The sequence below is a fragment of the Microbacterium sp. Root322 genome, from assembly GCF_001425645.1.
Classification (GTDB): Bacteria; Actinomycetota; Actinomycetes; order Actinomycetales; family Microbacteriaceae; genus Microbacterium; species Microbacterium maritypicum.
The window spans coordinates 57,672-170,915 of sequence record NZ_LMCS01000002.1; the positions used below are offsets into that span (position 1 = coordinate 57,672).

General features: G+C 68.4%; 108 protein-coding genes, 1 tRNA gene and 2 riboswitches (2 of these 111 running past the window's edge). Of the genes, 41 read left to right on the forward strand and 68 right to left on the reverse strand.

Going from position 1 to position 113,244, the window contains the following annotated elements; all coding sequences use genetic code 11:
• Window positions 1–1,093 carry the 5' portion of a hypothetical protein gene (locus tag ASC55_RS05105; protein ID WP_055873309.1) on the reverse strand. Its footprint begins 125 nt before the window's first position, so 1,093 of the gene's 1,218 nt are visible here — the first part of the coding sequence; the start codon lies at window positions 1,091–1,093; its stop codon lies beyond the left edge, outside the window.
• On the reverse strand, window positions 1,075–2,148 hold the full coding sequence (dapE, locus tag ASC55_RS05110) for a succinyl-diaminopimelate desuccinylase (protein ID WP_055873311.1): 1,074 nt from the start codon (window positions 2,146–2,148) through the stop codon (window positions 1,075–1,077). The genes ASC55_RS05105 and dapE overlap by 19 nt, the downstream gene beginning before the upstream one ends.
• A gap of 65 nt (window positions 2,149–2,213) precedes the next feature.
• Between dapE and dapD the strand changes: the two genes are divergently transcribed.
• Window positions 2,214–3,161: a 2,3,4,5-tetrahydropyridine-2,6-dicarboxylate N-succinyltransferase gene (dapD, locus tag ASC55_RS05115; RefSeq protein WP_055873314.1), complete on the forward strand. Its 948-nt coding sequence runs from the start codon at window positions 2,214–2,216 to the stop codon at window positions 3,159–3,161.
• 295 nt (window positions 3,162–3,456) lie between these two features.
• A complete protein-coding gene (locus tag ASC55_RS05120) occupies window positions 3,457–4,836 on the forward strand; it encodes a DEAD/DEAH box helicase (RefSeq protein ID WP_055873317.1) in 1,380 nt (459 codons plus the stop codon).
• 168 nt (window positions 4,837–5,004) lie between these two features.
• Here ASC55_RS05120 and ASC55_RS05125 read toward each other — a convergent pair whose 3' ends face one another.
• The 6 genes from ASC55_RS05125 to ASC55_RS05150 all read right to left on the reverse strand — a co-directional run bounded on the left by ASC55_RS05125 (window position 5,005) and on the right by ASC55_RS05150 (window position 9,443).
• A complete protein-coding gene (locus tag ASC55_RS05125) occupies window positions 5,005–6,294 on the reverse strand; it encodes a citrate synthase (protein ID WP_055866746.1) in 1,290 nt (429 codons plus the stop codon).
• A gap of 191 nt (window positions 6,295–6,485) precedes the next feature.
• Entirely contained in the window at window positions 6,486–7,610 is a 1,125-nt protein-coding gene (gene dapC / locus ASC55_RS05130; protein WP_055873320.1) for a succinyldiaminopimelate transaminase, read from the reverse strand.
• 9 nt (window positions 7,611–7,619) lie between these two features.
• Window positions 7,620–7,940 carry a ferredoxin gene (fdxA, locus tag ASC55_RS05135; protein ID WP_055873321.1) on the reverse strand — a complete coding sequence of 107 codons (321 nt, stop codon included), beginning with the start codon at window positions 7,938–7,940 and terminating at the stop codon, window positions 7,620–7,622.
• A 9-nt stretch (window positions 7,941–7,949) separates the two neighbouring features.
• Window positions 7,950–8,360 (reverse strand): hypothetical protein, encoded by a 411-nt coding sequence (locus tag ASC55_RS05140; RefSeq protein ID WP_055873324.1) that lies wholly within the window; start codon window positions 8,358–8,360, stop codon window positions 7,950–7,952.
• Window positions 8,361–8,412: 52 nt separating this feature from the next.
• Window positions 8,413–8,727 carry an AzlD domain-containing protein gene (locus ASC55_RS05145; protein WP_055864439.1) on the reverse strand — a complete coding sequence of 105 codons (315 nt, stop codon included), beginning with the start codon at window positions 8,725–8,727 and terminating at the stop codon, window positions 8,413–8,415.
• Complete coding sequence (locus tag ASC55_RS05150; RefSeq protein ID WP_055873326.1) at window positions 8,724–9,443, reverse strand: AzlC family ABC transporter permease; 720 nt, start codon at window positions 9,441–9,443, stop codon at window positions 8,724–8,726. The genes ASC55_RS05145 and ASC55_RS05150 overlap by 4 nt, the downstream gene beginning before the upstream one ends.
• Window positions 9,444–9,547: 104 nt before the next feature.
• Here ASC55_RS05150 and ASC55_RS05155 point away from each other — a divergent pair, with 104 nt between their 5' ends.
• Window positions 9,548–10,096: a helix-turn-helix domain-containing protein gene (locus ASC55_RS05155; protein ID WP_055873328.1), complete on the forward strand. Its 549-nt coding sequence runs from the start codon at window positions 9,548–9,550 to the stop codon at window positions 10,094–10,096.
• Between the two features lie 3 nt (window positions 10,097–10,099).
• On the opposite strand, the gene ASC55_RS05160 is transcribed toward ASC55_RS05155, so the two are convergent.
• The 4 genes from ASC55_RS05160 to typA all read right to left on the reverse strand — a co-directional run bounded on the left by ASC55_RS05160 (window position 10,100) and on the right by typA (window position 15,873).
• Window positions 10,100–11,725 carry an MFS transporter gene (locus ASC55_RS05160; protein WP_055864448.1) on the reverse strand — a complete coding sequence of 542 codons (1,626 nt, stop codon included), beginning with the start codon at window positions 11,723–11,725 and terminating at the stop codon, window positions 10,100–10,102.
• Window positions 11,722–12,768: a glutaminase A gene (glsA, locus tag ASC55_RS05165; protein ID WP_055873336.1), complete on the reverse strand. Its 1,047-nt coding sequence runs from the start codon at window positions 12,766–12,768 to the stop codon at window positions 11,722–11,724. Before glsA ends, ASC55_RS05160 begins: the two co-directional genes overlap by 4 nt.
• 99 nt (window positions 12,769–12,867) lie before the next feature.
• Entirely contained in the window at window positions 12,868–13,764 is an 897-nt protein-coding gene (locus ASC55_RS05170) for a hypothetical protein (protein ID WP_055873339.1), read from the reverse strand.
• A gap of 195 nt (window positions 13,765–13,959) precedes the next feature.
• Complete coding sequence (gene typA, locus ASC55_RS05175) at window positions 13,960–15,873, reverse strand: translational GTPase TypA (RefSeq protein ID WP_053095568.1); 1,914 nt, start codon at window positions 15,871–15,873, stop codon at window positions 13,960–13,962.
• A 102-nt stretch (window positions 15,874–15,975) separates the two neighbouring features.
• Here typA and ASC55_RS05180 point away from each other — a divergent pair, with 102 nt between their 5' ends.
• On the forward strand, window positions 15,976–16,782 hold the full coding sequence (locus tag ASC55_RS05180) for a CPBP family intramembrane glutamic endopeptidase (protein ID WP_055873342.1): 807 nt from the start codon (window positions 15,976–15,978) through the stop codon (window positions 16,780–16,782).
• 5 nt (window positions 16,783–16,787) lie between these two features.
• Here ASC55_RS05180 and ASC55_RS05185 read toward each other — a convergent pair whose 3' ends face one another.
• The 13 genes from ASC55_RS05185 to ASC55_RS05245 form a co-directional block, all read right to left on the reverse strand.
• Window positions 16,788–17,357 (reverse strand): PH domain-containing protein, encoded by a 570-nt coding sequence (locus tag ASC55_RS05185; protein ID WP_055873345.1) that lies wholly within the window; start codon window positions 17,355–17,357, stop codon window positions 16,788–16,790.
• A 2-nt stretch (window positions 17,358–17,359) separates the two neighbouring features.
• Window positions 17,360–19,033 carry a dipeptide ABC transporter ATP-binding protein gene (locus ASC55_RS05190; RefSeq protein ID WP_017828658.1) on the reverse strand — a complete coding sequence of 558 codons (1,674 nt, stop codon included), beginning with the start codon at window positions 19,031–19,033 and terminating at the stop codon, window positions 17,360–17,362.
• Window positions 19,030–19,971, reverse strand: a complete 942-nt coding sequence (locus ASC55_RS05195; RefSeq protein ID WP_017828659.1) for an ABC transporter permease — start codon at window positions 19,969–19,971, stop codon at window positions 19,030–19,032. The genes ASC55_RS05190 and ASC55_RS05195 overlap by 4 nt, the downstream gene beginning before the upstream one ends.
• Window positions 19,964–20,890 carry an ABC transporter permease gene (locus ASC55_RS05200; protein ID WP_055864468.1) on the reverse strand — a complete coding sequence of 309 codons (927 nt, stop codon included), beginning with the start codon at window positions 20,888–20,890 and terminating at the stop codon, window positions 19,964–19,966. Before ASC55_RS05200 ends, ASC55_RS05195 begins: the two co-directional genes overlap by 8 nt.
• A gap of 104 nt (window positions 20,891–20,994) precedes the next feature.
• Window positions 20,995–22,626 carry a peptide ABC transporter substrate-binding protein gene (locus tag ASC55_RS05205; protein WP_017828661.1) on the reverse strand — a complete coding sequence of 544 codons (1,632 nt, stop codon included), beginning with the start codon at window positions 22,624–22,626 and terminating at the stop codon, window positions 20,995–20,997.
• A 219-nt stretch (window positions 22,627–22,845) separates the two neighbouring features.
• Window positions 22,846–25,779: an aminomethyl-transferring glycine dehydrogenase gene (gene gcvP / locus ASC55_RS05210; RefSeq protein WP_055873348.1), complete on the reverse strand. Its 2,934-nt coding sequence runs from the start codon at window positions 25,777–25,779 to the stop codon at window positions 22,846–22,848.
• A complete protein-coding gene (gene gcvH, locus ASC55_RS05215) occupies window positions 25,757–26,134 on the reverse strand; it encodes a glycine cleavage system protein GcvH (RefSeq protein ID WP_017828663.1) in 378 nt (125 codons plus the stop codon). Before gcvH ends, gcvP begins: the two co-directional genes overlap by 23 nt.
• Entirely contained in the window at window positions 26,131–27,333 is a 1,203-nt protein-coding gene (locus ASC55_RS05220; RefSeq protein WP_055873351.1) for a glycine cleavage system aminomethyltransferase GcvT, read from the reverse strand. The genes gcvH and ASC55_RS05220 overlap by 4 nt, the downstream gene beginning before the upstream one ends.
• Before the next feature lie 54 nt (window positions 27,334–27,387).
• A riboswitch (glycine riboswitch) is annotated at window positions 27,388–27,486 on the reverse strand.
• A gap of 1 nt (window position 27,487) precedes the next feature.
• Window positions 27,488–27,582, reverse strand: a riboswitch (glycine riboswitch).
• A 155-nt stretch (window positions 27,583–27,737) separates the two neighbouring features.
• Window positions 27,738–28,613: an ABC transporter ATP-binding protein gene (locus ASC55_RS05225; protein WP_055873354.1), complete on the reverse strand. Its 876-nt coding sequence runs from the start codon at window positions 28,611–28,613 to the stop codon at window positions 27,738–27,740.
• Window positions 28,610–29,461, reverse strand: coding sequence for an ABC transporter ATP-binding protein (locus ASC55_RS05230; RefSeq protein WP_017828666.1), 852 nt, complete (start codon window positions 29,459–29,461; stop codon window positions 28,610–28,612). The genes ASC55_RS05225 and ASC55_RS05230 overlap by 4 nt, the downstream gene beginning before the upstream one ends.
• Window positions 29,458–30,435, reverse strand: a complete 978-nt coding sequence (locus tag ASC55_RS05235; protein WP_017828667.1) for an ABC transporter permease — start codon at window positions 30,433–30,435, stop codon at window positions 29,458–29,460. Before ASC55_RS05235 ends, ASC55_RS05230 begins: the two co-directional genes overlap by 4 nt.
• Window positions 30,428–31,423 carry an ABC transporter permease gene (locus ASC55_RS05240; RefSeq protein WP_055864485.1) on the reverse strand — a complete coding sequence of 332 codons (996 nt, stop codon included), beginning with the start codon at window positions 31,421–31,423 and terminating at the stop codon, window positions 30,428–30,430. Before ASC55_RS05240 ends, ASC55_RS05235 begins: the two co-directional genes overlap by 8 nt.
• Window positions 31,424–31,463: 40 nt before the next feature.
• A complete protein-coding gene (locus tag ASC55_RS05245) occupies window positions 31,464–33,152 on the reverse strand; it encodes an ABC transporter substrate-binding protein (protein WP_055873355.1) in 1,689 nt (562 codons plus the stop codon).
• 270 nt (window positions 33,153–33,422) lie between these two features.
• On the opposite strand from ASC55_RS05245, the gene ASC55_RS05250 reads away from it, so the two are divergent.
• From ASC55_RS05250 to ASC55_RS05280, 7 genes are read left to right on the forward strand one after another with little or no spacing between them, the layout of a single operon-like run.
• Window positions 33,423–34,139 carry an NUDIX hydrolase gene (locus ASC55_RS05250; protein ID WP_017828670.1) on the forward strand — a complete coding sequence of 239 codons (717 nt, stop codon included), beginning with the start codon at window positions 33,423–33,425 and terminating at the stop codon, window positions 34,137–34,139.
• The gene (gene nadA, locus ASC55_RS05255; protein WP_055873359.1) at window positions 34,136–35,473 is read left to right on the forward strand and encodes a quinolinate synthase NadA; all 1,338 of its coding nucleotides are present in this window, start codon (window positions 34,136–34,138) and stop codon (window positions 35,471–35,473) included. Before ASC55_RS05250 ends, nadA begins: the two co-directional genes overlap by 4 nt.
• Window positions 35,470–36,993 carry an L-aspartate oxidase gene (gene nadB, locus ASC55_RS05260; RefSeq protein ID WP_055873363.1) on the forward strand — a complete coding sequence of 508 codons (1,524 nt, stop codon included), beginning with the start codon at window positions 35,470–35,472 and terminating at the stop codon, window positions 36,991–36,993. The genes nadA and nadB overlap by 4 nt, the downstream gene beginning before the upstream one ends.
• Window positions 36,993–37,844, forward strand: coding sequence for a carboxylating nicotinate-nucleotide diphosphorylase (gene nadC / locus ASC55_RS05265; protein WP_055873365.1), 852 nt, complete (start codon window positions 36,993–36,995; stop codon window positions 37,842–37,844). Before nadB ends, nadC begins: the two co-directional genes overlap by 1 nt.
• A gap of 20 nt (window positions 37,845–37,864) precedes the next feature.
• Window positions 37,865–39,001 (forward strand): cysteine desulfurase family protein, encoded by a 1,137-nt coding sequence (locus ASC55_RS05270; protein ID WP_055873368.1) that lies wholly within the window; start codon window positions 37,865–37,867, stop codon window positions 38,999–39,001.
• Between the two features lie 22 nt (window positions 39,002–39,023).
• Window positions 39,024–39,971 (forward strand): glycosyltransferase family 2 protein, encoded by a 948-nt coding sequence (locus ASC55_RS05275; RefSeq protein ID WP_055873371.1) that lies wholly within the window; start codon window positions 39,024–39,026, stop codon window positions 39,969–39,971.
• 33 nt (window positions 39,972–40,004) lie between these two features.
• A complete protein-coding gene (locus ASC55_RS05280; RefSeq protein WP_055873374.1) occupies window positions 40,005–40,778 on the forward strand; it encodes an SDR family NAD(P)-dependent oxidoreductase in 774 nt (257 codons plus the stop codon).
• A gap of 34 nt (window positions 40,779–40,812) precedes the next feature.
• On the opposite strand, the gene ASC55_RS05285 is transcribed toward ASC55_RS05280, so the two are convergent.
• On the reverse strand, window positions 40,813–42,867 hold the full coding sequence (locus ASC55_RS05285; protein WP_055873377.1) for an ABC transporter ATP-binding protein: 2,055 nt from the start codon (window positions 42,865–42,867) through the stop codon (window positions 40,813–40,815).
• 163 nt (window positions 42,868–43,030) lie between these two features.
• Here ASC55_RS05285 and ASC55_RS05290 point away from each other — a divergent pair, with 163 nt between their 5' ends.
• Window positions 43,031–44,509, forward strand: coding sequence for an MDR family MFS transporter (locus ASC55_RS05290; RefSeq protein WP_055864512.1), 1,479 nt, complete (start codon window positions 43,031–43,033; stop codon window positions 44,507–44,509).
• Window positions 44,510–44,543: 34 nt separating this feature from the next.
• On the opposite strand, the gene ASC55_RS17600 is transcribed toward ASC55_RS05290, so the two are convergent.
• Window positions 44,544–44,690 carry a hypothetical protein gene (locus tag ASC55_RS17600; RefSeq protein ID WP_170287859.1) on the reverse strand — a complete coding sequence of 49 codons (147 nt, stop codon included), beginning with the start codon at window positions 44,688–44,690 and terminating at the stop codon, window positions 44,544–44,546.
• Window positions 44,691–44,784: 94 nt separating this feature from the next.
• Between ASC55_RS17600 and ASC55_RS05295 the strand changes: the two genes are divergently transcribed.
• Both ASC55_RS05295 and ASC55_RS05300 read left to right on the forward strand, forming a co-directional pair.
• Window positions 44,785–45,378 (forward strand): 1-acyl-sn-glycerol-3-phosphate acyltransferase, encoded by a 594-nt coding sequence (locus ASC55_RS05295; protein ID WP_055864514.1) that lies wholly within the window; start codon window positions 44,785–44,787, stop codon window positions 45,376–45,378.
• 59 nt (window positions 45,379–45,437) lie between these two features.
• Complete coding sequence (locus ASC55_RS05300) at window positions 45,438–45,965, forward strand: DUF6328 family protein (RefSeq protein ID WP_055873380.1); 528 nt, start codon at window positions 45,438–45,440, stop codon at window positions 45,963–45,965.
• Between the two features lie 27 nt (window positions 45,966–45,992).
• On the opposite strand, the gene ASC55_RS05305 is transcribed toward ASC55_RS05300, so the two are convergent.
• The gene (locus ASC55_RS05305) at window positions 45,993–46,535 is read right to left on the reverse strand and encodes a Dps family protein (protein ID WP_055873383.1); all 543 of its coding nucleotides are present in this window, start codon (window positions 46,533–46,535) and stop codon (window positions 45,993–45,995) included.
• A gap of 91 nt (window positions 46,536–46,626) precedes the next feature.
• Here ASC55_RS05305 and ASC55_RS05310 point away from each other — a divergent pair, with 91 nt between their 5' ends.
• From ASC55_RS05310 to ASC55_RS05320, 3 genes are all read left to right on the forward strand, one after another.
• Window positions 46,627–47,136, forward strand: coding sequence for a GNAT family N-acetyltransferase (locus tag ASC55_RS05310; protein WP_229778915.1), 510 nt, complete (start codon window positions 46,627–46,629; stop codon window positions 47,134–47,136).
• A gap of 107 nt (window positions 47,137–47,243) precedes the next feature.
• Window positions 47,244–47,543, forward strand: a complete 300-nt coding sequence (locus ASC55_RS05315; protein ID WP_017828684.1) for a hypothetical protein — start codon at window positions 47,244–47,246, stop codon at window positions 47,541–47,543.
• Between the two features lie 107 nt (window positions 47,544–47,650).
• Window positions 47,651–47,995 (forward strand): LysR family transcriptional regulator, encoded by a 345-nt coding sequence (locus ASC55_RS05320; protein ID WP_017828685.1) that lies wholly within the window; start codon window positions 47,651–47,653, stop codon window positions 47,993–47,995.
• Window positions 47,996–48,011: 16 nt separating this feature from the next.
• On the opposite strand, the gene ASC55_RS05325 is transcribed toward ASC55_RS05320, so the two are convergent.
• The 4 genes from ASC55_RS05325 to ASC55_RS05340 all read right to left on the reverse strand — a co-directional run bounded on the left by ASC55_RS05325 (window position 48,012) and on the right by ASC55_RS05340 (window position 51,518).
• The gene (locus tag ASC55_RS05325) at window positions 48,012–48,587 is read right to left on the reverse strand and encodes an alpha/beta fold hydrolase (RefSeq protein WP_055864520.1); all 576 of its coding nucleotides are present in this window, start codon (window positions 48,585–48,587) and stop codon (window positions 48,012–48,014) included.
• Between the two features lie 157 nt (window positions 48,588–48,744).
• A complete protein-coding gene (locus tag ASC55_RS05330) occupies window positions 48,745–49,299 on the reverse strand; it encodes a GNAT family N-acetyltransferase (RefSeq protein WP_055873386.1) in 555 nt (184 codons plus the stop codon).
• Window positions 49,296–50,957, reverse strand: coding sequence for an ABC-F family ATP-binding cassette domain-containing protein (locus ASC55_RS05335; RefSeq protein WP_055873388.1), 1,662 nt, complete (start codon window positions 50,955–50,957; stop codon window positions 49,296–49,298). Before ASC55_RS05335 ends, ASC55_RS05330 begins: the two co-directional genes overlap by 4 nt.
• 45 nt (window positions 50,958–51,002) lie before the next feature.
• A complete protein-coding gene (locus ASC55_RS05340) occupies window positions 51,003–51,518 on the reverse strand; it encodes a hypothetical protein (RefSeq protein ID WP_235563095.1) in 516 nt (171 codons plus the stop codon).
• 320 nt (window positions 51,519–51,838) lie between these two features.
• Between ASC55_RS05340 and ASC55_RS05345 the strand changes: the two genes are divergently transcribed.
• A complete protein-coding gene (locus ASC55_RS05345) occupies window positions 51,839–53,167 on the forward strand; it encodes a hypothetical protein (RefSeq protein ID WP_055873394.1) in 1,329 nt (442 codons plus the stop codon).
• 146 nt (window positions 53,168–53,313) lie between these two features.
• On the opposite strand, the gene ychF is transcribed toward ASC55_RS05345, so the two are convergent.
• A complete protein-coding gene (gene ychF, locus ASC55_RS05350) occupies window positions 53,314–54,387 on the reverse strand; it encodes a redox-regulated ATPase YchF (RefSeq protein ID WP_055873397.1) in 1,074 nt (357 codons plus the stop codon).
• Window positions 54,388–54,439: 52 nt separating this feature from the next.
• The gene (locus ASC55_RS05355) at window positions 54,440–55,180 is read right to left on the reverse strand and encodes a class I SAM-dependent methyltransferase (RefSeq protein WP_055873398.1); all 741 of its coding nucleotides are present in this window, start codon (window positions 55,178–55,180) and stop codon (window positions 54,440–54,442) included.
• 59 nt (window positions 55,181–55,239) lie between these two features.
• Between ASC55_RS05355 and ASC55_RS05360 the strand changes: the two genes are divergently transcribed.
• Together ASC55_RS05360 and ASC55_RS05365 are read left to right on the forward strand one after the other, a co-directional pair.
• A complete protein-coding gene (locus ASC55_RS05360; RefSeq protein WP_017828694.1) occupies window positions 55,240–55,842 on the forward strand; it encodes a 3'-5' exonuclease in 603 nt (200 codons plus the stop codon).
• Window positions 55,843–55,925: 83 nt separating this feature from the next.
• A complete protein-coding gene (locus tag ASC55_RS05365) occupies window positions 55,926–57,236 on the forward strand; it encodes a DNA recombination protein RmuC (RefSeq protein ID WP_055864549.1) in 1,311 nt (436 codons plus the stop codon).
• Between the two features lie 61 nt (window positions 57,237–57,297).
• Here ASC55_RS05365 and ASC55_RS05370 read toward each other — a convergent pair whose 3' ends face one another.
• Window positions 57,298–57,582 carry a hypothetical protein gene (locus tag ASC55_RS05370; RefSeq protein WP_017828696.1) on the reverse strand — a complete coding sequence of 95 codons (285 nt, stop codon included), beginning with the start codon at window positions 57,580–57,582 and terminating at the stop codon, window positions 57,298–57,300.
• A 180-nt stretch (window positions 57,583–57,762) separates the two neighbouring features.
• Window positions 57,763–58,749 carry a class II fructose-bisphosphatase gene (gene glpX, locus ASC55_RS05375; protein WP_017828697.1) on the reverse strand — a complete coding sequence of 329 codons (987 nt, stop codon included), beginning with the start codon at window positions 58,747–58,749 and terminating at the stop codon, window positions 57,763–57,765.
• A 185-nt stretch (window positions 58,750–58,934) separates the two neighbouring features.
• Between glpX and fbaA the strand changes: the two genes are divergently transcribed.
• Window positions 58,935–59,963 carry a class II fructose-bisphosphate aldolase gene (gene fbaA, locus ASC55_RS05380; protein WP_017828698.1) on the forward strand — a complete coding sequence of 343 codons (1,029 nt, stop codon included), beginning with the start codon at window positions 58,935–58,937 and terminating at the stop codon, window positions 59,961–59,963.
• Window positions 59,964–60,058: 95 nt separating this feature from the next.
• Here fbaA and ASC55_RS05385 read toward each other — a convergent pair whose 3' ends face one another.
• From ASC55_RS05385 to ASC55_RS05395, 3 genes are all read right to left on the reverse strand, one after another.
• Entirely contained in the window at window positions 60,059–60,598 is a 540-nt protein-coding gene (locus tag ASC55_RS05385) for a DUF6264 family protein (RefSeq protein ID WP_055864555.1), read from the reverse strand.
• Between the two features lie 245 nt (window positions 60,599–60,843).
• Window positions 60,844–61,635, reverse strand: a complete 792-nt coding sequence (locus ASC55_RS05390; protein ID WP_055873401.1) for an IclR family transcriptional regulator — start codon at window positions 61,633–61,635, stop codon at window positions 60,844–60,846.
• A 2-nt stretch (window positions 61,636–61,637) separates the two neighbouring features.
• Window positions 61,638–62,690, reverse strand: coding sequence for a 4-hydroxy-3-methylbut-2-enyl diphosphate reductase (locus ASC55_RS05395; protein WP_372446049.1), 1,053 nt, complete (start codon window positions 62,688–62,690; stop codon window positions 61,638–61,640).
• Window positions 62,691–62,782: 92 nt separating this feature from the next.
• On the opposite strand from ASC55_RS05395, the gene xseA reads away from it, so the two are divergent.
• Genes xseA through ASC55_RS05420 form a run of 5 tightly spaced genes read left to right on the forward strand, consistent with a single transcriptional unit; the run spans window position 62,783 to window position 67,057 of the window.
• Window positions 62,783–64,060, forward strand: coding sequence for an exodeoxyribonuclease VII large subunit (gene xseA / locus ASC55_RS05400; RefSeq protein ID WP_055873405.1), 1,278 nt, complete (start codon window positions 62,783–62,785; stop codon window positions 64,058–64,060).
• A gap of 36 nt (window positions 64,061–64,096) precedes the next feature.
• Window positions 64,097–64,339, forward strand: a complete 243-nt coding sequence (locus ASC55_RS05405; protein WP_055873409.1) for an exodeoxyribonuclease VII small subunit — start codon at window positions 64,097–64,099, stop codon at window positions 64,337–64,339.
• Window positions 64,336–64,980 (forward strand): DUF4245 family protein, encoded by a 645-nt coding sequence (locus ASC55_RS05410; RefSeq protein ID WP_055864566.1) that lies wholly within the window; start codon window positions 64,336–64,338, stop codon window positions 64,978–64,980. Before ASC55_RS05405 ends, ASC55_RS05410 begins: the two co-directional genes overlap by 4 nt.
• Window positions 64,977–65,666 (forward strand): carbonic anhydrase, encoded by a 690-nt coding sequence (locus ASC55_RS05415; protein WP_017828705.1) that lies wholly within the window; start codon window positions 64,977–64,979, stop codon window positions 65,664–65,666. Before ASC55_RS05410 ends, ASC55_RS05415 begins: the two co-directional genes overlap by 4 nt.
• Window positions 65,663–67,057: a class II fumarate hydratase gene (locus ASC55_RS05420; RefSeq protein ID WP_055864571.1), complete on the forward strand. Its 1,395-nt coding sequence runs from the start codon at window positions 65,663–65,665 to the stop codon at window positions 67,055–67,057. The genes ASC55_RS05415 and ASC55_RS05420 overlap by 4 nt, the downstream gene beginning before the upstream one ends.
• Window positions 67,058–67,212: 155 nt before the next feature.
• Here ASC55_RS05420 and ASC55_RS17700 read toward each other — a convergent pair whose 3' ends face one another.
• The 4 genes from ASC55_RS17700 to ASC55_RS05440 all read right to left on the reverse strand — a co-directional run bounded on the left by ASC55_RS17700 (window position 67,213) and on the right by ASC55_RS05440 (window position 71,829).
• Window positions 67,213–67,707 (reverse strand): endonuclease domain-containing protein, encoded by a 495-nt coding sequence (locus tag ASC55_RS17700; RefSeq protein WP_055873412.1) that lies wholly within the window; start codon window positions 67,705–67,707, stop codon window positions 67,213–67,215.
• A 629-nt stretch (window positions 67,708–68,336) separates the two neighbouring features.
• A complete protein-coding gene (locus ASC55_RS05430; protein ID WP_055864581.1) occupies window positions 68,337–69,719 on the reverse strand; it encodes a PhoH family protein in 1,383 nt (460 codons plus the stop codon).
• A gap of 158 nt (window positions 69,720–69,877) precedes the next feature.
• Window positions 69,878–71,008 carry an aminotransferase class V-fold PLP-dependent enzyme gene (locus ASC55_RS05435; RefSeq protein ID WP_055873415.1) on the reverse strand — a complete coding sequence of 377 codons (1,131 nt, stop codon included), beginning with the start codon at window positions 71,006–71,008 and terminating at the stop codon, window positions 69,878–69,880.
• A gap of 41 nt (window positions 71,009–71,049) precedes the next feature.
• A complete protein-coding gene (locus tag ASC55_RS05440; protein ID WP_017828709.1) occupies window positions 71,050–71,829 on the reverse strand; it encodes an isoprenyl transferase in 780 nt (259 codons plus the stop codon).
• A gap of 98 nt (window positions 71,830–71,927) precedes the next feature.
• Between ASC55_RS05440 and trhA the strand changes: the two genes are divergently transcribed.
• Window positions 71,928–72,659 carry a PAQR family membrane homeostasis protein TrhA gene (gene trhA, locus ASC55_RS05445; protein WP_055873418.1) on the forward strand — a complete coding sequence of 244 codons (732 nt, stop codon included), beginning with the start codon at window positions 71,928–71,930 and terminating at the stop codon, window positions 72,657–72,659.
• Between the two features lie 7 nt (window positions 72,660–72,666).
• On the opposite strand, the gene ASC55_RS05450 is transcribed toward trhA, so the two are convergent.
• The gene (locus ASC55_RS05450) at window positions 72,667–72,969 is read right to left on the reverse strand and encodes a hypothetical protein (RefSeq protein WP_017828711.1); all 303 of its coding nucleotides are present in this window, start codon (window positions 72,967–72,969) and stop codon (window positions 72,667–72,669) included.
• A gap of 67 nt (window positions 72,970–73,036) precedes the next feature.
• Between ASC55_RS05450 and ASC55_RS05455 the strand changes: the two genes are divergently transcribed.
• Both ASC55_RS05455 and greA read left to right on the forward strand, forming a co-directional pair.
• Entirely contained in the window at window positions 73,037–73,423 is a 387-nt protein-coding gene (locus tag ASC55_RS05455) for a DUF4307 domain-containing protein (RefSeq protein WP_055864591.1), read from the forward strand.
• A 98-nt stretch (window positions 73,424–73,521) separates the two neighbouring features.
• Entirely contained in the window at window positions 73,522–74,010 is a 489-nt protein-coding gene (greA, locus tag ASC55_RS05460) for a transcription elongation factor GreA (protein ID WP_017828713.1), read from the forward strand.
• A 69-nt stretch (window positions 74,011–74,079) separates the two neighbouring features.
• On the opposite strand, the gene ilvA is transcribed toward greA, so the two are convergent.
• Both ilvA and ASC55_RS05470 read right to left on the reverse strand, forming a co-directional pair.
• A complete protein-coding gene (gene ilvA / locus ASC55_RS05465) occupies window positions 74,080–75,309 on the reverse strand; it encodes a threonine ammonia-lyase (RefSeq protein ID WP_017828714.1) in 1,230 nt (409 codons plus the stop codon).
• Window positions 75,306–76,502, reverse strand: a complete 1,197-nt coding sequence (locus tag ASC55_RS05470; RefSeq protein WP_200935144.1) for an AI-2E family transporter — start codon at window positions 76,500–76,502, stop codon at window positions 75,306–75,308. Before ASC55_RS05470 ends, ilvA begins: the two co-directional genes overlap by 4 nt.
• Window positions 76,503–76,588: 86 nt before the next feature.
• Between ASC55_RS05470 and ASC55_RS05475 the strand changes: the two genes are divergently transcribed.
• Window positions 76,589–77,854, forward strand: coding sequence for a winged helix-turn-helix domain-containing protein (locus ASC55_RS05475; protein WP_055873421.1), 1,266 nt, complete (start codon window positions 76,589–76,591; stop codon window positions 77,852–77,854).
• Window positions 77,851–78,756: a hypothetical protein gene (locus tag ASC55_RS05480; protein ID WP_055873425.1), complete on the forward strand. Its 906-nt coding sequence runs from the start codon at window positions 77,851–77,853 to the stop codon at window positions 78,754–78,756. The genes ASC55_RS05475 and ASC55_RS05480 overlap by 4 nt, the downstream gene beginning before the upstream one ends.
• A gap of 10 nt (window positions 78,757–78,766) precedes the next feature.
• Here ASC55_RS05480 and ASC55_RS05485 read toward each other — a convergent pair whose 3' ends face one another.
• From ASC55_RS05485 to ASC55_RS05495, 3 genes are all read right to left on the reverse strand, one after another.
• A complete protein-coding gene (locus ASC55_RS05485) occupies window positions 78,767–79,333 on the reverse strand; it encodes a LemA family protein (protein ID WP_017828718.1) in 567 nt (188 codons plus the stop codon).
• 88 nt (window positions 79,334–79,421) lie between these two features.
• Window positions 79,422–80,735 (reverse strand): D-arabinono-1,4-lactone oxidase, encoded by a 1,314-nt coding sequence (locus ASC55_RS05490; RefSeq protein ID WP_055873428.1) that lies wholly within the window; start codon window positions 80,733–80,735, stop codon window positions 79,422–79,424.
• Window positions 80,732–81,979, reverse strand: coding sequence for an alanine racemase (locus tag ASC55_RS05495; RefSeq protein ID WP_055873432.1), 1,248 nt, complete (start codon window positions 81,977–81,979; stop codon window positions 80,732–80,734). The genes ASC55_RS05490 and ASC55_RS05495 overlap by 4 nt, the downstream gene beginning before the upstream one ends.
• An 86-nt stretch (window positions 81,980–82,065) precedes the next feature.
• Between ASC55_RS05495 and ASC55_RS05500 the strand changes: the two genes are divergently transcribed.
• Window positions 82,066–82,138: transfer RNA gene (locus ASC55_RS05500), tRNA-Leu, on the forward strand.
• A 9-nt stretch (window positions 82,139–82,147) separates the two neighbouring features.
• Here the strand turns inward: ASC55_RS05500 and ASC55_RS05505 are convergent.
• The 11 genes from ASC55_RS05505 to ASC55_RS05555 all read right to left on the reverse strand — a co-directional run bounded on the left by ASC55_RS05505 (window position 82,148) and on the right by ASC55_RS05555 (window position 92,618).
• Window positions 82,148–82,813, reverse strand: coding sequence for a DedA family protein (locus ASC55_RS05505; RefSeq protein WP_055873437.1), 666 nt, complete (start codon window positions 82,811–82,813; stop codon window positions 82,148–82,150).
• Window positions 82,814–82,819: 6 nt separating this feature from the next.
• Window positions 82,820–83,746 (reverse strand): hypothetical protein, encoded by a 927-nt coding sequence (locus ASC55_RS05510; protein WP_055873440.1) that lies wholly within the window; start codon window positions 83,744–83,746, stop codon window positions 82,820–82,822.
• A gap of 291 nt (window positions 83,747–84,037) precedes the next feature.
• The gene (locus ASC55_RS05515) at window positions 84,038–85,528 is read right to left on the reverse strand and encodes an NAD(P)/FAD-dependent oxidoreductase (protein WP_036322989.1); all 1,491 of its coding nucleotides are present in this window, start codon (window positions 85,526–85,528) and stop codon (window positions 84,038–84,040) included.
• 25 nt (window positions 85,529–85,553) lie between these two features.
• A complete protein-coding gene (locus ASC55_RS05520) occupies window positions 85,554–86,861 on the reverse strand; it encodes a S8 family peptidase (protein ID WP_055873442.1) in 1,308 nt (435 codons plus the stop codon).
• On the reverse strand, window positions 86,858–87,400 hold the full coding sequence (locus ASC55_RS05525; protein ID WP_055864616.1) for a DUF501 domain-containing protein: 543 nt from the start codon (window positions 87,398–87,400) through the stop codon (window positions 86,858–86,860). The genes ASC55_RS05520 and ASC55_RS05525 overlap by 4 nt, the downstream gene beginning before the upstream one ends.
• A gap of 46 nt (window positions 87,401–87,446) precedes the next feature.
• A complete protein-coding gene (locus ASC55_RS05530; RefSeq protein ID WP_200935145.1) occupies window positions 87,447–88,025 on the reverse strand; it encodes an FtsB family cell division protein in 579 nt (192 codons plus the stop codon).
• A 76-nt stretch (window positions 88,026–88,101) separates the two neighbouring features.
• Window positions 88,102–89,382 carry a phosphopyruvate hydratase gene (eno, locus tag ASC55_RS05535; protein ID WP_055873445.1) on the reverse strand — a complete coding sequence of 427 codons (1,281 nt, stop codon included), beginning with the start codon at window positions 89,380–89,382 and terminating at the stop codon, window positions 88,102–88,104.
• Window positions 89,383–89,514: 132 nt separating this feature from the next.
• Window positions 89,515–90,174 (reverse strand): O-methyltransferase, encoded by a 660-nt coding sequence (locus tag ASC55_RS05540; protein ID WP_055873448.1) that lies wholly within the window; start codon window positions 90,172–90,174, stop codon window positions 89,515–89,517.
• A gap of 31 nt (window positions 90,175–90,205) precedes the next feature.
• Window positions 90,206–91,156, reverse strand: coding sequence for a CPBP family intramembrane glutamic endopeptidase (locus ASC55_RS05545; protein ID WP_055873451.1), 951 nt, complete (start codon window positions 91,154–91,156; stop codon window positions 90,206–90,208).
• Entirely contained in the window at window positions 91,153–92,223 is a 1,071-nt protein-coding gene (locus ASC55_RS05550; protein ID WP_055864627.1) for a DUF1648 domain-containing protein, read from the reverse strand. Before ASC55_RS05550 ends, ASC55_RS05545 begins: the two co-directional genes overlap by 4 nt.
• Window positions 92,220–92,618, reverse strand: coding sequence for a GntR family transcriptional regulator (locus ASC55_RS05555; RefSeq protein WP_055873455.1), 399 nt, complete (start codon window positions 92,616–92,618; stop codon window positions 92,220–92,222). Before ASC55_RS05555 ends, ASC55_RS05550 begins: the two co-directional genes overlap by 4 nt.
• A gap of 108 nt (window positions 92,619–92,726) precedes the next feature.
• Here ASC55_RS05555 and ASC55_RS05560 point away from each other — a divergent pair, with 108 nt between their 5' ends.
• Complete coding sequence (locus ASC55_RS05560) at window positions 92,727–93,197, forward strand: PaaI family thioesterase (protein ID WP_055875935.1); 471 nt, start codon at window positions 92,727–92,729, stop codon at window positions 93,195–93,197.
• On the opposite strand, the gene ASC55_RS05565 is transcribed toward ASC55_RS05560, so the two are convergent.
• On the reverse strand, window positions 93,178–94,176 hold the full coding sequence (locus ASC55_RS05565; protein WP_055873459.1) for a LacI family DNA-binding transcriptional regulator: 999 nt from the start codon (window positions 94,174–94,176) through the stop codon (window positions 93,178–93,180). The genes ASC55_RS05560 and ASC55_RS05565 overlap by 20 nt on opposite strands.
• Window positions 94,177–94,279: 103 nt before the next feature.
• Here ASC55_RS05565 and ASC55_RS05570 point away from each other — a divergent pair, with 103 nt between their 5' ends.
• Genes ASC55_RS05570 through ASC55_RS05590 form a run of 5 tightly spaced genes read left to right on the forward strand, consistent with a single transcriptional unit; the run spans window position 94,280 to window position 100,553 of the window.
• A complete protein-coding gene (locus ASC55_RS05570; RefSeq protein WP_055873462.1) occupies window positions 94,280–95,290 on the forward strand; it encodes an alpha/beta hydrolase in 1,011 nt (336 codons plus the stop codon).
• Entirely contained in the window at window positions 95,287–96,303 is a 1,017-nt protein-coding gene (locus ASC55_RS05575) for an alpha/beta hydrolase (RefSeq protein WP_055873465.1), read from the forward strand. Before ASC55_RS05570 ends, ASC55_RS05575 begins: the two co-directional genes overlap by 4 nt.
• A 35-nt stretch (window positions 96,304–96,338) precedes the next feature.
• Window positions 96,339–97,637 carry an MFS transporter gene (locus tag ASC55_RS05580; protein ID WP_055875937.1) on the forward strand — a complete coding sequence of 433 codons (1,299 nt, stop codon included), beginning with the start codon at window positions 96,339–96,341 and terminating at the stop codon, window positions 97,635–97,637.
• The gene (locus ASC55_RS05585) at window positions 97,634–99,319 is read left to right on the forward strand and encodes a CocE/NonD family hydrolase (protein WP_055873468.1); all 1,686 of its coding nucleotides are present in this window, start codon (window positions 97,634–97,636) and stop codon (window positions 99,317–99,319) included. Before ASC55_RS05580 ends, ASC55_RS05585 begins: the two co-directional genes overlap by 4 nt.
• Window positions 99,320–99,323: 4 nt before the next feature.
• Entirely contained in the window at window positions 99,324–100,553 is a 1,230-nt protein-coding gene (locus ASC55_RS05590; RefSeq protein WP_055873471.1) for an APC family permease, read from the forward strand.
• Between the two features lie 37 nt (window positions 100,554–100,590).
• Here ASC55_RS05590 and ASC55_RS05595 read toward each other — a convergent pair whose 3' ends face one another.
• Entirely contained in the window at window positions 100,591–101,385 is a 795-nt protein-coding gene (locus tag ASC55_RS05595) for an AraC family transcriptional regulator (protein WP_055873474.1), read from the reverse strand.
• 87 nt (window positions 101,386–101,472) lie between these two features.
• Here ASC55_RS05595 and ASC55_RS05600 point away from each other — a divergent pair, with 87 nt between their 5' ends.
• The gene (locus tag ASC55_RS05600; RefSeq protein WP_055873477.1) at window positions 101,473–102,018 is read left to right on the forward strand and encodes a VOC family protein; all 546 of its coding nucleotides are present in this window, start codon (window positions 101,473–101,475) and stop codon (window positions 102,016–102,018) included.
• On the opposite strand, the gene ASC55_RS05605 is transcribed toward ASC55_RS05600, so the two are convergent.
• The 4 genes from ASC55_RS05605 to nhaA all read right to left on the reverse strand — a co-directional run bounded on the left by ASC55_RS05605 (window position 101,987) and on the right by nhaA (window position 106,204).
• Complete coding sequence (locus ASC55_RS05605) at window positions 101,987–102,781, reverse strand: SGNH/GDSL hydrolase family protein (protein WP_151486640.1); 795 nt, start codon at window positions 102,779–102,781, stop codon at window positions 101,987–101,989. The two genes, ASC55_RS05600 and ASC55_RS05605, sit on opposite strands and share 32 nt — an antisense overlap.
• Before the next feature lie 223 nt (window positions 102,782–103,004).
• On the reverse strand, window positions 103,005–104,255 hold the full coding sequence (gene hisS / locus ASC55_RS05610; protein ID WP_055873483.1) for a histidine--tRNA ligase: 1,251 nt from the start codon (window positions 104,253–104,255) through the stop codon (window positions 103,005–103,007).
• 68 nt (window positions 104,256–104,323) lie between these two features.
• A complete protein-coding gene (locus tag ASC55_RS05615) occupies window positions 104,324–104,998 on the reverse strand; it encodes a MazG family protein (protein WP_055873486.1) in 675 nt (224 codons plus the stop codon).
• Window positions 104,999–105,034: 36 nt separating this feature from the next.
• On the reverse strand, window positions 105,035–106,204 hold the full coding sequence (gene nhaA / locus ASC55_RS05620) for a Na+/H+ antiporter NhaA (protein ID WP_055864677.1): 1,170 nt from the start codon (window positions 106,202–106,204) through the stop codon (window positions 105,035–105,037).
• A 111-nt stretch (window positions 106,205–106,315) separates the two neighbouring features.
• Between nhaA and ASC55_RS05625 the strand changes: the two genes are divergently transcribed.
• Together ASC55_RS05625 and gdhA are read left to right on the forward strand one after the other, a co-directional pair.
• Window positions 106,316–109,009: a phosphoenolpyruvate carboxylase gene (locus tag ASC55_RS05625; protein WP_055873489.1), complete on the forward strand. Its 2,694-nt coding sequence runs from the start codon at window positions 106,316–106,318 to the stop codon at window positions 109,007–109,009.
• A gap of 132 nt (window positions 109,010–109,141) precedes the next feature.
• Window positions 109,142–110,512, forward strand: a complete 1,371-nt coding sequence (gdhA, locus tag ASC55_RS05630) for an NADP-specific glutamate dehydrogenase (RefSeq protein ID WP_017828746.1) — start codon at window positions 109,142–109,144, stop codon at window positions 110,510–110,512.
• A gap of 84 nt (window positions 110,513–110,596) precedes the next feature.
• On the opposite strand, the gene ASC55_RS05635 is transcribed toward gdhA, so the two are convergent.
• Both ASC55_RS05635 and ASC55_RS05640 read right to left on the reverse strand, forming a co-directional pair.
• A complete protein-coding gene (locus ASC55_RS05635; protein ID WP_235562436.1) occupies window positions 110,597–112,024 on the reverse strand; it encodes an APC family permease in 1,428 nt (475 codons plus the stop codon).
• Between the two features lie 159 nt (window positions 112,025–112,183).
• A protein-coding gene (locus ASC55_RS05640; protein WP_055873492.1) for an aminotransferase crosses the window boundary here: on the reverse strand, window positions 112,184–113,244 show its final stretch. 1,909 nt of this gene lie beyond the right edge of the window; only the last 1,061 of its 2,970 coding nucleotides appear in the window; its start codon lies beyond the right edge, outside the window — the gene reads right to left on this strand; its stop codon occupies window positions 112,184–112,186.

Genomic DNA, 113,244 nt, shown 5'->3' on the forward strand with positions numbered 1-113,244 from the left:
CCCAGAGCGGGCTGAGGGGCAGGAGCAGACGGAAAGTGCTCGACTGCGGGAAGAAGACGGCGAGCAGATACAGCAGGTAACTCGCACTCCACAGCCGAAGATCCGCGCCGAGAGCCCGAACCTGCGGGGAGAACAGGAGCGCTGCAGACGCGCCGATGACCAGCACGGCGAGTACGAGGGGTCCCCACCACTGCGGCATCCCCCAGAGCGCGAACCAGAACTGCGACGCCTGGACCCACCCCTCGAACGGGATGAATCCCTCGACACCGCCGGTGATCCAATGCTGACGCCACGCGAGTTCGGTCGCGAGATACGCACCGCGGTCTCCCGTGACGATTCCCGCGATCGCCTGCCAGGCGAAGCCGGACGCGGTCGCGAGGGCGCCGAGAGCGAGGATGTGCGCGATCTCGCGTCCTGGGAGCGGCTCCTGTGCGCGCCGGATCCAGCGCAGGACACCGTGCAGGCCCAGATAGAGGGCGAAGGCGAGGATCCCCGGGCGGGTGAAGGCCATCACCGGGATGAGGATGTACAACCAGGCGTACCTGCGCCGGATCGTCGCATCGAGGGCCAGGAACAGTAGCAGAAGGAACAGGGTCTCGGCGTAGCCGACCTGGAACATCGCCGCGATCGGCCCGGCGGCGAAGAACACCACGGCCCACATCGCCGCCGAGTTCCCGAGACGCTCGCGAAGCAGACGATGAAGCGCGAGACAGGCCAGGTACCCCGCCACGAGTGACAGCAGGAGAGCCCCGGCGCCCCAGGACCCGAGCACGAACCCGATCCCCTTGGCTGCATATGCGAACACCGGCATGAATGCCCAGGCGTTCTCGACCACGTCGCCCGTGTCCGAGAGCGGCAGCTCGCTCGGATATCCGTTCTCGGCGACCAGCCAGTACCACTGCGCATCCCAGCCGAGAACGAAGTCGATGAGCCCGGCCCCCGCGCCGAAACGCGAGGACGGGGTCGACAGCGAAGCGGCGATGAGCAGGAACGCCGTCGTGACGGCCCGTGCGCCGAGGTAGATGACGGCGACACGCAGTGCGACCGGCGACATCGCCCAGCGGCGTGCGATGCTCAGCGCGACGTGAGCCATGCGCGAAGGCCCCGCTCCACGGCGTCGATCTGCGCGAGGGGAACGCGCTCCTCATCGTGGTGGGCGAGATGCGGGTCGCCGGGTCCGTAGTTCACGGCGGGGATCCCGAGGGCGGAGAAGCGCGCGACGTCGGTCCAGCCGTATTTCGGCCGGGGCTCTGCGCCGACGGCGGCCACGAACTGCTTCGCGATCTCGGCGTCGAGGCCGGGACGCGCACCCTCGGCGGCATCCGTGATCTCGATGTCGAAGCCGGCGAGGACTCCACGCAGATGGGCCTCGGCGTCGGCCGCCGACTTGCTCGGCGCGAACCGGTAGTTGACCTCGACCTCGCACGCGTCCGGGATCACGTTGCCCGCGACTCCACCCGCGATGCGCACCGCGCTCAAGCTCTCGCGGTACAGCAGCCCCTCGACCAGCACCTCCTTGGCGCGGTACTCCGCCAGCCGGGTGAGGATGGGCGCGGCGCGGTGGATCGCGTTCTCACCGATCCAGGCGCGTGCGCTGTGGGCGCGCACGCCGCTCGTGCGCACGAGCGCGCGGAGAGTGCCGTTGCACCCGCCCTCGACCTCGCCGTTGGACGGCTCCCCCAGGATCGCGAAGTCGGCCTCGAAGAGATCGGGGCGCACGGCGGCGAGCAATCCGAGGCCGTTCTTCGAAGCCTCGATCTCCTCGTTGTCGTACCACATCCACGTGATGTCGATCGCGGGGTCGGTCAGTTCGGCCGCGAGCTTCAGCTGCACGGCGGTGCCCGCCTTCATGTCGACGGTGCCGCGCCCCCAGAGATAGGGCACCCCGTCGATCTCGATGTCGCGGGTCGGCAGGTTCGCGTTGATCGGCACGGTGTCGATGTGACCGGCGATCGCGACGCGCTGTGCCCGGCCGCGGTCGGTGCGGGCGACGATCGTGTTCCCGTGACGGAAGACGTCGAGGTGCTCCAACGGCGTCACCGCTGCCTCGATCGCATCGGCCAAGCTCTTCTCCTCACCGGAGACGCTCGGGATATCGCAGATCGCACGGGTGAGGTCGACGGAGGACGCGGTCAGATCGAGCACCATGGGTCAAGACTACTTACCCCGTCACGAGTGACGTCGCCATCCCTCGGGGGCGATAGCGTGGAGGGATGAGCGACGCACGCACTGTATGGGGTATCGGACTCACCACGATCGCCGGGGACGGCACCGTCCTCGATGCGTGGTACCCCGAGGTGCGGACAGGCGCCTCCACCTCCGACGAGGTCGCGGTCGCCGCACTCGAGCCCCTCGCCGGGCCCGACGAACGGCGGAACGTCACGCTCGAGGTCGTGCAGCTGGAGATCGACCTCGACGCCGCCCCGGCGTCGACCGCGGACGCCTACCTGCGTCTGCACGCACTCTCCCATCTGGTGGTGCGTCCCAACGAGCTGAACCTGGACGGCATCTTCGGGCACCTTCCGAACGTGGCCTGGACCAACGCCGGTCCCGTCCTTCCCGCGGATGCCGCTCGCCTGCGCCCGCACCTCCAGCGCGCCGGCATCCAGGTGCAGGGGCTCGACAAGTTCCCCCGCCTGACCGACTACGTGCAGCCTTCCGGCGTCCGCATCGCCGACGCCTCCCGTGTGCGTCTGGGCGCGTACCTCTCCCCCGGCACGACCGTCATGCACGAGGGATTCGTCAACTTCAACGCCGGCACGCTGGGCGCGTCGATGGTCGAAGGACGCATCTCGCAGGGCGTGGTGGTCGGCGACGGCAGCGACATCGGCGGAGGCTCGTCGATCATGGGCACCCTCTCCGGCGGCGGAACGCATCGCGTGTCCATCGGAGCCCGCACGCTGCTCGGCGCGAACGCCGGCATCGGCATCTCGCTCGGTGACGACTGCGTCGTCGAGGCCGGGCTCTATGTCACGGCCGGCACCAAGATCGTCCTCGTCGACGGGCCCGTGACCGCCGATGGCGCACGCAAGAGCGTGAAGGGGGCCGAGCTCTCCGGTCACGATGGGGTGCTCTTCCGCCGGAACTCGCTCAGCGGTGCAGTGGAGGCCGTGCGTCGCGCCGGTGTGGGAGTGACGCTGAACGAGGCGCTGCACGCCTGAGAACGCCGCCCAGGGGACGCCTGCCCCACTCCTGCAGGCGGCTGACGACCCGCGCGGAAGTCGACATGCGGCCGACGGCATGCACGCACTGGTAGACTGACGGAGTTGCGTGTACCGCCGGTCTCGTAACATCGTCGTCGTCACGGGGTCTCCGAGGACCGAAGCGAGCGGAACCGCTCCCACCACCAGCATCAGCTGGCCTTTCGAACGGCGAACCGATGCGCAATTCCTGCGCCGTCGCCCACCTCACCCCTTTATCTCGCGCCGTTCATTCGGGCGCTGACGGAGTTTCTGCATGTCTACTTTCCTTGAACTCGGCGTTCCCGCCGAGCTCGCCGCCGTTCTCGCCGATTCCGGCAAGACCGAGGCGTTCGCCATCCAGCGCGACACCCTTCCCGACTCCCTCGCCGGACGCGACCTCCTGGGTCGCGGACGCACGGGCAGCGGCAAGACCATCGCCTTCGCCCTGCCGCTCGTCGCGCGCCTCGCCGCTTCCGGCGGACAGCGCCGTGCCGGCCTCCCGCGCGGACTCGTCCTCGCCCCCACGCGTGAGCTCGCGACGCAGATCGCCGCGACCATCGCACCTCTCGCCGAGGCCGCGGGCCTGCGCGTCACGACCGTCTTCGGCGGCGTCAGCCAGCGTCCGCAGGAGCAGGCGCTGCGCGGCGGCGTCGACATCGTCGTGGCCTGCCCCGGTCGACTCGAAGACCTCATGAAGCAGCAGGTGGTTCGCCTGAGCGCGATCGAGGTCACCGTGCTCGATGAGGCCGATCACATGGCCGACCTCGGCTTCCTGCCCGGCGTCACCCGCATCCTCACCGCGACCCCGGCCGGTGGACAGCGTCTGCTGTTCAGCGCGACCCTGGACCGCGGCATCGACACCCTCGCCCGCCGCTTCCTCTCGAACGCGGTCAGCCACGAGGTCGACGAGGAGAGCGTGCCCGTCGGCGAGATGACCCACCGTGTGCTGGTCGTCGACTCCACCGACAACAAGACCGCCCTCGTGCGCGAGCTCGCCTCGGGCACCGGTCGCCGCATCCTCTTCACCCGCACCAAGCACCAGGCGAAGAAGCTCGCGAAGCAGCTCACCGCCGCGGGGATCCCCGCCGTCGACCTGCACGGCAACCTGTCGCAGAATGCGCGCGAGCGCAACCTCGGCGCCTTCTCCGCCGCTCCCGAAGACGGCGGAGTGCGCGTGCTCGTGGCGACCGACGTCGCGGCGCGCGGCGTGCACGTCGACAACGTCGACCTCGTCGTCCACGTCGACCCGCCCGTCGAGCACAAGGCGTACCTGCACCGTTCCGGCCGCACCGCGCGTGCCGGTGCCGCGGGCACCGTCGTGACCGTCGTGCTCCCCGAGCAGCGCCGCGACGTCAAGGATCTCCTGCGCAAGGCCGCCATCTCGGCTCCGCTCGAAGACGTCACCACAGCGGCCGTCACCGCGCTGGTGCCCGAGCGCGCAGCGCATGTGCGCCCGGCCCCCGTGCAGGCTCCGCAGCAGCAGCGCCAGTCCTCCAAGCAGCGCCCCGCAGGCGGCGAGAAGAGCGGAGCGGCCAACCCGCCGTCGCGTCGCCGTCGTCGTCCCCGCGCCGGTGCTTCCGGCACGGGCGCAGGTGGTGGCTACTCCACGCAGAGCCGCTCCCGTCAGGGCGGCCGCAGCTCGCAGGGTCGCTGAACACTCGAGCCGCTGACTTCAGCTCAGCACGGCGCCCTCTCCGCTCGTCGGAGGGGGCGCCGTGCCGTTTCCCCGCGACGAATGCCGGGAATCTGAATCCACCGCGTCGCTGCCAGACGACGAAAGCGCCCCCTCCGTCGTGCGGAAGGGGCGCTTTCTCGTCTGGACTCAGCGCGTCGGGAAGGAACGCTCGGGCGCTCCTGTGTACAGCTGCTGCGGGCGACCGATCTTGGTCTGCGGGTCGAGCTGCAGCTCACGCCACTGCGCGAGCCAGCCCGGCAGACGGCCGATCGCGAACAGCACCGTGAACATGCGCGTCGGGAAGCCCATGGCCTTGTAGATGACGCCGGTGTAGAAGTCGACGTTCGGGTACAGGCGACGCTCGCGGAAGTAGTCGTCGGCCAGCGCGAGCTCCTCGAGCTCCTTCGCGAGGTCGAGCAGAGGGTCGGTGACGCCCAGGGAGGAGAGCACCTCGTCGGCGGCCTCCTTGACGAGCTTGGCGCGAGGGTCGTAGTTCTTGTAGACCCGGTGGCCGAAGCCCATCAGCTTCACGCCCTCTTCCTTGTTCTTCACGCGCTCGACGAAGCGAGCGACGCTCTGACCGGAGTCGCGGATCTGACCGAGCATGGTCAGCACGGCCTCGTTGGCACCGCCGTGGAGCGGGCCGGAGAGAGCCTGGATGCCGGCGGAGACCGACGCGAACTGGTTCGCGCCGGTGGAGCCCACCAGGCGGACCGTGGACGTGGAGGCGTTCTGCTCGTGGTCCTCGTGCAGGATGAGGAGCAGCTCGAGAGCCTTCGACATCACCGGGTTGACCTCGTACTCCTCGCTGTGCACACCGAAGTTCAGCTTCAGGAAGTTGTCGACGAAGCTCAGCGAGTTGTCCGGGTAGAGGAACGCCTGGCCGACGCTCTTCTTGTGCGCGTAGGCCGCGATCACGGGGAGCTTGGCGAGCATGCGCACCATGTTCAGCTCGACGTGCTCCGGGTTGTGCGGGTCTGTCTGCCCCTCGTAGTAGGTCGAGAGGGCGGCGACGGCCGAGGACAGCACCGACATGGGGTGCGCCGTGTGCGGCAGAGCCGAGAAGAAGCGCTTGAGGTCTTCGTGCAGCAGCGTGTGACGACGGATCTTCTCGTCGAACTCCGCGAGCTCGGAGGCGGACGGCAGCTCGCCGTAGATCAGGAGCCAGGCGACCTCGAGGTAGCTGGTGGAGCCCGCGAGCTGCTCGATCGGATAGCCGCGATACCGCAGGATGCCCTTGTCACCGTCGATGAAGGTGATCTCGGACTTCGTGGAGGCCGTGTTCACGAAACCGTAGTCCAGGCCGGTGTATCCGGTCTGTCGGGTCAGCGTCGAGAAATCGATGCTGTCGTGCCCTGCCGTGCCGCGCAGCACCGGGAATTCGGCGGTCGTGTCGCCGATCGTCAGCTTCGCCGTCTGGTCTGCCGCTGCACTCACGCGGACCTCCTCGTTGTGTCCGCCCCCGCTCGTCGCGGTGATGTCGAACAAGATCTTGATCAAGCCTGAACTGGCGATCTCACGGCGCTCAAGCGCCAGGTCGGGTCACGACCGAATCGCCTTTACAGCCTAGTAGTCACACAGGCCTACTGTGACATCCGCCAAACAGAAGGACCCTCCGAGGAGGGAACCTACATATCGGTTGCCATATCGGTTGTGGAGAGTCGACGCGCGGCCTCGCAGACGTGCGCGGTCGGCGCGGTGAGTGCGAGCCGGACATGCTGTGCGGAGTCGGCTCCGTAGAAGGGCCCAGGGCCTGCGAGGATGCCGAGATCAGCGAGTCGCGCCATCGACTCCCAGGCGTCGCGCCCCTCGGTCGCCCAGAGGTACAGCCCCGCCTCGGAACCCTCGATGCGGAAGCCCGCCGCCTCCAGCGCAGGACGAAGGGCATCGCGACGGGTGCGGTAGAGCTCCTTCTGCACCGCGACGTGCTCATCGTCTCCGAGAGCGACCGCCATCGCGTGCTGCACCGGTGCGGGCGGCATCAGCCCGAGGTGCTTGCGTGCCGTGAGCAGCTCTCCCACGATGCGCGCACAGCCGGCCACGAACGCCGCACGGTATCCGGCGAGGTTGGACTGCTTGCTCAGGGAGTAGACGCTGAGCAGATTCGCACGGCTTCCGCCGGTCACCCGCGGGTCGAGGATCGAGGGGATCGGCTCGGTCGCCCACTCGCCGTCCCACCCCAGCTCGGCATAGCACTCATCGCTCGCCAGGACGGCTCCGAGCTCGCGGGCGCGGCTCACGGCTGCGGCGAGCTCGTCCACGGTCCAGGTGCGGCCGTCCGGGTTGCCCGGGGTGTTGATCCAGATGAGCTTGGTGCCCTCCGGCCAGTCCTGCGGGTCATCGGCGGGCAGGGGCGTGGCCCCCACGACGCGCGCACCGACCTCGTAGGTCGGATACGCCACGCGCGGGTGCACGACGATGTCGCCGGCCCCCAGACCGAGCAGAGTGGGCAGCAGCGCGACGAGCTCTTTCGAGCCGATCGTCGGGAGCACGTTGTCGACGCGGAGGTCGGGCACTCCCCTGCGTCGGGCGTACCAGTCCACGATGGCCTCGCGCAGCGTCGGCGTGCCGACCGTCTGCGGGTAGGCATGGGCGTCCGTCGCCTCGGCCAGCGCACGCCGGATGATCTCGGGGGTCGGGTCGACGGGAGATCCGACCGACAGATCGATAAGCCCGTCCTGGTGCCTCTCGGCACGCTCACGGAACGGGACGACGGCGTCCCACGGGTAGTCGGCGAGGTCGCGGACGCTCACGAAGCGCGCCTACTCGCCCTGCGGCGGCAGAGCGGCGATGATCGGGTGGTCGAACGAGTAGACGCCGACCTTGGCGGCGCCGCCCGGGGACCCGATCTCGTCGAAGAACTCGACGTTGGCCTTGTAGTAGTCCTGCCATTCGTCGGGCAGATCGTCTTCGTAGTAGATGGCCTCGACGGGGCACACCGGCTCGCAGGCACCACAGTCGACGCACTCGTCGGGATGGATGTACAACGAGCGTTCACCCTCGTAGATGCAGTCAACGGGGCACTCGTCGATGCAGGCGCGGTCCTTGACATCGACGCACGGGAGGGCGATCACATACGTCACCCCCTCAGTCTACGACTCGCGAGCCTCGGGTTCTTGCGCGGCGGGTGCCTCCGTGCGCACGGGAAGACGTCGCACCGAGGGCCAGGCGATCACGAGCAGCACGATTCCGGCCACCAGGTAGGTCCAGATCTGCCCCGCGAACGACGCGGGCACGACGACGGAGCCTCCGGGACCCTCGCCCGAGATCAGCACCAGCATGCCGATCATCCCCAGCCCCGCTGCCACGGCGGCACCGCGGTCGTGCGTGAGCGCGCGCACGGCGATCAGGATGGCCGCGCAGGCGATCGCGGCGACGATCATGCCAACCGGGATCGGACCCCACATCACGCTGTGGCTGATCGTGCCGGCGATGCCGTAGACACCGCCCACCAGGGCGGCAGCGATCCACGACAACACTCTCGACATCCAGCTCACGCGCACCTGTCGATCCTACCGAGGAGGCCCGCACGATCCCGATCAGAACCTGGCAGGGTCAGGCCGCGACTCCGAACAGACGAAGGAGGGCGGCCACCACCGCAGCCGCCACCACGACCACGAGGAAGGACTGCCGCAGCCACAGCAGCCCGCCCGCGACCAGCAGAGCGGGCACGCGCGCATCCACGGTGATCGCCTGCCCGTCCCCCAAGGTCTGCACAGCCACGAGAGCCGCCAGGAGCGCCACCGTCAGAAGATCAGAGATGCGGGCCGTGCGCGGCGCCTCGAGCACCCGGGGCGGCACCAGGTAGCCGGCAGCCTTGAGGGCGAGGCATATCACCGCCGCGAGGAGGATGGCGCTCCAGAGAGTCATGACGTCGCCTCCGGTCCCGCGTCGGTCGTCTCGACCGATGTCGCAGGCCGCCCCATCCAGTTGAACCAGCCGACGGCGATCGCGACGACCGCGGCGACGAGCACCGGAAGTCCGGGCATCAGCATCGGGGTGAAGGCCGCGGCGACCACAGCCGCGGCGATGCCGACCACGACGGCCTGACGCTGGCGGAGTCTCGGCCACAGCAGAGCGAGGAATGCCGCAGCCGCCGCCGCATCCAGCCCCCAGGCCTTGGGGTCTCCGAGCACGTCGCCCACGAGTGCCCCGACGAGGGTGGTGATGTTCCAGCCGACGAAGATGCCGATCCCCGTCACCCAGAATCCGACCTGCCGCAGCCGCGGGTCGCTCTGCGAGATCGCCACCGCCGTCGACTCGTCGATCGTGAAGTGCGCAGCAGCCGCCTTGCGCACGGGTCCTCCCCCGACGATCGGCGACATCCGCATGCCGTAGGCGACGTTGCGCACCCCGAGAAGCGCCGCCGAGGCGATCGCCGAGGGCAGCGCGGCGACGCCGCCCGCAGTGAAGACGCCGACGAAGGCGAACTGGGATCCTCCGGTGAACATCAGCAGGCTCAGCACACACGTCTGCCAGACGTCGAGACCCGAGGCCACGGCGAGGGCGCCGAAAGAGATGCCGTAGGCACTGGTCGCGAGAACGACGCCGAGCGCCTCGCGCCAGACCTCACGCTCGGCGGTCATCACACACCACTCGAACCACTGTTCGCTTCACTGAACACATGATCATAATTCTGAACACCGTCGCGAGGATAGTCAAGCGAACGAACGTTTGACATGATGAACACATGGAGGAACTTCGCACACGCATCGCCCGCACCCTGCGTCGGGAGCGAGAGGCGGCGAGTCTGTCGGTGTCCGAGCTCGCTCGACGAGCCGGCATCTCCAAGGCGACGGTGTCCCAGCTCGAGAGCGGAGCAGGCAACCCCAGCGTCGAGACGCTGTGGGCGCTCGGCGTGGCGCTCGGCGTACCCTTCGCCGTGCTGGTCGATCAGCAGGCCAACGCACCGACCCTCATCCGCGCAGACGACCTCGCGGGCGTTCCGTCCTCCGCAGCCGCGTACAGCGCGACGTTGCTGTCGGCGAGCCCTCCCGGCGCCCGCCGGGACATCTACCTGATCCAGGCCGAGCCGGGCGACGCCCGCCGTTCCGACCCTCATCACCCCGGGACGATCGAGCACGTGGTCCTGATGGCGGGACAGGCCAGGATCGGCCCGGTCGACGAACCAGTGCTGCTGGGCCCTGGCGACTACCTCACCTACGCCGGAGATGCTCCGCACATCTTCGAGGCGACGGCGCCCGGCACCAGCGCGGTGCTCATCTCCGAGCTGCGCTGAGCGTCACTCCGACCCGGCCGCCGGCGACGGGTCGGGGATCTCGTGCGGCCGATACTGCGGGAGCCGCGAAGCCGGGAGGATCGCCAGCGCGCTGATACCCGCGAGCAGGAGCAGGCCGAGCTTGAGAGTGCCGAGCCGGGACTCCTCGTTCACGGCGACGGCTGCGTCGACCTGTTCCGGCGTCGCGTCCGTGGCCTCGAGCGCGGCGCGGAGATCGTCGTTGCTGACGAAGTTGAGGTTGTCCATGTCGACCTGTGCGACGAGTGACGGCGGAAGCTCGGGATGCTCGACGACAGCGCGACCGATACTGAGCCCGAGAAGAGAGACCAGCAGCGCCCCTGCGAGCGCGGTGCCGACGGCCGAGGCGAGGTTCTGCGTGGTGCCGCGCAGCGAACCCACGTCTCCGGCGAGTTCGGCGGGGGCCGCCGTCACGAGGACGTTGAACACCAGCGTCACCAGCGCGCCCTGTCCGATGCCGAAGACGATGAGCCCGGCGATCGTCGGGATGGTCTCCCAGTTGTTGTTCACGACGAACGACAACCACACCAGCGCGACCGTGGTCAGGATGAAGCCGACCACGCCGATCGTCCGCGGCGGGAAGCGCCGGTACAGCCGCACCACGAGCGTGGCCGTGACGAAGACGGTGAGGTTGAACGGCATCATCGCCATCGAGGTGTCGAACGGGGTCCTGCCCTGCACGATCTGGATGTAGAGCGGGATCGTGAAGTTCACGCACGCCTCCAGGGCGACCACGATGAACATGGCATACACGGCGGCCCGCTCACGCGACGAGCCGAGCACGCTCAGATCGATCAGGGGAACCCTCCCCTCCGACATCCGTCTCCGCGTCCACAGGAAGAAGGCCTGCCCGAGTACCAGCCCCACCACGATGAAGACGGGGGCAGGCGAGAGCCCGATGACGTTGAAGGGGGCGTCGGCCGTCGCCGCCACCGCACCCCAGGAGTTCAGGTTGTTGAACCCGAGCGTCAGCAGCACGATCGCCGCGCCGATGAGGAGTGAGGCGACGAGGTCGATGCGGATCGACGCGTCTCCGCGATCGCCGCGCAGGGTGAAGCTCAGTGCGAAGACGACGACGGCGATCCCCAGCACGATGAAGAACATCGGCCGCCAGCCGACCAGGGTCCCCAGGGTGCCGCCGATCAGGAAGGCGCTGACACCCGAGATCGCGCGCGCCGAACCGATGGCGCCGATGGCGGTCGCCTGCTGCTGGCCGCGGTAGTTCTCGGCGATGAGTGCCACGATCGACGGCACGATGATCGCTGCGGCCGCGCCGGCGACGGCCTGTCCGGCGATCGCCCACCACACCGTGGGCGCCAGGATCATCATCACCGAGGAGGCCGCGAACAGCGCGATCACGATCCGGAAGATGAGCACCCAGCCGATCCTCTGACCGAGCTTCGCGCCTGTCATCACGAGCGCGGCCACGGCGAGCCCGTACATGACGATCGTCGTGCTCGCGACCGTGGGCGGGACGCCGAACTCGCTCACCATGCCGCCGAGCGAGATCGGCAGCGCGGCGACGTTGAACGACATCAGCACCTGTGCGAGGAACAGGCTGACCATCGGGAACCACGAGGTCTTGGTCTGCTCCGGCTGCGTCTGGGTCATGACTGCTCCTGCGGTGCGGGTGAGGGTGCGGTCGCGGAGGCTTCACGACGCGCCGGGGCCGAGGCGAAGAGGTTCAGCCCCAGAACACGTGACAGGTATCCGATGGCCATCTGCGAGCGGATGGAGTTCCCGGCCTCGTCCAGTCGCGGCGAGAATCCGGCAACCGCGCCCTTGCCGGGTGCGACAGCGACGATGCCGCCGGCGACACCGGACTTCGCCGGGAGCCCGATCTCGAACAGCCAGTCGCCGGATCGTTCGTACAACCCCGTCGACGCGACGACAGCGAGAGTGTCGCGGCACACCTCTTCCGAGACCACCCGCTCTCCGGTGACCGGATTCACTCCCCCGTCGGCGAGCGTCGCCCCCATCACAGCGAGATCGTGAGCCGTGACGCTCAAGGCGCACTGACGCGTGTAGACGTCGACCACCTCGTCGGGATCGCCCGACAGCCGACCATAGCTGCGCAGCAGACGACCGAGAGCGCGATTGCGGTCGTTCGTCTGCGCTTCCGATGCGTAGACCACCCCGTCGAGACTCAGCGGACGCCCGGCGAAGGCGGAGAGCCCCTCACGAACGCGCTCCCACTGCTCGACCGCGGTGGCGCCGGGCATGAGGGCGGTCGTGGCGATCGCACCGGCGTTGACCATCGGATTCATCGGATGCCCGTCGTTGAGCTCGACCGCCACGACGGAGTTGAAGGCGAGTCCGGTGTTGTTCACGCCGACGATGTCGCGCACGCGCTCATGGCCGTGCTCCTGGATCGCCAGGGCGTAGACGAACATCTTCGAGATCGACTGGATGGAGAAAGGATGCAGAGCGTCGCCGGCATCGTGCAGCCCGCCACCGACCTCGATCACCGCCAGACCGAAGAGCTCCGGATCGACCTCCGCGAGCACGGGGATGTAGTCGGCGACGGTGCCGCCGCGTTCCCCGCGATAGCGGGAGTGCGCGTCGCGCACGATCTCCTCGACGCGATCCCACCCCGGCAGGGAGCCGGTGGAGACCTCCTGCGGCACATCGCGCCACGCTGCCGGGTCGAGCACATCTCCTCCTCGGATCCGTGACGCCCCCAGGTCGTCAGAGTCACCGTAGCGCTCGACGCCCGCCGATGGCTAGAGAATCCTCGGGAGCACGGGCGGGGATCAGTACCAGTTCATGGCCTGCGAATGCGCCCACGCGCTGCACGGAGTGCCGTACACCGACGAGATGTATCCCAGTCCCCAGGCGACCTGAGTGGCGGCGTTCGTCTGCCAGTCGGATCCGGCTGACGCCATCTTGCTGCCGGGAAGCGCCTGCGGGATGCCGGTGGCACCGCTCGGGTTGTACGCCTGGTAGTTCCAGCCGGACTCCTTGTTCCACAGGGAGTCCAGGCAGGAGAACTGATCGCCGCCCCATCCGTAGGTGCTCGACATGATCTGCTGCGCGGAGGCCTTGGCGCCCTCCGGCGTATTCGCTGCGGCCAGCGCGGCCGCCGCCTGCTGCTCCGCGGCGGCCTGAGCTGCCGCCTGCTCCGCCGCGATCCTCGCGGCTTCTTCCTCCGCCTGCTTCTGCTGCGCCGCGGTGAGTGCACTGCGCAGCTCTGCGGTATCGGCGACGACGTCCGCCGTCTCCTCTTCCGCCTTGTCGGCGAGGACGCCCACCAGAAGCACCGGAGTCACGTCGCTGTCATCCAGCTTGTCGATGTCGCTGACGAGGTCGGAGGTGTCGACCGACGTCACGACGCCGACGTCGAGCCCGGAGGCGACGACCTCGGACTCCAGCGTCTCGGCCGCCGCCACAGCGCCCTTCGCCTGTGCCAGGGTCGTCGAGGCGTCTTCCGTGATCTGCGCGAGCGGCTCGGCGCCGGCGAGGGCGGGAGCGGTGACGGCGGACGCGGCGTTCATGGCACCTACGGCGGGGGTGGAGGCGAGGCCGACGCTCAAGGTGATGCCGACGAGGGCGGCCGAGGCGACGCCGAGGATGGTCATCGGGCGGTGGGCGGCGTTTCGGGCGGAGGCTGCCGCGGAGGCGCGCCGAAGCGCACGGGTCTTGTGAAGCATGGGTTCGACTTTCGGGTGGTCGTACGCCCTTGCAGGAGACTCATCGGGAGCTCGTCCCAGGCGCAAGTGAACCACTCTGAACCATGAACCTGAACGAAAACCATCCCTCACCTGGAATTTACATGAGAAGAGGGCCCCATGCGCGCCTTTCGGCGGCACGAGGCCCTCTCACTCGGAGCATCTCCGAGACGGGTTTCAGACGTTCGCGTCCTGGCGCTTCAGGCGGGCGGTCTCACGCGCACGAGTGTTCGCGTCGAGGTTCACCTTGCGGATGCGGACGACCTCGGGGGTCACCTCGACGCACTCGTCGTCGCGGGCGAACTCGAGGCTCTCCTCCAGCGTGAGCTGGCGCGGAGGCGTCATCGACTCGAAGGTGTCGGAGCTCGCCGCACGCATGTTGGTGAGCTTCTTCTCCTTGGTGATGTTCACGTCCATGTCGTCGGCGCGGGAGTTCTCGCCGATGACCATGCCCTCGTAGACCTCCTGCGTGGGCTGCACGAAGAACGACATGCGCTCCTGCAGGGCGATCATGGCGAACGGAGTGACGACACCCTGACGGTCGGCGACGATCGAGCCGTTCTGACGCGTCGTGATGGAACCGGCCCACGGCTCGTAGCCGTGCGAGATCGCGTTCGCGATGCCGGTGCCGCGGGTGGTGGTCAGGAACTCGCTGCGGAAGCCGATCAGGCCGCGCGACGGAACGATGAACTCCATGCGCACCCAGCCGGTGCCGTGGTTGGTCATGTTCTCCATGCGACCCTTGCGGTTCGCGAGCAGCTGGGTGATCGCTCCGAGGTGCTCCTCCGGAGTGTCGATGGTCAGGTGCTCGAACGGCTCGTAGGTCTTGCCGTCGATCTTCTTCGTGACCACCTGCGGCTTGCCGACGGTGAGCTCGAAGCCCTCGCGGCGCATGTTCTCGACGAGGATGGCGAGCGCGAGCTCTCCACGGCCCTGCACCTCCCACGCATCCGGACGCCCGATGTCGACGACCTTGAGCGACACGTTGCCGATGAGCTCCTTGTCGAGACGGTCCTTGACCATACGAGCGGTGAGCTTGTGACCCTTGACCTTGCCCATGAGGGGCGAGGTGTTGGTGCCGATGGTCATCGAGATGGCGGGGTCGTCGACCGTGATGGCCGGCAGCGGACGCACGTCTTCGGGGTCGGCGATGGTCTCGCCGATCGTGATGTTCTCGAAGCCGGCGATGGCGACGATGTCGCCGGGGCCGGCGGAATCGGCGGGGTAGCGCTCGAGGGCACGGGTCTTCAGCAGCTCGGTGATGCGCGCGTTCTGGTGGGTGCCGTCGGCGCGGACCCAGGCCACGGTCTGGCCCTTCTTCAGCGTGCCGTTGAAGACGCGCAGCAGTGCGAGACGGCCGAGGAACGGGCTGGAGTCGAGGTTGGTGACCCAGGCCTGCAGCGGGTGCTCGTCGTCGTACGCGGGCGCGGGAACGTGCTCGAGGATCGCCTCGAACAGCGGCTCGAGATCGTCGTTGTCCGGCAGCGATCCGTCGGCGGGACGGTTCTGCGATGCGGCACCGGCACGACCGGAGGCGTAGACGACCGGCACGTCGAGGAGAGCGTCGACATCGAGGTCGGGCACATCGTCGACCAGGTCGGAGGCGAGACCCAGCAGCAGGTCGTGCGCCTCTTCCTCGACCTCCGCGATGCGGGCGTCGGGGCGGTCGGTCTTGTTGACCAGGAGGATGACGGGAAGCTTGGCCTCGAGCGCCTTGCGCAGCACGAAGCGGGTCTGCGGCAGCGGGCCCTCACTCGCGTCGACGAGCAGCACGACACCGTCGACCATGGACAGGCCGCGCTCGACCTCGCCACCGAAGTCGGCGTGACCGGGGGTGTCGATCACGTTGATCGTGATCTCCTTGCCCTGGGCGTGCTTGCCCTTGTACGTGATCGCCGTGTTCTTGGCGAGGATCGTGATGCCCTTCTCACGTTCCAGATCGTTCGAGTCCATGGCGCGCTCGTCGACGTGAGCGTGTTCGCCGAAGGAGCCCGTCTGACGCAGCATGGCGTCGACGAGAGTGGTCTTGCCGTGGTCGACGTGCGCCACGATCGCGACGTTGCGGAGGTCAGAACGGAGGGCGTGCGCCATACAGGTGTCCTAAAAGATGTGGGGTTTCGCCGGGAAGCCGACGTTCCAGGATAACGCAAGCTCAGGGCTTGTTCCTGAAAAGCAGGTCGTAGCATCGAGATCGTGACCCGACCGCAGGCTCCGTGGGACCTCCCCGACCTCTCCCCCGCCCCGTCCCGTGCCCGGCTGTGGGTGGAGATCGCGATCGTCCTGGCTCTCGGCCTCGGCCAGTCTGCCGTGTACGCGATCGTGCAGCTCGCCTACCGCCTCACCGACGAGGTGCCGCTCGCCGAGCAGGTGGCGAAGCTCAATCCCTCGCGAAGCGACAGGGAGGTCTTCGACCTCATCTACCAGGTGCTCGCGATCGGCTTCTCGCTCGTGCCCGTGGTGCTGGTGTGCTTCCTGCTGTGGCAGTCCCGACGCCCGCACCTGGCGCGACTCGGGCTCGACGGCACGGGGGTCGCGAAGGATGCAGGTCGCGGCGTCCTCCTCGTCCTGGCGATCGGCATCCCCGGCCTCGGCCTGTACCTCGCCGGCCGGGCTCTCGGGCTCACGGTCGCGATCGACCCCGCCGGGATCGACGCCTACTGGTGGACCGTGCCGGTGCTGCTGCTGGCCGCGGCGCGGGCATCGCTGCAGGAGGAGTTCGTCCTGCTCGGATACCTCTTCACGCGGCTCCGGCAGCTCGGCTGGAGTCCGTGGACGATCATCGTCTCCACGTCGGTCCTGCGGGCCAGCTACCACCTCTACCAAGGGTATCCGGCGTTCATCGGCAACCTCGCGATGGGCCTGCTCTTCGGATGGCTGTATCAGCGGTCGGGCCGGCTGATGCCGTTCCTCGTGGCGCACTTCGTCATCGACGCCGCCGCGTTCGTGGGGTACCCGTGGGCGGCGGCCACCTGGCCCGAGCTGTTCGGGTTGCCCGGCTGATCAGTTCAGGGTGAGGCGGTGCCGGCGACGATGATCGCCCCGATCGCCCAGAGCACGATCACGGCGAGTGCGATGAGCGCGGGGGCGTCCCAGGTGCGACGGATCGACGTGGGCACGGGAGGCGCCGCCTCCCAGAGATCGCGGATTTCCGTGAGGGCGCGGAGGCCGGCGGGAGCCTTGGGTTCGGCGGCGTCACCCCGTGCGGGGCGCGGTGGCCTGGCACGGGCGGGGCCGCCGTAGCAGGTGAGGTCTCGTCCATCGTCGAGCGAGAACTGGAGCTGCCAGCGAAGGTCGATGTCGCGCACGTTGTTCCAGCCGAAGCTGGTACGGCGCAGCATGTTCTGCACGACGACGCCCTCGGGGTCCACCCGAACCGAGGAGACGTAGCTGAGCTCGTAGACGACCCACAGAGCCAGCAGCACCCACGGGGCGATGAGCAGCATCTGCACCCAGCTCCCTCGCACGACAGTGTCGCCGAGAAGGAACAACCCGAGCAGCGTGCTCGGGATCAGGATGACCAGTCCCGAGGACGCGCGATATGTTCGCGCGCCCTCGGGATGCTGTGGTTCGGTCACCGTCAGCGACCGCCGAGAGGGATCGACGCCCCGGGGATCGCCTTGAGCAGACGGTCGGTGTACTCCTGCTGCGGGTTGGCGAAGATCTCGTCGACAGTGCCCTGCTCGACGATCCTGCCCTTCTCCATGACGCACACGAGGTCGCTCGACACGCGGACGACGGCGAGGTCGTGCGTGATGAACAGATACGTGAGCCCGAGCTCGGACTGGAGTTCGGCGAGCAGCTGCAGCACCTGGTCCTGCACGAGCACATCGAGCGCCGAGACGGCCTCGTCGAGCACGATGATGTCGGGCTTCAGTGCCAGTGCACGCGCGATCGCGACGCGCTGGCGCTGTCCGCCCGACAGCTCGTTCGGGTACCGAGTGGCGAGCACGCGCGGAAGCGAGACCTGATCGAGCAGCTCCTCGACGCGTTCGCGCTGCGATGCACGATCGCCCACGCCGTGGATCTGCAGCGGCTCGGCGATCGTGTTGCCGATGTTGCGTAGCGGATCGAGCGAGCCGTACGGGTCCTGGAAGACCGGCTGCATGCGACGACGCAGGCCGAACGCCTGAGCGCTCGACAGCTTCGACACGTCCCGGCCGTCGATCTCGATGGTGCCGCTGGTGGGCTCCTCGAGCTTCAGCACCATCTTCGCCACCGTGGACTTGCCGGAGCCCGATTCGCCCACGAGAGCGAGTGTCTTGCCTCGGGGGATCTCGAACGACACATCGTCGACCGCCCGGAAGGCCTCGCTGCGGAACCCTCCCTGACGGATCCGGTAGTCCTTCGTGAGCCCCGCGACACGCACCGTCGGAGGGATGGCGGCGAGGTCTTCGATCGTCTCGATGCCTCGGTCCTCCACCACTGCCTGGATGCGCTGCGACGCGACGCTGGGCGCCGCAGCGACCAGGCGCTTCGTGTAGGGGTGCTGAGGGTTTTCGAGGATCTGGCGGCTCGGCCCTGCCTCGACGATGTTGCCGCCGTTCATCACGATGATCTTGTTCGCACGCTCGGCCGCGAGGCCCAGGTCGTGCGTAATCAGGAGCATCGAGGTGCCCTTGTCGCGGGTGAGCGAGGCCATGTGGTCGAGGATCACACGCTGCACCGTCACGTCCAGAGCCGAGGTCGGCTCGTCGGCGATGAGCAGCTTGGGGTCTGCCGCGAGCCCGATACCGATCAGCGCACGCTGACGCATGCCGCCTGAGAACTGATGCGGGAACTGATGCAGTCGCTTCTCGGCATCGGCCAGGCCCGCCTGCTGCAGAACCTCGATCGTGCGCGCCTTGGCACTCCCGCGATCCCGGGCGATGCCGTTCGCACGGATCGCCTCCTTGACCTGGAATCCGATGCTCCAGACGGGGTTGAGGTTCGACATCGGGTCCTGCGGCACGAAGCCGATGTCCCGACCGCGCACGGCCTCGATCTCACGGCGGTTCAGTGTCGTGAGCTCTCGCCCGTCGAGGGTGATGGACCCCGCGGTGACCTCTCCGGTTCCGGGAAGCAGGTTCACGATGGCCGTGGCCGTCGTGGACTTGCCTGATCCCGACTCGCCGACGATGGCGACGGTCTCGCCCGGCATGATGTCGAAGCTGACTCCGTGGAGCACTTCGCGCAGCCCCTCCTGGGTGCGGAAGGCGACCGTGAGGTCGCGGACGCTCAGCAGAGGGACCTGTTCGGTGACGCGCTCGCTCATCGGCGTGCCCTCGCCTTCGGGTCGAGGGCGTCTCTGATGAGCTCGCCCAGGGTGACGAATGCCAGCACCGCGAGGGTGAGGGCGATCGACGGATAGATGAGTGCCATCGGCGCCACGCGCAGCGAGGCCTGAGCCTTCGCGATGTCGTTGCCCCACGACATCACGTCGCTGCCGAGCCCCACTCCGAGGAACGACAGCGTGGCTTCAGCGACGATGGCCGCAGCGAGGCCGAGCGTCGAGACGACGAGCAGTGGAGCGATCGCATTCGGTACGACGTGGTTCAACAGGATCTTGAACTTCGACTGCCCGAGCGCCTGCGATGCCATCACGAAGTCGGCTTGGCGGACGCGGAGCACCTCCGCCCGAACGACACGCGCGGTCGAGGCCCAGGCGAACGCCCCGATGGCGAACGCGAGAGTCCACACCGACCGGGCGTCCCGGAACACGGTCATCACGACGACGGCCGCGAGGATGTACGGGATCGCGAAGAAGATGTCACCGATGCGCGACAGCAGTCCGTCGAGCCAGCCGCCGTAGAAACCGGCGAGGGCTCCCATGATCAGGCCGAGCACAGACGAGATCACGGTGGCGATCAGGCCCACAGCCAGCGACGTCTGCGATCCCCACACGATGCGGGCGTAGATGTCGCACCCCTGGAACGTGAATCCGAGGGGGTGCCCCTCGGTCGGCCCGCCGTTGCTGTTGGAGAGCTGGCAGCCTTCGTTGGGGGGTGTGGAGGTGAACAGCGTCGGCCACAATGCCATCACGAGGAAGAACAGCGCGAGCGCGATCGAGAACCAGAACAGGGGGCGACGGCGCAGGTCGAACCAGGCGTCCCTCCACAGGTTGCTGGGCTTGTCCGAGATACGGACGGCGTCGACGGAGATCGACTCGGTCTCCACCGGGGCGACGTAGTGCTGAGGTGTGGAATCAGGCATAGCGGATCCTCGGGTCGAGCAGACCGTAGAGCAGGTCGATGAGAAGGTTCACCAGCACGTACAGGATGACGAATACCGTCACGAAAGAGACCACAGTGGGGCCTTCGCCGCGCTGGATCGCCTGGAACAGCGTGTTACCGACACCCGGGACGTTGAAGATTCCCTCGGTGACGGTGGCGCCGACGAGCAGCACGCCGAAGTTCGTGGCGGAGTTGGTGATGACGGGGATCAGCGAGTTGCGCAGCACGTGCACGGGAAGCACCCGGTTACGGGAGAGACCCTTGCTGTACGCGGTGCGCACCCAGTCCTGGTTCAGAGTCTCGATGACGGAGCTGCGCATCAGACGCATACTCACGGCATAGAGGCTGAACCCGAGGACGATCGCCGGGAGCCACAGCCCGCCCCAGTCGTTGTCCGCGCCCACGGTGGGCTTGAACCATCCGAGCTGGATCGCGAGGAAGTACTGCGCGAGGAACGCGACCACGAAGATGGGGATCGCGATCGCGACGAGGGCGACGACGAGCGACACGTTGTCGAACAGCTTGCCCTTGCGCAGCGCCGAGATGGTTCCGATGATGATCGCCAGCGTGAACTCGATCGCGATCGCCATGACGGCGAGGCGCCCTGTGACGGGGAGGGTGGCGGCGAGGACCGCCGAAACCGGGCGACCGGAGTAGGTCGTGCCCAGGTCACCCTGGAGGACACCGGTGATGTAGTACCAGTACTGGACGATGAACGGATCGTTCAGGTGGTACTGCTCGCGCAGCTGCTCGAGGACAGCGGGGTTCGGGGTCTTGTCCCCGAACAGGGCGAGGATCGGATCGCCGGGCATGGCGAACACGAGGAAATAGATGAGCAGGGTGGCTCCGAAGAAGACCGGGATCACCTGCAGAAGACGTCTCAGAATGTAACCGAGCATCCGCTTGTCCCTTCTTAGAGGGGTGAGAGAAGCGAGGCGAACACAAGCCTGTGAGGCGGTGACGAAGAATCGTCACCGCCTCACAGGTGAAGTGCCGTCGGGCTTTACTCGCCGGCCTTCGTGATCTCGTAGTACAGCGGAACCGAGTTCCAGCCGAACGTCACGTTGTCGACGTTCTCGCTGAAGCCACCGGTCACGTTCGAGTACCACAGCGGGATCGCGGGCAGGTCCTGGAACAGAACCTCCTGCGCCTTCGTGAAGTCCTCGATCTGCGCGTCGGCGTCGGGGTTGCTGATGCCAGCCTTGATCAGGTCGTCGAACTCGGGGTTCGAGTAGTCACCGTCGTTGGAACCGGCGCCGGTCGCGTAGAGCGGTCCGAGGAAGTTGTACAGACCCGGGTAGTCGGCCTGCCATCCCGAACGTGCGGCGGTGGTGATGGTGCGGTCGTTGACCTTGGACCGGAGGTCCTGGAAGGTCGGGTACGGGTCGCCCGATGCGTCGATGCCCAGGGTGTTCTTGATGCTGTTGCTCACAGCGTCGACCCATGCGTCGTGTCCGCCGTCGGCGTTGTACGCGATCTTGAACGTGCCCTCCCACGGGGCGATGGCGTCGGCCTCGGCCCACAGCTCCTTCGCCTTCTCGGGGTCGTAGTCGAGGACCTCGCTGCCGGGGACCGAGTCGGACCAGCCGGCGATGACCGGCGACGTGAAGTCCTTCGCCGGGGTGCGCGAGCCCGAGAAGATGGTCTCGGTGATCTCGTCACGGTTGATCGCCATCGACAGCGCCTGACGACGCAGCTTGCCCTCTTCGCCGCTGAAGTGCGGCAGGAACTGGCCGATGGTGAACGACTGGAACACAGCGGAGGGCTGGTTCACGGCGCGGTCGCCGAGCTCGTCGGTGAAGACGGCCAGCGAGTTCGTCGGGATCGCGTCGATGACGTCGACCTCGTTCGACAGCAGGTCGGCGTACGCCGCTTCCTGCGTCGCGTAGAACTTGATGGTGAGGCCGCCGTTGGCCGCCTTGCGTCCGCCGTCGTAGTCGTCGTTGCGGACGAGCTCGATCTGGACGTCGTGCTGCCACGCGTCTTCGTCGGCGATCTTGTACGGGCCGTTGCCGATCGGGTTCTGACCGAAGGCATCCATGTCTTCGAATGCGACATCGGGCAGCGGGTAGAACGCCGAGTAGCCGAGACGCAGCGCGAAGTCGGAGGCCGGCTTGTTGAGCGCGATCGTGAAGGTGTAGTCGTCGACCTGCTTCAGGCCGGTGAGCTCGGAGTCCTCGTCGTAGCTGAAGCCCTCGATGTCCTCGAAGAAGTAGCTGGAGAGGTGGCCGTTCGAGAGCTTCGCGCCCTCGTTCCACGCCTTGATGAAGTTGTCGGCCGTGACCTCTTCACCGTCGGTGAAGGTCAGGCCTTCCTTGATCTTGATCGTGAGGTTCTGGGGGTCCTCGGTGGTGATCTCCTCAGCCACGTCGTTGACCGGCTTGCCCTCGGCGTCGTAGTAGATCAGCCCTGCGAAGATCTCGTCGAGGATCTTTCCGCCACCCACCTCGTTGGTGTTGGTCGGGATGAGCGGGTTCTCCGGCTCGGATCCGTTGGTCGTGATGATGGCGTCCGCGTTGACGTTTCCGCCGGCGTCGCCGTTCGACTCGTTTCCGCCGCTGGCGCAGCCCGCGAGCGCCAGGGCGCCGATCACGAACAACGCGGTGCCCGCAAGGGCGATCTTGTTGCGCTTCACTTTGTGTCCTCCTGTGGACATTCGGGGTTCTGCGTGCGCATCGTCGAGCACGCAGGGATACCTGAGCGTAACCCGCCGGTTCGCGAACCGTCCTCTTCAGCTAACGAACTGTTACTGAGTGGTGACCATCTGTAACACCGGGGAAACACCGCGAAACAGCAGACGGTGCCGCGCTCCCATACAGAAGCGCGGCACCGTCTGCTCAGATGAGCACGTGGTTCAGGCAAATGCCTCCACCGGCGGGCAGGCGCACACCAGGTTGCGGTCGCCGTACGCCTGATCGATGCGACGCACCGGCGGCCAGTACTTGCCGGCGACCAGGGCGTGCACGGGATAGGCGGCATCCTCTCGCGAGTACGCATGGTTCCACTCCCCCGCGATGAGCGACACCGCGGTGTGCGGCGCGTGCACGAGGGGGTTGTCGTCCGCGGGCCAGCGTCCGGCGGCGACCGCGTCCGCTTCGGCCTTGATCATGACCATCGCCTCGACGAACCGCTCGATCTCGTCGAGGTCCTCCGACTCGGTCGGCTCGACCATGAGGGTTCCCGCGACGGGGAAGGACATGGTCGGCGCGTGGAAGCCGTAGTCGATGAGGCGCTTGGCGACATCGTCGACCGTGATGCCGGTCGCTTCCTTGAGCGGGCGGAGGTCGAGGATGCACTCGTGCGCCACGCGGCCGTTCTCGCCGGTGTAGAGCACCGGGAAGTGGGCGCTGAGGCGCTCCGCGATGTAGTTCGCCGACAGCACGGCCGCAGCGGTGGCCCGACGCAGTCCATCGGCTCCCATCATGCGCACGTACGCCCAGGAGATCGGCAGGATGCCCGCGGATCCGTACGGAGCCGCGGAGATCACGCCGCCGCCGAACGTGTAGCCGCCGAAGTGCTCGGCGCTCTGTGCGAGCGGGTGCGAGGGGAGGAACGGCGCGAGGTGGGACTTCGCCGCCACCGGTCCGATGCCGGGCCCGCCGCCGCCGTGCGGGATGGCGAAGGTCTTGTGCAGGTTGAGATGCGAGACATCGCCGCCCAGGTCGCCGAAGCGCGCATAGCCCAGCAGCGCGTTGAGGTTCGCGCCGTCGACGTACACCTGTCCGCCCGCGTCGTGCACAGCGGCCGTGATCTCGACGACCTGCTCCTCGTACACGCCGTGCGTGGAGGGGTAGGTGATCATGAGAGCGGAGAGGTCGTCCGCGTGCAGGGTGATCTTCGCGCGCAGGTCGTCGAGGTCGACGTTGCCGAGCTCGTCCGTCGCCACGACGACGACCTTCATCCCCGCGAGCACGGCCGAGGCCGCGTTCGTGCCGTGAGCCGACGACGGGATGAGGCACACCGTGCGGTGCGCGTCGCCGTTCGCGTGGTGATAGCCGCGGATGGCGAGGAGGCCGGCCAGCTCACCCTGCGAACCGGCGTTCGGCTGCAGCGAGACCGCGTCATACCCGGTGACCTCGGCCAGCCAGCCCTCGAGCTGCTCGATGAGCTCGAGGTAGCCCTGCACGTCGGCGGCCGGAGCGAACGGGTGGATACCGGCGAACTCCGGCCAGCTGATGGCTGCCATCTCCGTCGCCGCGTTGAGCTTCATCGTGCACGAGCCCAGGGGGATCATGCCGCGATCGAGCGCGTAGTCGCGGTCGGAGAGGCTCTTCAGATACCGCATCATGGCGGTCTCCGAGCGGTGCGAGTGGAAGACGGGGTGCGTGAGGTACTCATCCTGACGCAGCAGCGCCTCGGGAAGCCGGCCGTGCTCGGAGGCGGCGATGTAGCCGAAGGAGCGCCCTGTACCCGATGCGAAGCAGCCCGCGACCCGGTCGAGGTCGGTGAACGTCGTGGTCTCGTCGACCGAGACGCCGACGGTGTCGGCGTCGACCTCGTGGAGGAGATAGCCCGCGTCGTGCGCGGTGGCGACGATCTCGGAGGCGCGGCCCGGCACGCGGACACGGAGAGTGTCGAAGAACTCCCTGTGCTCGATGTCGAGTTCGAGCTCGATGAGCCAGGTGGCCAGAGCGTCCGCCTTGCGGGCCACGTCCACGGCGATCGCCCGGAGCCCGTCCGGACCGTGGTAGACCGCGTACATCGACGCCATGACGGCCAGCAGCACCTGCGCGGTGCAGATGTTCGACGTCGCCTTCTCGCGGCGGATGTGCTGCTCACGCGTCTGCAGCGAGAGCCGGTAGGCGGGCTTGCCGTCGGCATCCACCGAGACACCGACGAGACGGCCGGGCAGCTGACGCTCGAGACCGGAGCGGACCGCCATGTAGCCCGCGTGCGGGCCGCCGAAGCCCATCGGAACGCCGAAGCGCTGCGTCGTGCCGACCGACACGTCCGCACCGAGGGAACCGGGCGAGGCGATCAGCGTGAGAGCGAGCAGATCGGCGGCCGCGACCGCGAGAGCACCGGAGAGGTGCGCCGCGTCGAAGACGGCCGACGGATCCCACACCCGTCCGGATGCGCCGGGGTACTGGACGAAGACGCCGAACAGCTCGGAGGGCAGCTCCTCGCCCGCAGCGAAGTCGACGGTGACGATGTCGATACCGAGCGCCTCCGCGCGCGTGGCGAGCATCGCCCTGGTCTGCGGGAGCGCGTCCGCGTCGACCGCGAACACCGTCGACGACGACTTCGAGGCGCGCCGGGAGAGCAGCATCGCCTCGACGACCGCCGTCGACTCGTCGAGCATCGAGGCGTTCGCCGTGGTGAGGCCGGTGAGTTCTGCGACCATCGTCTGGAAGTTGATGAGCGCCTCCAGGCGCCCCTGCGAGATCTCCGGCTGGTACGGCGTGTACGCGGTGTACCAGGACGGGTTCTCCAGCACGTTGCGCTGGATCACCTGCGGCGTGATGGTGCCGTAGTAGCCGAGGCCGATCATCGGTCGGTTCACGGTGTTGCGCGAGGCGAGCGCGCGCAGCTCGGCGAGAGCCTCGGTCTCGCTCGCGGCGGACGGGATGCGCGAGGGCGCGTCCGCTGCCTCGGATGACGGGCCCGTGTAGATCGACGCGGGCACGGCCTGGCGCATGAGCGCCTCGACCGGGCTCAGCGCATCGTCCGCTCCGGCGTTGTCGAGACCGAGGGCGGCGAGCATCGTGCGCTGCGCGGCATCCGTGGGTCCGATGTGACGATCGGCGAAAGTGACCACTGGCGAATCAGCCCTCCGTGAGTGCGACATAGGCGTCGCGGTCGAGCAGTCCATCCAGCGCGCCGTCGGCGACGGCGACCTTGAGCAGCCATCCGCCCTCGAACGGCGCCGCGTTGACCAGCGACGGGTCATCGACGGCCGCGTCATTGATCTCGACGACCGTGCCGGAGACCGGTGCGTACAGCTCACCGACCGACTTGGTGGACTCGATCTCTCCGACGACCGCTCCCGCGGTGACCTCGGTGCCGACGGCGGGGAGCTCGACGAACACGACGTCACCCAGCTTCTCGGCGGCGTAGTCGGTGATGCCGATGGTCACGGTGTCGCCGTCAGCGGCGATCCACTCGTGCTCTTCGGTGTAGTGGAGTGCGGCGAGATCGGTCATTTGGTCCTCCGGTAGAAAGGCAGGGCGGTCACGGTCGCGGGGATCCTGGTGCCCCGCACATCAAGGAATACTGCGGTTCCCTCTTCCGCGGAAGAAGGTTTCACGTAGGCCATCGCGATCGGATGACCGAGCGTGGGGCTGAGCGCCCCGCTCGTGATCTCGCCGAGCACCGATCCGTCTTCGTCGACGACGGCGTATCCGGCGCGGCCGGCGCGCTTGCCCTCGGCCACGAGTCCGACCAGGACCGGCGCTTGCGCTGCCTCGGTCGACTCCGCGGCGGCGGAGAGCGCCGCCTTGCCGACGAAGTGCTCCTTCGCGGTCACGACGACGCGTCCGAGGCCCGCCTGAGACGGCTGGGTGTCAAGGCTCAGTTCGTGCCCGTAGAGCGGCATCCCCGCCTCGAGGCGAAGGGTGTCGCGCGCGGCGAGCCCGGCGGGAACGAGGCCCTGCGGCGTGCCGGCAGCGAGCAGGGCATCCCACAGCGCCGCCGCGTCGTCAGCGGCGACGAGAAGCTCGAAGCCGTCCTCGCCCGTGTAGCCGGTGCGCGCGAGGAGGAGCGGCTTGCCGCGGTAGTTCGCCGACGCCCAGGCGTAGTACTTCTGCTCGGACCAGGGGATGCTCACGTCGGTGATGTCAGCGGTCGCGGCGAGGATGGCCTCGGCGTTCGGACCCTGTACGGCAATGAGGGCGTAGTCGTCGGAGACGTCTTCGACGTCGACTCCGCGATCGCCGAGGAACCCCGCGAAGCTGCGCTCCTCGCCCGGTGCCCGAGCGGGGAGGTCGCGCTCGACGAGCGACGGGAAATCACGGACGCGTTTCGCGAATGCCGAGTCGACGAAGCCCCGATTGCCGGCGTTCGCGATCACGAGGTAGCGGTCCTCGGCCAGCCGGTAGGCGATGACATCATCGATGATGCCGCCGCCCTCCGCGAGCAGGAGCGAGTACTTCGCCTTCCCGACCGGCATCGCCGAGATGCGGCCGGCCAGAGCGTAGTCGAGGAATTCCGCTGCGGCCTCGCCCGTCACCAGGAACTCGGCCATGTGCGAGATGTCGAAGATGCCCGCGCTCTCGCGCACGGCGTGGTGCTCGGCGAGGTCGGACGTGTAGCGCACCGGCATCTGCCAGCCGCCGAAGTCGGTGAACGACGCGCCGAGCGCCTCATGGCGTTCGCGGAGCGGGGTGTAGCGGGGGTCGGACATGGAGTTCTCCCGGGCTGTGTCGGGCGGAACGGCGGCATCGCTGTTCCTCGGAACTCCCCCTCTGTCATAGGCCTGAGAGTTTCACCCGCGCACGGAGGCGGGGCTTTCACCGTCGGCGGATCCGCACGGTCGCGGGATCGCTTTTCAGAGTGGCCGGAACCGCGCGGTACGCGTACCTGAGAGATTGGCGGGGAGGCTTGCTCCTTCGGTGCCCGGCTGCGTTCGCCGGGGCTCTCCCGCGTGGGTCATTCGGCCTGTCTTCAGTTGTGGGTTCAGTCTAGCCGGTGCGGCCCCCGCGCCGAGGCCTGCGTCCCGACAACAAAGCTCCCGTCGCGCCCTCGGCCGCTGCGAACGTGTGCGAGCGACCGAAAGTGCGACGGGAGCGAGGGTGTGGCCGGTGCCCGTCAGTGCGCGATGCCGAGTTCGGCACGGACCTCGTCGCGGAGGCGGCCGAGGTTGTCGGGCTCTGGCGCCGCGCCGAGGAGAGTCCTGGTGTACTCGTGCTGCGGATTCAGGATGACCTCGTCCGCAGGACCGCGCTCGACCACGTCGCCCTTGTAGAGCACCATGATCTCGTCGGAGAAGTGCCGAGCCGTCGCCAGGTCGTGCGTGATGTAGAGCACACCGAGGTTCTCCTCGCGCTGCAGGTCAGCCAGCAGGTTGAGAACGCCCAGTCGGATCGACACGTCGAGCATCGAGACAGGCTCATCCGCGACGATGAACCGCGCCCCCGGAGCAAGGGCACGAGCGATCGCGACCCGCTGTCGCTGCCCGCCGGACAGCTCGTGCGGGCGGCGCTCTGCGAAGCTCTCCCCCGGCGTCAACCGCACCCGCTCCAGCAGCTCGACCGCACGTTCGCGCACCTGCGAGCGGGACAGGTCGGGGTGGTGCAGGCGGATCGGACGCTCGAGGTGATGGATGATGGTGTGGAAGGGGTTCAGAGATGCGAACGGGTCCTGGAACACCATCTGCACATCCGCGCGGTAGCGCTCCAAGGCCCGCCCTCGGGCGCCAGAGGGCTTCCCGTCCAGAAGGATCTCCCCACTGGTGGGAGTCTCCAACTTCATCAGCATCCTGGCGATCGTGGACTTCCCCGACCCCGACTCCCCTACCAGAGCGACCGTCTTGCCGGCCTCGATCGTGAAGGACACGTCCTTCACCGCGTGCAGCACGTTGGTGCGGAATCCGGAACGCAGATGGAAGTCCTTCACCAGATTCCGCGCCTCCAGACGTGCCGTCTGCGGCGGCGCCGTGTCGGCGCGGTTGCTGTGGGTGGTCATCGGACGCCCTCCTGGCTCACACCGGTACGCACGAAGTCGCCCCGCTCGCCCTTGAGCGACGGGAAGCTCGACAGCAACCGCTTCGTGTATTCGTGCTGGGGGGACCGGTAGATCTCCTCCGCCGTCCCCTCCTCCACGATCTGTCCCTGCAGCATGATCGCGATCCTGTCGCTGATCTCGATCAGCATCGGCAGATCATGCGTGATGAAGATCACCGCGAAACCGAGCTTCTCCCGCAACCGCATGATCTCCCGGATGATCCCGCGCTGCACGACCACGTCCAACGCTGTGGTCGGCTCGTCCATGATCATCACCTGGGGGTCGAGGGCCAGGGCCATCGCGATCATCATGCGCTGCCGCATCCCGCCCGAGAGCTCATGCGGGAAGCTCGACAGGCGATTCGGGTCGACCCCGACGAGGGTGAGCAGCTCCTCCGCCCGAGCGGTCTTCGCCTTCTTGCTCATCCCCGGGCGGTGCGTGTCGAAGATGTCGAAGATCTGCGCCTTGACCGAGATGACCGGGTTCAGCGAGTTCATCGCGCCCTGGAACACCATCGAGATCTTGTCCCATCGGAACGCCCTGAGGCCTTCCCCATCCAGGCCCACGATGTCGATGTCATGACCATCCCGGTCATGGAAAACGATCTCGCCACCCGTCATCAGGGCCGGCGCCTTCAGCAGACGGTTCATCCCGTACGCCAGGGTCGTCTTCCCGCACCCCGACTCCCCCGCCAGCCCCAGGATCTCGCCTCGGTTCAGCGTCAAGGAGACGTCACGCACGGCCTTCACCGGCGGATCCACCTCATACTCGATCGACACGTTCCGCGCCGTCAGGACGGGCTCGCTCATGCGGTGACTCCCTTGGTCTTGGCAGCCTTGCGCACGCGGCGCGCGGCTTCGGGCGCATTGCGCAGCTTCGGGTTGATGACCTCGTCGATCGCGAAGTTGATGAGCGAGAGGCCGGCACCGAGGAGCGCGATCATGAGTCCGGGCGGGACGAACCACCACCAGGCTCCGCGTCCGAGAGCCTGCCCCGACTGCGCGTCGTTGAGGATCGAGCCCCAGGTGATCGACGAGTTGGGGCCGAGGCCCAGGTACGAGAGCCCTGCCTCACCGAGGATCGCGAAGATGATCGCGAACAGGAACTGCGCCGCGAGCAACGGCAGGAGGTTCGGCATGATCTCGACGAGGATCACGCGGAACGACCGCTCCCCCGCGACCTTCGCGGCGTACACGTAGTCGCGTGTGCGGAGAGAGCGCGTCTGGAGCCGGAGCACATAGGCAGCCCCTGCCCAGGAGGTGATGCCGAGCACGAATGCGACGAGCTGCCAGCTGCGCTGCGGCACGAAGGAGGCGATCACCATCACGAGCGGGAGTCCGGGGATCACGATCATGACGTTGGTGAGGAGCGCGAGACCGTCTTCGCGCCAGCCACCCAGGTATCCGGCGAGGACACCGAACAGCAGGGACAGCACGATCGCGATGGCTCCGGCCGTCACGCCGATGAGCAGCGAGCCCTGCGCGCCGATCGCGAGCTGGGCGAACATGTCGTTGCCGAGCTTGGTCGTGCCGAGCCAGTGCTCCGCGGAAGGCGGCTGGAGCGCGGGGTTGGCGGTGCTGCGCGGGTCCTGCGAGAACATCGGCGCGATGATCGCGAACAGCACGATCGCGACCACGATGATCGCGCCGACGATGAACTTCGGCGACGTGCTGGGCAGGATGCGGCGACGCTTGCGTCCCTGCTGCGTAGCGAGCGAGATCGTGCTGGCCGGTGCCGTGATCGGCGGCTCCTGGGTCAGGAGCGGGTTCTTGGTGTCAGACATTCTGGCGAGCCCTCGGGTCGATGAAGCCATAGACGAGGTCCATGATGAAGTTGGCGGCGAGCACCGTCAGGGTGATGACGAGGAACAGTCCCTGCATCAGCGCGTAGTCGTTGTTGGTCACGGCCTGGAACATCAGCTTGCCAATGCCGGGATAGGTGAACACCTGCTCCATCACGATGGATCCGGCCACGACGAACCCGAGGGTGATCGAGAAGCCGGCGATCGAGGGGATGGCGGCGTTGCGCGCGGCGTACGTCGTGAGGACCCGGCGCGGCCGGAGCCCCTTCGCCTCGGCCGTGAGCACGTAGTCCTCGGCGAGCGTGGACACCATCATGTTGCGCATGCCGAACATCCAGCCGCCGACCGAGCTGATCACGATCGTGAGCGCCGGGAGGATCGCGTGCGCCACCGCGTCGGTGAAGAACGCCCAGGTCGGCTCGGGGCCGTCAGGGTAGTCGAAGACGTCGTAGCCGCCGAAGATGGGGAACCATCCCAGACCGACCGCGAACACGGCCACCAGGATCAGCGCCATCCAGAAGTACGGGATCGACTGCAGCACCGTGGTGGCGGGGATGAGGTGATCGACCCAGGTGCCGCGCTTCCATCCGGCCCAGGCGCCGAGCACGACGCCGAGGACGAAGGAGATGACGGTCGCGGTGCCGACCAGGATGAGCGTCCAGGGCAGGGCACCCGCGATGAGTTCCGTCACCGGGGTGGGGAACTTGGTGACCGAGACGCCGAGGTCGCCCTGGAACATGCGCCCCCAGTAGGCCAGATACTGCTCCCACAGGGAGGAGTCATCGCCGCCGAGCAGGAGCTTGATGTTGCGGATGGTGGTCTCGGAGACCTCACCGCCGGCTCTCTGCATCTTGGCGATCATGATGTCTGCCGGGTTCCCCGGCATGAGCCGGGGAAGAAGGAAGTTGATGGAGATCGCGGCCCAGAGCGTGAACGCGTAGAACCCGATTCTTCGTGCATAGAACTTCATGTCACTTGTTTCCTGACTGCCTTCTTCCCCGACTCCTCTCCTACTTGACCGGCTGCAGCTGCGTCAGGACGTAGCCTGCCGCGATGGCACCCCAGGACGGCGGGAAGGCGTAGAGATCTTCCTCGGTCGGCCAGCCCGTGTAGTCCTTCGTGTTGTAGAAGGTCTGGGTCGCGTTGATGACGAGCGGGATGTAGGGCAGGTCGCGGACGATCTCGGTCTGGATCGTGCCGTACAGCTCCTTCTTCGTGGCCTCGTCGTTCGTGCTGATCGCCGCCTGGATGGCGGTGTCGACGACCGGGTTGCTGTACCGGCTGAAGTTCCAGCGGCCTGCCGGGATCTCGGTGCCGACGGGGCTGGTCGACTCGACGGCGGTACCGCCGAACCAGTCACGGTAGATCTGGAACGGGTCGGCGACGGAGGTGCCGATCACACCACCGACGATCAGCTGGAACTCGCCACCCTGACGGGAGTCGGAGAACTCCTGCCACTGCACCGTGGAGGCCGTGATCTTGATGCCGGCGGCCTCGGCCTGCTCGGCGATCAGCTTCGCGGCGTCGTTGTAGTCCGTCCAGCCGTCGACCGAGGTGAGCGTGAGCTCGAGCGGAGCGCCGTCCTTCTCGTAGATGCCGCTGGAGCCCTTGGTGTAGCCGGCGGCTTCGAGGATCGAACCCGCCTCGGCGGCGTTCGCCTCCTGCGGGCTGACCTCGTTGGCGGGGTCGGCGACCCACTTCTCGTCGCGGGGCAGCAGAGCGAACGTCGGCGAGATGTCGCCGGTGAGGCCGACGAACGCCTTGTCCTTGATCGTGGAGCGGTCGATCGCGGCGTTGAGCGCCTGACGCACGGCGACGTCGGTCTGCGGACCGGTGCAGCCGAGCTCGGCGTTCGAGCAGGTGTAGAGCACCGTCGGGTCCTGCGGCGTGTTGATCCAGTCGATCTTGCCGTTGGCGGTCACATCATCCGGGTTCGGGATGAACATGCCGGTCCAGTCGAGCTTGCCGGCGGCCAGCAGGTCCTGCGCGGTCTGGTTGTTGTCGACGGCGATGTACTGGACCTTCTTGACACCCAGCTTGTCGGCGTCGCGGAAGTTCTCGTTCGCGACGAGGGTGTACGACTCGCTCGTGGTCTTGTCGACGACGTAGGCGCCCGAGCCGACCGGCTCCTCGTTCGCGAAGTTCGCGAAGTCGGTGACGTCTGCCCAGACGTGCTCGGGGAGGATGTAGGTCGACCCGAGGCGCTGGAACTCGGTGGTGTACTGCGCCGAGGAGTAGGTCAGCACGACGGTGGTGTCGTCGGTGGCCTCGGCGGAGACCAGGCCGTTGCCCTCGGGGTTGTTGGCCTCGTAGTTGAAGGAGAACGCGACGTCCTTCGCGGTGAGCGGCTTGCCGTCGCTCCACTTGAGGTCGGGCTTGATGGTGATGGTGATCACCGTGCCGTCCTCGTTGTACTCGAACGAGTCGCCGATCAGGCCGACCGGCTCGGAGTCGGCCGTCTTGTTGTAGAAGAACAGCGGCTCGTAGATCGGGCCCAGCGCGCCGTGGAGCACGGTCGGTGCGAACGGGTTGTAGTTCGCAGTGATCGGGGTCTGGCTGCCGGCCCAGACACGCAGGGCCCGGTCGCCATCGGCGTTGCCGCTGTCGCTACCGCCGCCACAGGCCGTGAGGCCCAGGGCGAGGACGGATGCTCCGGCAATCGCGGTGAGCGCAATCTTGCGCCTTCCGTTACGGATCATTTCTCTTGTTTCCTCTCGGTGCTGCACTGCAGGAGGGATCGCTCCGGATGGAGCAGAACCCCGGATGCGGGGTTCATGGGCCCCGCGGAGGCGGCCGGTCGGCCGCTCTCGAAGGGGTTTGTTAGGACAGTAACCTAACAAACCCCGTCCCGGTGAACAAGACTCCCCGAGCCCGTCAGATAACGTTTCGGACTCGACCGGCACCGTGGTCATATACGCGCACTAAGGGTGCGAATGACACTAAGATCGATCCCGGAGGTTAAGGTGCCCATGACTCAAAGCAGCGACATCCGCGTCGCCGTCTCGACGGTCATCCTGACGTTGCGACGCACGGATGACGGACGCGCGGTGCTCGCGCTGCCGCTCGTGCTGCGCACCCGCGAGCCCTTCGCCGACCAATGGGCCCTTCCCGGCGGGTGGCTCACGCCGACCGAGTCGCCCGTCGACGCCTCGGCGCGCACCCTCGCCGAGACCACCGGCCTCGCCCCCAGCTACCTCGAGCAGCTCTACGCCTTCGGCGCCGTCGACCGCTCCCCCACCAGAGTCGTGTCGATCGTGTACTGGGCGCTGCTGCGACAGGACGACGTGACGGCGCAGAGCGCAGCACATCGCGCATCCGGCGCCGCCCCCGAGAACGTGAAGTGGTTCGACGTCGACGAGCTGCCGCAGCTGGCCTTCGATCACACCGAGATCGTCGAGTACGCACTGTGGCGACTGCGCAACAAGGTCGGATACAGCCGCGTCGCGCAGGGATTCCTGCCCGCGGAGTTCACGCTCGCCGAGCTGCGGGAGGCCTATGAGGCGATCCTCGGCCGCACCCTCGATCCCGCCAACTTCCGTCGCCAGGTGGAGGCAGCGGGCAACCTGCTCCCCACCGACCGGTTCCGCACCGGAAGCCACCGCCCCGCGCGTCTGTATCGCGACAACACCGATGTCGAGCTGGCCGATCGTGGCCCGCTCGGTCCCGAAGAAACGAGCACCCGATGAGCATCACCTTCGTACCCGCTCCTGCTGTCCCGCCCCTGGACGCCTCGGTCGACCATGCGATCCAGGCCATCGTCAGCGGAGCGTCGACCGATGCCACGTGCGCCACCGATCTCGCAGCCGGCCCCTGGGATTTCGACGCACGACCGGGCTACGGACCGGGCTCGTCGATGGGGGATGTGATCCCGACCGGCGCACCTCGACAGGGCGAACTGCCCGTCGAGTACCGCGAGGCCTCGGAGGAAGAACTCGACGGGCGGATCCGGGCGGCGAAGACCACCCTCGGCGACAGGGTCGTGATCCTCGGCCACTTCTACCAGCGGGAGGAGGTCGTGCAGCACGCGGACTACGTCGGTGACTCCTTCCAGCTCGCGACTGCAGCCAAGGGACGCTCCGACGCCGAGGCCATCGTGTTCTGTGGAGTGCACTTCATGGCCGAGACCGCCGACCTGCTCTCACAGCCCGACCAGGCGGTGATCCTTCCCAACCTCGCCGCCGGCTGCTCGATGGCCGACATGGCCGACATCGACCAGGTCGAGGAGTGCTGGGAGCAGCTCGAAGAGGTGCTCGGCGACCTCGACGCCGTGGACGCCGACGGGCGTGTGCCGGTGATCCCCGTGACCTACATGAACTCCTCCGCAGCGATCAAGGGCTTCGTCGGACGGCACGGCGGGATCGTCTGCACCTCCTCCAACGCCCAGACGGTCCTCGAGTGGGCGTTCGAGCGCGGACGCCGGGTGCTGTTCTTCCCCGACCAGCACCTCGGCCGCAACACAGCGAAGGCGATGGGTGTGCCGCTCGAGCAGATGCCGATGTGGAACCCGCGGCGAGCGCTCGGCGGATCGTCCGCGACAGAGATCGTCGACGCACGCGTGATCCTGTGGCACGGGTTCTGCTCGGTGCACCGCCGCTTCACGGTCGGCCAGATCGACCAGGCCCGTGCCGAGCACCCCGGCGTGCGTGTGATCGTGCACCCCGAATGCCCGATGGAGGTCGTCGACGCCGCAGACGAGGCGGGCTCGACCGAGTACATCCGCCGCGCGATCGACGCGGCCACGGAGCCCACCACGTTCGCGATCGGCACCGAGATCAACCTGGTCCGCCGACTCGCGGCGCAGTACCCGCAGCACGAGATCTTCTGCCTCGACCCGGTGGTGTGCCCCTGCTCGACGATGTACCGCATCCACCCCGGATACCTGGCCTGGGTGCTGGAAGAGCTGGTCGCCGGCCGCACGCCGAACCGGATCACCGTCTCCGAAGACGTCGCCGATCCCGCACGGGTGGCACTGGAGCGGATGCTCGCGGCGAAGCCTCCGGCGGTCGCAGGCGCGCGATGAACGTCGTGGTCGTCGGCTCGGGCATCGCGGGACTCACCGCGGCGCTCCACGCGCACGAGTCCGGCCACGAGGTGACGATCGTCACCAAGGGCGACCTCGGCGACGGCTGCACCGGACTCGCTCAGGGCGGTGTCGCCGGGATCTACGGGCCTCGCGACTCCGCCGCGCAGCACGCCGACGACACGATGGACGCCGGTGCAGGGCTGTCCGACCCGGAAGCCGTCGGTGTGCTGGTCGCGGAGGGCGCGTCACGGATCGCCGAGCTCATCGCCCGCGGCGTCGCCTTCGATCGCGCGGCTGACGGCTCGCTGCAGCTCGGACGTGAAGCCGCGCACCGCCACGCCCGCATCGTGCATGCGGGTGGCGACGCCACGGGAGCGGCGATCTCTGCAGCGCTGGTCGCGTCTGTGCGCCGGACGCGAATCGATGTCATCGAGCGCGCCTTCCTGATCGATCTCGTGCGCGTCGGGGGTGCGGTGCGCGGTCTGCGGATCCTTCGCGACGGCGCGGTCTCCGACATGTCGGCCGATGCGGTGATCCTCGCCACCGGGGGCGCAGGGCACCTGTATGCGCACACGACGAACCCGGCGGGAGCGACGGGAGACGGCATCGCCGCCGCGCTGCGCGCGGGAGCAGCGGTCGCCGACCTGGAGTTCGTCCAGTTCCACCCGACGATCCTCGCCTCGGGCCCGGCATTCCTGATCTCTGAGGCCGTGCGCGGCGAAGGTGCGACGCTGATCGACGACGAGGCCCGCCGGTTCGTGTTCGACAGCCACCCCGACGGCGAGCTCGCACCGCGCGACGTCGTGTCACGGGCGATCGCCCGCCGCGCCGCGGCTCAGGGCGCACCGGTCAGACTCGACGCCACGATGCTCGGCGCCTCCGTCCTCGCGCGACGCTTCCCCACCATCGACCGGGTGACCAGAGAGCGCGGCTTCGACTGGGCGCGTGAGCCGATTCCCGTGACACCGGCCGCGCACTATCTGATGGGCGGCGTGGTGACCGATCTCGATGGACGCACGACGGTCCGCGGTCTGTTCGCCGTGGGAGAGGTCGCCCGCACGGGAGTGCACGGGGCCAACCGGCTGGCGTCGAACTCGCTCCTCGAGGGCGCGGTGTTCGGGGCCCGCGCGGCTGCCGCCCTGACGCAGCCGTGGACGGAGGTCGATCACGAGTCCTGCCCGGTCGACCCGCGCGCGCACGAGAGCCGCGACACGGGGGCGCCCGCCTTCACCCGGGCCGCCCTGCAGCAGCTCATGTGGGACGAGGTCGGACTGCTGCGGACGGGCGAGGGGCTCACCCACGCACTCCGCACGCTGCGGGCGTGGTCTTCATCGAGCTCAGCGCCGACGACGGCGAGCGCCCACGAAGACGCCAACCTGCTGCTTCTGGCGGAGGCGACGGCATCTGCGGCGCTGGCGCGAACGGTGTCCGTCGGCGCTCATCATCGTGTCGACGCCCCCATTCCCGAACCCGGTGCGCGCTCGCACGCCCCCTCATCGATCCTGGAGACCGTCTGATGCTGACCACTGCCACTGTGAACCGCGTCGTCGGCGCGGCCCTCGAAGAGGACGCCCCCTGGGGCGACCTGACCAGCACGTCGCTGCTGCCCGCAGATGCCACCGCCACCGCCGATCTCGTCGCTCGCGAGGCCGGGGTCTTCAGCGGTGGTGAGGTGTTCGCCGCCGCGTTCCGGCTCACCGACACGGCTCTCGACGTGGACCTGCACGTCGGCGACGGTGACGACTTCGCCGCGGGCGACGTCCTCGCGTCGGTCTCTGGCTCAGCGCGCAGCGTGCTCACGGCGGAGCGCGTCGCACTGAACTTCACGCAGCGGATGAGCGGCATCGCCACTCTCACCGCCGCCTATGTGGCAGCGATCGACGGCACGGGCGCCCGGATCGCCGACACCCGCAAGACCACGCCGGGGCTGCGCGCGTTCGAGCGTCATGCCGTCGAGTCCGGTGGCGGCCGCAACCACCGCTACTCGCTGTCCGATGCCGTGATGGCGAAGGACAACCACCTCGCGGTGCTGAAACGCTCCGGCCGTGACCTCGCGACCGCACTGCGCGAGGCCTTGTCCCGCCTTCCCCACACGACCCACGTCGTGGTCGAGGTGGATCGTCTCGACCAGATCGAGGCGGTACTCGAGGGCGGTGCCCACACCGTGCTGCTCGACAACTTCTCGCTCGACGACCTGCGCGAGGGGGTTGCCCTGATCGGCGACCGCGCCACCGTCGAAGCCTCCGGTGGGGTGAACCTCGACACCGTCGGCGACATCGCCCGCACCGGGGTGGATGTGATCTCGGTCGGCGCTCTGACGCACTCCGCACGAGCCCTCGACCTGGGCCTGGATCTGCGGATCGACTGACCGCGATGTCGCACCCTGGCATGTTGTATCTCGATCACGCCGCGACCTCCCCGGTACGACCGGAGGTGCTCGAGGCGATGGGTCCGTATCTGTCCGGGGTGTACGGCAACCCGTCGAGCCATCACACTGCCGGCGAAGCCGCTGCGGGTGCTCTGCACGATGCCCGCGCACGGGTGGCCCGGATCCTCGGGATGCGCACGGGCGATGTCGTGTTCACCGCAGGGGGCACCGAGGCGAACAATCTCGCGGTGAAGGGCATCGTGCTGGCGGCTCTCGAGGCAGGGCGACGTCATCTGGTGATCTCACCGATCGAGCACGAGTCGATCCTCGAATCCGCCGAATACCTCCGACGCTTCCATGCCGTCGAGGTGACGCTGCTGCCGGTCGACGCGCGCGGACGGATCGCACCGGACGACCTGACGGCGGCGATCCGCGACGACACAGCGCTGGTGTCGATCGGTCACGCGAACAACGAGATCGGCACGATCCAGGACGCGACGGCACTGGCTTCCGTCACCCGGGCCGCCCGTGTGCCCCTGCATCTGGATGCCGTGCAGTCGGCCGGCTGGCTGGGGCTGCGGGATCTCGCCGCCGATGCGGTGTCGATCGCCGGCCACAAGCTCGGCACACCCAAGGGCATCGGCGCCCTGGCCGTGCGCGGGCGGGTGCCCGTCGAGCCGCTGCTGCACGGCGGCGGGCAGGAGCGCGGACGACGCTCCGGTACCGAGAACGTCGCGGGGGCCGTGGCACTTGCGACGGCTCTGGAGATCGCCGAGCACGAACGCGAGGTGGTCGCCGCGCGCGTCGGCGCGGCGACGAGGCACTTCATCGCCTTGGTCCTCGACAGCATCCCCGAAGCCGTGCTCACCGGTGAAGCCCTGCATCGTCTGCCAGGGACGGCGAGCTTCACCTTCGCTGGCACCAGCGGGGAATCAGTGCTGCTCGAGCTGGAGCGCCGCGGTGTCATCTCGTCGAGCGGATCGGCGTGTGCGGCGGGTAGCGATGAGCCCTCCCATGTGCTCCTCGCCTGCGCCGTGGCGCCCGAGGTGGCGCAGACCGCCGTGCGCTTCACCTTCGGACGCGTTCCGCTGCCCGAAGACGCTCCCGTACGACTGGCCGCGCTCGTCACAGAGTCGGTGCGCGCGGCTCGGGGCTGACACGCGGCCATAGACTCGGCAGGTGACTGCCTCCGCCCCGATCGTGACGCTGATCGTCCCCGGACGCGACATCGCCGCCTTCGCCCCCGCCGCCCTGGACTCTCTGCGCGCGCAGACCGAGTCGCGGTGGCGAGCGATCCTCATCGACGACGGCTCGACCGACGAGACGGGGGCGATCTTCGACGCCGCCGCGGCCGATGACCGTCGGTTCACGTCGATCCGACACGAGGCCTCCCGCGGTCTCGGTGCGGCGCGCAATGTCGGTCTCGATCAGGTCTCCACCCCCTACCTCGGTTTCCTCGACGCGGACGACGAACTGCTGCCGGACGCCCTGGCCCGCCTGACGGGAACGCTCGCGCAGACGGGAAGCGACTTCGTCGCCGGTGCCTACGTGCGCTCGCGTCCGCACAGCGGCGGCTACTTCGCCGGTCGCGTGCAGCCCTGGGTCTCGGCGGCGACCTCGCCGGAGCGGCTCGCGACCACTCTCGAGTCCCACCCGCGGGCGGTGTCGAATATCGTCGCGTGGTCGAAGGTGAGTCGCACCGACTTCTGGCACGATCTGCGCTTCCCCGAAGGCGTGGCCTACGAGGACCAGGTGGTCGCCCAGCTGATGTACACGCGGGCACGCGCCTTCGACGTGATCCCCGATGTCGTCGTGCGCTGGCGGCTGCGAGCCGACGGCACCTCGATCACCCAGAGCAAGGCGCAGCTGTCCGTTCTGCGGGACTATCTCGCGGCGCTGCGCGGCGGCATCCGGGTGCTGCATGAGGCCGGGGCGCACGCTTCCGTGACTGCGCGGCTGGAGCTGATCCTGGCGATGGACCTCGTGCCGCTTCTCGAGATCGCCGACGCGCACCCGGATCCGGCCTACGCGGTCGACGTCGAGGCCTTCGTCGCCGAACTCCGCGCCCTTCCCGAGTTCGCCGATGCCGTGCCAGACCCTGCCATCGCCGCCGCGCTCGCGTGGTGAGAACGAGCCTCCCGACGACGGAACGGTGAACGCGTGAACGACTACCTCTCCTCCCTCTTCTCGCTCGACGGACGCACCGCGATCGTCACCGGTGGCAGCTCCGGCATCGGCCGCGGCATCGCCACAGCGCTCGCACGCGCCGGAGCGGCGACGGTCGTCGTCGCCCGCGGAGAGGACCGCATCCGGGAGACCGTCGACGAGCTGCGTGCCCACGGCTGCCGCGCAGCCGGGGTCGTCGGCGACCTCGGCACACGGGACGGGATCCGCGTCGTCGCAGAGGCCGCGGAGGTGCCGTTCGGCGAGCCGGACATCCTCGTGAACTCGGCCGGCATCAACATCCGTCCGCCGTTCGCGGAGATCACGGAGGACGACTGGGACGCGACGATGACCGTCAACGCGCTCGCGCCCTTCCTGCTCGGCCAGCGCTACGCGAAGGGCATGGCCGCACGCGGATACGGCCGACTCCTCCACATCAGCTCCCAACAGGCCCACCGCGCCTTCGTGGGAAGCGGGGTCTACGGCGCATCGAAGGGTGCCGTCGAATCGCTCATGCGCTCGGAGGCCGAGGCCTGGGGCGGAACCGGCGTCACGAGCAACACGCTCGTCCCCGGCTTCGTGCTGACCCCGTTGAACGCCCGCCTGCAGCAGGATCCGCAGAAAGTCGCCGAGCTCGCGGCACGCACCATGATCGGACGCAACGGACTGCCGAGCGACTTCGCCGGGGCCGCGGTGTTCCTCGCCGGAGCGGGATCGGCCTACGTCACCGGCCACTCGCTGTTCGTCGACGGCGGACTGTCGGTGCACTGAGGCGCCTCGGTGCTCCGGGACCGGCGCCGACGGCTCAGGGCTCCGGCGGGTAGATCCGCTCGTCCGGACGAGGCTCGGCCAGCAGCGGCACCGCCGCGGTGATGGCCGCGACGGCATCGGCACCCGCAGAGTCGACAGGCGCCTTGTCCGCACGGCGCTCGGCGAGGGGTGCCGGGGCGCCGCCGGTCACCGCCTCTTCGACCGCGGCCTCGGTGTCGAGCACGCGCGACGCCGCCACCTGCTCGGCTGCGAGCTCGGCGTAGAGTCCGCCCAGTGCGAGGAGCTCGGCATGGGTTCCCGACTCGACGATGCGTCCGGCCTCCAGCACGTGGATCACGTCGGCACCCATCACTGTCGAGAGCCGGTGGGCGATGGAGAGCGTGGTGCGCCCCTTCGCCGCCTCGTCGAGCGCTTCCTGCACCACGCGCTCCGACACCGTGTCGAGCGCGGAGGTGGCCTCATCCAGAAGCAGCACCGGCGGATCCTTGAGGAGCACACGGGCGATCGCGATCCGCTGCTTCTCGCCGCCGGAAAGCCGGTACCCGCGCTCCCCCACCACCGTGTCGTACCCCTGCTCGAACCCGGCGATGATGTGGTGGATGTTCGCGGCCGTGCACGCGGCGATCAGTTCGTCCTCGGTCGCATCCGGCTTGGCGTAGCGCAGATTCTCGCGGATGGTGGCGTGGAACAGGTAGGTCTCCTGGGAGACGATCCCGACATGGTCGATGATCGACTCCTGGGTGAGCGCGCGCACGTCGGCGCCGGCGAACATCACCGCGCCTCCCTTCGCTTCGTACAGTCGGGGCGCGAGGTACAGGATCGTGGTCTTGCCGGCGCCGGACGGTCCGACGAACGCGACGTGCTGCCCCGGTTCCGCCACGAAGGACACCCCGTCGAGCGTCGGTCTGGCATCGGCGGAGGCGTCCGGATAGCGGAAGACGACGTCGGCGAACTCCAGACGCCCCCGTGGCCCCGGTGCCTCGTCGACCGTGATCGCATCCGGGGCATCCTCGATCTCCGGCACCAGGTCGAGATACTCGAAGATGCGGGCGAACAGCGCCGATGACGTCTGCAGGTCGAGCGACACCCGCATCAGTCCCATCAACGGCATGAGAAGTCGTGCCTGCACGGTGGTGAAGGCGACGACGGTTCCCGCGGTGATGGCACCGGTGCCGCCGGCGATCAAGTAGCCGGAGACCAGATAGATGACAGCAGGAACACTGGCCATGAGCACCTGCACGACCGCGAAGAAACCCTGACCGCTCATCGCCCGACGCACCTGCAGCGTGACCTGGTTGCGGTTCTCGGCCTGGTAGCGCTCCGACTCGGTGCGCTGCCGGTTGAACGCCTTCGACAGCAGCATGCCCGAGACGCTCAGCGTCTCCTGGGTGATCGAGGTGAGCTCGGACAGGGATTCCTGCGTCTCCCCCGCGATGCGGGCCCGCACCTGGCCCACCTTGCGCTGCACGAAGATCAGGAACGGCATCATGATCACCGCGATCAGCGTCAGCCGACAGTCGATCAGGATCATCGCGACGAGCGAGGCGATCACGGTCACGACGTTGCCGAGGATGCTGGTGACGGTGTTGGTCAGCACACCGGAGACCCCGCCGACGTCGTTCTGCAGCCGGGACTGGATGACGCCCGTCTTGGTGCGGGTGAAGAAGCCGAGCTCCATCGCCTGCAGGTGCTCGAACAGCTTCACCCGCAGGTCTCCGGTGACACTGTTGCCGACGGTCGAGGTCAGCCACGTCTGAGCGACTCCCAGCACCGCGGAGATCAGGAACAATCCGATCATCGCGGCCACGAGCCAGGCCAGCAGCTCGAGGTGCGCCCCGCCCCCGGCCACCGGGAACAGCGCGTCATCGAAGATGCGCTGCACGATCAGGGGCGGAATGACGGCGATCGCGGCCCCGACCACCACCAGGATGCCCGTGAAGAAGATGCGCCAGCGATACGCCCGGAACAGCGAGACCACCCGGGCGCCCAGGCCGTTGATCCGAGGCGCCTCGGCGTTCAGCCTCCGCTGCGCGTCTTCATCGACACCGCGGAAACCACCGCGATGTCCACCACCCATGCCGCCGCCCATGCTCATGGCGCCAGCGTACCCACGCACGACGACATCGAGACCCGAGCCCGCGCCGAGCGCGGATATCTGTGAGTTCGGAATGAAATGTCCGCGGCTGCCGTTACGCTGAAGGACTCTTGCGAACTCTCGCGATATCCATTCTTCTTCGCCCTGGAGGCCGCCCATGTCTGCCGTCGATACCGGCTCCCTCTCCACGACCGCCGCACCGGCGGGGGGCGAGATCTCCCGCAAGGACATGCGGGTGATCTGGCTCCTCCTGGTCGCCGCCTTCGTCGCCATCCTCAACGAGACCACGATGGGGATCGCGATTCCCCATCTGAACACCGACCTGGGCATCCCGCCCGAGCTCGGCCAATGGCTCACCAGCGCCTTCATGCTGACCATGGCTGTGGTGATCCCCACCACCGGCTTCATCCTGCAACGGTTCACGACGCGCCAGGTCTTCATCGCCGCGATGATCGCCTTCTCGCTCGGCACGCTCGTCGCGCTCATCGCGCCCGGATTCACGGTGCTGCTCGTCGGCCGCGTGATCCAGGCCGCCGGTACCGGCATCATGATGCCGCTGCTGATGACGACGATCATGAACGTGGTCCCGCCGCAGTCCCGCGGCCGCATGATGGGCCGTGTCGGCCTGGTGATCTCGCTCGCTCCCGCGATCGGCCCGACGCTCGCGGGCGCCGTCCTCGAATTCGCCAGCTGGCGTGCCCTCTTCGGGATCATCCTCCCGATCGCCCTGATCGCCCTGGCCATGGGCGCGAAGTGGATGACGAACCTCGGCGAGACCCGAGCCGTTCCGCTCGACGTGCTCTCGATCCCGCTCGCGGCGCTCGGCTTCGGCGGCATCGTGTTCGGACTCAGCCAGTTCGGCGGCGAGGGCGGATCGGGCGAGACCACCGGCATCGTCTCGCTGGTCGTGGGTGCTCTGTCGCTCGGACTCTTCGTCTGGCGCCAGCTCGTGCTGCAGCGCATCGACGACGCGCTGCTCGACCTGCGGGTGTTCCGCTCCAGCAACTTCACCCTGTCCGTGATCATCATGTCGATCCTGGCGCTGTCGATGTTCGGCACCCTGACGCTGCTTCCGCAGTATCTGCAGAACGTCGCCGGTCTGAACCCGCTGCAGTCGGGGCTGATCCTGCTCCCCGGCTCGCTGCTGATGGGTCTGCTCGGACCGATCATGGGGCGCGTCTACGATGCGCGCGGCACGCGTCCGCTGCTGATCCCCGGCACGATCCTCGTCTCCGCGGCGCTGTTCTTCTACTCGACCGTGGGCGAGCACACCGTGTGGTGGGTCCTCATCATCGTGCAGGCCGCCATGTCGGTCGGACTCGCGATGTCGTTCACGCCGCTGTTCTCCGCCTCGCTCGGTTCGCTCCAGCGCTCCCTGTACTCGCACGGTTCGGCTGTGCTGAACACGCTGCAGCAGGTCGGCGGCGCGGCGGGCGTGGCGCTGCTGCTGGTGACGTACTCGTCGATCCTGCACGCCGGCGAACAGGAGGGACTGTCGACCGCGGTCGCCGGTGCCCCCGGCGCGCGCATGGCGTTCCTGATCGCGGCGATCATCTCGCTCGCGGCGGTGGCCCTCAGCCCGTTCGTCCGCAAGCCTGCAGACGATGCCGGCGAAGCACTCCACGGAGGGCACTGACCGTCCGTAGACGGCCTGCGATGGCGTCTGCCTCTTACTCGCTCTTCGGGGCGGGGATGTGGCAGACGCCATCGCTGCAGTAGCCGACGGCGTCGCCTTCGAGCAGGTTCAGAGAGCCCGGGAGCGGCTGCAGCCCGAGGGGTGCTTCCTGCTGCACGGAGTCCTGCTGGGTGTTCTTCATCCCTCGATCGTACGCCTGCCCGACGCAGGTGGCGCCGAACCGGGCGAGACGCCTCGACAGTGGACGGACGGCGATTCTCGCTTACGGTTGTTCCATGCTCAAACGACTCCTCGCCCGCACGTTCTGGGCGTTCAGCAGATGGACGCTCGTGAGCGAGGCCGCACCGACACGTCCGACCGTTCTCGTGGGGGCACCCCATACGTCGAACTGGGACTTCGTCCTGATGCTCGCCATCGCGTGGCGGCTCGACATCGACGTGCACTGGCTCGGCAAGAAGAGCCTCTTCCGCGGCTGGCGCGGTCCGATCATGCGACGCCTCGGCGGCATCCCCGTCGATCGCTCCGACCCGGCTCGCGTGGTGAACGATGTCGTGGGACAGGTCCACGCCGGGACCGTGTTCGGTCTCGTCGTCACCCCGGACGGCACCCGCGGCGGCAACGAGTACTGGAAATCGGGCTTCTACCGGATCGCGCGAGAGACCGGCATGCCGGTGACCCTCGGGTTCGTCGACAGGACGACCATGACGTCGGGGCTCGGGCCGACGATCGACCTGACCGGGGATGTCGGGGCGGACATGGACCGGATCCGCGCGTTCTACGCCGACAAGGCCGGCGTGCGTCCCGAACGACGCACCGAGCCGCGGTTGCGCGAAGAGCTCCCCGCCACCACTGAGCCCGACGCCGCGTAAGCTGCGCCTCCCGCGGGAAGACCTGGACAGCACCCACGCGGGGAAACCACACTGAGTCCATGACAGCAGACTCTTCGGGTGGCGAGCACGAGCTCGACGATCGTGCCGACGGACGGGACGAGACCGCGAACGAACGCGCTGATCGCAACTGGGATGAGTTGCTGCAGGAGCTGCGCGTCATGCAGACCGGCACCCAGATCCTCACCGGCTTCCTCCTGGCGGTCGCGTTCCAGCCCCGGTTCACCGCTATGGACGAGCTCCAGCGCGACGTGTACGTCATCCTCGTCGCTCTCGCCGCCGTGGCGACCATCCTCGCCCTGGCGCCGGTGGGGATGCATCGCGCGCTGTTCGGGTATCGCCGCAAGCCCGACCTCGTCCGCATCGCCGCCCGGATCGTCCGCATCGACCTGGTCGTGATCGGCGCGCTCACCATCGGGGTGACGACCCTGATCGTCGACTTCACGGTGAACCGCACGGCGGGGATCGTCGCGCTCGTCGCGGCCCTCGTTCTCGTGGCGGCGCTCTGGGTGGCGCTGCCTCGCATCATGCGCGGCAGAGCCCGCGCCCGCGGAGACGCATCGGAATGACGCGGCGCTCCGCGAGCGCGCGTGCGCTCAGCGTCCTGCCGGGCTCCGGTTCTCGGCGCTGACCATCCACGCGAACTGCTCGAGCCGCTCGATGATGGCGTGCAGAAGATCCGCCGAGGTCGGGTCCTCTTCGTCGACGGCGTCGTGCACCTCGCGCACCGTGCCCACCGCGGCTTCGAGGCGCTCGGTGACCAGGTCGATCGTCTCGGTCGTCGACACCTCGCCCGCAGGGAACTCAGGAAGCGACGTCGTCTTGGCGATGGTCGCGCTGCGTCCGTCGGGGAGGGCGTGCAGGGCGCGCATGCGCTCCGCGATCGTGTCGCTGAACGTGCGCGCGTCGTCGATGATCTCGTCGAGCTGACGGTGCGTGTCGCGGAAGTTGCGCCCCACGACGTTCCAGTGCGCCTGCTTCCCCTGGATCGCGAGATCGAGCAGGTCGACGAGCACCGCCTGCAGGTTGTTCGCGAGCGTCGTCGAGGCGGTGAATCCCTTTTCGGCGTTCTGCTGCCTCGTCGTTCTCGCCGCGCCCTTCGTCGAGCCGGTCTTCTTGGTCGTTGTGCTTTCAGCCATGGTGTGACCTCCTGCGGGTGACGCTAGTGCGGACGGTGGCCAGGGGCGAGGGGGTTGACACCGTGGGGACGCACCCCGGAATGTGACTCGGGTGAGTGATGCAGACGCAGTGAACGAAGACCAGGACCCGACGCAGCCGGAGATCGTCATCTCCCCGATCAGCGACGACGACGCCGGCGAGGTGCTGACCGTGCAGCGCGCGGCTTTCGTATCGGAAGCCGCGATCTACGGAAGCGTCGACATGCCACCCCTGACGCAGACGCTCCCCGAACTGGAAGCGGAGCTCCGATCCGAGTCCGGACTGACCGCACGCATCGACGGGCGACTCGTCGGCGCGATCCGGTACGTCGAGAAGGACGGTGTGCTCCTGATCGGCCGGATCGCGATCGCTCCCGACATGCAGGGCGAGGGCATCGGAAGGCTGCTGCTCGAGAGCGCCGAGAAGGCGTCGGGCGCTGACGTCGCCGAGTTGTTCACCGGAAGCCTGAGCGAAGCGAACATCCGTCTCTACGAGGCGTGCGGGTACGAGGAGCACGAGCGCGTGCCCGACGGCGACGGCACCGCGCAGGTGTTTCTGCGCAAGCAGCTGCGAGCAGGGTAAGAGCCTCCTCCGAATCCGCGCAAGGGGGTTGAGACCATCTCCGAGGTGGGGCATCGTAGCCCGGACATGTCGCGACCGTGACATGCCCCGACCGGAAGGAGAGTCTCGTGCTCACCCTCACCGACAACGCCTCCGCCATCGTGACGACCCTCGTCAGCCGTCAGACCGACGCCCCGGATGCCGGGCTCCGCATCCACTCGACCGAGGCCCAGGGCCCGGAGGGCGGTGCACGCCTCGCCGTGCTCGTCGCCGCGGACCCGGAGCCGCAGGATCAGGTCGTGGAGGTCGCCGGCACCCGGCTGTTCCTCGATGAGTCGGCCGCTGCCGCTCTCGACGACAAGATCCTCGATGCCGGCGTGGACGACGAAGGCTCCGTCTCGTTCGCCGTCACCCCTCAGGTCGCCTGACCGAAGGATTCCGGATGCCGCGGCCGACTCGGTCGCGGCATCCGTCTGTCTGCACCGCGTAACCTGGAACGAGCTCGCAAACCCGTGCGAACAGTCGAAAGGCCACCGTGAAGATCTCTCTGCTCCGCCGCTTCGTCGTCCTCGCGGAGGAACTGCATTTCCCTCGTGCGGCGGAGAAACTCGGCATTCCGCTGGCCTCGCTCTACACGTCGATCGACAAGCTCGAGGCCGAGGTCGGCCATCCGATCGTCCATCGCGAGGGCCCGACGCGGCTGACACCTGTCGGCGAGCTCCTGCTGGTGGAGGCGAAGACGGCAGTCGCTGCCGCTCCGGAGCCGGTGCGCAACGCCCCCGCCCCTGCCGGAGGAAAGGCCAAAGCCTCGAAGGGCAAGGGCCGCACGCCCGCCGTGAAGGGGCAGCCGAAGCCGTACAAGAAGCGGCAGGGCCGCTAGCGGGACGGCGAAGGACTCAGTCCCAGTCGAGGTACTCCTCGATGACGACCGCGGTCTCGATCGGGTGCGTCATCGGGAACAGGTGATCGGCGCCGTCGATGCTCTTCACGCTCGCGCGCTCCGGTGCCGTCGACTGCAGCTGCTCTCCGTTGGCGAACGGAGCATCGATGTCCTTGGTGCCCTGGATAATCAGGACGGGCATCACCGGCGCGAGCGGGATGTCGCTCTCTTCGACCGCGAGCAGAGCCAGACCGTTCACGCGGTCGGCGTGCGCCAGAGCGAAGGCGCGCGCGACAGTGCCGCCGAACCCATGGCCGCCGACCCACGTGTCGCCCAGCCCGACGTGTTCGATCACGGCGAGCGCATCCTCGACACGGTCATCCAGCGAGACCTCTTCGCGCTTGGCCTCGGCACGATGACCGATGCGCAGCACGTGGAAGCCCGCCTCCTCGGCGAGGTAGTGCGAGACGACGCCGAGAACATCAGCAGCCAGATCGCGCTCCTGGATCAGGACGAGCTTGACCGGCCCGTCGCCCTCGTCGACGAAGGGGATCGCGCGGCCGTCGGGCTCGAAGATCTGGGTGTCGGTCATCGGCGTCAATCTCCTCGTGCCGTCGGTGTCAGGAACTCAGGCGGAACGTCCACGGCGGACGCCAGCGACCGGACCGCGGCCGGAGCCGCCGTGTCCCAGCGTATCTTGAGCGGGCGGTCAGGGAGACGTTGACATCCGGATCAACACCACCGACCGCCTACCAGGCCCGCCCGCGAAGGTCGATCGGGCCCGCGGGCCAACTCCGTGGTTTCGGATCGAGCGCGAGCGTCAGAAGGGGCGGCCCCGGGGTCTGCACGACGGGTTGGCCGGCGCGGTCGATCGAGTGCTCGACTGCCGAAATGCGGCGCCACCCGCACGATTCGTAGAAGGCGACGACCTCTTCACGGCACCCGAGATAGCCGTACTCGATACCTCCGGCATCCTTCATCGATAGGGCTGCGTGCGCGAGGAGCAGGGTACCGGCTCGCTGCCCTCGCGCGTGCGGGGAGATCAGGACGCCACCGACACCCGCGACCACGACCTCCGCCGTACCGACGCCGATCGTCCGCCGCGCCCAGCCGACGTGCCCCACCACGGCAGCGCCCAACCGGGCGATGACGTGAACGTCATGGGGCGCGTAGCCGTAGGGCCGATCGGGATCCCACGCTCCGAACTCGGCGAAGTACTCGGCATCGAAAAGCTCCCGCAGCCGCGTCAGGTCATTCGCGCTCAGACGATCATGGGGAACCGTGTCGATGTCGACGGCCGTCATATCTCGACGACCTGCCCCGCCTCCACCCGCCACTGCCGGTCGGTCTGCACGGTCGCGAGCATCCGCCGATCATGGGTGACGAGCAGCAGGGTTCCCTCGTAGGACTCGAGCGCCTGTTCGAGCTGCTCGATCGCCGGCAGGTCGAGGTGGTTCGTCGGCTCATCGAGCACCAGCAAGTTGATACCGCGTGCCTGCAGCAGCGCCAGCCCCGCGCGCGTGCGCTCCCCCGGCGAGAGCTCGTCGACGGCGCGCATCACGTGGTCGGCCTTGAGTCCGAACTTCGCGAGGAGCGTGCGGACCTCGCCCGACGCCATCTCCGGCACGAGCTCCTCGAAGGCGACGGCGAGCGGCTGCGAGCCGACGAGCTGCGCACGGGCCTGGTCGATCTCGCCGATCTGCACGCTCGCACCGAGGCTTGCGGTTCCCTCATCGGGAAGCTGCCGTCCGAGCAGCCCGCGCAGCAGCGTCGACTTCCCCGCGCCGTTGGGACCGGTGATTCCGATCCGCTCCCCCGCGTTCACCTGGAGCGATACCGGGCCGAGCTGGAAGGATCCCTGCCGGAACACGGCCGAGCTCAGCGTCGAGACGACCGAGCTGGAGCGCGGCGCCGAACCGATCGTGAACTCGAGCTGCCACTCCTTGCGCGGCTCCTCGACCTCTTCGAGCCGGGCGATCCTGCTCTCCATCTGACGCACCTTCTGCGCCTGCTTCTCGCTCGACTCCGCAGAGGCCTTGCGTTTGATCTTGTCGTTGTCGGGCGCCTTCTTCATCGCGTTGCGCACGCCCTGGCTCGACCACTCGCGCTGGGTGCGAGCACGGGCGACGAGGTCGGCCTTCTTATCGGCGAACTCGTCGTACTTCTCACGCTGATGACGACGGACCGTGGCCCGCTCCTCCAGGTACGCGTCGTAGCCGCCGCCGAAGACCCGGTTACTGCCCTGCGCGAGGTCGAGTTCCAGCACTCTGGTGACGCAGCGGGCGAGGAATTCACGGTCGTGGCTCACCACAACGACACCGCCTCGGAGTCCGCGTACGAAGGCCTCCAGCCGCTCGATCCCGTCGAGGTCGAGGTCATTGGTCGGCTCATCCAGCAGCGCGATGTCGAAGCGCGAGAGCAGCAGCGCGGCGAGCCCCACGCGGGCGGCCTGTCCGCCTGACAGCGAGGTCATCATCGCCGCGGCCGGGTCGTCGCCCAGGTCGAGTCCGAGGTCGGCGAGCACCACCGGCAGTCGCTCGTCGAGGTCGGCGGCACCGCTCGCGAGCCAACGATCCAGCGCGGCCGAGTACGTGTCGGCGGGATCTGTGCCCGGTGCGGCGAGGCTGGGGTCACCGAGTGCTGCGGCGGCGGCATCCATGTCGCGGGTCGCGGCCGTGCAACCCGTGCGGCGGCCGATGTAATCGGTGACGCTCTCGCCGGCGATGCGCTCGTGCTCCTGCGGAAGCCAGCCGACGAAGGCATCGGCCGGTGAGAGTCGGATCGTCCCGGCCTGGGGCTCGTCGACACCGGCCAGCAGCTTCAGGAGGGTCGACTTCCCCGCCCCGTTCGCGCCGACGAGGCCGACGACATCACCCGCGGTGACGGTCAGATCGAGGGAGTCGAACAGGGTGCGGTGGCCGTACCCGCCGGCCAGCCCTTGGGCCACGAGTGTTGCGGTCATCCGTCAATCCTGTCACCCGTGGGGGTGACACGCGCACGCGCTCTCTCAGAGGGTGGCGGCTTTCGCGCTCGCGAGTCGGCGCGTCAGCACGAGCGCGATGGTGAGAGGCACGGCCGCGACGACGCCGAAGGATATGTCGATGAGCTGCCAGCCGAGCGGGAGGCCGCGAATCGCACCGGCGATCAATGCCAGTGGAACGATGCCCGCGCACATGATGAGACCCCAGATGGTGACCCAGACGTTGCGGACCGGATCGATGAGCGGCCCGACGAAGGCGACCGCGATCGCCAAGTGCGCGAACGCCAGCCAGTCCGTGCCGTAGGCGAGGAACGGGTAGTCGGTGCCTGTCACCTCGAGTCCTTCGGCGACCCTCTGCACCCAGAAGGCGAGGTCGGGGAAGACCGCGCTGAGGCCGGTGCTGTTGAGGATGTCGCGCCCGAGCATCAGTTCTTCGCGCAGGGGGAAGGCGGTGACCCCGCTCACGACGAGGCCGAGGATGACGATGATCAGGCAGATGCGGATGAGGAGTGTGTCTGTTCTCTGCTGCGAAGACAGAGTCACACTTAGCGAGTCATCGCCCATCCGTTGCTCCTGAGGCTAAGCCGAACCGGATTCCGCTCCATAGTGGGGCCCAGTCCCCAACCAGGACCAACTGCGAATCTACACGCGCCGCCCGCACGCAGCACAACCGTCTTCAGTGCAGAGCTGGGACGAGAGGATTTCACGGTACACGCCCGTTGCCACCCTGGTAGACACCTATGAATCGCACCGACTGTTGAGGCGGAACTCTCAGGACGTTGATGTGCGTCGGGCGATGCCGCCCATACCCAATAGGCTTGCCGCGTACTTCCGAGGTAGGCAATTCTGAGATCGGAGAGCCGATGAAGGCCCAGGTCCGTCATGTCGGCACTCGTGCCCGGCGCACAGCGAGCGAGCTGGCCGTCGCGCTTGACAAGATGCGGGATGATGAAGAGTTCGATGGGAACTCCCCGTGGGGAGAGCCGTCCGAGCTTGCCGCCGGGATCGACTCCGATTGGGCCTCGATCGTTCTGCTCGCATATTGGAACTCCCTCCGCGAGCCCACGGAACCGGTCCGTCCGCATGTGAAGCGGGCGCTGGCGTTACTAAGAAGCACTTCCGATACCGGTAGCTCCAGAGCCCTGAACGACGTCGCCCAACTCATCGCGACATGTTGGCTTAGCCACGAAGCAAACGCGATCGAACTCGCCCCTATCTGGGAATCGAAAGACTCCGACCAAGCCGTATCGATTCTCATCAGCGGCTCAAGCCTGCCCACTGCGATCGACGCGGTGTCGCTGATGTCTAATCCACACAGCAGTCTTCTCGCAATAGCGGAGATCATTTCGAGAAAGACTGATCCTGAAAGCTTGTTCACCACCGAAGAGTTCCCCCATCTGTCGCAACTTCCTGCAGCCGGCGAAGCGGGACCAATCTGGTTGGGTTTATACCTCCGGATATCTCTGATCATTCACCTGGCGCCGCTCGAACCAGACTTAGCACCTATCTCCGAACAATTCTCGACGCAGTTCTACTCAGAGCTCGGCGGTTCGAGAGCGCTGGGATATCCGGAAATCCGATCAATGCTTCTCAACCTCGACGAGGATATCGCGGCATATCCAGTCGTCGAGTCTGCTGGCGTTTGCTGGAGCAGCGCGTATCTGCTCGCGGATTCGATAGCGCCCTGGCTCCTCTCTGCAATTCAGCTAACAAATTTACGTGAGCAGGCTATCTCGCAGCCTTTCGAAGACAAGGTTGTCCAACTCATGCGTGCCCATGGGTTCAAGGCTGGGTCAGTCGACGACAAGGGGACGTGGTCGACGCAGTCAGGAAAGGAGCGCCTTCATTGCGGTGAACGACTCCCGGGTCAGATCGACGTACTTGCGACCCGCGACGACGCCGTTTTCGTTCTTGAGTGCAAATCGATCTTCTCGATGGGCAAAATTCGCAACATCGCGGAGAAACTAGGCCTCGACGGTCACGACTGGCGGACCCGGCTAGGCAAGAAGCGAGATTGGTCAAGAAAAGTACTCGAACGTGAAATCGACTTATCCATGATCGTTGTTGAGGGAATCGAGATATACGCGTCCGAACGTGAGTTGACGGTCGAGATTCCCTTGCTGACGTTTGAGTCCCTGTCAGAGGTCCTCGACACGGCACATGAGATGCAAGTCGATCATCTCGATACGTAGCATCTCGACAACTCAGCTTCCTTCAGACCCCGCACGCCGTGAACAAGGCGAACGAATGACGGCGAGCCGCCAAGTCGAAATCGCGAACTTCTAGTTCGCTCGAAAACTGCTGCGCACACCAGCGCAACCGATCGCCGCAGCGAACCTCAGTTGTTGAAGCGGAACTCCACGACGTCGCCGTCCTGCATGACGTAGTCCTTGCCCTCGAGGCGGGCCTTGCCCTTGGCACGGGCCTCGACGACGGAACCTGTCTCGACCAGATCCTCGAACGAGACGATCTCGGCCTTGATGAAGCCCTTCTCGAAGTCGGTGTGGATGACACCGGCGGCCTGCGGCGCCTTCGAGCCCTTGGGGATCGTCCAGGCGCGAGCTTCCTTCGGGCCGGCCGTGAGGTACGTCTGCAGGCCCAGGGTGTCGAAGCCGATGCGGGCGAGCTGGTCGAGGCCGGACTCGTCCTGGCCGGTCGAGGCGAGCAGTTCCGCCGCATCCTCCGGGTCGAGGTCGATGAGCTCGGATTCGATCTTCGCGTCGAGGAAGATGGCCTTCGCCGGGGCGACGAGGGCTGCGAGCTCCGCCTTGCGCGCATCGTCGGTCAGCACGGCCTCGTCGACGTTGAAGACGAAGATGACGGGCTTCGCGGTGAGCAGACCCAGTTCCCGGATCGGCGTCAGGTCGATACCCGCGACCGACAGCAGCACGCCGCGCTCCAGCGCGTCCTTCGCCGCATTCGCGGTCTCGAGCACGACGGGTTCGATCTTCTTGCCGCGCACTTCCTTCTCGTAGCGGGTGATCGCCTTGTCGACGGTCTCGAGGTCGGCGAGCATGAGCTCGGCATTGATCGTCTCCATGTCGGAGGCCGGGTTGACCGTGCCGTCGACGTGCACGACGTCGTCGTCGGCGAAACCGCGCACGACCTGTGCGATGGCGTCGGCCTCACGGATGTTCGCGAGGAACTTGTTGCCGAGTCCCTCACCCTCGCTCGCACCGCGCACGATGCCGGCGATGTCGACGAACGACACTGCCGCGGGGAGGATCCGCTCGCTGCCGAAGATCTCCGCGAGCTTCTCGAGGCGCGGGTCGGGCAGGTTCACCACGCCGACGTTGGGCTCGATCGTCGCGAACGGATAGTTCGCCGCGAGCACGTCGTTCTTGGTGAGTGCGTTGAAGAGGGTGGACTTGCCGACGTTGGGCAGGCCGACGATGCCGATAGTGAGAGCCACGGGGCACGAGTCTACCTGGCCGGAGCCCCGCGATCCTGCGGAAGGCTGCGCTTCAGTCGCGGACGGCGCGATACGCCCGGGTCACGTATGGGAGGTCGATGGTCGCGTCGCCGTGCAGGTCGAGCTCGTCGAAGAGAGCGTCGAGCTCCCGGCGGATGCGCGCCTTCTCGTCGTCGGGAGCGGTGATGATGTAGCTGCGCGATGCCGCCATCCGATGCAGCACATCGCGGGTGACGGGTCGGACCCATTCCCAGCGCTCCTGGTCGAGCGGTCCGAACGGCGCGGTGACGACCGGATCGCCTTCGGCGAGCATGATCTCGGCGTGGCTGCCGTGCATGACCTCGGTGAGCCTGCGCACCCACTCGACGCGATCGTCGCGGATGTTCCAGATGAGGCCGAGCACTCCCCCGCTGCGCACTGCACGACCGATCTCTGTCGAGCCCGCGACGGGATCGACCCAGTGCCAGGCCTGGCCCAGCACGACGGCATCGACACTCGCATCCGGAAGAGGCAGCCGCTCCGCCGACCCGACGAAGGTCGGCACACCCGGCACCGCGCCACGGAGGGTCGCGAGCATCTCGGAATCGGGGTCGATCGCGACGACCTCTGCGTCAGGCGCCTGGGCGAGCACTCGGGTGAGCTTGCCCGTTCCCGCGCCGACATCGGCGACGCGGCGGGAATCAGCCGGCATCCGTTCGAGCATCCAGGCCACCGCCTCGAAGGGGTATTCGGGCCTGCCGAGCTCGTAATCCCCGGCCTGCGCTCCGAACGACGTCGCCATGTCCTCAGCCATGTCGCCAGCATACGGCGAGTCTGCGACCCCACTTCGAGCACCCGGGGGAAAGTGGGGATGTGCCACTGGACTTCACTGCGATCGACTTCGAGACCGCGAACTCCAGCCCGGCCTCCGCGTGCTCGGTCGGACTCGTCCGTGTGCGCGGCGGAGAAGTCGTCGCCACCACCGGATGGCTGATCCAGCCGCCGCCGGGACACGACGAGTTCCAGGAATGGAACGTGCGCATCCACGGCATCCAGCCCGAGGACGTGCTCTCGGCCGCGACCTGGGTCGACCAGTTCGACCGCCTGTGCGCTTTCGCCGGAGCCGACGTGCTCGTCGCGCACAACGCCGGGTTCGACCTCAACGTGCTGCGCCGCGCATCCGAAGCGACGGGTCAGCTCTGCCCGCCCTACCGCTCGCTGTGCAGCCTGCAGGTCGCCCGCAAGACCTACACGCTCGATTCGTATCGCCTGCCGATCGCCGCGGCCGCAGCCGGGTTCGAGGAGTTCTCGCACCATGATGCGCTCGCCGATGCCCGCGCCTGCGCGCAGATCGTCATCGATGCGGCGGCACGAGCAGGTGCGGCCGATGTCTTCGCCCTCGCCGATGCTCTGAGCCTGCGTGTCACCGCGCCCGTCGCTCCGGCCGCACCCGCTCTGGAGCGCGCCGTCGCCTGATCTGCCTCGTCGCGTCTGACTCGTCACGCGGCATCCGTGCGCGGCGACCGTGGAATGTCGGATGCCGGCCGCATCATGAACACATGGATGCTCTGGCTGTCGTTCTTCTCCTCGTCGCCCTCGCGGCGGGTGTCGCTATGGGCTGGTTCCTGCGAGCCGGACGTGGCGCCGCCGATCTCGCGCGCGCTCAGGCCGAGCTGGCGGCCGCACGAGACGATCGTGACCGCCAGTACGATCTGTACCGCGATGCCGTCGAGCATGCGCGCAACGAGCAGCGGGCGGAGGCGCAGCGCGTTCAGCAGCAGAACGCCGTGCTGACAGCGCTCGCCCCGGTTCGCGAGAGTCTGCAGCAGATGCAGACCAAGGTCACCGCCATCGAGCGGGAACGGCACGCGCAGTTCGGCACTCTCGAAGAGCAGCTGCGCCGGGCCCAGGAGTCCGATGAAGCTCTGCGGGCGACGACCGAGTCGCTCGCCGGGGCTCTGCGTTCCACTGCCACGCGCGGCGTCTGGGGTGAGACTCAGCTGCGCCGCGTCGTCGAAGCCGCGGGACTCACCCGGCACATCGACTTCGATCTGCAGGCGACGATCTCCTCCGACCATGGTCAGGGGCGCCCCGACATGGTGATCCGCCTCGCCGGGGGCAGCTCGATCGCCGTCGATGCCAAGGTTCCTCTCGACGCCTATCTTGAGGCCTCCGCTCTTCCCGGCGGCGACGCGCAGGAGCCGCAGCGCCGCACCCTCATGCAGAAGCACGTCAAGGCGGTCCGCGCGCACATCGACGCGCTGGCGAAGAAGGCCTACTGGGCGGGCCTCGATGCGAGCCCGGAGTTCGTGATCTGCTTCCTGCCGAGCGAATCGCTGCTGGCCGCAGCCATCGATGAAGACCCCACTCTCCTCGACTATGCGTTCAGTCGCCGAGTGGCGCTCGCCTCCCCCGTCAACCTCTGGGCTGTGCTGAAGACCGTGGCCTTCACCTGGACGCAGCAGGAGGTCTCGACCGAGGCGCGCACCCTGCTCGCGCTCGGCACGCAGCTCTACGACCGGCTGGGAACGCTCGCCGGGCACGCCGACGATCTGCGTCGAGCGCTGGAACGCACTGTCGACAGTTACAACCGGTTCGCCGGATCACTCGAGACGCGTGTGCTCGTCACCGCTCGTCAGTTCCCCGGGGTCGACGCATCAGCGCTCGCGACAGCCGCCCCGACGACGGCGAGCACGGGCCGGCGATTCACCGCACCGGAACTGCTCGCTGCAGACTCGACCGCGGCGCAGGAGGCTCTCTCAGACGGCGAGTCTGCTCATATCGACCCACTCGATCCCGCAGAGGCCGTCCAGCCCGAGGCCGTCCGCGCCGACGTGGGCGACGTGCGGCTTCGGCTCGACGAAGGGTGACACCTTCGGCAGAGCATCAGCCGGTGGTGCGGTAGCTCCGCGGGCGTTCAGCGACGACGGATCAGGCGATGCCGGGAACGCCGCTGAGCAGCAGGATGACGAGTCCGCTGGTGGCCAGGAACGCTCCGATCATCCACCAGGAGCTGATCTCGTGCCCTTCATCGCGGCGGACGCGGAAGAGGACGTCGGCGCGACGAGCCGGATCGACCATCGCGGCCGGTGGCGTCGTGACCGGGGGCGTCGGAACGGATTCCGCATCTGCGCTCACCCGGAGGATGCGCCCCGTGTTGGTCGTGATGATCTTCGTCGGGGCGGCCTTCGAACCGCTCGTGTGCTGCGTTGTCATCTGTTCGCCCTCCTGTGCCTGCGGTGCCTGGCGGCTCCGTCGACGGCGACAAACCCAGTGACAATTGTGACACGGCACCCCGGAGAACCGTGGATCGAGCGGCTGTGAGGCGGTACCGGCTCGATAACGATGCCGCCGATGTCGCCGGCGATGATCACGTGTCAGAGGACGAGCGAAGGATCAGAGCCACTTCGAGACGAGGTGCTCCGAAGCGATGCGACGAAGCGTTCCGGAGGCTCCTCGGAGCACGACGCTCTCGGTGTAGACGTAGCCGCGTTCACGACGGACACCGGCGACGAGCTGGCCGTCGGTGACGCCGGTGGCGACGAAGATCGTGTTGTTGCCCTGCACCAGATCATCGGCCTCGTAGACCTTGTCCATATCGAGACCCGCATCGATGCCGCGCTGGCGCTCATCGTCATCGCGCGGCCAGAGGCGTCCCTGGATGTGTCCGCCGAGAGCCTTGATCGCGCACGCGGTGACGATGCCCTCAGGGCTGCCGCCGACGCCGACGCACATGTCGGTGCGAGCATCGTGACGGGCGGCGTTGATGCCACCGGCGACGTCACCGTCGCTCATGAGACGCGTGCCGGCACCCGCATCGCGGATCTCCTGGATGAGCTGCTCGTGACGCGGACGGTTCAGCACCGAGACGACGATCTCGTCGACAGGCTTGTCGAGCGCGCCGGCGAGCTTGCGGATGTTCTCGCCGATGGGAAGACGGATGTCGACGACTCCGACGCCTGCCGGGCCGGTGACGAGCTTGTCCATGTAGAAGACGGTCGAGGCGTCGAGCATGGTGCCACGGTCGGAGACGGCGATCACCGAGAGCGCGTTCTGACGTCCGGCCGCGGTGAGCGAGGTGCCGTCGATGGGATCGACCGCGATGTCGCAGAGCGGTCCACGGCCCGTGCCGACGACCTCGCCGTTGAAGAGCATCGGGGCGTTGTCCTTCTCGCCCTCGCCGATAACCACTCGTCCCTGGAAGTCGACCGTGCCGAGGAACGCGCGCATCGCGTCGACGGCGGCGCCGTCCGCCGCCTCCTTGGCTCCGCGACCGATGAAGGGGACCGCACGGATGGCCGCAGCCTCCGTCGCACGCACCAGCTCCATCGCGAGGTTACGGTCGGGACGAAGAGGGCTCAGATCCGCTGTCAGACTCACCATGCGGTCAGCCTAGCCACCCTCGTGTCCAAATCCGCTGGCTTTCGAGCCGGATCCGACGAAGGAATCCGAATTCTTAACAGCCAGGCAGAAGCCATCGTGCTCGGCGGAGATCTGGGCTGCGGTATCAGCGTGCGCGCCCCGATAGAGTGGCAGCTGTCCCGGCTTCCCCTATCGCAGGAGTTCTCATGCCCGTCGCCACACCGGATCAGTACGCCGAAATGCTCGACCGCGCGAAGGCCGGCGGCTTCGCGTACCCCGCATTCAACGTCTCCAGCTCGCAGACGATCAACTCCGTCCTCCAGGGGCTGACCGAGGCCGGCTCCGACGGCATCATCCAGGTCACCACGGGTGGCGCCGACTACTTCGCCGGTCACACGGTGAAGGCTCGTGCCGCGGGCGCGCTCGCGTTCGCGCGCTTCGCCACCGAGGTCGCCAAGAACTACCCGATCACCGTCGCGCTGCACACCGACCACTGCCCGAAGGACGCGCTGGCCGGTTTCGTCGAGCCGCTGATCGCCGCCTCCGAGGAAGAGGTCAAGGCCGGCCGCAACCCGATCTTCCAGTCCCACATGTGGGACGGCTCCGCCGTTCCCCTCGCGGAGAACATCGAGATCGCCAAGGACCTGCTCCCCCGCATGAAGAACATCAACGCCATCCTCGAGGTCGAGATCGGCGTCGTCGGCGGCGAAGAGGACGGCGTGCAGCACGAGGGCTCGAACGAGGCCCTCTACACGACCTTCGCCGATGTCGACCAGGCGGTTCAGGCGCTGGGTCTCGGCGAGCAGGGCCGCTACATCGCCGCCCTGACCTTCGGCAACGTGCACGGTGTGTACAAGCCCGGTGGCGTCAAGCTGCGCCCTGAGCTGCTCGGCGAGATCCAGGCCGAGGTCGCAGCGAAGTACAACACCGGCGCCAAGCCTCTCGACCTGGTGTTCCACGGCGGCTCCGGCTCGACCGATGAGGAGATCGCCCTCGCGGTCGCCAACGGTGTCATCAAGATGAACATCGACACCGACACGCAGTACGCCTACACGCGTGCGATCGCCGACTACATGTTCAAGAACTACGACGGCGTGCTGAAGGTGGATGGCGAGGTCGGCAACAAGAAGCAGTACGACCCGCGCGCCTGGGGCAAGATCGCCGAGTCGGCGATGGCCGCCCGCGTGGTCGAGTCGACCCGTCAGCTCGGCTCGTACGGACAGTCCCAGAGCTGATCCGCGAACGAGACAGCAGAAGGGGCCCGGCATTCCTGCCGGGCCCCTTGTGCGTCCCCGATGGGCCGGCGTACGTCGACGTCGACCGGCTGAGGTCAGGGGGTCGTCATCTGCTCGAGGTGGGCGACGAAGGCAGGGTCACTCATCATCGGCACCGCGATGCAGACGGAGACCACGCCCATGGTGACGATCGCTCCGACGATCGGGAGCCACCAGGTGAGGCGGCCACGACGCAGGCGCCGGATCGAGAGCGCGGCGGTGATCGACCATCCGACGACGAGGACGATCGCGGCGATCATCCCCCAGGTCTTCGCCTGCGCGAAGTTCGTGAACTCCCCCTCGATGCCGACGACCTTCATGGTCTGGTTCATGACGCTCGGCAGATCCAGGTAGGACAGACCGGTGATGACGACGTTGATCAGTCCGTAAGCGAGCATCACGATCGTCGCGAAGCGATCGACAGGATGCGACCGCTTCGTCGAAGACTCGTTCACCGGGTTCCCAGCCTGAACCGCGGGCGGCAGTGGCGCCGAGGGCGGTGCGATCACGACCTCGTCGAGCGGGGGCAGGCCGGCGGCTCGTCGCTGTTCCTCGGGGGTCGCGAGTTCGCCGTACTGGGGCCTCTGGTCGCTCATCCCGCCATGCTAACGGCACAACCTCGGGCCGGTTCACAGCGGGCGACCTCACCCTGTGGGGCACAAACGATAGCGGCCCCGGAGAAGTGGGGACTTCTCGGGGCCGCGGACGTGGAGCGTGGGGACGCTCCTCATCCAGATTGACCGCCAGCGCTGGGGACGCTAGAGGCGATCGGTGACGTTCACGTATGCCGCCACTGTTCCCATAGTAGGAAAACGCGTGCCGACGCGCCAGGGGCCCTCCTTCAGATAGTGAACTCGGCTCCGGAGGAGCCCTCGTCCAGCACGTCAGCCCCGAGCTGCAGAGAGAGATGGCGTGCAGTGCGCTGGAGCGCCGAGACGAGGGTGCGATCGACCACGGCGCCATCGGCCGGCAGCGAGATCGCCAGCGAGGCGATGACCCCGGGGGCGATGACCGGCACAGCGACGCAGGTGGCGCCGATCGCGTACTCCTCCTGATCGATCGTCCACCCCGGAGAGCGTTCCAGCTGCGTCAGCAATGCCCTGCGATCGGTGATGGTGTGCGGTGTGAGCTCGGGCAGACGATGCCGCGAGAGGTAGTCCAGGCGATCGGCTTCCGGGAGTTCCGCGAGGATCTGCTTGCCCAGCGCAGTCGCGTGAGCGCTGGACTGCAGCCCCACCCACAGCTCGATCCGGGGATTGCGGACGGCGTCGACGATGTCGACCATGTGCATCTCCCCGTCATCGAAGCGGGAGAGATACGCCGTGGCTCCCACGTCTTCGGTCACCTCGCGCAGCGCTGCGCGCACGCGGGCGAGGAACACTCCCCGCGAGCCGATCTGCTGCTGGAACGACGGAAACCGGGCGCCCAGCACGACACCGTCCGGTTCCGAGGAGAGGTATCCCTCATGCACGAGCGTGCGCACCAGGTTGTAGGTGGTACCGGGGGTCAGACCGGTGATGGCCGCGAGCATCTTGGGAGGAAGCGGCCGAGGTGAGTTGGCGACGATGTCGACCAGCCGCAGAGCGCGTTGCACCGACCCGATGAGGGTGGGCTCCGCCTCCGCGGCGCTCACTGCTAAGCGCCTCCTCCGGACGCGCGACCTCCGAGGGCCCGCGCGTCGCGCTGACCCGCAGCATCTTGACGCAGTTCCTTGGGCAGGGAGAACATGAGGTCTTCCTCTGCCGTCTTCACCTCTTCGATGTCGCGGTAGCCGGCGTCGCCGATCGCATCGAGCACCTCGCGCACCAGTACTTCGGGCACGGATGCCCCGCTGGTCACGCCGACGGTCTCGACCCCGTCGAGCCACTCCTGCTGGATCTCTTCTGCGTAGTCCACGCGATAGGCGGCCTTCGCCCCGTACTCGAGGGCGACCTCGACGAGGCGCACGCTGTTGGACGAGTTCGATGAGCCGACGACGATCACCAGGTCTGCTCCGGCGGCCACCTTCTTGATCGCGACCTGACGGTTCTGCGTCGCGTAGCAGATGTCATCGGACGGTGGATTCTGGAGTTCGGGGAATCGCATGCGCAGACGGTTGACCGTCTCCATCGTCTCGTCGACCGAGAGGGTGGTCTGCGAGAGCCAGACGACCTTGTTCGGGTCCTTCACCACGACGGTGTCGGCTTCCTCCGGAGAGTTCACGACGGTGACGTGCTCCGGGGCCTCCCCTGCTGTTCCCTCGACCTCTTCGTGGCCCTCGTGGCCGATGAGCAGGATCTCGAAATCGTCGCGTGCGAAGCGCACGGCCTCGCGGTGCACCTTGGTGACGAGCGGGCAGGTCGCATCGATCGCGTGGAGTCCTCGATCGGATGCCGCGTTCACGACTGCCGGCGAGACACCGTGAGCGCTGAAGACGACGTGGGCCCCCTCAGGGACCTCATCGACCTCTTCGACGAAGATGGCGCCCTTCTCCTCGAGCTCGGTCACCACGTGGATGTTGTGCACGATCTGCTTGCGCACGTAGACCGGGGCGCCGTAGCGCTCGAGGGCCTTCTCCACGGCCACCACGGCACGGTCCACACCCGCGCAGTATCCGCGCGGTGCGGCGAGCAGAACCCGCTTGTGTCCGGCCACCGGGTTATCCTGAAGCCGCCCGGCCGCCGCACGAACTCGTGGAAGGCGGGGCACGGGGAGATGAACGGCAGTCGAAGTCACCCTTGAATTCTACCGCCGCGCAGCTGTGCGAGGCCGGGGAGACTCGGGAGCGGGAACGGGAGCGGATGACAGTCTTCGAAGCGACCACTGGCCGGGGCGAGACGCCACCGGCCGATTCCGTCGCACCCCGCGACTCGACGGCCGACGCCCCCACCTCGGTCACCCGGCTGAACGCCACCATCCGCGACTTCATCGCACGGTGGAACACCGTCTGGGTCGAGGGAGAGATCACCTCCTGGAATGTGCGCGCCGGCAACGTGTTCGCGCGGCTGAAGGACACCCGCTCCGACGCGCAGATCTCCATCCGAGTGTGGTCGAGCGTGCGCGGGCGCATCCCCTCCGACATCGGCATCGGCGATCATGTGGTCGCCGCGGTCAAGGCCGACTACTTCGTCAAGGCCGGCGACTTCAGCTTCGCGGTCTCCGCGATGAAGCACGTCGGGCTGGGCGACCAGCTCGAGCGCCTCGAGAAGCTGCGCGCGCAGCTGCGACAGGAAGGCCTGTTCGACTCTTCGCGCAAGAAGCGCCTGCCCTTCCTGCCGCATGTGATCGGCCTGATCACGGGCGAGCGCTCGGACGCCGAGAAGGATGTGCACCGCAACGCCGAGCTGCGCTGGCCGCAGGTGCGCTTCCGCACCGAGTACGCCGCCGTGCAGGGCGACCGCTGCGTTCCCGACACGCTCGCCGCCCTCGCCCGGCTCGACGCCGACCCCGAGGTCGATGTGATCATCATCGCCCGCGGCGGTGGAGACCCGCAGACGCTCCTCGGTTTCAGCGATGAGAGGCTCGTGCGCGCCGTCGCCGCGGCCGCCACACCCGTCGTGAGCGCGATCGGGCACGAGAACGACCATCCGCTGCTCGACGATGTGGCGGATCTGCGGGCTTCGACGCCGACCGACGCCGCCAAGCGCGTCGTCCCCGATGTCGGTGAGCAGCGAGCGCTCATCGCGCAGCTGCGGTCCCGCGCGACCACGAGGCTCACGCAGCGCCTCACACACGACATCGCTCAACTGGAGCAGCTCCGCTCCCGCCCGGTGCTGCGTTCGCCCGCTCCGATCATCGACGCCCGCGCCCAGGAGATCTGGCTGCTGCTCGGACGCGGCCGGGACACCGTGAACCGACAGCTCGACGACGCCGGACGCCGCACCGGAGAGCTTCGGGCTTCGCTCCGCGCGCTCTCGCCCGCCGCGACCCTGGCTCGCGGCTACGCGATCGCCCACCTCGATGGGGGCGTGATCCTGCGCGACGCCGCCGATGCCCCGGCCGGAAGCACGCTCACGATCACCCTCGACCGGGGCTCGCTGACCGCCCGCTCGGAGGGCGAGATCGCTGAAGACGCCTGAGCCGGACACCCGCGGCACACGACGTAAGATGGAGGAGTGAGCGCCCTGAACGACACCCCTGTGGACACGCTGTCGTTCGAGGCGGCTCGAGACGAGCTCGTCAAGGTCGTCGCCGAACTCGAACAGGGATCCCCGACCCTCGAGAACTCGCTCGCCCTCTGGGAACGTGGTGAGGCTCTCGCCGCCCGTTGCGAAGAGTGGCTGTTGGGCGCCAAGCGCCGCCTCGACGCGGCTCGTAGCGCGGCATCCGATGTCGAGACGCCGGCAGGAGACTCGTGAGCAAGCAGCCCCCGATCATTGCCGAGCTCGGCCGCCCCGAGACTCCGGAAGAGACCGCCGCCCGCAAGGCCGCGTTCAGCAAGGCCTACCGGTCGAGCCAGACGGTGCGAAACCTCGTGGCCGCTCTCCTGGTCACGGTCGCCGTGGTCGCGGTCATCATCTTCGCCGTCCCTCGCGGCACGCCGGTCGAGCAGAAGCCACTGGATGTCGCCGCCGTCGCCGAGGGCGTGGAGTCGTCGATGGAACGCCCCGTGCTGATCCCGGAGCTCGGCGACTTCTGGCGCGCGAACGGCGCCGAGATGCAGGGTGGCGCCACCGTGGTGTGGGAGGTCACCCTGGCCCCGAAGTCCGACACGGAGCGCGGCTTCATCAAGGTGGCCCAGGCTTTCGACGCCGATTCCTCCTGGGCTCCGCAGCGTCTGAACGGCATCGCCCCGACTGACACCGTGCGCATCGGCGGCCTCGACTGGGACGTCTACAAGCCCGGAAACGCCGAATCGAACGCGAACGTGACGTATGCCATCGGCACGCAGGCCGGCGACGACTACATCCTGCTCTACGGCTCGCGCTCGGCCGATTCGACCGCCGAACTCGCCGAATCCCTCATTCCGCAGATCCGCATCATCTCGGAGGCCCCATGACGCACCCGTTGACCCCCACAGCCGCCTGGAAGCAGATGCAGGACGGCAACCGCCGTTTCGTGCAGGACGAGCCCCGGCACCCGAATCAAGACGTCGCCCGTCGCAAGGATCTGACGGCAGCGCAGCATCCGGTCGCCACCCTGTTCGGCTGCTCCGACTCGCGCCTCGCCGCCGAGATCATCTTCGACCTCGGCCTCGGCGACCTGTTCGTGGTGCGCAACGCCGGACAGGTGATCGGCGAGTCGATCGTCGCGAGCCTGGAGTATGCCGTCGCGGTGCTCGAGGTGCCGCTGATCGTCGTGCTCGCCCATGACTCCTGCGGCGCCGTGCGTGCGGCGATCGACGGCACCGCGATCGATGCCGCTCCCCTGCCCCCGCACATCTGGAAGCTGATCGCCCCCATCGTCCCCGCCGCGCGGAAGGTGCTGGCCGAGAGCGGCGGGACCACCGTCGCCGAGATCGACTCGGAACTGGTCGGCATCGAGCATCTGCGCAACACCGTGAGTGATCTGCTGCAGTCGTCCGAGATCATCAGCGACGCCGTGTCCGCGGGTCGCCTGGGCATCGTCGGCGCCAACTACCGTCTGGCCGAGGGCACCGCGGTGCCCGTGATCACGGTCGGAATCGACGCCGACGGCGTCACCACCGAGGGAACTGACCCCGCAACCAAGGAGGGTTCGGAATGACCGAGCAGGACTACCGCATCGAGCACGACACCATGGGTGAGGTGCGGGTGCCCGTGAACGCACTCTACGGAGCGCAGACCCAGCGCGCCGTGGAGAACTTCCCGATCTCGGGCAAGGGACTGGAATCGACCCAGATCGCTGCCCTGGCCCGCATCAAGAAGGCCGCGGCGCTGGCCAACAAGGAGCTCGGCACTCTCGACGGTGCCATCGCCGATGCGATCGCCCAGGCCGCCGACCAGGTCGCCTCCGGAGACCACGACGGCGAGTTCCCGGTCGACACCTACCAGACCGGCTCCGGTACCTCGTCGAACATGAACATGAACGAGGTTCTGGCGACGCTCGCGACGCGCATCCTCGGCGCGACCGTCCACCCCAACGACCACGTGAACGCCTCGCAGTCGTCGAACGATGTGTTCCCGACCTCCGTGCACATCGCGGTCACCCAGGCCCTCATCGACACGCTCATCCCCGCGCTCGACCACCTCGCCGTCGCCCTCGAGGCGAAGGCCGAGCTGTGGAAGGACGCCGTCAAGTCCGGCCGCACCCACCTGATGGATGCCACCCCGGTGACCCTGGGCCAGGAGTTCGGCGGCTACGCCCGTCAGATCCGCCTGGGCATCGAGCGCGTGCAGTCGGCCCTCCCCCGCGTCGCCGAGGTCCCGCTGGGCGGCACCGCGGTCGGCACCGGCATCAACACCCCGCTCGGCTTCCCGCAGAAGGTCATCGCGCTGCTCGCGGCAGAGACCGAGCTGCCCATCACCGAGGCCAAGGATCACTTCGAGGCGCAGGCCAACCGCGACGGACTGGTCGAGGCCTCCGGCGCGCTGCGCACGATCGCGGTCTCGCTGACCAAGATCAACAACGACCTGCGCTGGATGGGCTCCGGCCCCAACACGGGTCTCGGCGAGCTGCACATCCCCGACCTGCAGCCTGGTTCCTCGATCATGCCGGGCAAGGTCAACCCGGTCGTTCCCGAGGCCGTGCTGATGGTGTGCGCACGCGTGATCGGCAACGACGCGACAGTCGCCTGGGCCGGCGCATCCGGCTCCTTCGAGCTGAACGTCGCCATCCCGGTCATGGGCACGGCCGTGCTCGAGTCGATCCGTCTGCTCTCGAACGCCTCGCGCGTGCTCGCTGACAAGACGATCGACGGTCTGCAGGCCAACGTCGAGCGGGCCGCCGCATTCGCGGGAATGAGCCCGTCGATCGTGACTCCGCTGAACAAGCTCATCGGCTACGAGGCTGCGGCGAAGATCGCCAAGCACTCGGTCGCCAAGGGCATCACGGTGCGCGACGCCGTGATCGACCTCGGCTACGTCGAGCGCGGCGACCTCACCCTCGAGCAGCTCGACGAGAAGCTCGACCTGCTGTCGATGACGCACCCGGGCTGAATTCCCCCACGAAACAGCGGATGCCGCGAGGACTCGTTCCTCGCGGCATCCGCTGTTCTTGGGGGACCGCTCACATGCATGACCTGGCCACGGATGCCGGAGCGCATGACGGTGAGCAGTCATGCATCCGGCAAGTACTCATGCAGGTGTCACGGTCAGGCGCGTGCCCGCCCGAGAGCCGCTGCGATCGCTGCCACGACCACATCCCAGGAGTGCAGGATCATCGCGTAGTCGAAACGCAGCGTCTCGAATCCGAGACGTGAGGCCACGGCGTCGCGCATGAGATCCCGGTGGCGATTCGCCGGTCCGTCATGGTTCTCCCGACCGTCTGCCTCCAGGATGACTCGACCCTCGATGACGAAGTCGACGCGTCCGACACCGTCGATGATCACCTGCGCGCGCACAGCGACCCCGATCAGGTGGAGCCTCAGCCGCACCACCGATTCCAGGCCGCTCTCCGCATCAGGGCGCGCGAGATCGATGAGCCAGCGCGCTATCGAGGGAAGGGCCGCGCGGACGTTCGCGCGGGCCACCGCCGTCAGCATCCGCTTGTTCCACGCAGACTCGAACGCGGCGAAGAAGAACTCCTCTCCGTAGCAGCCGAACGCATGCACCAGTGCGACCTCAATCGGGGCGATCCCGACGTCCATACGCCCGGGAGTGAAGTGAGCGACGCACGCGCACGGCTTCGGGTGATGCCGTCGCCCACCCAGCCCCATCCAGACATGCACCTCATTCGAGACCTCGAGGGTCCAAACTCCACGGAGCCTCAACGCGCTCCCACATGTGAGTGCGCCTCCGTGTGCCGCTGCGGCGACCACCTCCGACGCCGCTCCCGTCGAGGCGAAGACGCCTGGCCGTACCCGCACGAGCCGTCCTGCCGTGCACTCGGCCCCCAGTCGCGAGCGCGAACAGCCGAATGCCTGAAGTCGCGTTCCGCGCGCGACCCCGCCGAGGTGTCCGAGGATGAATTCGACGTCGATCATCCCTCGATCCTGGCTGCGTACCTCCCCGCGACGCCGCCACGCCCACGCAACTGGTGGACAGGTCTTGGAAGCACGCAGATGTGCAGGTCGATACTCCTTCTCCCCCTGTCCGGATGCATGAGGAACCGACGAATGTCTGAGGCGGGGAGGAGGAACCATCCTGCAAGCGGCCATGGCTCATGCATCCGGGCTGACCCCGGCCGAGTGCCCGGCCGCTGTGCACAGTCACCCCGCACAGGTGACAGCGGATGCCGCGAGGACTCGTTCCTCGCGGCATCCGCTGTTTCACGCCGTCAGCTGAGCTCTCCACCCTCCAGGAGCTCGGTGACGAGCGCGGCGATCGCCGACCGTTCGGAGCGGGTCAGGGTCACGTGGCCGAAGAGCTCGTGTCCCTTCAGCGTCTCGATCACGCTGGCGATCCCGTCGTGTCGGCCGACGCGGAGGTTGTCGCGTTGGCCGACGTCGTGCGTGAGGATCACGCGCGAGTTCTGTCCCATGCGGCTCAGCACCGTCAGCAGCACATTGCGCTCGAGAGACTGGGCCTCGTCGACGATCACGAACGCGTCGTGCAGGGAGCGCCCACGGATGTGGGTCAGCGGGAGCACTTCGAGCAATCCACGCTCGATCACCTCCTCGACCACGTTGCCCGAGACGACCGAGCCGAGCGTGTCGAACACCGCCTGCCCCCACGGGCCCATCTTCTCGCCCTGGTCACCGGGGAGGTAGCCGAGCTCCTGCCCGCCGACCGCGAACAACGGTCGGAACACGATGATCTTCTTCTGCTGCTGCCGCTCCAGAACCGCCTCGAGTCCTGCGCAGAGCGCGAGCGCCGACTTGCCGGTGCCGGCGCGTCCGCCGAGGGAGACGATGCCTACCTCCTGATCGAGCAACAGGTCGATCGCGATGCGCTGCTCCGCCGAACGGCCGTGCATCCCGAAGATGTCGCGGTCTCCGCGCACCAGTCGGTACTCGCCGTCTCCGGTCACCCGACCGAGCGCAGAGCCGCGCTCGGAGTGGATGATCAGTCCGGTGTTCACCGGAAGGCCGCGAGCCTGCTCGCTGATGCCGACCTCGCTCTCGTAGAGGTCGCTGATGTCGTCGCCGGAGAGGTCGAGCGTCGAGATCCCGGTCCACCCGGAGTCCACCGCCTGCTCGGCGAGGTACTCCTCGGCGCGCAGGCCCAGGGATGCAGCCTTCACACGCATCGGCAGGTCCTTCGAGACGATCGTGACGTCCTGACCGTCCTGCGCGAGATGCATCGCGACCGAGAGGATGCGGGTGTCGTTGTCGCTGAGGCGGATACCGGCCGGGAGCACCGAGGAGTCGGTGTTCGCGAGTTCGACCCGGAGAGTGCCGCCCTCACCGACCTCGACCGGGAAATCCAGGCGTCCGTGCTCGATGCGCAGGTCATCCAGGTGTCGAAGGGCCTGCCGCGCGAAGTAGCCGATCTCCGGATCGTGCCTTTTTCCCTCGAGCTCGGTGATCACGACGACGGGGAGGACGACCGAGTGCTCGGCGAACCGGAAGAACGCCTGCGGATCGCTCAGCAGGACCGAGGTGTCGAGGACATAGGTGCGCAGATCCTGATCCGGATCGGCGGACGATGCTCGCCTCGTGGTCTTACGGGTGGACTGCTGCGCGGTGCTTGTGGCCTGCTGCGCTGTACGTGTGGTCACGACCCACTCCCGACCCGGGTAATCCCGGCTATTCGAACGAGTCGACCAGGGGGTCACGAGTCGTCAACCTGAGGCCGACTCGAACGGGCGCCTTGCCCGATGCCTAGAACGTACGACCGCGTGGGCGATTAACGCGGACTCGACACGCCAGCGATTCGTTAAGCGCTGGTGAACGTCTCGTTGCCGAACGCGTGCAGGGCCTCATCGAGAAGCGCGAACGTCGCCGCATCCGTGCCTGCGTGGGGCGCGATCCGCACCGAGGATCCACGTGCGGTCACGACGAGACCGGCGTTGGCGAGTGCCGCGGCGAGGCGTGCGGGCTCCTCCGGGGCGAGTGCCACGATGCCGGCACGCTCGACGCGATCACGCGGGGAGCGCACCTCGATCCCATGGCGGTCGGCGATCTCGATCACGGTGTCGACGTGTTCCGCGAGGCGCTCCTCGATGGCGGCGACACCGGCATCGCGCACATCGCGCACACCGATCGCGAGTCGTCCCGCGGCGAGCGTGTCCGGCTGACTCACGGTGAAGGCCCGAGCCGAGGGCGCTGGCGCCGGGAGTTCGTCGACGAACAGACCGGCGGCCGTCGTTCCGGTGATACCGGAGAGCACGGGCGAGATGCGCTCTCTGGCGCGGGGTGAGAACCACGCGAAGGCGCTGCCCCGGCCGGCGCGCAGCCACTTGTAGCCGTGTCCGACCACCACATCGGCCGCGGAGTAGTCGACGTCGATCACGCCGAACGATTGGACGGCGTCGAGGATGAGCAGGCGGTCGGGACCGATCGCCTCGCGAAGCGCCGCCAGGTCGGTGCGATACCCGGTGCGGAAGTCGACGTGACTCACGGCGAGGGCGACCACCTCGTCATCCAGTGCCTCCCTGACGGCATCAGCGGTCACGCGTCCGTCCTCCGGGGTGATCCACCGCGGGATGATCGCACGGTCCGATGCCGTCGATGCGCGCTCCAGGGTCAGGCTCACGCTGGGGAACTCAGCGGTGCTCGCGATCACACCGCCGGACAGGCCGAACAGCGCGTGCATGAGTCCGTGGGTCGAAGACGGCTGCAGGGTGACGTCGTCGGCGTCGCCGCCCAGCAGCTCGGCGACGAGCTCCTGGGCCTGACCGATGCGCTCGGCGACCAGGGAGAGGGAGGATGGTCGTCCGCTTCCGAGCAGGTCGGCGTCGGCGAACACCTCTTCGCGCACGGAAGGCGACAGCGGGCCGAACGCCGCCCAGTTCAGGTAGCCGGACTCGTTGTCGAAGGTGTCGACATAGTCCTGGAAAGTGCTCACTTCGTCATTGTGGCACGGGTCTGCGCGGGCCCGTCGCCGGGTCAGCGACCGAAGCGCCTGTCGCGGTCGGCGTAGTCGCGGATCGCGCGAAGGAAGTCCACCTGACGCAGGTCGGGGCCCAACGCCTCGACGAAGTAGAACTCGCTGTGTGCGCTCTGCCACAGGAGGAAGTCGCTGAGCCGCTGCTCCCCGCTCGTGCGGATCACGAGATCGGGATCGGGCTGCCCACCCGTGTAGAGGTGCTCGCCGATCATCTCGGGCGTGAGGTGGGCGGCGAGGTCCTCCAGTGTGCCACCGGAGGCCTCATGCTTCGCGATGATGCTCCGCACCGCGTCGACGATCTCATTACGCCCGCCGTAGCCGACGGCGAGATTCACGTGCAGTCCGGTGTGATCCTTGGTGCGGTTCTCCGCATCAGAGAGCACCCGTGCGAGTTCTGCGGGGAGGATGTCGGAGCGTCCGACGTGCTTCACTCGCCAGTTCCCCTCCTGCGACAGGGCCTCGGCGAGCTCGGCGATGATCTCGATGAGGTCGGCGAGCTCCGCGGAGTCGCGCTTTCTCAGGTTGTCGCTGGAGAGCAGATAGAGCGACACCACGCGCACGCCGAGCTCGTCGCACCAGCCGAGGAACTCGCGCATCTTTGCAGCGCCTGCGCGGTGTCCCTCCGCGGGCGTGTCCAATCCGAGCTGACGCGCCCACCGGCGATTGCCGTCGATCATCATCGCGACATGATGCGGCACCGTGGCCGGATCGAGGTGGCGTCGCAACCTGTTGGTGTAGAGCCGATACAGCGGCCCTCGCCCCGGGCTCTCGCGTGACATCACCTCCCTACGCTACCGTGCCGGGGCCTGCGGCATCGTGTGCGGAAGCTGGGATATATGTGCCCTGCACGGTATGCGGGTCGGCTTAGAGTGAGCGTGTGAGTACTCCCGAGCCCTCCGGTCCCGACGTCCCTCAGCTGCCTCTGCTCGAAGCCGCGGCCGTCGATGCCGCCGTCGAGACCAAGCCGACCTGGCGAGGATGGATCCATGCCGGCACGTTCCCGGTGGCGCTGGTCGCCGGTGTCGTGCTGATCATCGTGTCCCAGGGCGCCGCGGCCAAGTGGGCCTCCGCCGTGTTCATGCTCACGTCACTGCTGCTGTTCGGCAACTCGGCGCTCTACCACCGCATCGACTGGCGGCCGAAGGTGAAGGTGCTGCTCAAGCGCATCGACCACGCCAACATCCTGCTGCTCATCGCCGGTACCTACACACCGCTGGCGGTGCTGGCGCTGCCGCCGGAGAAGGGCGTGCTGCTGCTCAGCCTGGTGTGGGGAGGCACGCTGGTCGGCATCCTCTTCCGCGTGTTCTGGATCCACGCCCCGCGCTGGCTCTACGTCGCGCTCTACCTGCTGCTCGGCTGGGCAGCCGTGATGTACCTCGTCGATCTCATGAACGCGAACTTCGCGATGATGGTGCTGGTGATCGTCGGCGGGCTCCTGTACACCGGGGGCGCGGTCGTCTACGCGCTCAAGAAGCCGAACCCCTGGCCCGGGCACTTCGGGTTCCACGAGATCTTCCACGTGTGCACGGTGCTCGCATTCCTCTGCCACTGGACCGCATGCCTGCTCATCGCCCTGTCGCCGCTGTCGCCCTCGCTGGGCGCGCCGTGACGCGAGGTCAGCGAGCGGGCGTATCGCCGTCGGTGTCAGAGGCAGCGGTGCCGTCCGAGGTCGGCGCACCCTTTCCGGGAGCCGCGGCGGCATCGCCCTCGGCCCGCGCCGCTTCCTCGGCGTCGAGCTCGTCGCGCACCTCTTCGCGGTATCGGACGCGGCGGATGCGGCGGTTCATGTCCCAGATCAGCAGGATCACCGCGATCACGACCACGACGATCGCGGCGAAGCCGACGAACCCCGGGGTGACCGACACCGGGTCGACGGTCATGCTCGGCGTCGGCATCGGGGTCTCGGACAGAGAGAACATGAATCGGCCTTTCGTACGCAGGTCGCATAACCTGGTAACACCAGCCTAACGACCGGAAGACCCACCCGTGACGACCGCACAAGAGCTCGATGAACGCTATGGCCGAACCCGACGACGCCGCGCGCCGTGGATCATCGGCGGTGCGATCGCACTGCTGATCGTCGGCGCCTTCAGCTGGATGACCGTGGCCCAGTCGATGGCCTCCGTCGACGCGGACGATCTGGGCTTCGAGCTCGTCGACGAGCACTCCGTGAACATCACCTTCCAGGTCACCGGAGTGCAGGGCAAAGACGTGGTGTGCGCCGTCGAGGCCCTCGACGAGGAGTTCGGTGTCGTCGGCTGGAAGATCGTCGAGATCGAGGCCGGAGACAGCCACTCGCAGGCTCGCTCCGTCACGATCCCCACGGTGTCGGAGGCCACCACAGGTTTGGTGAACACCTGCTGGGTCGCCTAGACTCGTGCCAGACAAGACGACGCCCCGGCACCGTGCCGGGGCGTCTTGGCATATCCCCCGCAGCATGCCGGAGGGATCCCGAAAGAAGGAGCTTCGTCATGTCCACCGATGCTCAGGTTCCCTTCCTCACGCAGGAAGCGTATGACCGGCTCGTCGCCGAGCTGGAGCACCTGTCCACCTTCGGCCGCGACGAGATCGCCAAGCGCATCGAGGCGGCCCGCGAAGAGGGCGACCTCAAGGAGAACGGCGGATACCACGCCGCGAAGGACGAGCAGGGCAAGCAGGAAGCGCGCATCCGCACGCTGGAGGCTCTGCTGAAGACCGCCAAGGTGGGCGAAGCTCCGGCCAGCCGCGGAATCGTCGAGCCCGGCACCGTGGTCACCGCCCTCGTCGCCGGAGGCGAAGAGGTGTTCCTGCTCGGCAGCCGCGAGATCGCCGCAGGCAGCGACCTCGATGTCTACAGCGAAGCCAGCCCGCTCGGCCAGGCCATCCTCGGCCTCAAGGTCGGCGAGAAGTCGTCGTACGAGGCCCCGAACGGCCGCGAGATCAGCGTGGAGATCGTGAACGTCGAGACGTACACGGGCTGAGACACCACACGCAAGCGCCCCCGCATCCTCAGGACGCGGGGGCGCTTCTGTGTGAATGCGCAGTCGTGCTCAATCGGGGACGAGGATGGGTTCGAAGCCGGCGCGACGCAGGGTGTCGAGCGTGTGCTCGGAGTGCTCGGGACCGCGCGTCTCGACGCTGAGCTCGAGGATGACGTCGCTGATCTGCAGACCGTGACCGTGGCGCGTGTGCATGGCCTCGATCACGTTCGCGCCGGCCTCGGCGATGAGCTCGGAGACGCGGGCCAGCTGACCGGGACGGTCGGGCAGAGGGATGCGGATCGTGAGGTAGCGACCCGAAGCGGCGAGTCCGTGGGACACCACGCGCTGCAGCAGGAGCGGATCGATGTTCCCACCAGACAACACGGCCATGGTGGTTCCGCTGCCCGTCACCTTGCCTGCCAGGATCGCCGCCACACCGGCGGCACCAGCGGGCTCGACCACGACCTTCGCCTGCTCCAGCAGGATGAGGATGGCCCGTGCCAGGTCGTCGTCGGAGACCGTGACGACCTCGTCGACGAGGTCCTTGATGATGTCGAACGGGACGGCACCGGGACGAGCGACCAGGATGCCGTCGGCGATGGTCGGTCGGGTGACGATGTCGACGGGCTCGCCGGCCTCGAGCGACGGCGGAACGGCGGCGGCGTTCTCGGCCTGCACACCGATGATGCGGACCGTGCGGCCGAGCTCGGCAGCGCGTGCCTTCACGGCTGCCGCGACGCCGGCGATCAGACCTCCCCCGCCGATGCCGAGCACGACGGTGTCGACGTCGGGCGCGTCCTCGAGGAGTTCGAGTCCGAGAGTTCCCTGCCCGATCACGATGTCGCGGTGATCGAACGGATGGATCAGCACCGCACCCGTGCGCTCGGAGAACTCCGCGGCGAGACGCAGCGAGGTCGCCACCGTCTCCCCCTCCAGCACGACTTCCGCTCCGTAGCCGCGCGTGGCGAGCAGCTTCGGCACCGGAACGCCCAGAGGCATGAAGATCGTCGCCGGGATGCCGAGCGCCTGCGCCGCCAGCGCCACTCCCTGCGCGTGGTTTCCGGCTGAGGCCGCGACCACGCCACGCGAGCGCTCTTCGGCGCTCAGCTTCGACAGCCGGTAGGCCGCACCGCGGATCTTGAAGGATCCCGTGCGCTGGAGGTTCTCCATCTTCAGCAGCACCGGGGCGCCGAGGATGTCGGAGAGCGCTCGCGACGGCAGCGTCGGCGTGTGCGAGATCACCTCAGCCAGACTCTGAGCAGCGTGCTCGAACTCGGTCAGGCTGGGGACTGCGCTCATCGATTCCTCCGTCTCCGCTCGCGCGGTACTGTGCTCCAGATAAGGTCTCCGCTCGGCCCGACGCCCGTGCGCCAGGATCCCGAGCTGATGGTCACGGCTGCGACGTTGATGAACGCCGCCAACGGCACCGCGAACAGTGCGCCAGGGATGCCGGCGATCATCGCTCCACCCGCCACGACGAGGACGACGGCGAGCGGATGCACCTTGACCGCCGAGCCCATCATGATCGGCTGCAGGATATGTCCTTCGATCTGCTGGACGGCCAGCACGACCAGGAGCATCCAGAGCGCGATCCAGGGACCGTTGTACACCAGCGCCAGGAACACGGCGACGGCGCCGGTCACGACCGCACCCACGATCGGGATGAACGAGCCGAGGAACACCAGGACGGCGACCGGGAGCGCGAGCGGCACCTGCAACAGGAACGCCCCGAGTCCGATGCCGATCGCATCGATCGTCGCGACGAACAACTGCGTGCGCGCGTAGTTCACGATCGTGGTCCAGCCGTTGCGGGCCGCTCCGTCGACGGCCGGCTGCGCCATGCGCGGGAAGATCCGGAGGGTCCACCGCCAGATGCCTGCGCCGTCGGCGAGGAGACAGATCAGGATGAACAGCGACAGCACGGCGCCCGTGGCGACGTGGCCGACGGTGGTCCCGATCGCCAGGGCGCCGGTCCACAGCACCTGCGCCTGCTCGTTGAGGAAGTCGAGTCCCTGCTGCAGGTAGTTCGCGATCTGCGTGTCGGAGAGACTCAGAGGACCCTCGTGCAACCAGACCTGGAACTGATCGAAGGCCTCGGTCGAACGCTGCTGCACGTCGGGCAGCTGAGCACGCACCTGCCAGACGACGAGCCACATCAGCCCGGTGACGATGGCGGCCGTCCCGATGAGCGAGATGGCGATCGCCAGCCAGCGCGGGAGACCACGCCGCAGCATCCACGAGAAGGCCGGCCACAGCAGCGCGGTGATGAGGATGCCCACCATGAGGGGGATGACCAGGAGCTTGAGCAGCATCACGAGCCAGATGAAGACGCCGATCGCCGCCGCGATCAGCAGCAGCCGCCAGGCATAGCCCGCCGTGATGCGCAGTGGCAGCGGTACCGCCTCGTCGGCCTCGGTCGACACGGTGCGCTCGGTGGAGACCGGGCGCGGACGGAACAGATCTCTCAGTCGGGGTCGCTGGTCCTCACTCATCGCCCAAGTCTACGGTCACGCCGTATGCCCTCGAACGCATCTTTCCTTGGAGGGTGCATGTCGGCGCTCGGCGATACCCTGACCGTGTGACCGACACCCTCACTCCGACCCAGGCACGCCGCATCGCTCTGGCCGCGCAGGGCTTCACCCGCGCGCGGCCCGCATCGGTCGCGGGGCGCCACGTGCACCGGGTGATGGATCGTCTCGGTGTGCTGCAGATCGACTCCGTGAACGTGTTCGCACGATCCCATTACCTGCCGTTGTTCTCTCGGCTGGGCTCCTACGAGCCGGCCCTGCTCGACCGTGTCTTCCTCTCGCGCACGACCCATTACGTGGAATACCTCGCTCACGAGGCGACCTTCATCCCGATCGAGGACTGGCCGCTGTGGCGTTTTCGCATGGACGACTTCCGCCGACGCTGGGCGGGCGAAGAGTCCTGGATGTCGAGCAACGCGCGAACGCTGCAGTGGGTCCAGGACGAGCTGCGTGTGCGCGGGCCCTTGCGTCCCGCCGATCTCCGTGCCGATGCTCCCAGGGAACGCGGCACCTGGTGGGACTGGGACGACGTCAAGCTCGCCCTCGAACACCTGTGGCGAACCGGCGATGTCGCCATCAGCGGGCGCCGCGGGTTCGAGCGCACCTATGCGCTGGCCGAGCACGTCATCCCTGACGCCATCCGTTCGCAAGAGGTCTCCCGCGCCGATGCCATCCGTGAGCTGACCCGTCGCGCGGCCCGATCGAGCGGCGTCGCGACGCAGTCCGACCTGGCCGACTACTACCGGATCCGCGACCGGGCCGCCGTCGCGCGCTCGATCGCAGAGCTCGTCGACGCCGGCGAGCTGGAGCCCGTGCAGGTGCGCGGCTGGGAACGCGGCGGGCGTCCACTCGCCGCCTGGCGGCATCGGGATGCGGTGCTGCCCCGCAAGGTCGACGCGGCGGCGATTCTGACGCCGTTCGACCCGGTGGTGTGGTTTCGGGATCGCGCACTCCGCGCGTTCGACCTCGACTACCGCATCGAGATCTACGTACCGGCAGAGAAGCGGCGGTTCGGCTACTACTCCTTGCCGGTCCTCGTGGGCGACCGCATCGTCGCGCGCGTCGATCTCAAGTCCGACCGCGCGACATCGACGCTGCAGGTGCAATCTGCCTGGTGGGAACCACAGGCTCACCCCGGCGATGCCGAGCAGATCGCTGCCGAGCTCCGACTCGCAGCGGCGTGGCAGGGACTGGAGCATGTCTCGGTGTCGAGGTGGGGTGACGCCACCGACGCGCTGCATGGGGCGCTGGTGGCCGGAGCAGGCACCGGTCCCTCCGTGCGTCGTCACGTGCACGCGCGAGAGACTCCGGTGTGAGCAGGGCCCGGTGGTGGCTGCTCGGCGGCGTCGCCGGTCTCGTCCTCGTCGCCGCGGGGCTCTGGCTCTGGTCGTCGACGAACCGCTCCTCCACGCCGGAAGAAGCGGCGCTAGCCTATGTCCAGGCGCTCGAGTCCGGTGACGCCGACGCCGTGGCGGCCACCGGGATCGACGTGTCGGACACCGCACTGGTCGCCTTCGCCGCCGCCACCGCGTTCATCGAGGACTCCGAGGTCACAACGGTCCGACGCGAAGACGACGACACTTCGGCCGTCGTCGCGATCTCCTTCCGGCTCGACGGCAAGACGCACACCGCGCAGCTGACGCTCGGCATCGTCGACGGCCGCTGGAGCGTCGATGCGACGGGACTCGGCACACTGACCGTGGAAACGACGATCGGGTCGGATGTCGCGATCGGCGATGCGACCGTTCCGGCGGAGACGGCTGCACTGCTGCTCCCCGCGACCTACGCCCTCGCCGCCGCACCGGAGACACTGCTCGAGGGCGGGAGCGCGGCGCTGGTGCTACCAGGGGTGAAGACCACGACGACGCTCGACGTCGTGCTGCGGCCGGAGGCGACGGCGGTCGCGCAGGCCCAGCTCGACACGCTCCTCGAGACTTGCACCGCTGGGGGCACAGAAGTCCCCGACGGATGCGGCATACGGATCCCCTGGGGGACCGAGTTCCGCGAGGTGGATGCCATCCGCTATCGGATCGACACGGCACCGGTCATCGCGTTGACTCCCGCCGGTTTCACCGCAGAGGGTGGAGTGCTCGTGGCCACCGTCACCGGGACCGCCCAGAACGGCGAGGCCCGCACGACCACCTATCGGACGGACTCCTGGAGCGTGCGCGGCGACCTGGCGTTCACCGCCGACGGACTCCTCCTGTCGGTGTGGTGAACGACCGGCGTCAGAACTGCACGCGCGGCGGTTCGGAGATCGCGCTGCTGTCGGCGACCTCGAAGAACTCCCGCTCGGAGAAACCCAGTCCCTTGGCGAACAGGTTGTTGGGGAAGACCTTGATCTTGGTGTTCAGCTCGCGCACGCCGCCGTTGTAGAAGCGGCGCGCCGCCTGGACCTTGTCCTCGGTGTCGACCAGTGCCTGCTGCACCTGGAGGAAGTTCGTGCTCGCCTGCAACTGCGGGTAGGCCTCGGCGACCGCGAAGAGGCTCCGCAACGCCTGCTGCAGGTGCCCCTCGGCGATGCCCGCCTCGCCCGGCCCTCCGGCTGACAGGGTCTCAGCACGCGCCCGCGTGACGTTCTCGAAGACGGCCTTCTCGTGGGAGGCGTAGCCCTTCACCGTCTCGATGAGGTTCGGGATGAGGTCGGCTCGTCGCTTCAACTGCACCGTGATGCCGCTCCACGCCTCATCGACGCGGACGTTCAGCTGCACCAGCGAGTTGTACGTGGCCCACAGATAGATGCCGACGAGCAGGATCACTCCGACAACGATCAGTACCGGCACGAGCCATTCCATCAGAGCCCCACCCTTCCTCGTGTTTCTCTCATCCTAGACGCGCAGTCTGCACGTGGACTGGGCGCGCGCGGGCGTCCCTGCGTCCCTATCAGCTGCCGAGGACCCGCTCGAGGTAGCGGTTGCCGAAACGACGCTCCGGGTCGAGGCGATCGCGCAATGCGACGAAGTCGTCGAAGCGCGGGTATCGATCCCGGAGGGTCTGCGCCGTGAGCGTGTGGAGCTTGCCCCAGTGCGGGCGCCCGCCGAACTCGTGCATGATCTCCTCCACGGCGCCGAAGTACTCCGTGGGGTCGGCCCGCCAGTAGCGGTGCACGGCGATGTACGCGCTCGCGCGTCCGTGAGCCGTCGACAGCCAGCGGTCGTCGGACGCGGCGAAGCGCACCTCGATCGGGAACTCGATCGTCCATCCGCGCCGCGCGATCAGCGCCTGCACCGCTTCGAAGGCCGGCACGACGTTCTCGACGGGGATCGCGTACTCCATCTCCCGGAATCGCACGGTCCTGCTCTGGATGAGCACCCGGTGCGAGAGTTCGGTGTACTCGCGATCTCCGGTGAGCCTGACCGCGAGCCGGCTGAAGGACGGAGTGATCGCCGGAATGACCTGACCCGCAGCGCACGCCACGCGATACACCCCGTTCGAGAGCAGGGTCTCATCGATCCACCGCCCGACCACCGGGAGCGGCTTGCGCACCGTCGCCTCCGGCAGCCGCGTCTGGCGCTTGGTCAGCGCGATATCCGTGTGGGGGAACCAATAGAACTCGAAGTGGTCGGATGCGGCGACACGCTCGTCGAGGGTGGCGAGCACCTCCTCCAGGGGCACCGGCTCGTCGATCGCGTGCATGACGAACGCCGGCACGCACTGCAGGGTCACCTCGACGATGAGGCCGAGGGCGCCGAGTCCGAGAGCCACAGCGGGCAGCAGCTCGCTCTCGTGCTCCTGGTCGATGCGGAGGAACTCGCCGGCGGCCGTGACCATGGTGACGCCGACGACCTGGGTCGCGAGGCCACCGTACTCGGCACCGGTGCCGTGGGTTCCGGTCGAGATCGCGCCGGCGATCGACTGACGATCGATGTCGCCCAGGTTCTCCATCGCGAGTCCATACGGGGCGAGAAGTCCGGGGATACGGTGCAGCCGGGTGCCGGCGAGCAGGGTCACGCGTCCCGTCGCGGCGTCCGCCGAGACGAGTCCCTGCAGGTCGTCGAGCTCAAGCAGGACGCCCGGGGCGACCGCGATGCCCGTGAAGCTGTGGCCGGCGCCGACGGCCTTCACCGGAAGACCCTGCTTCACCGCGGCGACCACCGCCCGCTGCACACCCTCGGGGCTGCGCGGACGCTCCACGCGTACGGGTCGCACCGAGGCCGAGCGAGCCCAGTTCTGCCAGGTGCCGCCGATTCTCGTCACAGGAAGGCCTTTCCCTCGCCGCGGTAGGTCGGCAGCTCATCGATGATCTCGTCGCCCGAGACCAGGTGATAGCTCTCGATGCGCTCGGCCGGCTCGCCGCTCTTGGCATGCCGGAACCAGACTCGGTCGCCCACGCCCAGCGATGTCGCCGCCGGGCCCTGCAGGGGCGTCTGCACCTCACCGGCAGCTTCACGGGAGAGGGTGTGGAGCCCTTGTGGCCAGACGGGACGCGGTTGACGCGAGGCCACCGCGGGGCCGGAGGCGATCCATCCTCCGCCGAGCACCGTGGCGATATCGACGGCCGGGCGCCGCACCACGTCGAACGCGAATGCGGACGCCGGAGCGGGGCGGAACGAACGATACCCGTCGAACAGATGGCCGCCGAGGAGCCCGCTTCCTGCGCTCGCCTCACTGAGCGACTCATCGCTTCCGGTGAACTCGAGCGACCCCGTTCCTCCGCCGTTGAGGATCTCCAGCGGCGTGATCTCTCCGACCGCGGCGACGATGGCCGCCCGGCGCTCGCGCAGCTCGTTCCGTGAGCGCGACTGCACCATCCGGATCAGCGGGGCATCGGGGCCGGCATCGTCCCCCTGTCCCGCGATCTGCGCGTCGTACATCTGCAGTCCGACGAGCCGGAATCCCGGGCGGGCGACGACCTTGCGAGCGAAGGCGGCGACCTCTCCCGCGTTGAACAGCGCCGAACGGCGCACGCCGATGTGGCCGAGGAGTGAGGAGCGCCAGGAGGCATCGACGTCGATCGCGACACGGATCTCCGGCCGCGAACCGGGCCCTGCGACGCTGTCGATCAGGTCGAGGTGCACGAGGTCGTCGATCATCAGCGTGATGCGCTGAGCGGCCTGCTCGTCGGCGAAAAGCCGTGCCAGACCCGCACGGTCGACCGTGGGATAGCCGAGCATGATGTCGTCATGGGTCTCGGCGAGCCAGAGCGCCTCCTCGAGCGTGAACGCGAGGATGCCGCGGAACCCCGGGAGCTTCAGCACGGCATCGAGCACGGACCGTACCCGTACCGATTTCGAGGCGACCCGGATCGGCAGCCCGCCTGCCCGCACCAGAAGGTCCATCGCGTTGTAGCGGAGCGCCTCCCTGTCGATCACCGCCACCGGCGCGGGAAGATGCCCCGTCGCGGCGGACAGGCGCGGCCAGTAGCGGGCCGGGTCCTCCCATTCGGGGGCGACCGCAGGCGCGCCGTGGGCGGGGCTCAGTTCGTCGATGAGGTCGAGCACTCCCCCACACTAAGGCCTCCCCGGACTGCGGATCACCCCCGAAGGCACCGCGTCGCATCCGGTCACGCAGATAGGCTGGCGAGGAGGCCCCCGTAGCCCAATGGCAGAGGCAGGCGACTTAAAATCGCTTCAGTCTGGGTTCGAGTCCCAGCGGGGGCACATCCTCGCTCAGTCCTCCGCCGGCGCGACCGTCTTCCGCTCGCCTGCCGCCTCGCGAATGCGACGCACGACCAGGACGACCAGTGCGATCGCGATGGCCGAGTACACGGCGTAGTCGAGGTACCCGAGGTACTGCTCCAGCTTCTCGTGCTGCGTGCCCAGCGCCGCTCCGACTCCGAGGAGAAGAGCATTCCAGAGCCCGCTGCCGATGATGGTGTAGATGCTGAACGTCACGAGGTTCATGCGGGAGGCCCCGGCCGGAATCGAGATCAGGCTGCGCACGCCGGGTACCATCCGTCCCACCAGCACGGTCCAGCCGCCGCTGCGCACGAACCACTCCGATCCGCGTTCGAGATCGGAGCGGCTCACCAGCTTGGTGGCCGCGAGCATCCGCACCGCGCGATCCATCCCGATGGCCGCGCCGAGCCCGTACAGCAGCAACGCACCCAGCCAGGACGCGAGCGTGCTCCAGAAGATCAGCCACCCCAGGTTCAGAGAGCCGCTCTGGCTCAGGTACCCCGCGAAGGGAAGGATCACCTCGCTCGGGATCGGCGGCACCAGGACCTCGAGGAAGACCAGCACGCCCACGCCGATGTCTCCCAGCGCAGTGAGGACATCGGCCGCGAATCCGGTGAGCCCGGTGAAGCCGTGATCGGCAGCAGCAGTGAGAGCCATCTGCGGTCAGCGCCCGAAGATGTCGCCGATACCGGGGATGCCGAGGTTGCCGAGCTGCTCGCCCCAGCCGCTCGCCGCCTCTCCCAGCCCCGACATCGTCTCGCCCGCGGAGCCCATCAGATCGCCCGCACCCCCGGCGAGGGACTCGACGTCGATACCGGCGGCGAGGGACTCGACATCGATGCCCTCTGCCAACGCGCCGAAGTCGACGCCGATGTTCGCGGCCTGCTCCAGAAGAGGACCCGCCACCGTGCTGAGCACCGCACCCCCGGCCACCACACCGAGCAGTCCGACCGCCGCGCCACCAGCGACGACCGCGGCACCGCCGACACCCGCACCGCGCACGCGCGACAGCAGACCGCGCATCCGCCCCGGGTTCATGGCCTCGGCACGTCCGGCGGCGCGAGCGAGGTCATCCGGCGACGACGACCGCGGACGCTCGCCCGGCTCGAGTTCCTGTCGCATGCGGGCTTCGACGAGCGAGCGCTGCTCAGGGGTCAGGCGCGCGAACGCCTCGCGGTGGATCTGCTCGACGCGCTGCGGATCCGCCGTCTGCAGCAGGTAGTCGTAGCGGGCGATGGCCGCACGGTCGGCATCGGTCATGGCCTGCGAGGCCCGAGAGGCTCCGGGCACCGGCGGTGCGTAGGGGTCGGCGGCAGACGGTGCGGAGCTCGTGGAGCGGGGCCGCTCGCGTGACGCGGCGGGCGGCGTGTACGGGTCGGCCGCCACCGGACGGTTCTGGCTCGGCTGTCGCTCCGGGTCGCCCTGCCCTCGAACGGCGTCGACGGCGCCACGGAGCATGCCGCCCCAATCCGTCGACCGGGACCCGTCCTGCGCGCGTGATCCGTCAGCCGTGTGACCGTTGCGCGCCGAACCGGCGTTCTTCTCGAGCGCCTCGGATGCCATGCCGATCAGTCGGGAGAGCTTTCCCATGGGTGGTCCCTTTCGTGGTGCGGACCGCCCAGGATCCACCACGTCAGGACGACGGCAGGGTCTCTCGGCAGCCCGCGATGCGGGTGCCAAGGTCTCCTCCACCCTCACGGGCCGGCGGGCCGGAGCACGATCTCGTGCTCGTAATGACGACGTCGCCGCATTCGGGAGTACTCCCCTTGCCTGCGCGACGATACCGGCTGTACCTGTGCACCGCCTCGGAGACGCTCCGCAGAAACGACGATCGGCCCCGGCGCAGAGCGCACAGGGCCGATCGTCGTACTCGAGAGTCAGTTACTTGGCTGCAGCCTCGGCCGGCTCGGGAGCCTTCTCGGCGACAGGCTTCTTCGCGGCAGGCTTCTTCACCGCGGGCTTCTTCGCAGCCGGCTTCTTCGCAGCGGGCTTCTCCGATGCCTCGGCCGATGCCGCCGGAGCAGCGTCCGCCACGGGAGCGGCGGGAGCGGCCGGACGCGGGCGCGCGGCGAACTCCTCGAAGACGTAACGCGGGTTCTGCACGGTCTCGAGGTTCACCAGGTCGCGGCCGAGCCACAGGTTGTTCCACCAGCCCCAGATGACGCGGAACTTGCGCTCCCACGTCGGCATCGCGAGACCGTGGTAGCCGCGGTGCGCGACCCAGGCCACGAAGCCCTTGAGAGCGATCTTGCCGGACTGGAAGACACCGTTGTACAAGCCGAGCCCTGCGACAGCGCCCAGGTTCTTGTGGAGGTACTCCTTGGGGTTCTCCCCACGCAGCACGGCGACGAGGTTCTTCGCGAGCAGCTTCGCCTGGCGAACCGCGTGCTGGGCGTTCGGCACGCAGAAGCCGCCGACGCCACCGCCCGAGAGGTCGGGGACAGCGGACACGTCTCCGGCTGCCCACGCGCCCTCGACGAAGGCCTCGGGGGTTCCGACGCGCAGGTCGGCGCGGGTCTGGATGCGACCGCGCTCCTCGACGGGCAGGTCGCCGCCGCGTACGACGGTCGGGTTGGCCATGACACCGGCGGTCCACACGATGACGTCGGTCGGGATGACCTCGCCGGTGGAGAGCTCGACGTTGCCGTCGACCGCGCTCGTCAGCTGCGTGTCGAGGTGCACGTTGGCGCCGCGCTTGGCGAGGTCCTTGAGCACCCACTCGCTGGTCTGCAGCGAGACCTCGGGCATGATGCGGCCCATCGCCTCGATGAGGTGGAAGTGGGTGTCTTCGAAGCTGATCTGCGGGTACTTGCCCACCAGCGCGGACGCCAGGGAACGCAGCTCGGCGAACACCTCGATACCCGCGAAGCCACCACCGACGACGACGACGGTCAGCAGACGGTCGCGCTCGGGGCCGGCGGGAAGCGAGGCGGCCTTATCGAAGTTCGACATGACCTTGTCGCGGATCGCGACGGCCTCTTCGATCGTCTTCAGCCCGATCGCGTTGTCGGCGATCCCGGGGATCGGGAAGGTGCGCGAGACGGCACCGGCCGTGACGACGATCTGGTCGTACGCGAACTCGTACGGCTCGCCGACGGGCGGCGTAATCGTCGCGACCTTCTGTGCGTGGTTGATGTTCGTCACCTTGGCGGTGAGGACGTTGGTGCGCTTGAGGTGACGGCGGTGCGCGACCACCGAGTGCCTGGCTTCGATCGAGCCGGCGGCGACCTCGGGGAGGAACGGCTGGTACGTCATGTACGGCAGCGGGTCGACCATGGTGACGTCGGCCTCACCCTTGCGCAGGTGCTTCTCGAGCTTCCACGCGGTGTAGAAACCCGCGTACCCTCCGCCGACGATCAGGATCTTGGGCACAGTGCTGTTCTGAGGCACAGAAGAACTACTCCTCGGAGTCGGGGGTGTGGCGTACGGAAATGCGCGCCGATCGGATGCGCCGGGCAGCTGCGGTGACGCCAAGCGCTACCAGGATACCAGGGACCGTGAGCGCAATGAGCGGCAGGGTACCGTAGCGCAATGAATCCGCGCTGGGAAGCAACGGTGAACCGGCTTCGGTGGGCGCATCGGGCGCGGGGAGAGGCGGGACGGCGACGGGTGTCACCGTCGGAACCGGCTGCGGCTCCGTCTCCGCGCGACGGAACACGCGGATCCACTCGGCGAGGTCTCCCATGGGGTTCTCGCTCACCGCAGGGAGGTTCGCGGAGATCGCCGCTGCGGCATCCACCAGCCCGTATCCGTAAAGGGGATCCTGGGGTTTGACCGCATCAGGGACGGGGATCGCGGTCTTGATGATGCGGTTGATGACGTCGATCGCCTTGATGTCGGGGTGCGCCGAGCGGATCAGCGCTGCGACTCCCGCGACGATGGGCGCCGCACCACTGGTTCCGCGCCACGGCACGACCGTGCCGTCTGCGGAGACGCCGATGAGCCCCTCGCTGGGCGCGGAGATCCCGATCGTGATGCCCTGGGTCGACGCCTCGATGCTCGCCATGCCGGTCTGGTCGACGCCACCGACCGTGAGCACACCGGGAATGGTCGCCGGGGCGCCGATGATGTTCGTCCCACTCCCCCTATTGCCGGCGGCGACGACGACCACCACGTCATGCTCGAAGGCATACAGGAACGCGTCGTCCCAGCTCTTGTCCCAATCGAGCGTGTTCGTCGTGAACGAGAGGTTGATGATGTCGGCACCGTTGTCGACGGCCCAGCGCATGCCCTTCGCCACCTGCTCGGTGAACGGAACGGCGGCGGCCGCGCTGAACCCCACCGAGATCGAGAGCAGGTTGGCTTCCGGCGCCACGCCGATCATGCCGGTGCCGTCGGGCGCACCGCGACCGGCAGCCAGCGAAGCCACCCAGGAGCCGTGATTGCCATCGACGGCGCCCAGGGGCGTACGCCCGTCCGGAGTGCCTGACCCCGAGACATCGGTGCCACCCACCACAGCGTCGCCGAAGACCGAGGGCACCTTGCCGATGCCGGTGTCGATCACCGCGATGGTGACGCCTTTGCCACGAGTGGTCTGCCAGGCCTCGCGGATCCGCGCCCCGTCGAGCCAGTACTCCGAAGCCCGCACCGGGTCGGCAGGGTCGTCGGGGATCGGGGCCGGAGTCGGTGCGACGCCGAGGAGCAGCACCGTCGCCGCCACCACCACGATGGCGGCAGCGCTGCGCAGCGTCCGGCGTGCGGTCATACCGCGGAAGCCGCCTCATCGCGCAGGGCGGCGCCGGGGTCTTCACAACGGCAGACCGAAGGCGACCAGGAGGATCGAGCGAGTGCGGCGTCGCCGATCGGGTTGACTCCCGGGCCTGCGGCCAGGGCATGCCCGGCCAGAGCATGCAGGCATTTGACGCGCGTGGGCATTCCCCCGGCGGAGATGCCGTCGATCTCGGAGACCTCGCCGAACTGCCTCCGGTCAGCGAGGTAGGCCTCGTGGGCTGCGAGATACGCCGACGCCACTGCCTCGTCGTCGACGAGAAGCGCCGCGAGCTCCGGCATCACCTGGGTCGCCTCGAGCGTCGACATCGCCGCCGTCGCCGCGGGGTGGGTCAGGTAGTAGAACGTCGGGAACGGCGTACCGTCCGGCAGACGCGGTGTGGTGGCGACCACCGTCGGGTTGCCGCACGCGCAACGGGCCGCGATGCCCACCACACCTCGGGCGGAACGACCGAGCTGGGCCGATACGACGGCGAGCTCGGCGGGCGTGGGGGCAGGGAACGGCGGCGTGGTCACCTCACCAGCGTAGGGGAGCCGCCGGGGAAGTTGCTCGACGGGACGGTCAGGGAGCGACGGCGGCCGTATCGCTGAGGCCGGTCGAGACGATGGTGCGCAGCAACTGCGGCATCCAGTCCGTCGGCTTCTCGACGATCGTGTCGCTCACGGGCTCCTGCTCCCGCGGAAGGGCCGCGGGATCGAGGTCGTTGTCGATCAGATACACGACCTCTCCGGGCTTGACGTAGTAGAGGCGCTCGCGGGCCTGCGTCGTGATGTACACGGGGTCGTTCCAGCGCTCACGTTCGGCGACGAGGGAGGCGATCTCGTCTTCGCTCACCTTCACCGACGCTTCGAGGGCCGCGATCTTCTGACGTTGATCGATGAAGGTCCCAAGCGTGGGCACGAGCACCCAGGCACCCAGCACCACCAGCGAGAGCATGATGACAGAGAAGGCCGAGAGGCGGATGCCGGACGCCCACTCGCGGACGTCGACGCGAGGCGCCTCACCCCGGCTCCTGCTCGATGAGCGCGGTGCGGACGACGATGCGGCGGGCGTGGCCGTCTTCTTCGACTTCATCGTGCCGGCGGGTCGCGGCGTCTGCGGTCCCGGAGACGCCGAAGGAGGAGCCGGTCGTCGTGCCACGGCTCCTCCTTCGTCGTGCCGCTTCAGCGGCGGTGTTCACCGCCGAGACGGCGGCTTCTTCGGTGTATCGGTGCGCTCAGGCCTGGTAGCGCGGGAACGCGGAACGGCTGGCGAAGACCGCGGCGTCGCCGAGCTCTTCCTCGATGCGCAGCAGCTGGTTGTACTTCGCGACGCGCTCGCTGCGAGCAGGAGCACCTGCCTTGATCTGTCCGGCGTTGGTCGCGACGACCAGGTCGGCGATCGTGGTGTCTTCGGTCTCACCCGAACGGTGCGAGAGCATCGCCGTGTAACCGGAGCGCTGAGCGAGGCTGACCGCGTCGAACGTCTCGGTGAGCGTGCCGATCTGGTTGACCTTGACGAGCAGCGAGTTCGCGACGCCGCGCTTGATGCCGTCGGCGAGACGCTGCGGGTTGGTGACGAACAGGTCGTCGCCGACCAGCTGCACCTTGCTGCCGAGTGCGTCGGTCAGGTGCTTCCAGTTGTCCCAGTCGTCTTCGGCGAGAGCATCTTCGATCGTGACGATCGGGAAGTCGTTGACGAGTCCGACGTAGTACTCGGTGAGCGCCGCGGCGTCCCAGTCCTTGTTGTCGAGACGGTAGACGCCGTCCTTGAAGAACTCGGTCGCGGCGACGTCGAGGCCGAGCGCGATGTCGGTGCCAGGCGTGAAGCCGGCTTTCTCGATCGCCTTCACCAGGAAGTCCAGTCCCTCGCGGTTGCTGGGCAGGTCGGGAGCGAAGCCGCCCTCGTCGCCGAGGCCGGTCGCGTAGCCGGCGGCCTTCAGCTCTGCACGCAGCACGTGGTAGGTCTCGACTCCCCAGCGGAGCGCCTCGGAGTAGGTCTCCGCACCGATCGGGGCGAGGAAGAACTCCTGCATGTCGATGCCGTTGTCGGCGTGCTCGCCACCGTTGATGACGTTGAACAGCGGAACGGGCAGCACGTGCGCGTTCGGGCCGCCCAGGTAGCGGAAGAGCGGGAGGTCGGCCGAGTCGGCCGCTGCCTTCGCGACGGCGAGGCTGACGCCGAGGATGGCGTTGGCTCCGACGCGCTTCTTGTTCTCGGTGCCGTCGACCTCGATCAGGATCTCGTCGACGATGCGCTGCTCGCTCGCCTCGACACCTTCGATCGCCGGTCCGAGCTCGTCGATGATGGCCTCGACGGCCTTGAGCACGCCCTTGCCGCCGTAACGGCTCTTGTCTCCGTCGCGGAGCTCGTACGCCTCGAACGCGCCCGTGGATGCGCCGGACGGCACGGCCGCCCGCTGCACGATGCCGTCGTCGAGGAGGACCTCCACCTCAACGGTCGGGTTTCCGCGCGAGTCGAGAATCTCGCGTGCGCCTACAGCCTCGATCAGTGCCACTGATGTGCTCCTTGCTCAGGGGGAAAACGTTGTGTGGAGCGTCGTCGATCCGCGCTCAGTCTAGCCCGGCCCTCCGACAGGGTCAGGGACCCGACCGACGGGTTCGCGCGCACGCTCCCGCCGCCGCCGACATCAGACGACCACGGCGATGGCGAAGCCGTCCCAGCCCTTCGCGCCGACGGTCTGCAGGGCCGTGGCGTCGAATCGCGGGTCCTCCCCCAGCATCCGCAGTCCCTCACGGGTGCCGACGACCTTGGGGTCGGTGCTGTCATCGCGGACGATCTCGCCCTCACGCCCGATGTTGTCGAGCACGACCACGGTGCCGGGGTGGCCGAGCTTCGCCGCCCAGTCGAGGTAGATCGTGTTCGACTCCTTGTCGGCGTCGATGAACACCAGGTCGAACCCGCCGACCAGGGTGGGGAGCACGTCCACTCCCCTACCCACGCGGATGTCGACACGATCACCGACGCCCGCGGCATCGATGCTGGCGCGGGCGATCGCCGCGTTGTCCGACTCCGCCTCGATCGTCACGACGCGCCCTCCGGGGCCGACGGCCCGCGCGAGCCAGATCGTGGAATAGCCGCCGAGCGTGCCGACCTCCAGCACCCGCCGCGCTCCGCTGATGCGGACCAGGAGGTTCAGCAGCTTGCCGGCGACAGGAGCCACCTCGATCTCGGGCAGGCCCGCCTCGCGCTGCGCGCTGAGCGCCGACTCCAGATCCGCATCGGGTCCGACCAGCAGATCGGAGAGGAAGGCGTCGGCTTCGGACCAGGCGGTGGGGGTGGAATCCATGGCCTCAGCCAACCCCCGCCGCTGCCGTCCGTCAAGACCGCGGTGCGGAGAGCAGGCGCCCCGGAGCATCGGCGAGCTCGGGCTGGGCGCGGAACTGCCCGGTCAGCACCAGCACGACCGTGAGGAGGGCGAGGACGATCCACGTCGCCACGCCGAGTGGTCCGGCCAGGGCCATGTCGGGCTGCGTCGCGGCGACGATGAGGACGAGCCCCGCCGCGGCGTTCAGCGAGCCGTGCGCGATGACCGCCGGCCACACGGATGCCGAACGCAGGCGCAGCCAACCGAGCAGAATGCCCCAGGCCACGCATCCGCCGATCATGAGCAGCACGCCGGTGAGGTCGGTGCGCCCGAAGTTGTAGCCGAGAAGGATGACCGGGCTGTGCCATGCACCCCAGATCACCCCGCTGAGGATCAGGGCCGGCCAGGTGCCGAGCGGGCGCAGCGCCGGAAGCAGCCAGCCGCGCCAGCCGAGCTCCTCGCCGAAAGCGAAGAGGCTGTTGAACAGCCCGCCGACGGGGATCGTCGCGAGCTGTGCGAACACGATGACCTGGACAGGAGGCAGCGGCGTGCCGGCCGGGACGGCCTTCTCGAGTTCGGCGGCGAAAGCCGCGAACGTCAGATCGAGCTGCACGAAGCCGAGCGCGGCGGAAAGCAGGATGCCCAGACCCACCAGCAGCGGCGGAACGAGCCAGCCGGCGACCATGAGCCAGATCACCCGCTTCGCCGGCCGCATCGGCCACAGTCCGAGGAACCGTGCACGCTGGCCGCGCGCGGGGACGCGCATCACGAACGTCACGACGAGGGCTGCCACCGCGGGTGTGAACATCATCACCGGCAGCAGGAGGACCGAGATCGGCTCAGCGAGACCGTCGCCCAGCCACAACGGCAACGCCACCAGCCAGGCGAGGGCGAAGGAGACCGCCACGAAGGCGATCACCGCGGTCCACGGCACGCGGCGCGTGTGCAGGGCCTGATGGTTCATGAGGTCGCCTTTCCGGAGTCGGTCGAGGAGGTGCCGGGTGTTCGTGAGCGGTCGACATAGGCCTGCAGCAGCGCCGCGGCTTCTTCCGCGCCGTCGATCGTCACGATGAACGGCCGTCTGTCACGGCGGGAGACCTCGATCGCCGAACCGCGCCGCATGACGATGCCGGACCGTCCGTCGACGCTGATGCGCCACCCCCAGCCGCCGAACTCGGCGAACGGCGAGATCTCGACGGCGCGCACAGACTCGATCTCGTCGAGCGGGATGCGGATACGCGGCCACCTCAGCAGGGCCCGCGCCGAGAAGCCCTCCGGCGTGACCTTGACGCGGAAGGAGGCTGTCGCCGCCAGCGCGAGGCCCACGACGAGCACCACCACGGCGACGATCCAGCCACCCTCGACACCGGTGCCGAGCATGAACGCACCGAGCGCGACCAGGCCGAGGAGCACGAAGAACAGGAACGCGAGCGCGCCGCGTGGCATGGTCGTCGTGGCGACCCACACGACGCGTTCTCCCTCCGCCACGTTCACGGCATACCGTGGCTCCAGCGTGCGCCCCCGTTCGGGGCGGACGCGGGGCTGCACGGCCCAGGCGATGCCGCCGACAGCCACGAGTCCGGCGAAGGCCAGCGCGAAGGTCTCGCCGATGCCCGGCACGTCGGAGACATCGGTGAGGTCGCGCTGGAGCGCGAGGGATCCGAGACTCAGGATCGCCGCCAGCGCGGCCATGCCCGCGGCGAGCGCGCCCATCAGGCGGGCAGTGCCGCCCCAGTGCGCACCGGCGGAAGCGAGCGTCGCGACCGCCATCAGCACCGGCAGCCCGAGCCCGAGCGCGATGAGGAGCCAGAGGTACGTGTACGGCGCCCCGAATCCGTCGGCACCGCTCGGGCCCCAATGGGTCGCGACCTGAGCCGGCAGCGTGGGCAACCAGGTGAGGAGGATCACGACGGCGACGGCGGTGATCACGGTCGGCACGATCACCGCGACGAGGAAGAAGGCCACTCGTGCGCGTCGCAGCAGTTGCGGCGGGGTACGGGTGAGGTCGTGGGTGGCGTCACGATGGGTCATGGCGAATCCTCCTCGTGGTTCTCGATCGGGTCCATGCCGGTGCGGGCGTCACGGTGCGCATGGACGATGCCGGCGAGCGTGTCGGCGGAGACGCCGAGTGCCGCGGCACGGCGCACCAGATCGTCGATGTCGTTGGCGAGTTCTGCGAGCGGCGCGGCCGAGGCCGCGATCACCGCTCCCCTGCCGCGACGCAGATCGACCAGGCCCTCGTCACGCAGTCGCTGGTAGGCGTGCAGCACGGTGTGCTGGTTGATGTCGAGCGCTTCGGCGACATCGCGTGCCGCGGGAAGGCGATCGCCCGGAGCGAGGACCCCGGTGAGGATGTCGGAGCGGATGGAGGCCGCGACCTGGTCGTACAGCGCGCGGGGGCTGTCGGTATCGACACGGATGAGCATCCGATCCTCCTCTCCTGGAATCGCTACTTATTCTATACGAACTATAACAACTGTGACAACCCTCCAGACGTCTTGGTCGCTCTCTGCTCGTTCCTCCACACTGGCGTGATGCGCATCACTCCCCGCCGTCTCGCGATCGGCATGAGCCTGTGGATCCCCAACCTCTTCAGCGGCATCCGCATCCGCCGCTTCAGTGAGGATTGGACCCACGCCACGGTCGAACTCCACGTGAACGTCTTCACCCGCAACTACGTCAAGACCGCGTTCGGTGGGTCGATGTCGGCGATGACCGACCCGTACTTCTTCATGCTGGTGATGCACCAGCTCGGACGCGATCACGTCGTGTGGGACACCCGCGGCGAGATCGAGTTCCTCAAGCCCGGCCGTGGCGTGCTCACTGCCGAGTTCGAGGTGTCGAAGGAGAAGGCCGAGGAGATCCGTGAGCGCGCACGCGGCGGAGCCAAGGTGCTCGAGTGGTTCGAGACGGTCATCACCGACAGGGAGGGCGACGTCGTCGCGAAGGTACGCCGCGAGGTCTACATCCGGGAGAAGAAGCGGGTCACGGCTTCCCAGGGCTGACCGCGAGCGTCGACGACCTCGCGATCAGAGTGGGGGCGAGCCGGAGGGTGCGGTGAGCGGTCGATGCCCCCGACACCAGACCGAGGACGAGTTCGAGAGCCGCGTGCCCGCTCTCCTCGAACGGCTGTCGCACGGTCGTGAGATCGAGCGCCTCGGCGACCTCGCCGTCGTCGTAGCCGACGACCGCGAGCGGGGCGGTGCCGGGATCCGCTCGTAGCGCCGCGAGCACCTCGACAGCGAACTGGTCGTGGTTCGCGACGATCGCCGTCGCACCCGCGACTCGGGCCGCAGCGATCACCCGGCCATCGACCGCGGAGGGCTCGGCGACGGCGAGATCGGTCATCGCCAGATGCTGGGTCAGCCCCTCGATACGGAGCATCCCCGCCGACACGTAGGCCGGCGAGCGCTGCGGCTCGTGCACGAAGAGGACGCGGCGATGCCCCAGCTCGGCGAGGTGGCGCCCGATCTGCGCACCACCGTCGCGATCGTCGACGAGGACGACCGGACCGTCCACGTCCGACCGCGTCGGCACCACGTCGACGTAGACGACCGGGATGCGCGCCGCCCTGCTCGCCCGGCGTGCGGCCCCGCCCAGCGGAACCCCCATCACCACGAGCCCGTTGGCATCCGTGCGCGTGGGCAGGACGTCGAGCAGCGGCTCGTCGGCAGCCGCGGCGGAATCGAGGTCGTACGGGATGATGTCCACCGCCGCGTCCCTCGCCCGACGGAGCATGCCGGACAGGCGGCGCAGGTACGAGGGGTAGGTGGTGAACGGTGCGGCGACCGCGATGCGCGCGGCTCCGACACGTCGACCCTGTGCCATCCGGTACCCGAGCGCTGTGGCCGCGGCGACGATGCGCTCGCGGGTCGCGGGTCGCACCCGATGCGGGGCGCTCACCGCCAGCGACACGGTGGAGATGCTCACTCCGGCGCGCTCCGCGACGTCGTAGATGGTGACCCGTCCCGGTCGTGCACGCATGGTCGGACTTCCTTCTTCATCGAAGTTCTTCGATTGCCCAGACTAGGTCGGAACCCGCACGATCGGAACCCGTCGGTGCGGAACTCGTCGAAGGAGATGACCGATGCCGACACCCCGGTCCCGATTCCAGCGTCCGACGCTCGACAGCGCGGTCGCTGCGTGGGAGGAGCGAGTCGCCCCGCTGCTCGAAGACGAACCCGCAGACCCCGCAGGACGACGCCGAGTCGCTGCGCGCAACGACGACACCGTGAGCGCCGCGCTCGGGATCACGCCGCTCCCGACGGCCTCGGAAGAGCGCACGGTTCCGGTCGACGGACATCCCGACGTGCGCGTCCGCGTGTACTGGCCCGGCGAGGAGCGCGCGCCGGCGGGATCGGGTCTTCCTGTGCTGGTCTACTTCTACGGCGGAGGATTCACGATCGCCGGGATCGACTGGGTCTCCTGGGACGCCCGCTTCCGTGTGAGAGCGCGGGATGCGGGGATCGTCATCGTCGCGGCCGACTACGCCCACGCACCAGAGCAGCGATTCCCCGCGCAACCGGAGCAGTGCTGGTCGGCCTTCGAATGGACCCGCGCCCACGCAGAGGAGCTGGGGGCGTCGCCGGAGCGGATGGCCGTGGGCGGAGCATCGTCGGGAGGCGACCTCGCCGCGGCCGTGACGCTCATGAACCGCGATCGCTCAGCGCATCCGATAGTCCTGCAGTTGCTGGAGACCCCTGCGCTGGATCTGACCATGGGGCACGCCGACATGCGCGGCATCGATGCGCGCATGCCGGGAGTGATCGTGCGCGCGGCCGGCCGCACCCTGGTGCGGCAGTACCTCGGAGAAGACTCCGCAGTCGCCCGCCTCCCCTACGCCTCACCGCTGCGGGCCACGTCGCACGAGCGGCTCCCCCCAGCACTCATCCTCACCTCCGAGCTCGATCCCCTGCGCGGTGACGGAGAGGCCTACGCCCGAGCGCTCTCCGCGGCAGGTGTTCCCGTGACCGCGACGCGCTTCATCGGGCAGACGCACGGCTCGCTCGGCTCGACCGGATACGTGCCCGCCGCAGACGTCGCGCACCGTCTCGTCGTCTCCGAGCTGCGCACGCTGCACGCGAGAGGGGCGGCATGAGCGACCACGAGTACCGCCGGCCGCCGTTGAGTGCCGAGATCCTGGAGTGGATCCAGCGCATCCGCGAGCTCTCCGCGACCCTTCCCGACCTCGAGTCCCCCGAGCCGGGAGCACGACGCCGGGCGCAGCGGGAGTTGAGCGACCTCCTGGCGGTGGAGTTCACCGAGGCGGTTCCCGCAGGCGTGCTGATCGACGACCTCGTGGTCGCCGGTGGGACGGGTCCGCTGCGTGCGCGTCGATTCCGACCAGGGTCCTCGACCGGTGCACTGCCGACGATGTTGTGGCTGCACGGCGGCGGCTGGAGCGGTGGCACGATCGACGAGCTTCTCAACGAGCGCCTGTGCGCTGATCGCTCCCTTCGTTCCGCGGTGCAGATCATCGCACTGGAGTACCGGCTGGCGCCCGAGCATCCCTTCCCGGCTCCGGTCGACGACGCCGTCGCCGCACTCGCCGACATCCGGGAGCGCGCAGACGAGCTGGCGGTCGACGCGCACCGACTCGGCGTCGGCGGCAACTCCGCCGGCGCGACGATAGCGGCCACGACGGGCCTGCGCATGCGCGACGCCGGAACACCCCTGCACCACCAGACGCTCGAAGTGCTCCCCGCGGCGCTGCGGATCGTCGGGGACTCGATGCACCGCCACCTGCGCCCGGCCGACAGGGAAAGCGTCGAACACCTCGCCGAGGCTTATCGCGCTGGAGCTCCCCTCGCAGAGGCCTCTCCGCTGGATGCCATGGATCACCGGCGGCTCGCCCCCGCACTGATCCTCGCCGCCGAGTTCGATCCCCTGAGGGACGGGGCCACCGCCTATGCCGATGCGCTGCGGAAGGCAGGGGTCCCCGTCAGGCTGCGCATCGGACCCGGCCATGATCATGCCTCCCCCGGTCTCACCGGCCGCTGGGAGGGCGCTCGGATGTGGCGCGACGTGGTGGTCGCCGAGCTCGCCGACGCCTACGGCACGACCCCCCTCCCGATCGCCGATCCGGCGCTGACCACCGGTACGCACCGGTGACCACTCCACACCCCGACCCCGATCCGGAGACGATGATGTCCACCCACGCAGTCGATCCAGTCTTCCCCGCGGACCCCGCTCCGCCGCTCACCGCCGACGCGATCCCGGGCCAGCGCCAGACGCGCTGGTTCTGGATCTCCTTCGTGCTCGCCTGGCTCGGATCCGGCATCGCCCAGGGCGTCGCCAGCGTCGCGATCCCCCAGCTCCTCAAGGAGTGGGATCCCGATCGGGCGACGGGCGACCTCAGCATCATCCTCACTATCGGCGGCGCCGCCATCCTCATCACGACGCCGATCTTCGGCCGCCTCAGCGACCGCTCGATGTCGAGGCTCGGCATCCGTCGGCCCTGGATCCTCTCCGGCTCTCTGATCGCGCTGGCCGGCTACGCGGTGCAGGCCACGGCCCCGTCGCTCCTCGTGCTCGCGGTCGGCACGATCCTGGTGCTCGTGGGGTGGGGCGCGGTCTCGATGACCGTGCACACCCTCTTCGCCGACCAGATCCGCCGCAGCATCCGCGCCATCATGTCGGCCGTCACCGGTGCCGCCACCGCGATCGGGATCCTGGGCGGCGTCTCCCTCGCGGGTGCCGTCGCCCCGATCGGTCAAGTCGGCATGTTCCTGATCCCGGGTGGGCTCGCCGTCGTCCTGGCGATCACGCTGTTCTTCACCCTGAAGGACATCCGTCGTCTGGAACCCGCGGAGCCGATGGACTGGAGCGGCGTCCTGGACACCTTCTGGCTGAGCCCGCGCCGCTACCCCGACTTCGCCTGGGCATGGGTGTGCCGCTTCTTCATGACCGCATCGATCGTGTCGGTCACGAGCTACCTCTACCTGACGATCTCCGGACGCTTCGGGATCGACGACCCGACCGAGATCGCCGCCGTGCAGACGCAGGCCACCGCGGCCTTCACCCTGATGAACCTGGTGATGGCGTTCGTCTTCGGCGTGATCTCCGATCGGACAGGGCGCCGCAAGCCGAGCGTGATCATCGGCGCCCTCGCGAGCGCCGGCGGGCTGGTGCTGGCGATCTCGTTCGGCGACATCGCGTTCTTCCTCGTCGGCATCGCGATCGTCGGAGCCGGGCAGGGAGCGTACATCGCGGCAGACGTCGCCCTGATGACGGAGTGCCTCCCGTCCGTCGAGGACGCGGGCAAGGACCTCGGCATCGTGGCGCTCGCCTACCTGCTGCCGGGCATCCTCGTACCCGTTTTCGGATTCTTCGCCACCCGCATAGGCTCGCCGACAGGTGAGAACTTCGCGGCCCTCTACATCGGCGCGGTCGTGATGGCTGTGATCGCCGCGTTCGCGGTCACCCGAGTGAAGGGCGTGCGATGACCGATGCTCCCCGTCTCGGCGGCGCAGCCCGTCGCGAGTACCGGCGCCTGAACCGCGCCGCGGACATGCTTCCGCGGACGCACCACGAGGTCGTTCGGTCAGCCGACATCCCCGTCCCGGCGGACGACGGCGTCACTCTCCTCACCGACCATTGGCATGCGGAGGGGGCCGGCGGGCACACCGTGCTGATCCGCACTCCCTATGGGCGTGACGGCATCGCCGGGGTGGCGCTCTTCCTCGCCGAACGCGGGCACCATGTCGTGGTGCAGAGCTGCCGCGGCACGTTCGGTTCGGGCGGCGCGTTCGACCCGCTGCACGACGAGGTCGCCGACGGGCAGGCGACCATGCGCTGGTTGCGCGCGCAGACGTGGGCGACCGGCCGTGTGCACTCCTGGGGCGGAAGCTACTTCGGCGTGACGCAGTGGGCCTACTGCGACGGCGACGAGCGTCCCGACGCCCTGGGCATCGCGATCTCCGCGCGACGCTTCGACGACGCGATCCTCTACCCGGGCGGCGGATTCTCGATCGACACCCCTCTCACATGGGCCTACGCGCTGGACATCCAGGAGCGGTCGCTGCCGTCGAAGGCCTGGGCGCTGCTGCGCGCCCGCCGCGCTTTCCGTCGTGGGGCGCTCGCGATTCCCCCCTCGGAGGCGGTGCGCGTGGCGCGTGACGCGGACCCGCAGTTCTTCCGCGACTGGGTCGAGCACAGCGACCACGGCGACCCGTGGTGGGAGCCGATGCACTTCGCGCAGGATGTGGAGACCGTCCCGCCCGTCACGCTCGTCGCCGGATGGCAGGACCTGTTCCTGGTCGGTCAGCTGGCGGACTACGCCGCCCTCCGCGACGCGGACCGCCCGGTGCGCCTCATCATCGGCGACTGGGTGCATGGCGCTCCGGAGATCACCGTCATCGGGGTCCGCGAGGCGCTACGCTCCTTCACTGCGGACGCGGCCACGAACGGCGTGCGCCTCGACGTGACCGGAGGCGGTGGGCGGCGGGAGCTTCTGAGCTGGCCACCGCCGCACACGGCGATGACCGTGACGCTCACCCCCGACGGGCAACTCGACCGGAGCGGTGCCGAGCACCCCGCCGCCGACCTGACGTACCGCTACGACCCTGCGGATCCGACCCCGGACGGCGGCGGACGCACGCTCAATCCGTTCTCCGCAGGACGACGCAGACAGCGCGTCCGCGAACGCCGGGACGATGTGCTCGTGTTCACCGGCGATCCGCTTCCGGAAGACCTGCTGGTCATCGGAGTGCCCGAGATCGCCCTGCCGTTCTCATCGTCGAATCCCCGAGCCGACCTGTTCGTGCGTCTCTGCGAGGTCGACACCCGGGGCGTCTCGCGGGCGGTCACCGACGGGTACCGACGGCTCTCCCCCGACGATGCGGGGATCGAGGCGGGCACCGTGCGGCTCGAACTCGCGCCCCTCGCCCACCGCTTCGCCGCCGGGTCGCGCCTGCGCGTGCAGGTGTCGTCCGGTGCCCACCCTCTGCATCTGCGCAACCCCGGGACGGACGATCCGGTGCGCGATCACTCACGCCTGCTCGCCAGCGAACAGACCGTGCGTGTGGGAGGGACCGATCCTGCCACCCTCACCCTGCCCGCCGAGGTGACGGTCCCGGCTCACGCGGGAGCCTCGTCACCCGCCGTTCACCGTCGCGTGCCACGATGACGGGATGCCCCTCGCCCGTCGCCTGACTCTCGCGGATGCGGTCGCCATCGGCCTCGGCTCGATGATCGGCGCCGGCGTCTTCGCGGTGTGGGCTCCCGCGATCGGCGTCGCCGGGAGCGGCATCCTCATCGCCCTCGCGATCGCCGCCGTCGTCGCATACTGCAACGCCACCTCGTCGGCGCAGCTCGCCGCAGCGCACCCCGTCGCCGGTGGCACGTACGCCTACGCCCGCGCGGAGATCGGTCCCTGGTGGGGCTTCATCGCGGGGTGGAGCTTCGTGATCGGCAAGATCGCCAGCTGCGCGGCCATGGCCATGACCTTCGCCGCGTATGCGGCCCCGGTCGGATGGCAGGTGCCCGTCGCCGTCGCGGCGGTCGTGCTCCTCGCCGTCGTGAACTGCTTCGGTGTGACACGCACGGCCCTGGTCACCCGCATCCTCGTCGTGTGCTCGCTGCTCGGGCTCGCGGTCGCGGTCGGCTTCGGATTCGCGGCCACCCCGACCGCCTCTCCCACCCCGCTGCCCGATGCCACGGTCTACGGGGTGCTCCAGGGCGCCGGGCTGCTGTTCTTCGCGTTCGCCGGCTACGCCCGCATCGCGACGATGGGCGAAGAGGTCGTCGATCCCGCGCGCACGATCCCCCGCGCCATCGTGTTCGCCCTGGGGGGCGCGGTCGTCGTTTATGCACTGGTCGGTGCGGTCGTCGTGCTCGTTCTCGGTGCCGATGTTGTCGGTTCGACGGCGCCGCTGGTCGACCTGCTCACCGCCGCCGGCGCATCGGCGTGGACTCCGGTTCTTCGCGTGGCAGCGGCTGCCGCCTCGCTCGGCGCTCTCCTGGCGCTGCTGACCGGAATCGGCCGCACGACTCTGGCTATGGCTCGCGAGGGCGATGTTCCTCGATTCCTCGCGAAGATCGACCGGCGCCATCAGGTTCCGCAGCGCGCCGAGATCGCCATCGCCCTCATCGTGATCGCCATCGTGCTCGTCGCCGATCTGCGCGGCGCCATCGGTTTCTCGTCCTTCGGCGTGCTCCTCTACTACCTGATCGCGAATGCAGCCGCCTTCCGGCAGACGGGACGCGCACGACGCTACCCGCGAGCCCTGCAGGGGCTCGGAGCCCTCGGATGCCTGGTCCTGGTGAACACCCTGCCCGTGTTCGCGTCGCTGGTCGGAACCGCCGTGGTGCTCCTCGGTGTGGGATACCGGGTGCTGCGGCTGCGGTTCACTCGGGTGTGAGAACCGGCTCACCGCTCGGAGGTCAGCCGCTCGGAGGTCAGCCGCTCGCCTCGGAGCGGTACGCCCGTGGGGCGATCCCGAGCACGGTCTGGAAGTCGCGCGTGAGGTGCGCATGATCCGCGTAGCCGAGCTCGGCGGCGATCGAGGCAAGATCGGCTCCCGGCTCCTCGCGCACACGCTGCGCCGCCTCCTGCAACCGCCGACGCCGGATCATCGCTGCGGGTGAGAGGCCGACGTAGCGGTGCGTCATCCGCTGCAGGGTGCGCACCGAGACGGCGAGCCTGGTCGCCGCCTCCTCCGGGGTGAACGCCGGGTCATCGCCCATCAGCACATCCATCGCCGCGTTGGCCTGGCGTGCTGGATCGCCGACGGGTGACGCGCGCTCCTCGAGCCAGCGGGAGAAAGCCTCGACCGCACGCTCTCTGTGCCTTTCGTCCGAGCCCATCGCCGAGACGACGGCATCACGAAGCGCGGTGACATCGCCGGCCTCGTGGTCGAGCACCCGCTCTCCGTCGACCAGGGATGACGGATCCTCGATCAGCGCAGCGACCGCCGCCGGACGCAGAAGTGCGCCGACGGCCCATCCGCTCCCCCGCAGGTTGCGGTGCGACGCGCGGGTCGTCGCGCCCGACAGCGTCACGGCTTCCGCATCGACGACGAGGTTGAGGGCCGGATAGGCGACGATCTCCTGCTGCGAGGAGCGCCCTGGCGCGATGTCCCACTCCGGGATCCAGAACCATGCGACCAGATCCGTCACCGCCGACGGTGCCGGCAGCCGGTGGAACTGCGGCAGGCGAGCGGGATACAGCACACCACGGGTCGGATTCACCATGCGCCCAGCGTAGGGTCCACCGCCGACGCCCGAAGGCTGTCGCGGATCTTCAAGCCGCCGGCACCTCGCCCGGCCTAGCGTGGCGGCATGAGCAACGACGACACCACGACACACGACACCCCCACGACCGGCGCGAGCGGTACGTACACGACGAACGGCCGACCGAACAGCGCCACCTCGCTCACTCCCTTCCTGGCGATCCCGGAGGCGAAGCAGGCCATCGAGTTCTACCGCGAGGTCTTCGGCGCACGCGTCATCGACGTGACCGAGTTCGGCGGAGTCGTCGCCCACGCCGACCTCGACTTCGGTCTCGGCCTGCTCCAGCTCGGAGAGCCGAACGCCGAGTACCGCCTCGTGCGCTCGCCCGAGGGCGACGACGACTGCTACTCGATGGGGCTGTACGTCTCCGACGTCGATGCGGTCGTCGAGAAGGCCGTCGCCGCGGGAGCGACCGTGCGCGAAGCCCCGGCACCCTTCGTCTCGGGCGACCGATTCGCCAGCATCCGCGACCCGTTCGGGGTGCGCTGGTCGGTCATGACCCGCGTGGAGGACATCTCCGACGAGGAGAGCAGCCGCCGGGTGGCGGAATGGGCGGCCTCGTTCAGCGCGGCACCGGCAGACGGCGCGAGCTGAGCGATGCCTCAGCCGCACGGCACACCGCGGGAAGCAGCGCCTCGGCCGTGCGGCGATAGCCCAGCGCGCTCGGGTGGAAGCGGTCGAGGCTGAACATCGCCTCGGGCTCGTCGAAGAACATCGGTCCCACCGCTCGACGCAGATCGACCGGTTCGGCGCCCGCCCGCCGTGCCGTCTCGTCCTGGATCTCGGCGAGACGGCGGGACAGGCTGGAGGCGAGGCGGCGGAGAGGTTGCGGCACCGCGCGCAGCGCACCGAGGTCGGGGCAGGTGCCCACGACGACCTCTGCCCCTCTCTCACGCAGCCGGCGGATCGTGTCGTGCAGGTGCTGTGCAGACAGCGCCACGGGCAACCGGTGCGTCACGTCGTTCCCTCCGACGACGATCACGGCCACGTGCGGACGGTAATCCGTGGGCAGGGCATCGAGCTGGCCGGGGAGATCGGGCGACTCCGAGCCGACGACGGCCACCGTGCGCAGCCGCACCGGCCGATGCATCCGGCGTCCCGTCGCCTTCGCCAGCCGCCCGCCGAGGGTCTCCTTGCGATGCTCGGCCCCGAGGCCTGCGGCGATCGAGTCGCCGAGTACGAGCAGTTCGAGGGGCTCTCCGTCGAGACCTCGACGCCAGAGGCGATCCGCATCGAGCGCTTCCTCGCCCAGCGGCTTCCCTATCCGCCGTCGTGCGAGCGCCGCCTGCTGCCGGAGCACGAGACGGAGGCCGACCAGGAGCGCGACGAGTGCCACCCCGACCAGGACAGGCGGCACGACGACCGGTATCCGAACGCGACTCACGCCCCGATTCCACCCCGACATCGTGAACGCGGCGTGAACGGGAGCAAGGACGCCCCGTCATTCCAGGTGCACCTGTCGGGACTTCGTGCGGATGTCGGGCAGAACCACGGCGATTCCCCCGACATCCGTGCATCCACCCGACAGGTGTCCCGGCGCGGCGGACCGGACCGGACCGGACCGGTCAGGACAGGACCGGTCAGGACAGCGGCTTGAGCTCCAGGTCGCCGGTGCCGGCGGAGACGGTCGCGAAGGCGGTGTAGCCGTCGGCCGCCGAACGCTCGAGCAGCGCCTTGACGTTCTTGGTGCGTCGCTCGAGCCGCACCCTCGCGCCCCCTGCGATCAGCGCCGCCTTGTGCCGGACGAGCTCGTGCACCGGAACGTCGGCATCGTGGATGAGCACGACGGCCTGTGCGGTGGCATCGGCCTCGTCGGCGATCAGGTCGACGAGGCGTTCGAAGCCGAGCGAGAAGCCCACGGCGGGAACCTGCTGTCCGAGGAAGCGGCCGATCATGCCGTCGTAGCGACCGCCACCGCCGAGCGAGTAGCCGACCGAGGGGTGCGCGAGCTCGAAGATCGTGCCGGTGTAGTACCCCATGCCGCGCACGAGGAACGGATCGAAGACCAGGGGGATGTCGGACTGCCCCCGCCCCGCGGCGACCGCCTCGCCGATTCCGACGAGGTGCTCGACCAACTCGGTCGGGGCGCCTTCGGGGAGCGCCTTGCGGATCTGCCGCTCGCCGAACGGGGTGTACTCCATGGTCTGCGGGCGACGCAGGAACGCATCGAACGCGTCGGCGGCTGCGGTGGAGGCGCTGCGCTCACGCAGCTCGGCCGCCACACCCTCGGGCCCGATCTTGTCGAGCTTGTCGATCGTGATGAGCACCCCGGGGCGCTCCTCGGCGGTGAACCCGAAACTGTCCAGCATCCAATCCAGCACCCGACGGTCGTTGATCCGCACGGTGGCGCCGTCGAGACCCAGCGCGTCGACCGCGTCGAGCGAGGCGACCATCAGCTCGGCCTCGGCGCGCGACGAGTCATCTCCCATGATGTCGATGTCGCACTGCACGAACTGGCGGTAGCGCCCCTTCTGCGGGCGTTCGGCGCGCCAGACCGGACCGATCTGGATCGAGCGGAACACCGTGGGCAGCTGGCCGCGGTTGCTGGCGTAGAAGCGCGCGAGCGGCACGGTCAGGTCGTAGCGCAGGCCGAGGTCCGAGAGGGCGGCCGGATCGTCGGCGGCAGCGCGGATCGCGTCGGCATCGAGGCCGCGGCGCAGGATGTTGTACGACAGCTTCTCGTTGTCGCCGCCGATGCCGGCGTGCAGGCGGTCGTAGTCCTCGACGACGGGCGTCTCGATCTCGTCGAATCCATGCGCGCGGTAGCGCTCGCGGATGACGGAGAGCACGCGCTCACGGCGGGCCTTGTCGGCGGGGAGGATGTCGCGCATGCCGCGCGGCGGGTTCACGGTAGCCACGGTTCCATCTTCCCAGGTCTGCCGACGCCCCCGTGCCGGGATCAGGATGCGGCTTCGGCTACCCGCACGTCGTCTTCCAGCACGCGCAACCGCTCGCGCAGCGCCCGCTCGGCATCCCAGCCCTGCGCACGCGCCGTCGCCACCAGTGCCAGGAGCGCCTCGCCGAGCTCGTCCTCCGATGACGGGGCGGCGGCGGACTCCACCGCGACCCCCACTCCCGCCGCGCGACCGGCGAGCTTCTGGGCGAGCGCGAGCGCCGGCATCCCCCGCGGCACACCATCGAGCACGCTGCGGCGGGTGCGCTTCTCCGCCGCCTTCGCGGCGTTCCAGTGCACCAGCACCTGCTCCGGCGTCTCGGCCACCTCGCCGGCGAACACATGCGGATGCCGACGCACCATCTTCTCGGTGAGCGTGCGTGCCACGTCGTCGATGTCGAAGGGATCGTCCGGGTCCTGTGCCGCGATCGCCGAATGGAACAGCACCTGCCAGAGCAGATCCCCCAGCTCCTCGCGGAGGTCGTCGCGGCTGCCGCTCTCGACGGCGTCGATCACCTCGTGCGACTCCTCGATGAGGTACGGCACGAGGTCGCGGTGTGTGATCCGCTGCGACCACACGCAACGCTCCCGGACGGCGTGCATGGTTTCGGCTGCCTGACGCAGCGGATCGGCAGCGTCCGCGGCGGCCGGGGACTCAGAGCTCACGCTTCCTCCTTGCATCGACCCGGCCGGAAGCGGCGAGGGCCGGAAGATTCCTCATGACGATGCGGACGCGACCCGCCGGTACCAGCGCGCCCGCAGGGAGACGATGATCCCGGAGAACACGAGAGCGATCAACGACCCCACGAGCACACCGAGGATCGCCTGGTCCCTGATGCCGCCGTCGTCAGCGAAAGCGAGGTTCGCCAGCAGCAGCGAAACGGTGAAGCCGATGCCGCCGAGGGCACCGGCGGCGAGGATGTCGGCGAACGGCAGCGCAGGATCGGCGCCCTTCGGACGGATGCGCATCGCGAGCCAGCCGAACAGCGAGATGCCGATGATCTTGCCCACGGGCAACGCGACCACGATCGCCCAGAACGCCGGCGACAGCTCGGTGATCGAGACGGCGGGGATCACCACGAACGCCGCGACGAAGGCGAACAGCGGCAGGATGGCGCCGTTCACGGTCGGCTCGAGTGCGTGCCTGGTGCGCCCGGCGGGCACGGGCGACATCACGAGACCGAGCAGCACGCCGGCGATCGTGGCGTGGATGCCGGAGGAGGCGACCAGACCCCAGGTGATCACGCCGACCAGGGCCATGGCGACGGCGATCAGCGGGTGGCCCTTGGCGTGCAGCAGTCTGCTCAGCGCCCAGAAGACGGCAACGCCGACGATCGCGAGCCCGAACAGCAGCCACTGCACGTCATCGGCGAACAGCACGGCGATGAAGATGATGCCGATGATGTCGTCGAGGATCGCGAGGGCGAGCAGGAAGACGCGGACGCGCGAGGGCAGACCCTTGCCGAACATCGCCAGCACACCGAGCGCGAACGCGATATCGGTCGCCGTGGGGATGGGCCAGCCCGGAGCCGTCGTGCTGTCGCCGCCGGCGATCAGCAGGTACACCGCGATCGGGACCAGCACGCCGCCGGTCGCCGCGATGGCGGGCTGCACGGCCTTGCGCGGGGAGTCGAGCTCGCCGTGGGTCAGCTCGTGGCGCAGCTCGATGGCCACGACGAGGAAGAAGACGGCGAGAAGGCCGTCGGACACCCAGTGCGCGATCGACAGATCCAGGGCGGTGCCGGGGATCGCGATGTGGAGATCGAGGAAGGCAGCGAGCGCGTCGTGCGTCGGCAGGTTGGCGAGCAGGAGTCCGAGGCCGGCCGCGATGAGGAGGAGGACGGCAGGGAACTGCTGCCCGCGGAGGGGGTTCGCTGAGATGCGCATTCCCCCCATCGTAGGTCGCCGACAGGCCTCGGCGCCTCTCATCGTCGCCCGATCGCGAAGCAGATCGTCATGCGTGCAGGACACTCCTCTGACGAGGGATACTCTCGAAGTGTGACCCCCGCACACTCCTTCTCCGAGCCCACGAACACCGAGGCCATCCGCGTGATCGGCCGATTCGAAGCCGGCCGCGGCATCCCCGATGCCATGCGCACCGATGTCAGGATGCTCGGGCAGCTGCTCGGGCAGGTGCTGCGCGAAGCCGGCGGCGACGACCTCTTCGAAGACGTCGAACGGCTGCGTCTGGCGACGATCCAGGCCTATGACGAGGAGACCTCCGACGCCTTCGAGCGCGCGGCGGCGATCGCCGAGTCGTTCACGGTGGCTCGGGCCGACGAGGTCGCCCGCGCGTTCACCTGCTACTTCCACCTCGTGAACCTCGCCGAGGAGCACCAGCGCGTGCGCGTGCTGCGCGAGCGCGCCGGACAGCCGGGCCGGGAGGACGCCGCCGACACCGTCGCGACCGCGTACGCGCGGCTGCGCACCGAGGTCGGCGACGACGAGGCCCGCCGCCGACTGGAGGGGCTCCGCTTCCACCCGGTCTTCACGGCGCACCCCACCGAGGCCCGCCGACGCGCGGTGTCGTCGAGCATCCGCCGCCTGTCCGAGCTGCTCACGCAGCACGATGCCGCGAGCGAGGGCGGCTCGGAGGAGCACCGTGCCCGCCGCCGGATGCTGGAGGAGATCGACACCCTCTGGCGCACGGCCCCGCTGCGGTCGCAGAAGCCCTCCCCGACCGACGAGGTCCGCACCGTGATGGGGGTGTTCGACGAGACGCTCTTCACGACGGTGCCGCACGTGTACCGCCGCATCGACGATGCGCTCCGCGGAGAGGACTCCGGCGCCACCGCCCCGGTCGTTCCCGCCTTCGTGCGGATCGGCTCCTGGGTGGGCGGCGACCGCGACGGGAACCCCTTCGTGACGGCATCCGTGACCCGCGAGGCCTCGCAGATCGCGGCCGACCATGTGCTGCGCGGTCTCGAGCGCGCGCTCGATCGCATCGGCCGCACCCTCACTCTCGCCTCCGACGACACTCCGCCCAGCGCCGAGGTCACGGCGCTGTGGGAGCGGTTCGCCGCGGCGGAGCCGAACCTGGCGGCCGAACTCGCCACCCGCTCGCCCGACGAGCCGCACCGTCGCGTGCTGCTGGTGCTGGCGCGTCGCGTCGCCGCGACCCGTCACGGTGACAGCACTCAGGCGTACTCGCGTCCTGAGGAACTGCTCGCGGATCTGCGCGCGGTGCAGTCCTCGCTCGCGGACGCCGGAGCGAAGCGGCACGCGTTCGGCGGTGTGCAGCACCTGATCTGGCAGGTCGAGACCTACGGCTTCCACCTCACGGAGCTCGAGGTGCGCCAGCACTCCCAGGTGCACGCGAAGGCCCTGGCCGAGCTCGATGCCGGCGAGGCCATCAGCGCGCAGGCCGAGGAGGTGCTGGAGGTGTTCCGCGCGATCGCGGACATCCAGAACGACCGTGGCCTGCGCGCCGCCGGGCGCTACGTCGTCTCCTTCACCCAGGCGGCTTCCGACCTCGCGAACGTGCACCGTCTCGCCCGCTACGCGCTGGGTGACGACGCCCCGGTGCTCGACGTGGTTCCGCTGTTCGAGACGTTCGCCGATCTGCAGGCGGCACCGGGCATCCTCGCGGAGGCCGTGACGTTCCCCGAGTTCCGCGAGCGCATGGCCGCCACTGGCAATCGGCTCGAAGTCATGCTCGGCTACTCGGACTCGTCGAAGGACGTCGGCCCCGTCGCCGCGAACCTCGCCCTGTACGAGGCGCAGGAGAAGATCGCACGGTGGGCGCAGGAATCCGACATCGAGCTGACCCTCTTCCACGGTCGCGGCGGTGCGCTCGGCCGCGGCGGCGGGCCCGCCAACTCCGCGATCCTCGCGCAGCCTCCGCACTCGGTCGACGGCCGGTTCAAGCTCACCGAGCAGGGCGAGGTCATCTTCGCCCGCTACGGCGAGCCCGCGATCGCCATGCGGCACATCGACCAGGTCGCGGCGGCGACGCTGCTGGCCTCCTCCCCCACCGAGGAGGAGCGCACGAGCCGGGCGGCCGCCCGCTATGCCGAGGTCGCCTCGATCATGGACGCGGCCTCCCGGGAGCGTTTCTTCTCGCTCGTGAAGGCGGAGGGCTTCGCCCCCTGGTTCGCCACCGTGACCCCGATGGAGGAGATCGGGCTGCTGGCTCTCGGCTCCCGCCCCGCCCGCCGGGGGCTCTCGGTCGAATCGCTGGAAGACCTGCGGGCCATCCCGTGGGTGTTCGCCTGGACGCAGGCCCGCATCAACCTGGCCGGATGGTTCGGACTCGGCACCGCCCTGGACGCGGTCGGCGACGAAGAGCTGCTCGTGGAGGCGTACCGGGAGTGGCCGCTGCTTCGCACCATGATCGACAACGTCGCGATGAGTCTCGCCAAGACCGACGAGCGCATCGCCCGTCAGTACCTGGCCCTCGGCGACCGCGACGATCTGGCACAGCTCGTGCTCGACGAGCTCGCGACCACGCGGCGCTGGGTGATCCGTCTCACCGGGGGCGAGAGCCTGCTCGAGAACAAGCCCGTGCTGCAGCGCGCCGTGCAGCTGCGCAGCCCCTACGTCGACGCGCTCTCGCTGCTGCAGCTGCGCGCGCTGCGGGCCCTCCGCTCGGCCGCAGAGGATCCGACCGGCTCCGGCGCCGACCCGGAACAGCAGCGGCTGCTGCTGCTGTCCGTCAGCGGTGTGGCCGCCGGCCTGCAGAACACCGGGTGACCGACGTCGCCACCGACCGAGCGGGAACCCTCGCTTTCGGTGCCCACTAGAGTGAAATCTCTGCCGGATCCGGCACAGCCTCACGCGACACGATCGCCTGCACCACCATCCCCCACCAGAAAGCTCTTCCGCGTGACCGCTACGTCTCCCGTCGACTTCCATCCGCTCGCCGCATCCGTGCAGCCCGTCTTCGACACGGTGCTCTCCCGCAGCCCCTACGAGCCGGAGTTCCACCAGGCCGTCCACGAGGTGCTGCACTCGATCGCACCTGTGCTGGAGCGCCACCCGGAATACGTCGACGGCGGCATCCTCGAGCGACTCGTCGAGCCCGAGCGCCAGATCCTCTTCCGCGTGCCGTGGATCGACGACGCCGGCAGGCTGCAGGTCAACCGCGGCTACCGCATCCAGTTCTCCTCCGTGCTCGGCCCGTACAAGGGCGGACTGCGCTTCCACCCCTCGGTGAATCTGTCGATCATCAAGTTCCTCGGTTTCGAGCAGATCTTCAAGAATGCGCTCACCGGCCAGGGCATCGGCGGCGGCAAGGGCGGCTCCGACTTCGACCCGCACGGAAAGTCCGACGCCGAGGTCATGCGCTTCTGCCAGTCGTTCATGAACGAGCTCTACCGTCACCTCGGCGAGCACACCGATGTGCCCGCGGGCGACATCGGCGTCGGCGGCCGCGAGATCGGCTACCTCTTCGGCCAGTACCGCAAGGTCACCAACCGCCACGAGTCCGGCATGTTCACCGGCAAGGGGACGGGGTGGGGCGGTGCAGAGGTGCGCACCGAGGCCACCGGGTACGGCGCGGTGTTCTTCGCGCAGGAGATGCTCGCGGTGCACAGCGACTCCCTCACCGGCAAGCGCGTGGGCATCTCGGGATCGGGCAACGTCGCGATCTACGCGATCCAGAAGGCCACCCAGCTCGGCGCCACCGCGGTGACGGCCTCGGACTCCTCCGGCTACGTCGTCGACGACGCCGGGATCGACCTCGACCTGCTGCGTCAGATCAAGGAGGTCGAGCGTGCCCGCATCGTCGAGTACGCCAACCGCCGCCCGAGTGCCCGCTTCGTCGAAGGCGGCAGCGTGTGGGAGGTCCCGGTCGACATCGCCGTCCCCTCCGCCACCCAGAACGAGGTCAGCCTCGCCGATGCCCAGGCCCTGATCGCGAACGGCGTGCGTGCCGTGTCCGAGGGCGCGAACATGCCGTGCGTGCCGGATGCGGTCGAGGCGTTCCAGAAGGCCGGTGTGCTGTTCGCCCCCGGAAAGGCCGCGAACGCCGGTGGCGTCGCCACCTCCGCGCTCGAGATGAGCCAGAACGCGTCACGTCAGCGCTGGAGCTTCGGCGACAGCGAGAACAAGCTGCGCGAGATCATGGCCGACATCCACGATGCGGCCTTCGACGCCGCGGAGCGCCACGATGTCGCGGGCGACTACGTCGCCGGAGCCAACATCGCCGGCTTCGAGCGCGTCGCCGCGGCGATGCTCGCCCAGGGTGTCATCTGACCCCTTCCTCGACACAGGTTCCTCGACACGAGAAGAGCCGCCTCCCTTCCGGGGAGGCGGCTCTTCTCGTGTCGGGATGTCGGGTCAGCTCTCGTCGACCGGAACCTTGACGACCTTGTTGTATCCGGTCACCGCCTGGTTCTCGTCGAAGGCGACGACCTTCTTGCGGAAGCCCTTCGTGATGATGGCGAGGTAGACGACCCCGATCGCGGTCCACACCAGGCCGCCGCGCAGGGCGTCCTCGTGCAGGTTCGCCCAGAGCAGACCGGTGAGCACCATGCCGATGCCGGGCATCACGATGAAGCTGAAGATGTCGCCGGGAGTCTTGCGACGGCCCTTGCGGATCGCGAACCACGCGATCACCGAGATGTTGACGAAGGTGAAGGCGATCAGCGCGCCAAAGTTGATCCACGCGGCGATCAGCTCGAGGGTGAACGGGATGGCCAGCAGCGAGATGGCGCCGACCAGCACGATGTTGAAGGTCGGGGTGTGGGTGCGCGGATTGATGTAGCCGAACGCCCGCTGCGGCAGCACGTTGTTGCGGCCCATCACCAGCAGCATCCGCGACACCGAGGCGTGCGAAGCCAGGCCGGAGGCGAGGGTGGCGCAGAAGCCGGCCGCTGTCAGCACCGCCATGAGCACGGGGCCGCCGACCAGGTTGCCGATGACCGGCAGCGTGGAGTCCTCGACGAACTGCATGTCGCCGCCCGGCGCGAACTCGTTCCAGTCGGGGAAGCGCAGCTGCGTGAGGTAGCCGGAGATGAGGAAGATCGCGCCTCCCAGAAGCACCGTCAGCAGGATGGCCTTGGGCATGATCTTCGGGTCCTTGGCCTCTTCCGCGTACATCGTCACGGCGTCGAAGCCGATGAACGAGAAGCACACGATCGTGGCGCCCATCAGCACCGCACTCATCGTGGCGCCGTCGTGGAAGAACGGGGTCATCGAGGCCACGGTCGCGGCACCCTCGCCGCGCATCAGCTGTGCGATCACCATCACCACGAAGACGACCATCACGATGATCGAGAAGATGAGCAGGATCATGTTCAGGTTCGAGGTGCCGCGCATCGTGAGGTAGATGATGCTCGTGACGAGGATGCAGTACAGCACGACCCAGATCCACCCGGGGATCTCGGGGAAGAGCGCCTCGAGATAGCTGCGGATGATGAGGCAGTTCACCATCGGCAGCAGCACGTAGTCGATCAGCGACGTCCAACCGACCATGAAGCCGAGGTTCGGATGGATCGACTCGCGCACGTAGGTGTAGGCGGATCCGGCACTCGGGATCGCGCTGGAGATCTTGCCGTAGCTGATGGCGGTGAAGACCATCACGACCAGCGCGACCAGGTACGCCGCCGGAACGACGTTGTCGGTGTCACGGGCGACCATGCCGAAGGTGTCGAAGACGACCGTCGGTGTCATGTAGCCGAGCCCGAGCCCGACGATGGCCCACAACCCCAGATTTCGTCGGAGCGTCCCTCCGCCTTGCGCCAGCGGCTTCGTCTTCGTTGCCATGGGTACTCCTCGGGGAACAGCGCATGGGTCGGACTTCGGATCGTCCGACGCTGAGGAACAGTATGGACCGGAGGTAATCGCCAGCGCTACGACGAATTCGGTTCGAAATACGCTTTTAACAATCCGATGGACAGCGGGATTCGAAGATGAGGACCCGAGTCACCACCCTTCGGTCAGCACCCTGTCCAGCATCGCGACGACATGATCGGCACTGTGCGCCGTGAGGCACAGCGGTGGTTTGATCTTCAGGACGTTGGACCGCTCGGATGTCGTCAGCACGATCACACCGAGTTCACGCATCCGCTCGCAGATCGCCGCGGCCTCGGCGGCCGCCGGCTCCATGGTGTCGCGGTCACGGACGAGTTCGACACCGAGATACAGCCCCTCGCCGTGGACGACGCCGATCAGCGGATGCCGGTCGGCGAGGCCCCGAAGGCCCTCGGCGAGGCGCGCGCCGATCACTGCCGCGTTGTGCTGCAGTCCGTCCTCGGCCATCGCATCGAGCACCGCGATGCCGACCCGGCAGCTGAGCGTGCTGCCGCCGGCGGAGGAGAAGAACTGGCCCTGCGTCGACAGCGCGTCCGCGATGCGCTTCGAGGTGATGACCCCGCCGATCGGGAATCCGTTGCCCATCGGCTTCGCGATCGTGATGATGTCGGGCACCACCTCTGCGAGCTCGAACCCCCAGAAGGCGGACCCCATCCGCCCGAAGCCGACCTGCACCTCATCGGCGATGCACACCCCACCCGCCGCCCTGATCTGCGCGTAGGCCCCGGCGAGATAGCCGTCGGGGAGCACCACGCCCCCCGCATTGCCGAGGATCGACTCGCACAGGAACGCCGCGACCTCCCGTCCCTCCTCTCGCAGCCGATCGAGATCGGTCGCGAGGTCGGCGAGATAGGCGCCGGCGACGTCCGCACCCCGGTACGTGCCACGGAAGCGGTTGGGCACATCGGCGATGTGCACCCAGTCGGGGCGCGTGGCGAGCGCGAAGGGGTTGTCATAGGCGCTGGTGGTCACCGCATCGCTCGCCATCGTCCAGCCGTGATAGGCCTCTCGCAGCGCGACGACCGTGCGACGACCGGTCGCCGCCTGCGCCAGACGGATGGCGAGATCGACCGCCTCCGAGCCGCTGTTGACCAGCAGCACCGTGTCGAGGTCGCTGCCTTCGGGCATCAGGGCGAGAAGTCGTTCGCTGTACTCCGCGAGGTCGCGGAACA

What these genes read in the sequence shown, in the direction of transcription:
- dapE (WP_055873311.1), bottom strand. Translation starts at nt 2,148, where the DNA reads ATGGTGCTCGATCTGACCGCGTCCTCCGTCGACCTCACCCGTGCGATC.
- dapD (WP_055873314.1), top strand. Translation starts at nt 2,214, where the DNA reads ATGAGCGACGCACGCACTGTATGGGGTATCGGACTCACCACGATCGCC.
- ASC55_RS05120 (WP_055873317.1), top strand. Translation starts at nt 3,457, where the DNA reads ATGTCTACTTTCCTTGAACTCGGCGTTCCCGCCGAGCTCGCCGCCGTT.
- ASC55_RS05145 (WP_055864439.1), bottom strand. Translation starts at nt 8,727, where the DNA reads ATGACTCTCTGGAGCGCCATCCTCCTCGCGGCGGTGATATGCCTCGCC.
- ASC55_RS05150 (WP_055873326.1), bottom strand. Translation starts at nt 9,443, where the DNA reads ATGACCGCCGAGCGTGAGGTCTGGCGCGAGGCGCTCGGCGTCGTTCTC.
- ASC55_RS05155 (WP_055873328.1), top strand. Translation starts at nt 9,548, where the DNA reads ATGGAGGAACTTCGCACACGCATCGCCCGCACCCTGCGTCGGGAGCGA.
- ASC55_RS05160 (WP_055864448.1), bottom strand. Translation starts at nt 11,725, where the DNA reads ATGACCCAGACGCAGCCGGAGCAGACCAAGACCTCGTGGTTCCCGATG.
- ASC55_RS05170 (WP_055873339.1), bottom strand. Translation starts at nt 13,764, where the DNA reads ATGCTTCACAAGACCCGTGCGCTTCGGCGCGCCTCCGCGGCAGCCTCC.
- typA (WP_053095568.1), bottom strand. Translation starts at nt 15,873, where the DNA reads ATGGCGCACGCCCTCCGTTCTGACCTCCGCAACGTCGCGATCGTGGCG.
- ASC55_RS05190 (WP_017828658.1), bottom strand. Translation starts at nt 19,033, where the DNA reads ATGAGCGAGCGCGTCACCGAACAGGTCCCTCTGCTGAGCGTCCGCGAC.
- ASC55_RS05195 (WP_017828659.1), bottom strand. Translation starts at nt 19,971, where the DNA reads ATGCCTGATTCCACACCTCAGCACTACGTCGCCCCGGTGGAGACCGAG.
- ASC55_RS05200 (WP_055864468.1), bottom strand. Translation starts at nt 20,890, where the DNA reads ATGCTCGGTTACATTCTGAGACGTCTTCTGCAGGTGATCCCGGTCTTC.
- gcvP (WP_055873348.1), bottom strand. Translation starts at nt 25,779, where the DNA reads ATGTCGCACTCACGGAGGGCTGATTCGCCAGTGGTCACTTTCGCCGAT.
- gcvH (WP_017828663.1), bottom strand. Translation starts at nt 26,134, where the DNA reads ATGACCGATCTCGCCGCACTCCACTACACCGAAGAGCACGAGTGGATC.
- ASC55_RS05220 (WP_055873351.1), bottom strand. Translation starts at nt 27,333, where the DNA reads ATGTCCGACCCCCGCTACACCCCGCTCCGCGAACGCCATGAGGCGCTC.
- ASC55_RS05225 (WP_055873354.1), bottom strand. Translation starts at nt 28,613, where the DNA reads ATGACCACCCACAGCAACCGCGCCGACACGGCGCCGCCGCAGACGGCA.
- ASC55_RS05230 (WP_017828666.1), bottom strand. Translation starts at nt 29,461, where the DNA reads ATGAGCGAGCCCGTCCTGACGGCGCGGAACGTGTCGATCGAGTATGAG.
- ASC55_RS05235 (WP_017828667.1), bottom strand. Translation starts at nt 30,435, where the DNA reads ATGTCTGACACCAAGAACCCGCTCCTGACCCAGGAGCCGCCGATCACG.
- ASC55_RS05240 (WP_055864485.1), bottom strand. Translation starts at nt 31,423, where the DNA reads ATGAAGTTCTATGCACGAAGAATCGGGTTCTACGCGTTCACGCTCTGG.
- ASC55_RS05245 (WP_055873355.1), bottom strand. Translation starts at nt 33,152, where the DNA reads ATGATCCGTAACGGAAGGCGCAAGATTGCGCTCACCGCGATTGCCGGA.
- ASC55_RS05250 (WP_017828670.1), top strand. Translation starts at nt 33,423, where the DNA reads ATGACTCAAAGCAGCGACATCCGCGTCGCCGTCTCGACGGTCATCCTG.
- nadA (WP_055873359.1), top strand. Translation starts at nt 34,136, where the DNA reads ATGAGCATCACCTTCGTACCCGCTCCTGCTGTCCCGCCCCTGGACGCC.
- nadB (WP_055873363.1), top strand. Translation starts at nt 35,470, where the DNA reads ATGAACGTCGTGGTCGTCGGCTCGGGCATCGCGGGACTCACCGCGGCG.
- nadC (WP_055873365.1), top strand. Translation starts at nt 36,993, where the DNA reads ATGCTGACCACTGCCACTGTGAACCGCGTCGTCGGCGCGGCCCTCGAA.
- ASC55_RS05270 (WP_055873368.1), top strand. Translation starts at nt 37,865, where the DNA reads ATGTTGTATCTCGATCACGCCGCGACCTCCCCGGTACGACCGGAGGTG.
- ASC55_RS05285 (WP_055873377.1), bottom strand. Translation starts at nt 42,867, where the DNA reads ATGGGCGGCGGCATGGGTGGTGGACATCGCGGTGGTTTCCGCGGTGTC.
- ASC55_RS05290 (WP_055864512.1), top strand. Translation starts at nt 43,031, where the DNA reads ATGTCTGCCGTCGATACCGGCTCCCTCTCCACGACCGCCGCACCGGCG.
- ASC55_RS17600 (WP_170287859.1), bottom strand. Translation starts at nt 44,690, where the DNA reads ATGAAGAACACCCAGCAGGACTCCGTGCAGCAGGAAGCACCCCTCGGG.
- ASC55_RS05295 (WP_055864514.1), top strand. Translation starts at nt 44,785, where the DNA reads ATGCTCAAACGACTCCTCGCCCGCACGTTCTGGGCGTTCAGCAGATGG.
- ASC55_RS05300 (WP_055873380.1), top strand. Translation starts at nt 45,438, where the DNA reads ATGACAGCAGACTCTTCGGGTGGCGAGCACGAGCTCGACGATCGTGCC.
- ASC55_RS05305 (WP_055873383.1), bottom strand. Translation starts at nt 46,535, where the DNA reads ATGGCTGAAAGCACAACGACCAAGAAGACCGGCTCGACGAAGGGCGCG.
- ASC55_RS05325 (WP_055864520.1), bottom strand. Translation starts at nt 48,587, where the DNA reads ATGACCGACACCCAGATCTTCGAGCCCGACGGCCGCGCGATCCCCTTC.
- ASC55_RS05330 (WP_055873386.1), bottom strand. Translation starts at nt 49,299, where the DNA reads ATGACGGCCGTCGACATCGACACGGTTCCCCATGATCGTCTGAGCGCG.
- ASC55_RS05335 (WP_055873388.1), bottom strand. Translation starts at nt 50,957, where the DNA reads ATGACCGCAACACTCGTGGCCCAAGGGCTGGCCGGCGGGTACGGCCAC.
- ASC55_RS05345 (WP_055873394.1), top strand. Translation starts at nt 51,839, where the DNA reads ATGAAGGCCCAGGTCCGTCATGTCGGCACTCGTGCCCGGCGCACAGCG.
- ASC55_RS05355 (WP_055873398.1), bottom strand. Translation starts at nt 55,180, where the DNA reads ATGGCTGAGGACATGGCGACGTCGTTCGGAGCGCAGGCCGGGGATTAC.
- ASC55_RS05365 (WP_055864549.1), top strand. Translation starts at nt 55,926, where the DNA reads ATGGATGCTCTGGCTGTCGTTCTTCTCCTCGTCGCCCTCGCGGCGGGT.
- ASC55_RS05370 (WP_017828696.1), bottom strand. Translation starts at nt 57,582, where the DNA reads ATGACAACGCAGCACACGAGCGGTTCGAAGGCCGCCCCGACGAAGATC.
- glpX (WP_017828697.1), bottom strand. Translation starts at nt 58,749, where the DNA reads ATGGTGAGTCTGACAGCGGATCTGAGCCCTCTTCGTCCCGACCGTAAC.
- fbaA (WP_017828698.1), top strand. Translation starts at nt 58,935, where the DNA reads ATGCCCGTCGCCACACCGGATCAGTACGCCGAAATGCTCGACCGCGCG.
- ASC55_RS05385 (WP_055864555.1), bottom strand. Translation starts at nt 60,598, where the DNA reads ATGAGCGACCAGAGGCCCCAGTACGGCGAACTCGCGACCCCCGAGGAA.
- xseA (WP_055873405.1), top strand. Translation starts at nt 62,783, where the DNA reads ATGACAGTCTTCGAAGCGACCACTGGCCGGGGCGAGACGCCACCGGCC.
- ASC55_RS05415 (WP_017828705.1), top strand. Translation starts at nt 64,977, where the DNA reads ATGACGCACCCGTTGACCCCCACAGCCGCCTGGAAGCAGATGCAGGAC.
- ASC55_RS05420 (WP_055864571.1), top strand. Translation starts at nt 65,663, where the DNA reads ATGACCGAGCAGGACTACCGCATCGAGCACGACACCATGGGTGAGGTG.
- ASC55_RS17700 (WP_055873412.1), bottom strand. Translation starts at nt 67,707, where the DNA reads ATGGACGTCGGGATCGCCCCGATTGAGGTCGCACTGGTGCATGCGTTC.
- ASC55_RS05440 (WP_017828709.1), bottom strand. Translation starts at nt 71,829, where the DNA reads ATGTCACGCGAGAGCCCGGGGCGAGGGCCGCTGTATCGGCTCTACACC.
- ASC55_RS05450 (WP_017828711.1), bottom strand. Translation starts at nt 72,969, where the DNA reads ATGTTCTCTCTGTCCGAGACCCCGATGCCGACGCCGAGCATGACCGTC.
- greA (WP_017828713.1), top strand. Translation starts at nt 73,522, where the DNA reads ATGTCCACCGATGCTCAGGTTCCCTTCCTCACGCAGGAAGCGTATGAC.
- ilvA (WP_017828714.1), bottom strand. Translation starts at nt 75,309, where the DNA reads ATGAGCGCAGTCCCCAGCCTGACCGAGTTCGAGCACGCTGCTCAGAGT.
- ASC55_RS05470 (WP_200935144.1), bottom strand. Translation starts at nt 76,502, where the DNA reads ATGAGTGAGGACCAGCGACCCCGACTGAGAGATCTGTTCCGTCCGCGC.
- ASC55_RS05485 (WP_017828718.1), bottom strand. Translation starts at nt 79,333, where the DNA reads ATGGAATGGCTCGTGCCGGTACTGATCGTTGTCGGAGTGATCCTGCTC.
- ASC55_RS05505 (WP_055873437.1), bottom strand. Translation starts at nt 82,813, where the DNA reads ATGGCTCTCACTGCTGCTGCCGATCACGGCTTCACCGGGCTCACCGGA.
- ASC55_RS05510 (WP_055873440.1), bottom strand. Translation starts at nt 83,746, where the DNA reads ATGGGAAAGCTCTCCCGACTGATCGGCATGGCATCCGAGGCGCTCGAG.
- ASC55_RS05520 (WP_055873442.1), bottom strand. Translation starts at nt 86,861, where the DNA reads ATGACCGCACGCCGGACGCTGCGCAGCGCTGCCGCCATCGTGGTGGTG.
- ASC55_RS05540 (WP_055873448.1), bottom strand. Translation starts at nt 90,174, where the DNA reads ATGGATTCCACCCCCACCGCCTGGTCCGAAGCCGACGCCTTCCTCTCC.
- ASC55_RS05545 (WP_055873451.1), bottom strand. Translation starts at nt 91,156, where the DNA reads ATGAACCATCAGGCCCTGCACACGCGCCGCGTGCCGTGGACCGCGGTG.
- ASC55_RS05550 (WP_055864627.1), bottom strand. Translation starts at nt 92,223, where the DNA reads ATGACCCATCGTGACGCCACCCACGACCTCACCCGTACCCCGCCGCAA.
- ASC55_RS05555 (WP_055873455.1), bottom strand. Translation starts at nt 92,618, where the DNA reads ATGCTCATCCGTGTCGATACCGACAGCCCCCGCGCGCTGTACGACCAG.
- ASC55_RS05560 (WP_055875935.1), top strand. Translation starts at nt 92,727, where the DNA reads ATGCGCATCACTCCCCGCCGTCTCGCGATCGGCATGAGCCTGTGGATC.
- ASC55_RS05565 (WP_055873459.1), bottom strand. Translation starts at nt 94,176, where the DNA reads ATGCGTGCACGACCGGGACGGGTCACCATCTACGACGTCGCGGAGCGC.
- ASC55_RS05570 (WP_055873462.1), top strand. Translation starts at nt 94,280, where the DNA reads ATGCCGACACCCCGGTCCCGATTCCAGCGTCCGACGCTCGACAGCGCG.
- ASC55_RS05575 (WP_055873465.1), top strand. Translation starts at nt 95,287, where the DNA reads ATGAGCGACCACGAGTACCGCCGGCCGCCGTTGAGTGCCGAGATCCTG.
- ASC55_RS05580 (WP_055875937.1), top strand. Translation starts at nt 96,339, where the DNA reads ATGTCCACCCACGCAGTCGATCCAGTCTTCCCCGCGGACCCCGCTCCG.
- ASC55_RS05585 (WP_055873468.1), top strand. Translation starts at nt 97,634, where the DNA reads ATGACCGATGCTCCCCGTCTCGGCGGCGCAGCCCGTCGCGAGTACCGG.
- ASC55_RS05590 (WP_055873471.1), top strand. Translation starts at nt 99,324, where the DNA reads ATGCCCCTCGCCCGTCGCCTGACTCTCGCGGATGCGGTCGCCATCGGC.
- ASC55_RS05595 (WP_055873474.1), bottom strand. Translation starts at nt 101,385, where the DNA reads ATGGTGAATCCGACCCGTGGTGTGCTGTATCCCGCTCGCCTGCCGCAG.
- ASC55_RS05600 (WP_055873477.1), top strand. Translation starts at nt 101,473, where the DNA reads ATGAGCAACGACGACACCACGACACACGACACCCCCACGACCGGCGCG.
- hisS (WP_055873483.1), bottom strand. Translation starts at nt 104,255, where the DNA reads ATGCGCGACATCCTCCCCGCCGACAAGGCCCGCCGTGAGCGCGTGCTC.
- ASC55_RS05615 (WP_055873486.1), bottom strand. Translation starts at nt 104,998, where the DNA reads ATGCAAGGAGGAAGCGTGAGCTCTGAGTCCCCGGCCGCCGCGGACGCT.
- nhaA (WP_055864677.1), bottom strand. Translation starts at nt 106,204, where the DNA reads ATGCGCATCTCAGCGAACCCCCTCCGCGGGCAGCAGTTCCCTGCCGTC.
- ASC55_RS05635 (WP_235562436.1), bottom strand. Translation starts at nt 112,024, where the DNA reads ATGGCAACGAAGACGAAGCCGCTGGCGCAAGGCGGAGGGACGCTCCGA.